Genomic DNA, 112,331 nt, shown 5'->3' on the forward strand with positions numbered 1-112,331 from the left:
CTTACCGAGAATGTCCAACTGCACGCCGATCGCTTCATCAATATCAAATTCAGTAATAAACGCAGTCATCGCGCCAGCGATGTCAGTCAATGGACGGGTTATCAGGTCAATATGATCAACAAATAGTGGTTTCTGGCTGTGGTAATTGGTAATGAGGTCAGTGTATTTACTCATGCCGTCACCGTAATGTTGATGTTATTCACATCGCAGGTTGCCGATTCGCTGTAACCGATAGTGATATTCGCGGCTGCAACCGCCCCGGCGCTTTTGCCAATCTGCAAACTGGTTATGTCGTAGTATCGGCTTTCACCGCCACTCACCACGCCGAGGTTTGCCGGTGAATAAACCCGGCTCAAAAGAACGTCATCGCCGATGGTCAGCGCATTTATATATGCGGCGATGGCTGTTTTAATATCTTCGCCGATCTGCGTGGTGTATCCCGTGAAGGCCTGAAGTGAAATAGCAATATAGACTGGTACTGGAACCGGACGATTAAAACCAACGTCGTGTGGATTTCCATATTTATCAGGTACGACAATGACAGTGGAGCCGTTCGGAGTGACGCCCTGCCCTTTTTTTCGAACGAGTATTGTCGCAATTTCTGTCGCATTACCGCCATCTACAACTGCTGTGATTGAATGCGCTGGCAACCCGTTAGCGTCCACCGAACCAGTGTCGTTCTCATAAAGCTTATGGCGCGTAACCCCTGGGATGTTGGCGATAACACCATCCAGAGCATCGAAAGGCGTTACTGACGCCAGCGCCACACTCTGTGCCTGACGGATACGCAGCGCCGCATCAGTTTCAGCAGCAGAGCCAACGGTGGCCGCATTGGGGTTCGTGACCGAGACCCATCCGCGTGTAGGCGTGTTAATGAACGTGATAGTGCCTGCCAACGCGGCAACAGCGCCAGCAGTTGCACAGGTAGCTGTCACCAGTACAGTGCCGTCAGTTCCGATCACAACCGAAGCGGGCAGCGTCCAGATGATGCTGTTAGAGTCCCTGGCGGACCCGTTTATGATTTCCAGACCGATGGTGCCGGTGATCAGCAGATCAACAGTTGAGTTGTTCGCCGGGTCGCGATAAATCCCGTTTATTTTCACGTTGCTGGACAGCCCGTTACCGATACCGGTTGCCGGAGACTGGCCGTTATAGACGGCAATGGCCGTATTGTTCGCGTCGTGAATGCCCAGCGCATAGAGAGCGATCATCTGCCCGTCTTTACTGTCCGGTTCTAAATAGGCGTCAGTACCGTAAATCTGCTGAAAGTAGCCGGTTAACGTGGTGAGGATTGTCTGGTAATCGGGCGCGCTGATCCCCTGAGCTGTTACCGTTGCCGATAACCCCAGAGTGTCAAGATTGAGAGCCATTATGCCTCGCTTGTTACAGGTGTCTCACCGTAGATGGTGTCGATGGTCGCCGTAAACGTTACGCGCCGTGTGGTGCTGTTTACGGACGTATCAAAGGAGATGATTGAGCTGACTCCCTGCGTCTGCAGAATGTGCTGGCGAATAGCCAGGTTATAAACCTCGGGGCTTTGCTTTCCGAGCACTGATTGGATGTATGGCGTTCCGGCCGTCGTGTCGAGAAACCATTGACCGCGCCAAAGGTTAAATCGCGTTTTAACAGCCTGCGCCACCGCCTCCGGCGAGTTAATCAGAAAGGTGTTATCACCCTGCCCGAATGTGTAATCACCGTCAGTGCCTTCGCGTCGATATCGCATATCAGTTCACCTTGCCAGAATTGCCGCTACCGGTTTGCACACCGTTGTGCGTGTGCTGGTCGCTGATATCCTTACCGTTGGATGTCAGAGTACCAATGAATTTAATAGCGCCAGTAATAGTGGCCGCCGTGCCAGATGTAATACTGCCGACCATGCCCCCCATCCATGTCAGTAGCCCTTTAACAGTGACCGCTGCCGAGAATGTTGAGATTGGTGCTGTGACATTAAAGCCCCCTGGCGCGACGATATTGATCTTCTGTGTCGTAGGGTTAAGCTCGAAAAATGTTGATCCGTCATCGCTTCGCATCTGCGCTGAATTAGTGCTAATCCCGCTGATTTTCTGTGCCTGTGACTGCGGGCCGACAATGACAAAAGCATCCGAAGTATCGTGCTGGCGCTCGTCTACTGCGTCGCCGGTGCCGCCGCTCTGGTACCAGAAATCGATGCAGCGATCAGAGAAAATCACCAGGCACTCATCACCGGCCTTAACCGGGAACGTCAGGGTGACGCCACCACCGCGCGGGAAGATAACCGGCAGGTCTACCAGCAGCGTGAGCCCTTCTGTTGTTTCAGCCCCAACCTCATTCGGTACCGAACCGTTAACCGCTGGTTGTACTGTGCAGGTCACCGTATCAGGGTCGAATGACTGGATGATACCGGGCACAGCAACTCGCAAAGTGCTGCTGAGTTGTTCGCCCATTGCTTTCAATGCCTGCGAAAGATCCCCGCTTAAATCATGGGAAGGAATTGGCATGAAAAAACTCCATAAAAAAACCCGCTCGAGGCGGGTTATTTATTCAGAATAAAAATTTAAGACGCTTTTTGTGTCTTTAACACAAGCCAACGTTCAAAAAACTCTTCCGCTATCTCTATAACGTCTTGAGCCATTTCTTGAGAAACGGTTACACCTTTAAGATCGTAGTCAGCTTCATTTCGAGCATCGCGCTGAGATTTTAGGATGTAAGCTAGCGACTTTAAGGATGGTTTCGGATATGGCTCATTTTTACATTCAGCTGGGTTAGACATGTATCCAGCTGTATTTTTATGGTGCTCATGCGAAAAATTCGGCAAATGAGTTAGAGATGACATGGCTTCGTGAAGCATACTGTAATACGCACGAGAAATTGCACTTCTATAACCACTCTCATCATTCTTACTCATGCAAAGTCGAGCGGTGTTCAGAATGTCATTGCTAGTTGTCGCCATAACTGACTCCTGTATGAAGTTGGCGAGGAGACGAAAACCGAGCAAGAAGCTTACAGTCATCCAACTTTTCTTCTTCACAAACCTTGTCAGCTAAAGCAAAGTTCATTTTAGCTATTTCTTTTGGGGATTTGTTCTGAACATCAACAACGTAACAACCACTCCCTCTGTTGGTTAACTGAATATAACCTGAGGAAGCTTTAAAATCTTTTACAACAGACCAGATGATTCCTGCCAAAAGCTGAAATTGTTCACGCGTGCTTTTAGATGCATCAAAGGCACCATCTAATTCTGTTAGTAGCTCATCTTTATGTTTCATAGCTTTCTGCCTTCCTTCATCGTCTGACAGGAGCTTGATATGTTCATCAAAGTAATGGACTAAATTTTCTCTTTCACCAAAACGATACGCGTTGCTGTAAGCAATTCTACTAAATATTTTACTAGGATATTTTTCAGCCAACGGGTAAGCAAACTCTCGTAAACGAAGAAAATTAAATGTCGTCCTCATAACTTCATAAAAGTGTTGAGCAAGAAAAAAATCGTTAACCTGCCGATCAAGACAAAGCTTAAAAATATCTAAGGCTTCACGCTCGTTTCCATAGAGGATTTCGAGATAACCTAAGGCAACTAGAGAAGCACTTGTACTGGTTGTTCCGAGTTCTTCACTTACTTTTTTATAAGTAAACCGGTCAACACTCTCACCATTTCTCAGTTTAGCTGAAAATTCAGCTATATACTCTTCGGCTTTTTCTTGTGGGATTCCTGCAGCCATTTCATTCCTCAGCCCTACACAGCGGGAGGGCGATTTTAAGCCTAGGTTGGCTAAATATCAATCTCTATAGAATATCGACGCAGATCAGAAAATCTTTAAACTCACTTAACCTTCACACAATCGAACGTCCCGTAGGTCCGAGGCGCATCCATACTTGCCTGGAGTATCTGCGCATTCAGGAATGCTTTCCCGTTGCGCTTGATGTACTCGAGCCCATACAACTGGCCGTCTTTTGAGGACTCAACGACCCATTCCATTTTGATGTTGTTGTAGTCGTCTTCCTGCTTCAGAAAAGTAACTTTCTGGGATTTGGGTTTATCGCCATTGATACGTGACCACCCGTCGTTCGCCGGGCTGGTTCCTAAATAAAATGGTCCACACTGAGAATCCGCGTAAGCCAAACCAGGCAGCAGAAAAACCAGCGAGGCCAATAATATTTTATTCATCAGTCAGTGCGTCCTGTTCAGCGCAGAATTAGTTTGAAGGTCAGCAGAACCTCGCGCCACGCACATCATATCCATGTACCAGGCCTGCCCTCTCGTATCCCCAGTATAAGATATCGACTGAACAATATACACACCATCTGTGGCAATACTGGCAGGCGGAATGCTGGCGACGCCCGTCACCACCAGATTGCCGTTATCGTTGATTTCCGTGATCCGCCCGCCGGACATCTGAATGTCGTTCGATGACAGAGAAGCGCGATAAACGGATGTCTGATCCAACTCAATCAGGCCATGAACCCGGATATTCGGGTTTATCAGGCAACGCACGTTCACGCCGCCGCCCATCGTCTGCTGTGGCATTCCGATCAGCCCAGTCTGGCTGTTCAGCACGATAGCCTCATGAATGTACTTATCATTGGCGACCATCTGCACCTGACCATCAACGATCTGCCAGGTGGCTTTGCACTGCTTCGCAATGTTGTCCATTACGTTGTGGGCCATCGTGTACATCGACCGGCCGCGCGGATAAACCGTTGTCGGGAATTCCGGCGTCAGCCCGGCTGTCACGCCGAACGGCGCAAAATGCGACATGGTGAGGTCATACAGGTCTTTCACCGTGTAACCTTTAGCCAGCGTCGTATTCATCACGGCGCCCATCAGCGCACGGTGCCCGTCAATGGCCTGAATGATGATAAACGTGTCCGTTGGGTTATCTCGGCCTGTCAGTGAGAACCGGATTTCACCGTTATAGATTTCGCCAAAGTTCTGGCCGTTGGTCTGGCCCACCTGCGATGAATCGACGGTTGTTGGTTTGCCTACCTGACTGGCATCGACTGCCGAGGCAATGCCGTCATAACCGGCGATGATTTTTATCTTTGAAAACTCAGAACCGAGGATCCGGCTGTTTGTGTTCTGAGAGAAGTTGTAAATTTTTACGGTGGCCACGCGGGAAAACTTAATGTTGAACCACTCAATGTCAAAAGTGACTTTGAAGTCCGAAAGGCTGATCCCCTTGCCGTTATCGTCGAGCAACTGTATTTCAAAATGACGCTGCCAGTTCTGGCTCATGATTATCCCTTAACTTTGTACGATATAAAGATGGCTGCCGTTCCCGAGGTCGATTTTTGTCGGGTATTCCTGCGTGGAGCTATCGCACCCGACGTAAAGCGAGAAGCCAAATTCCATAAAGGCATATTGCGCCAGCAGGTCGACGCCGGTTACCAGAGGAATGCCGGTGATCATCGGGTTGCCGCCGCTGTCCTGCATATCCATGATCCAACCAGCAGCATCACGCCATAGCAGACGCATTTTGTAGGTGGTGTCTGCCAGGCTGATATTGAATTGCTGGTTGTCCGGCGACAGGGGAATTTCACTGATGATGATCGTCATAACCCAAATGCCCCCTTCGCGCCGTCGAACAAGGTCAGCAATAGCGAAGTGTTGGTCGTCTTCACTGATTTCGTGCCGGTGTTTTGCACGGAAGACGTGCTGACGCCATCCTGCATGTCAGCTTTATCAGCCACGCTGATGTTCTGAGTTTGCGAGATAATGACTTCACGTAGCGTGAGCACGCACATCAGCACGTTCTCGCTGGTCCGGTCAGTTGTTACATCGATGGCGCGGATCAGCATATTGCTGTACTGCCGTTTACCGGTTGTCACATCGAACGGCACACGGCTGGCCTGCAGGTCGAGAATTTGCTGGTAAATTTCTTTCGGACTGGTGCCCAGAGAAATACCGATCGCGGAGGTATCCGCAAAATCCAGCAGCGAACCACCGCCAGAGAAGCCCATTTCCATGGTGACTTCCGCCGGGCGTTTGTAAGAGTGGTCAGATACCGGCGCACCGATTTCCACCGGGTGTTCTGTGATTTCCAGGGCATCCTGATGCTTTTCAGAAACCACCACGTCAGGGATGATCAGGCCAATTTTTCGCGACCGTTGGTTGAATAATACGGATAGAACGTCCATTAACGCGGCCCTCTCGATACCTGCTGCGCGAGGCGTGAATTAACACCGGTTTGCCGGTCAGCCACTTCCATACCGGCGCGGGTCGGATCACTTACGCCATGAATATGGATGTTGGTTTCCTGACTGACCGTCTGGTTGCCTGGCATGTTGCTGAGCACTTTTGGCACGTAGTTGCGTGTTTCCTGTGGCATCAGCCCCATTCCATATTTCTGGACGTTGCCAACCCCCCAGTTGTATGAAGCCAGCGTTTTCTCCAGATCACCGCCGTTCATTTTCATCAACTGGCTGAGGTATTTTGCGGCCGCCTGCGCTGATTTAACCGGGTCAAACACATCGTTGCCGCTCAGGCCCATATCGCAGGCCGTTGGATCCATGAACTGGAACAGGCCTTTTGCGCCAGCGCCAGATTGCGCCAACGGATTACCTGCTGACTCAGTAATCGCCACGCTTTTAAGCAGGCCGGCAGGCAGCTGGTAAAGCCCCTCGAGCTTATTCAGTGTTGGTTCCAGCAAGTTGAGAAGCTTCGAGCCTGACTCGCTGGCGCGCGGTCGACGGACTGACTGAGCATGCTGCACAGGGTCGTCATCCTCTCCGGAATCATCATCCAGATTGATAGCGAATCCTGTTTTATCTTTCAGCCAGCGGCGAAATCGCAGCCCCGAATCTTTGACAGAATCCTCCCCGGGCAACGTGCCTTTCTGGATAAAATCGGCAGCCCATTTGTGATTTTTCTGGAAGTCATCGATGACGCGTCCCAGCTCCTTAATTGCTTTGGAAATACTGTCGATGAGCGCTACGCCCTGCTTAACCTGTGGCTCCCACGCCTTCCAGTCAATCAGGCTTTTGCCGCCTTCCTTCCACGTTTTATAATCTTCATATAACCCGATGAAGGCGAGACCGAGTGCGGTTATGCGCCCAATAGGGGACATCATGAACGCGGTATTCAAAAGCTTCCAGGCAATCATCAAAGCACCGAAAGTAGCGATCAGCTCTTTCGTGCCTTTATCCAGTTTTCCCCACCATTCCATGATGTCACTACCGGCCTGCATCAGCCTGTATACGACACGCCCGATAACGTCAGCGAGCCAGAGTAACCCTTTCACGCCGCGGGTGATCACGTCTTCTATTTTGGGGAAGTTATCGAGGAACTGTTTGCGAAGATTGTCGACAGAACCAGCCAAACCGCCTGCCAGATTAGCCCCGATTTTATCCCGGGCCATGCCAGCCATCGCCCCGAAGTCGCGCAGGGAAGTCATGAAACGATTCGAGCCAGCTGCGGCCTGATCGGCGTTAAACCCGATGGCTTTCGACATGGCCGAGTATTCAGCAGTAAAGCCGGTTATGCCTCGGCGCATTGCCATCAGCGTGTTTTCGTCGATACCCAGCATCTGCGCATACTGATTTGCCCGGTAATAAGGCATGCTCTTCAGCTTGTCACCCACGCCAGAGAACACGGACGCCATATCCTTCATATTGCCTTTGGCGTCTCGCGTCTGAACACCCAGCCGGTTAAGAAAGCCTTCAGCGCCCGGATTGTTACGCATGAACCGGGACAGGCTTTCCAGCGAACTCTGCGCCGCTTCGGCGTTCGAACCCGTTTGTGAGGCTGCGTACCCCAGCGCCTTAATGCCCGCCACGCTGGCGCCAGTGCGCTGTGATGCCCAATAAAGGTTATCCAACCCGCTGGCAATCTTCGCCGTAAAGGCTGTCACCGTCAGCGCTGCGCCTTCAACAACAGCCGCCATTTTGAACACGTTGGCCGTCACGCCAGCGATCACAGCGTCGAACTTTTTAGCGCCAGCGTCATCAACAGCAAAACCGAGACTGACGAGGAAATCCTTAATAGTTTCAGCGTCCATCGTTATCAGCTCTCCACTTTGCTATGCGCGCTTCGTTGTCGATTTCCATTTGCAGGTAGTCATTCATCATTGCGATATCGCACAGATCAACCGCGCCCGACTTCAGGTCTTTCATATCGAGCTGAAAGGCCTTGGCCGGGCGCAGGATGTAATCCATATTGTCAGGCAATGAATTGAGGGCTACGCCTCCACCTGATCCGGAGTTTCGGTCGTAGGGAGTTCTTGCAAAAAATTTCCCAGCGAGTCGCCCACCACGCGACCGACGATTTGGAGCATGGAGGGCAGGTCCAGATCATCAAAAGCCAGCACGCCACTCTGAAACACCGGAACCCAGCCTTTCGCCTGTTTACGAAATGCCACCGACAGGCAGGGGTAAATAATCGCGTTAGCGTCATCGTCGCTGAGGTCAGATAATGACTGAGCGACCTTCGGCAATACGCGCTCCATAATGCCGATCGAGTCTTTTTGCGCGGCCAGGCTTTTAATCTGCTGAAATTCAGACAGCATGCCGGACAGAACCGGCAGCAACTTACGCGAGACTTTGAACTGGTCGAACACGCTCAATTTGCGGATCTGATACGTGTTGCCTTTGATTTCAAATTCCATCGATTAGAACTCCCCTAATACTTCATCGACTTTGCCGCCATCAAACACCCACGAAACTGTTCCGCCATCTTTGGCATTAGCAAAATCTGGCTGTTTCTGGAAAGCCGCTGAACGGATGGTGACAAGGTCACCGGATGAGTGGTTACGAAGAACGAATACGTTATTGCCCCATAAGGATGAAGACTGGCTCTGTGCGTTGTAGTGCAGAGATAATTTCTTATTAACCGGGGATGTTTTGAGGAGTGTAATGGTGAGAGCGCCAGATTTTCCGGCGTGCAAACTGTGCATGACTTCACCATCAGCACCCACAGTCATGGTGTTTTTGGCCTCGGTCATAGCCACGGTAATGCCTTCGTCAGCGTTTGCTGATCCGTAGCCCAGATCGACATCACCTGTCGGCCCTGTCATTGACGCCGAAAAGTCGAGAAAAGAATAAGTAGCCATTTTTTATCCTCAGCGAACAACGTTGATCTGAACGTCGGCAAAGTGAACAGCGCCAGCAAGTTTGCAGGCCACCTGAATAAGTGGAGCTTTACGCGCTTCGCGATCGGCTTGCGCCTGCGTCGCCAGCGGTGCAGCGTATACGTAATAGCCTTTGGTTAAAGTATCGCCAGTGTTGATCTGCCCAATTGGGCCACCGTTCCATACCCCAGGAGCAATCAGGCCATTCGTGTCTGCCTGATCCATCGACTGTTCAACGTTACTCAGCAAGCTGGTGACGCCGGGTTCAGTCTGAGAGACCTTTGTCGTGCTGGTGTACAGGCGGTTATAGAGGTTGGTTTGAACGTAGTTTTGCAGCCAGTCCAAGCCGTGGCGCTCATCAAAGAAATCGCCGCTGGACATTACGCCCTGCTGAAGGATCGCCGTATCGTTCGCATAATAGACGTAGACGTTGGCGTTTTTCGCATCGACGGCCGCAGCCTGACCCACGGTCAGCGTCTCATAGGTTACGGTCGGTTCCTGTTTGAATTTCAGGGTGATGGTGGTATTGCTGCCGCTGAAATTAACGGTGAACGCGCGGCCTAATGCCGACACAGCAGCGTAAAGGCTACTGGTGGAATACTGAATGAAAGTGCGTGCGTACTTTCCAGCTTTGAGCTGGGAAGCGACATCGGTTGTTGAGGTGCTGCTGATGATTCCGGCTTCGGCAGAAGTCACGCCAAAGATACGGCTCAGGCTGGAAGCTTCGATCAGCTTAGCCACTGAAATAACGTCATCAGCGTCAAGAACGTCCTCACCGCTGGCTACGTCATCGGCGACAACCAGTCCGTACCAGTTGGTATATTGAAGGCAGGCATTGACGGCTTGCACCACTGTTTCAACGGGACCAGCCTCAGCAGATGCAAGGGTTTTAGCCCAACGTCCGACATAAACCTGCGTAGGTTTCGGTGACTGACCAAAGAAAATCAGAGCCGCCTCATACTCCGGGCTATCCACGCCGAAATCGTCACCAATATCTTCAATGGCGGCGTACAAGCGAATACGTTCTGACACAGGGATTACCGTAGAGGTGCCGAGGATCAGCAACGAACCGAAATTTCGACCAGTGGCCGCCGTCGGCGACATGATCACATCAACGTTCACAACGTTGGATACAGGTAAGCCCTGCGTCATAATTTATTCTCCAAAATAGGTGACCGGTGCTTCCACCAGCGATTTGATGCCGTATTCACGGATAACCTTGCGGCGCAGGCGCACCGTCATGTCGTAGCGACGAACCCACTGTTGGTTGATAAGTTCAGGGAAAGGCGTTAACCCGGTGTAATCACCCAGAGAGAGCCCCAGAGTGTTGAGCTGATCGTTGTTTTGCTGAACGGAGATGCCATCGCGGAATCTGGAGGCAAATGTCATACCCGCAGGACCATAAAACGAGGCCATGCATTCGAACGTCTCATGGCGCCAGACCTGAGCACCCTCATCCGTCTGGCTGGTGAATGCCGGGCTATCATCGATAGGCCAGCCAGTAACCCCAAATGCGCACCAATTGGTGTCCACTGAAGGGAGCGCGGGCTGGTCTTTCTGCCAGCGGGGCATCACCATTTTCGCGGGTAACCCAGAGACATTGCGCATCCACTGGCTCAGCAGCCGGTCGAGCGCTTCGTCATAGGCAGGATCACCGCTGGTAGGCGTTAGCCATCCAGCTTCGGTGCTGGTGTTATTACTCAATGGGGATACCTCCATCGAACTGAAGGAGTTCACAATGAGCCTGAACAAAACCGGCACCGTAAGCGGTGTACGGATCTACAAATGTGACGCGATAATCACGATTCTGATACGTCACAATGTCCGCATCTCGCCCTGTCTGCCCCTGCGTTAGCCTCTCAGTGGTTACAATCAGGATTGCCCCGCTGATAACCTGTCCCGATTCCATCCGGCGGCTTTCGAGCGAACGGTCAACGGTGACCACGCCAGCAAACTGAGTTTTCACCGCCCCATCCTGCCCAATACCGTCATCGTCAACTGTCTGCTCCCGCCTGGTCACCCAGAGGTTGAAGTCACAAAAGTCCGGGTCAAACAGAACGTCTGTCACATCAAGATTTGGCATTTTTATTCCTCACCACAGAAGTGATCGCGCGCCGGTATTGGCCGGTGTCAATCAGCGGTCTGGCATTCGCGTTGTCAGGAAGGTTTCCGGCTGCACGGCTTGCAAGTTCTTTGGCTGCTCCCTTGCGCCCACGTGCCGCCCGTGCTTTAAGCGTACTTTCTGCAAGAGGCGTAAAGCCGGTGATCGTCATGTAGCGTTTAACGCCATCGGCGGCCACCGTACCAGCCTGATTCAGCGCACGGTCAGCGCCAGACATATTCCCGTCGAGAGCCGCCTGCGCGGCCGCCTTCAACAGTGGAATAGTCTGGGCTTCAACGGATTTAACGCCGGGCTGCAGATGGGGGCGTGCAGGAATGTTTTGAGCGGGCGAGCCCTTCTCGTTTATGTACCCGATCCCGGCATTACCAAACGGAATATCTTCACGCTGGCTATCTTCTTCTGGGATACCAACCAGCACATCTTTTTTGCTGATAGCCCGCAGTGCATCAAAGATGGCCTGCGTGTTGTCAGCCCGAACAGTAACGCCGCTTTTCATAACTGCCGTCCTCCGGCGCCAAACATCGTTATCAGCTGGTAAAACTCAGCACCGTATCGGGTGTTATTCCAGAAGCCTGCATCAGGGTTAAGCGTCGCGCTGGTGTCATAACTGACACTGACCTTATCCACTGACTTAGAAGACTGGACCCCATTAGTCGATCCCCCTGGCCCACCGACGAGCATGGCCCGACTATCCGCAGCCCACAGCGTCATATAGTGGGCAACGAACAGCTCAGCGAAATACGGGAAAAGTTCTTTTCCGGTGGTGTTTTCACTCAACAGCACATCGGCCAGGTTCAAACGAAACTGGACTTGTGTATCAGGATATTTAGTGGTGTCGGAGAACTGGGGGAAATCGCGGCGGAAATCACTTACCGTTGGAAGGCTTTGATTCTTTGGCATCGCTGGCCCCATTACCGCCGGCTTTCGCTGCGGTCAGTTGCGATTGCAGACTGTCGTTTTGTTCCTGCAGCTGGGTCAGCCCCGCTATAAGATCGGCAATCAGCGTATCTTTATCGGAGATCTGCGATTGCAGGCTGTCGATAAGTTCCTGCTGGTCAGTCGATTCATTTACGCTGCCCACACCCAGTTCGGAGTGCGCCTGAGTAAACCAGTGTGATGCAACCGTTTCAGGCACAGTGTGACGCCCTTTGCCAAACTCTTGGACGGTGGTGTCACTCAGAGTCAGTTTGAAGGGTGTGTGAACGTGGATTGAAACCAGTTTTTCTTTAGCTGCCATTTTACTAAATCCTTTAGGCCCCTTGCGGGGCCGTTCTGGTTATCAGATGCCGTCCACGTAGGACAGGGTTTCTTTGTAGACCGGCTCTACCGCACCGAGTTTGCCGTAATACGTCACAATCTGATAAATACCGCGATACTGCACAGGAATGCTTTGCAGCGGCACCAGTGGGAAGCGGACGTATTTTTTATCATTGGTGTAAGCAACCATGCGGTCTTTTGCACCAACACCACGGCCTTTAAGCCACTTAACCGCACGGATATTCAGGGGAATACCGTTTTGGTGATAAGTAATGGTGTTGGTCTGCAAATAAGTCAGCAATGACTGATTACCTGCAGAAGAAACGATAGTGCTCGCCAGCAGAGAGAATTGTTCTGGTGGGATCAACAGATCTTGCGGAACAACCGAATAACCGGATGCCGCCCAAGCTGCGTCCAGTACGGAGTTGATGCTCTGGCGGATTTCATCCGGGGTAGATACAGCCCATGTTTTGGCTGCGTTATTCAGTGCAACACCGGGCATATTGACTAAACCGCTCAGTCCCAGAGACGTATCACCGACATATACCTGCTCATCGGTGTCCATGTTCCATTTGAGGGACATGCCGTCATATTTTTGGGTGTCGATTGGGCGACCAACCTGTTGAGCGGCCTGCAGCTCAATAACAGTCCAGCCCAGTTCCATACCCCAGAGATTTACAGGATTGCCGCTTTTGTTAATATCGACATTCACGCCTGCAATAGCGGTAGAGTCCTGACCAATCCAGTTCTTGCCATTTGGATTAGCGCCTGTACCAGCCGCGGCAAATGAAGTGTTTGTCCAGCTTGAAATGGTATCTGCGATAGAGACGTCTTCACGTAACTGGATGTCTCGGCTCCACGTGTACCCAACTAATGGCAAATTGAGTGTCTGGTCAAGACGTTCCAACTCGCCAATTAGAAAGGCACCTGAACCGTCTACAGTTGCCTGATCAAAAGTAATCATTCGTTTTTTCCTTAAATCTTCCAGGAGATTTCAGCGTTGCCTTGTGCATCGCCAGCGCCGGTGAACTCTGCGTTTTGCAGCACCACGTTTTTGCCACTTACTGAAGTGGACATGAAGCCACCCAGCGGCACGTTAATGGTCGAATCGAGAGAGACGACCACATATACCGGTGCACCTTTTTTGATGGTGCTGGCATCGAAGCTGGAGCCGAGACTCACCGTCATATATCCGCGTTTAAGTGCATCGCCCGGAAAGTTCTTGTCAGAACCCACCTGTCGAACCATGTCCGGGGTTGATGTAGTCGGGTAAGGACGCACGTAGAAGCCTTTAATCTTGTCGGCAGTATCGCCGTCGGTCAGTGGCACGAAATAACCGTCAGTGTCGTATTTACCCGCAAGGCCATAAGCTACAAAGGCGCTGGCGGATTTAAGGATCACAGGCTCAGTGGTTAAATCCTGAGGGCGTGAAATAGCCCCGGCAATGCCTACTGGCATCCGTAAGAGGTATGCTGTCATCGTTAATTATCCTTTGCGGTTAGCCCAGAAATCGGCGTTAGCTTTGTTGATATCGGAGATGCTTGGTGTGCCGATCTGGCGTTGTGCATCACCGGTTTGGGTGCGGGTATTGCGGCCTTTAGCAAGTTCAGAAACGGCAGCAAATGCCATCTCAACAGACTGTTTAGGCAGTTTGCGAATATCTGCATCACCGACAATTTGGCGAACCAGTGCTTTATCCGCAGAGGCTAATACTTCACGTTTGAATGCGGTCGGCTTCACTTTGCGGGTCAGATCGATGCCTGGCATGATGACGTCAGCGCGGTAGGCTGCGTCGCCGGTGATCGTGGTAAGATCTTCATCTTCATCACCGGTAAGCTCTTTGTTCTTACCAGTATCATCCGAATCCGTTGTTTTCCCTTCCAGCTTATCCAGGCGCATCAGAATCGCTTTCGCCCATTCTGGAACATCTGCATCTTCATCACCGGTCTTCAGACCGCCCAGCTCTGGATCCTTATCCGGAAGGGGCTGTTGCGGAGACAGGTTAATGTTGAGATTCACACCCTGTGGAAGGTCTGAATTTTCACCCGTCAAAGATGCTGGCGCTGACTCTGCCAGTTCGTTCAGGGTGTCCGAATCGCCGGTTTTGATTGCACGCTGCATCCGCGTCCACCAGCTTTGTTTCTGAGTTGTTGCCATCGTGTCTTTATCTCCAATTGCGCAACGTAAACCGGCTCTGCCTTTGGGGACAAAAGCCACATGATTTCCGGTGATATCTACCTGTTCAGCTTTCCCAGGCTCGGTTTGTTCATACTCTGCGTCGTAACCGCACGACACTTCCCGTAATCCATCTTCAATAAGCTGAATGGCGTATTCGTCCTTGACGATCAGGTCAGCCAGAACTAAATCAGCCTGGTTACCTGTGCCCTGACGAATGTTTTGCAGGTGTCCCATTGCCAGCTCACGCCAGTTCGTGGGGTTTACAAATTGAATGTTTCCTTCGGCATCTTCTGGATGAAGAATGGTTACGCTCATCCCCTCAAAGGAAGCGAGTGTTGCCGGATGGAATACCTGCTCAGGTGATCGGTTAACGACAATCTCACCAGCTGCATCAGGCGTTAATTTTGGTAAGTCCTGAGCGCTGTATAGCTGCTTACCCGTTCTGGCTATCGGTACGTCTTTACATAACAACGAACCGTCGGCCAGTAGAAAACGGGTCTCGCCTAATCGGCTTTCAAAGAAATATTTCATTGTTCACCTGCTGGAACGCGGGCATAAAAAAGGCCGCCGGATGGCAGCCTGGTGAAAAGTATTAATTGTCTCGATAACGCCCTATTTAACATAAGGGTCATTTAGCGCCCTACGAGATAGGCACTCGTTCAAATAACCACGTCTGAACGGCAAAAGCTGGTCTCAACTCACTGAAAAATTCAAATTTCAGGCGATAACATTTTTTCAACAATTCACGACTATTGAGGTTCAATCAGAACTGGGTGCCAAATCGTTATTTTGGCGTGTTTACTCATTTTCCTGTCAATCATGCCGCTACGCGGATCGACTTCCCGTTTGCCGTTGGTATTCTCATGCCGTCAAGGGTGCGCAGCTGTTCTCCAGTGCGGATAGCCGCAACATTCGAGTGAGGGAATATAACCTCACAGTAGCACCGGCAATTTGGCAGTGCGCCAGCGTGACCGGTCATACCATCCAACGTAGGTGGGTTATCCCAACGAACAAATACTCCTTCCATTTTGGCGTGTGACTTACGTACGTCACCGTCATCAGCGGTTCGCCAGATGTACCCAATCGAACCAATCGAGAGCGCCCTTGCCTGTGTCAGCGCTGTTGATGCGCGGCCTATTTCGGTTCTGGCAATCAAATTAGCTCGGGACTTGGCAACGTCACCCGATGCAGCAATTTCTTTCGCAAATGGCTCAGCGCGGCCGCCAGACACTACAGCTTCGATAGCTTTGTTTTGAATGTCATAGATACGGTCAGCCGCTTCGAGTGGAAGTGACTTAATATATTTGATCTGCTCAGCAACGATAGATTTCATAACCTGCCCTATCGGGGCGTTATCCGCCATTTTCTGATATCTAGTAAAGTATTGCTCATCGTATGGGCGTGATTCAGGTACCGGGTAACGCCCGATCCCCAGCTCGGGAAGGAATACCAGCCCGCTGTTCAATTCTTGATAAAACGACTTCATTCAGCCAGGCCTCAAATTTTGATTCGAAGTTAGAAATCCGTCTGTCGCATTGGTGATCCCACGCTTCACAACGGCAATAATTATCCGGGATAGCCCAACCCACGCAGCGCAAGTCCATATCGGGATCGGTGACAATCTCTGGCGCGTTATGCCCACCACGTCCACCAGCCACAACGTAAACAGGCGTTTTGTAAGCTATAGCCGCCGGTAAAGCCCACCCCACTGGGCTAACGACAACGGCGGCGTGCTCAACCAGACGCATAAGTTCTTTTATGTTGAGTTCACCAACGTGCAGTTTCAGGTCGGCTTCAGGTTCATCACCCACTAACCACTCTTCGCCCTCCTTCAGATCGGCCACGCTGATCACAAAGAAGTTCTGACGCAGAATGCGTGAAGCCTGCACAAGATAGTCAGGGTCTGGATTGCGGGAATCGCTGCGCCATTCAGAGCGAACGGTCGCTGGCCGTATGACAGCAATGGGCTTTTGTGCCGTCAATAGCGGCAACCCGAATGAAGGTAAATCCAGTAACGTGGGGGCAACCCCGAACTGTTTACGCATGGCGTCAAATATTGATCCACGGGCCAGATCTGCAGGCCCGTAGAAAATTCGCTTCGTTTGTCGCGGTGACGGTGGCGGATAGAAAGTCGCCTCGCTCTGCATCTCGTTTTTGCGCTGAGTCCTGAGCGTGGTATCGCTTCGAACTGGTTTTATTGGCAAGTCTTCATACAGTTCAGGCCATGACGTTTTGACGTATGTACCCGCTGGTAGATTTTTGAGGAAAGCTCGCTGATAAATGGTGTCACCCATCCCCAGCATGCCCTCAATGAAAATTGGGGGATTCAACATGTGACCTCACGTAACGCAGCCTCAAGAGATAAACGACGAAAGCATTTAAGCGTCGTCTGGCGACTGCTGTTGATAATGTTCATGCACCCTGGAAGTTCATGCGCCAGCCGTTCAAATTCTCCAAACCATCGCGTGACATTATCTGCCGTCGGATTATCCAGGCTGGTGTGATCTCCGTGCCAGTGGCTACCGTTTGCAATTGAGCAATCGAAACCCAGCAAGATGATGTCTCTGAAGCCGAGCCAGTGAGCAAAGAGAATCGCTCGCTGTCCGGAATTGAAGGTATCGCCCGTATCCGTCGAGAAAAGGTTTACACCATATCGGGTATGAGCTCGATTGTTGCAAGACCAGCGCTGAGGCTTTTCTGGGAGGTTCTGGACATAGATATCCCACCAGCGCAAATCACCGGCATAGATGTGGGTGCATTCTGGTACCGCCTGCCACGATGAATTAACAGCGATGACCGGCAGCCCAGATTCTAGGGCCAGCGCACAATCAGCAGGAGTCAGCGATGGGCCAGAAGCGCAGATAACGACAGCCGACATATTGCGTTACCCCAAACAAAAAAGACCGCCAAATTGGCAGCCTCAGAAACGCAAAAACCCCGGCGGGTGCCGAGGTCTTGAAGGTTTTAATAAGCGCTCATCTACAGAAACGCCCATGATTTAGTGAAATTACGCCAAGTTCGGACAAAATGCAAGACTTAATATCAAAAGTGTCTTTATGATCCTCGATCACACTATCTACTGGTGATTCGTTGGAATACAACATCAGCATGGTTCTCTTCCTGCTCACATTTCGTCACCAGAGACTCATACAACGGTCGCCAGTTGCGATTCCATGTTCTTTCCTGCAAGTCAGGCAGCAGCGCTACAATCGCTTTGTAGGCCATTGTGCCGGGTGTGCGTTTGAATCCCTTGCCAGCACACCGATCACAAGTCTTATCGACCGGCACGCCGAGAAGGTTTGATTTCTCCAGGTCACGCACGCGGCCTGTGCCATTACAACGGCAACGATGCGAGATTGTCCCCTTCCCGGTGCAGGTCTGACACAGCTCTCTCACGGTCTGGGTTTCGGTTACCTCTGGAATTTTCATTTCACCATCAGCGCCAACGTAACCGGCATATTTCACCACTTCGCGTTCAACATTCAGCAAACCAGCGCCAGCACAATCAGTGCAGGTGCTAACACTCCCCGCCGATTTGCAGTATTCCGCATAGGCCATCTTCGCAAGGATCACCATGCAATGCGCCATCCGGCGACCAGCTGCTTTACCAACGTGCTTACCGGCGTTCTTCATGGCGTAGACAGAAAGCCGTTCAATGGTGCGCTGACCGTCCTCTTTGCTGATGCCATTTTTACCGAGGAAAGCGCCCATACCGAATTCTGCCTCCGCCTCTGCCATTCCGAGACTGGCGGCGAGATCTGGCCCCGTCAGAGAATCTGAGGCTGTCGCTGGCGGAACGTTGGTGAACGTTTGGGATTTAGGGTTGAACTGCTTCAGTGCGTTTTCCAGTTTCATCAGTCGACCACCGGGAGGCTGTTTTTGATGTATTTATTATTGCACAAAACGCAATGCAATTCGATTTCATTGCGTATTTTGAAACACCAAAACAACCAGTAATTACGCCACTTCATGCATGCCTATCAGGTTGAGATACACCTCATCACTGTCCGCATTCATGTCTTGAAAACGCGGATATTTCAGGTACCACTTAAGCACGTCCAGAGCTTCACCGCGGGTAAGCGGTTTTATCGTTTCTAAAAGACCGTCAAGATAACGCTCCCGATCCCAAAGGTGGGTATCCTCATATAAGTTCTCATCTGGGTAGAGCTCTCTGTAAGCGCTGATTCGCATCGAGTACAGCCAATCCCAATACAAGATCTCCCTTACGACATCACTTAAAGTGAATGGCTCGGGCAATACATCTGTAAAAACAAATTCACCCGGCCCTTTCTTCATATAATCGCAATAAATATCCTGATACTTACCGTAGACCGCCTCAATACGCACCTCTGCTCCCACAGGTTCAAAAGCTGATTGAAGGCTGCCAAAAACCCCCCGGACTGAACCCGCTTTGATATATTGCTCCTTAGACGCATCGATATAATGCTGCGGGTTGTCCATCCACATGGTTGAAAATATGGCAGTCCACCCCGCACCACCCTGTTGCAGGTATCGGCTATAATTCTCCTGCGCCTGCTTCGGTGTGATGGTCAGTTTTTTAAGCGCATCCTCTGCTGCGGCAATATGGGTAGGCTCGCCGGTCTTGATGACTTCCAGTACCCACAGATAAGCATCGGTTTGTTTGTCGCCAGTGACAGAACGTTGAGGCGGCAACGGCTTTGGGATCGTCACGGCGGTACTGTATTTTTGCTCCGGGATAGTAAAGAGCACCCTGTGTTCAGGGTTATCTCGAAACAGCCCTGAACGGCGACAAGTCGTTTTTACCGTATTGATATTGATGCCGGTGAGTTTGGAAATCGTTTTGTAGCCCTTCCCCTGACGCTTGAGGCGCAGGACTTCGTCTTTCTGCTCTTGTGTCATTTGCACACCCTGTATTCAGATGGTTAAAGGCAGCACTCAGGCCGCCATCTTAATTACGGACGCTTACCGCCGCTGCGCACCGTTCTGGCGCTGATAACGGAATCCGCCAGCACCTGATAGCCGGTGTTCAACTGACCATCACTGCCAGTCCACTGGCTGATGTTCATCGAACCCGAAACGCTGATGAGGTCACCTTTGCTGTGTTTAGCGAGGAAGTCAGCCTGCTTTCCGAAGGCTGTAACAGCCAGCCAGAAAGTTAACTGTCCGTCTTCCGCATCTCTGCAGGGCAAAGCGACAGCCATCCGCCCGAGTGCCATTGAGGATCCGCTGCTGGTTGTTTTGGTCTGGATATCGGCCACCAGTCGGCCACGTGCTGCAATGTGTGCTGTCATAATCCTTACTCCTCGGTGTCATCTGGCATCATCAGAACCACAAAGCGCGGTTGCTTCCCGTCAATTCTGAGCGTCTTTTTCCCTATCCCTTTTGCCGGTTTATCCAACATTCCGGCGTCTGCTAGTACTTGTGCAAAAGCAACAGGATTGGCTCCGGCAGCGATTTCGTCACGAAATACAGAGGGGTATGTGTGGAAGACAAGAGTTTCAAACCCATCCTTTTTCTCCCGATAACCAGCAAGTTTAGGGATCGGTAAATCACGCGGGTCAGTGTGGGGGTGAGGTAAGTAGCGGCTGTAGCCAAATTGCTGTAGGAATGCCACAGCCTGTTCTACCCAGGCTTTACTCTCCCGGTTCCCCATACCAAACTCATTTACCCAGGCATTGAAGCTGTGTTGCAGAGCGTCACGACCTTCCTGTTCGCTCCATCCGGTAAGTTGCTTAGAAAGCAGCAATGCACCTTCGAGAACAGCAAAGCGTGAAGCAACGCGCCGCACCTGTTCGCTGGCTTCCTCCGGCAGCAGCCCCAACCACCGGCGCTCGGCAGTGCGGACAGTATCGACAGCAAGCTTTTTCTGGCCAGCAAGTTGGTTGATCCATACCCGACCGACGGCGCCATAGTTCTGTTTGCACGCATCCCGCATCGCATCAGCGTGAGTTTTACCATCGGCGTAACCGTGATATTCCGTTGCTTTGGTAATTGGCACGTTCAGCAGGCGCACCAGTTGACCCGCATTTATCTTGCCGCCATCTGCACGGATGTAGCTTTCCATATCGATTTCACCGGTACTGAACGCCATTGCCCGCCAGCGCTTAACGTCACGATTACCACCTTCTTTAGCCCCCTGAATTTTCCCGACACCGTTGAAAAGTGCGTAAGCAGCATCGGCCACCGCCCGGCGATTGCTACCCTGCCCGATTTCATCCAGCGGCATAAAACCATCGTTGTGCGCCGCCGCCTCGTTCACCAGCCCCAGCGCCGTCGAGTACCACGTCAGCTTGAGCGCATCAGGTTCACCATAAACCGTGCTGGCCGCATTCCCCGTCGTAGTTTTCCCTGCAGATGAACCACCGAACAGGTGGACGCCAAAACCATCAGCGCCAGCAATACCTATGAGCGGTGCCGCCAATGCGCACGCGATACCCAACATCATGGAGGGATTGCCTCTCGCCAGTTTAGCCACGCTTTCACGCCAGCTATCAACCGTCCCTTTAACTGTGTAACCCCGCGCAGCGGCAGAACGCCCGTTGAACAGAACCGGTTTATCAGGACATCCCAACACCTCACCGTCGGGCATGATATAAGCGCCGCACTGCCACCCGCTGGCGCTGGCAATTGCCCACATCTCACGCTTACCGCTGCGCTGTAAGTGGTCTGCAAGAATGGCCTTCAATCCGCTTTTAGAAGTAATGAGCATTCCACCTGCTTTGAGCTTGGCCCATCCTTCACGCTCACCAATATCACGCAGCGGAATAGCCTCCGTCCGCTGCGTATTGCTGCCCTCTGGCGTCCAGGCAAGAATGAGGTAACGCTCAGCATCATCTTCTCCGACTCCGACGACTTCCACGTAAGAGGAAAGCCACGCTTCTTTCTCGTTCACTTCGCCGCTGTCTTTATCCAGTTTCGGTTCAATCCAGTACAAACCGCCGCGGCGACCATCGACATAAGGCTTGAGATCATCTTTGGCTGTACGTTTTCCACCTTCGATGACGGTCAGCAGTACTTTCTCGCTTCCACTCTCAGGCTGATACAGGCCGCTGATAAAAGCCTGCTTGGCGGCTTCAAGCCCATGTTGTTGGCGATGATCATCCCAATCGGCTTTAATTTCACCCGGTGGCAAAGTCACCCAACCGTTGATTGCGAGAGCCGCCTTTTCTGCTGACAGTTTGCCGGTATTCACTTTCGGTTTACCCTGCTCATCAACCTCACCGGGCTCATGCCAGTCGTTATCCCCGGCAATAATGATCCGAGCTTCTGGGTATTTTTCACGGAACAACTGCGCGACCGGCAACAAATTACCGGCGTCAATCGATGCAACAAAAAGTGCATCCAGCATCAGTAATCCGGTCGTAGCGCTGGTGGCGTAACCTTCAGTGATCACCACCGATTCAACCTGCTCAGGAAGTGGCAAAGGTGCGACAAAAGACCCTTTCTTTTTGGTTCCTGCCAGCAGTCTCTTTTCTCCAGACGGCTTGATAATCTGTGCACCAGTCACGGCACCGTGCATATCGCGAAGCGGGATCACCATCGAGCCATCATCTAAAAGGGCATCGAAGGGGCTTGGAAGCCCCTTTTTAGCGAGGTAATGTGACTCGCCGCGGGAACAGTCTTTAAGCAGTTTTGTCACTTTTGCAGTGACATCAGTTGTCACCGTTTTAGTGACGACGGGCACGGTTCGCATAGGCAATGAAAGAACTTCAGCTACCATCACCGCCGCTTCAGATGCAGAACAGGTCTTCGCCTTTGTGATTAGATCCAGACCATCACCGGCACCACATTGGTTACAGAAATGCGTACCCCTTCCTTCCTGATCATCAAACCGGAATCGGTCTTTGCCCCCACAGGCTGGACACGGCCCATGAACACCCGCTGTTCGTGGTACATCGATACCTAATGACTCATAAATCTCTCTCCAACGACCCGACGCTGAACGTATTACATCTCGGATAGTTAAGCTGGTTGTCATTAATACATCTCCAGGCCGAGAGAATTATTCTTAGGATCATTCAGCGCTATTTCGACTGCATTGCTCATAATGTCCGCCATAAACTCAATGCCCTCCTCCGTCAGCTTGCTGTTGTCCTTATTCGTCATGCTGGAATACGTAGAAGTCAGAAGTTCAATGCTGCTGGCCTGCCCATATTCTTTGTGGCACTGCACTTCAAAACAGTCCTTCAGGCAGCGACACACGGCGTCAGTGCTCAGGTCACCGAGGATCACCTGCTTACGTTTTACTGTCACTGTGCACACAGGGTGTCCACCGCTGCGGCGCTTGCAGTACTCAACAAATGCACCGGCAATATGCTTACGATTTAATTCAAGTTGGTGAGTCATATAATGCTCCTCCCGAATTCAGGCCGAGGGGATCCCCCGACCAGAGTCGGTATTAAATTTATTGAGAGTGACTAATTAATATTTGGCGTTAGCGTTTCTTTTTCTGCTCTCGCTCCTTGATATTAAAATCTGCCTCTTCTGCATTAAATTTCAGCGCAGCCGTAATGCCAGGAACGTACATCAACATTTCACCAAGAGCGCATAAGTCAGAACGCGCCATATCGTCGCTGTAGTTCTTATTGTCACAAGCCCAGAATGCGATATTGCCAATGGCACCCAAGCCAGAAATCAAGCCTTCATAAGCCGCCTCTGAGTGCATACGGATGTTTTTCAGCGAGTCAGTTTCTTCGGAATGGATATCAGCTCGGATTAAAATATTTTCGATATGGCTCATGCCTCACCTCCGAACAGTTTGCGCAGATCCACACCGTATTCAGCCAGCCATGCCTCGGCAGGCCATGATTTGACACTTCCCCAGCGTTCATCAGCGACGAACTTGGCTTCCATATTATTGGCACGGCACCATTTGCGCAGCGGAGCCCACTTATATTCAGTGCCGGTGGCATTGAGGACTGCGGTCACTGTCGCGTGTTTGGTGCTTTCACCGAGACGTTCCGAAAGGACATTGCACTTACGGGTAACGGCACCCAGCTTGCCCAATGCCTGAGCTTCACGCTTGCGGCTGATCTGGCCTTTGGTGCGTTCAGCATTATCGGCGCGTTGCTTTTCAGCCAGGCGTCCCTGCTCTGAGTCGATTGCCATCTGAAGGATCTCAAGACGGCTAAGGTCGGTGGGCGCTGGCAGCACGTCACGCTTAGTGAAATAAAACTCACTCAGGTCATTGAAGTACTCCCATGCCTGATCGGTTTCCAGCATCTTCGAGTGATTGGCAGCGCCGCGTTCAGTCCATAGTGTCAGGCTGCGCGTTTTGTTCGAAATTTGCGCAGGACTAAAAGAGATGCGCAAATTTTCAAGCTCGTCACCCGAGATCTGGAAGTAATGCTTACCTTCAATGAACCGGGATTTATTACGGTTGAAGTTGCGGCGAATATTCTCGACGTCTGTACCATAACCTGCCGCCAACTGCTCAGTAGTCACAACTCGCTGACCACGATATTCGATAACCTGCAAGTCTTTGGCGTTCACGAGCGCCAGTTCAGTTTTCTTAGCCATTAGTAACCTCCCCATCTTCTAACATATCGGCCAAATCTTTGGCACGCTCAGCGGCAACAGCCAGTAAAGCCTCGATCCAGTGATTGGTGCTGCTGTCGTTGTTGATTGCTAACTGGTGCGCACATGCCAACAGTTCAGCGGTCATGATTGCGTAGAGCTGAGGATCCGTTGGGACGTCGTAAGTTTTACGCTCCATTTTTCCAGCAGCTCGTTTGGCAGAAAGATTACGCATTGGCTGGCTCTCCTTTTGCAAAGTCATGGGCATCGTTGGCTTTTTTAATGACGACCAGCGCCAGTTCCATCAACTCGATACCCAGCGCATGAGTTTCATCGTGACCAACCAGGAACATGGCTGTGTCCAGATAGGACGAGATGCGATTCATGTTATCCAGGAGATCGAGGTGTAAAGGTGCTAAAGGCGTTTTGGTTTTAGACATTGCACACCCCCTGTGCAGACAGGCGAGCGGACAGAGAGAGGATGAAGAACGGGGCAAGAACCCGGCGAGCATCGTGCTCAGTTGGTGCTTCAACCGAAATGCGGCAAGGTTTTGCACCAATATCTGAGCGATTTAGGGCAAGAAAGCGCCAGAGGTATTTTTTCTCAGGGCGAGTTTGGGTATCATGTAAACATGCCATATCGTTATCCTTACTAACGGTTTGGATAGACGCCTCAGTAGTGTTCCACCACTCTGGGGCGTTGTCATTTTTGCACCATGCATGAAGCAAGGTGAACACCACCAATATATTCTCAGGTGAACACCACGTCAATGTTTCAAGTAAAAATAATTTAGTGCATACTGAACACCACCTAACGACGTGAGAATCAGTAATGGCTACAGGTAGAAAGAATAATAAGTCACTACAGGTATCTGTAAGATTGCCTTTAGAAGACTTGGAGTCCATCGAACTTGTAAAAGAAGATGGGGAAAGTATCGCAGGTTTTTTAGTGGCTTCTGCACGTAACGAGATCAAACGCAGGCAGCGCAAGAAAGCTAAGGAATCGCAAGAGGACTGACCTACACTTTTTGTGTAGGTTGAAATGTGAACTACGGAACTTTCGTAGTGGACTGCCCCTCTGAAAGAGGGTTGGCTATCTCCAAAATTTTTTGGAGATTGATTTTCCTCATGAATGGAAGAGCAATCATCACAAAGGGCAGCATTCGCAGTGCTGCCTTTTTCTTTGCCTGTAGGTTGCTGATTTTCATGGGTACATCCGCAATGGATGACCAGCGAACCTAAGTAATGTTTATGTTCGGCCGATCCGGAATAGTTTTCCGGTTTAAGTGAACACGAACAGTAATCGTGTTCGCTGGTGCAAAGTGACGGCCTCGGATAAATCAACGGGTTAGCTGATTCCGGCGATTCACCGGAATTAAACAAAATCATCAAGTTAGCCAATTCTCGCGTTTCGCGATAATCAAAACGCTGGCGGTACGTTAGACGCCCGGGGCGGCATTGGGAAACTCCCAAAGAGTTGTGCAAAGCCTGCGCGGGACTAAAAGACACGCTCAACTGACCCGATAATGTCGGGGCTGTGGTTGTCGAAATCATGACACCACCTTTACTTTGCCGCCGCCAATCAAATCCAGCGAAAATTGCCTGAATTCACGAACTAGTTTCTCGGCCTTCTTCAGTATTGGTAAATCATCCTGACGCTTACGTAAACGGCGGCCAGCATCCGACGAATCTTCATCAGACACCTTCCATGCAGTCGCAACAATATTTTCCATGTGCTGAATAGTAGTGTGAATCTCCCCTTGCCCCTGCATTTCGAGCTCGGTCATGTGGTCAAACACCCCTGCTTGCAACTCATAGCTGTAACTCATCGCCATCAAACAAGCTTCGCGTTTGGGGAAGTTATAGATATCGCACTTCACTTCAGCCCCGGTGCCATTGAGGTATTTGCCAGTTCCTAAAAATTTAGGAGCTGCATCCCCAATAACCCTAGGCACCTTTTTCATAAAATTATCGTGCCGAAGCTTTCGGTATTTCTTACAAGGAAATGGCATGCCTTCCGCTTCGGCTTTCGCCTTGCGCTCCGCATTAATGTAATCCACCATTTCCAGACTACTCATGGATGGATCAGTGAGCATTGGAATAACGCTACTAACGAATTCAGGATGAGTCTGGTCCCCGCCAGTAAAGGCGGTATTTTTTAGTTTCATTGGTTATTCTCCGTTTAAGCTTTTAGTAGCTGTCGCGACGGCATACAAATGATGAATGAATCGAGTCGCAAACTCTCGCAAGTAATGAACACCCAGTGCTTTTATCAGGCGACATCCTTGCGGGATTCCGCAATGCGTTGGTTGATCCATTCGTCAATTTCGCTTTCAACGAACGCAATAGAACGGGAGCCAATTTTAACTGGTTTAGGAAACAGATTCAGAGCAATGAGTTTATAAACCCATGCCTTACCATAACCAATACGACGAAGTACTTCAGGCATACGGATAAGTGACTGGTTTTGCTTTAGCATGTAGATCCCCGTTGTTTATGTTCATCTTGTATGGATGTCAGTAGATAACAGAGAATTTAAATTATTAAGGATGAATCAATGAGAGGAGGCTAAAAAAATAATTTTTATCGAGATTTATTCATTGTTACTTTCTCTGAGAAATTCCCAAGTGTAAATCTCGATAATCGCTTTGATCGTTTTCGTAGAATTTTGCAGCTCACAAATCTCTACGCATAAGATCCCGTATCTTTGTAGCGCGTAAATCTCCATCTTTATTAACGTACAATCTTAATAAACGAGTGTACCTTTCATCCATTGATTCGAATGCAAATGGTTTGATCGATTCTTTGATGGCTTGTGTATCTTTTGGGTCGTCAGGGAAAACAAGAATAGATAGCATTGGGTTGGTTACTTCTTTACCAGCTCTCTCTCCCCACAGAAGTAAATCTAAGATCGGGAGGACTCGATTATTAATCAACTTTTGTAAGGTTTTTAAACCAACTCGTTTCTGGGCAACATGCGGTTTTTCAGGCAATGATAATTTTTCTCGCCATAAAGGTAAGAGTCTTTTCAAGCTTGTTACGATTTCCTCATCGGTTGCCTCATCTAAGTCTATTTCAGCAAGAACACGATTATCAAAATAACCATCTAGATTACCGGTAACGCTTGATAGCATGGCATTTGTTTTTATTGAGAGATATTCTTCATCCCTTTTAAACATACCCTGGTCTATAGCAACACAAGCATAAAAAGATAATTCAGCAAAATTTAGTGGAGAAACACCTAGTTTTGAATCAAGTGAAGGTAAATCTTCATCTCTATCGGAGTGAATTTGTTCATGAATTGACTCAATCATATTATTAGTTTCTAATTCCTCTTCATTTTGCTGTTCAAGAAAAGGATCACCTTTAAATACTCTTTCATACTTTATATAAACTTCGTCGTTTTCAATATCAAAACCTTCCTCACGAAGATATCTGAAAAGAAGATCCCTCCATTCGAGTTCTTGGATTAGTTGCGGGATAGTTAACTCATCGATAAATTCATAGTTTTTCATGTTAAACCATGAAAAGTCTTTTCTTAATGCTTTAGCCATTATGTATCCACCTATTTGTAATGCGCTAATTTATCAACCGAAAATCGCTTTTATAAACTCAATAATATACTCACTCCATAGACATCTACTATAAAACACTACTGTATACTCGTCCAGCATTCAGCACCTGTTAAGTACCCAACTTAGTCGTTTGAGCATTCACACAACAAGGTCGGTTCAAAAGACCTAAAGTCGGTTCAAGGTCGGTTCAACATTTCACTAAAATCTCTTACAAATCATTTAAATAAAATATTGAACCTACTGAACCAACTGAACCAACCTACTTTTCTCTCATGTGAGAGAGAGCTGTGTAAGCGTATCCTTCCTCTGGCTGGCTTCCCTAAGAGCGTTCCAGTGAGTCCATGTAATCGGCATACCATTGCAGCATTTCTCTACGAGCCTCCAGGTACTGCGCATGGTTATAAGTACCCCGGATGCTGTTCTTATCTACGTGAGCCAGCTGTAGTTCGATCCAGGCAGTGTTATAGCCCTGTTCGTGCAGAATGGTGCTCATGGAGTGACGGAAACCGTGACCAGTAGCTTTGCCACGATAGCCGATGCGTTTAATCACCTGGTTAATACTGGCTTCACTCATCGGCTTAAGGCTGTCATTGCGCCCGGGGAAAACTAATTTAAACCGACCAGTGAGGTCTTGAATTTCTAGCAGGAGTTCTTTTACTTGCCTCGAAAGCGGAACCAGATGCGGCCGCTTCATCTTCATTCTAGATGCGGGTATTTCCCAGATATCGTTCTGGAGATCGAACTCAGCCCATTCGGCAGCACGTAACTCAATGGTACGAACGCCGGTTAGTAAAAGCAGCTTTGTTGCTCTTAATGTAATTTGGCTACCGGAATATTGATTCAGCGAACGGAGAAACTCAGGCAGCTCTGAGGATAATAGATGGGGGTAGTGCTGATGTTTCTGAACTGCCAATGCACCAGCAAGATCACCAGCAGGGTTATTTTCTGCCCTGCCAGTCACGATCGCATATCTGAAGGTCTGACTGCACGCCTGACGGATCTTGCGCATTTTGTCTAAAACACCACGCTTTTCTAACTTACGCAGCGCATCGAGAATCTCAAGCGGCTTAATTTCAGCAACAGGACGTTTGCCGACATACGGGAAAATGTCGTTTTCGAACGACTCCATTAGATCCTCTGAGTAACCTTTAGACCAGTTCGGTTTTTTATAGGCGTGCCATTCTCTGGCCAGGGCTTCAAAGGTGTTTTCAACGCTAACCTTTCTCGACTGCTTTTCAGCCTGTTTTTCCTGTCCCGGATCACCACCGGCAGCTAATGTTCGTTTAGCCTCATCACGTTTTGATCTCGCCGCAGCCAGAAGAACGTCTGGATAAACTCCAATGGAAAGCAGTTTCTCTTTTCCGTTTATCCGGTATTTGAGGCGCCAATAGCGTGACCCATTAGTATTGACCAAGAGATACAGGCCACCGCCATCACTGAGCTTGTAGGGTTTATCTTTAGGCTTGGCAGTATCGACCTGACGGGCGTTGAGTTTCAATTGGGGGTATCTCACTTCATTGAACCTGAGGATACCCCCATTTATACCCCCATTTGCATGTTGATTTCAATGGATGGCAATAGACGTTGAGATAATGGAATATTGCTGAAAGCCTTGGTACTAGAGGGATTAGTGGACTTTGGGAGACGTTAAAATAAGTAAGGGTGGTACGCCCTACAGGGCTCGAACCTGTGACCTACGGCTTAGAAGGCCGTTGCTCTATCCAACTGAGCTAAGGGCGCATTGCTTGTCCCTTTCGGGAGCGTTGCGGGTTCGGATTATACGGGCAGACCGGGACGAGTCAATGGCTTTCGAACTCTCTGCTTAATGCCTGAACAATTTGCAGATATTCCCGGACCGCCTTGCAACGTTATGTGACGGGTGTTGGCTATTTTTCAGATTTCAGCGCTGCCGCGATAACACGGGCGGAAGCGTGATACGCCACACCTTCGTAAGCAGTCAGTTCCGGTTGCAGCGTTTGCACAATACCTTTTTTGCCGATGACCGCCGGCTGGCCGATATAAACACCCAGTTCTTCGTCCCAGGCCGAAACCGGCCAGACGCTGTGCGCATCGGACAAAATCGCATCCACCAGTCGCGCCGTTGCTGTCGCGATACCAAAACTGGTCCAGCCCTTCCCTTGCAGGATTTCCCAGCCACCGCCGCGCACGGCATCGTTCATTTTTGCCCAGTCGACGTCACGATCGCCCGCCAGTTCTGCCACCGGACGGCCGCCGAGTGTCACGGTGCTCCAGGCGACAAACTGCGATTCGCCGTGCTCACCCATGACATAGCCGGTCACGCTTTTCGGATCGATGCCAAAGAACTCGCCGACCACGCGTTTCATGCGCGCGGTATCCAGTGACGTGCCGGTGCCAAACACCTGCGTGTCCGGGAATCCGCTGGTCTGCTGAATAATTTGCGTAATAACATCGCACGGGTTGGTGATGTTCAGGATAACGCCGCCGAAACCGCTGGCAATCACGCGCGGGATAACTTCACGCACGGCGGCGCGGGTCTCAGCGAGTTCTTCCAGACGATCTTCACGCAGTAAGGTTTTCGGGCCGACGGCGATGACTAAAACGTCGGCATCACGCAGTTCGCTGTAATCGTTGGCGATGACCTGCACGCGTGAAGCGGTCAGCGACGCCATATCACGCAACTCCAGCGCCTGACTGGCCGCTTTAGATTCGTTCTCATCGAGCAAGACAATCACGTCACACAACCCCTGCGTGACCAGAGAGAATGCAACATCAGCGCCCACATGACCGACACCGATGATCCCCACTTTGCGTGTCATTTGTTTCTTTCCTTATGATTTAAAAAGAGTCATATCTAAAATAGACACTTTTTTCGCCACTGTCTCAGGTTAAATTCTCGCCCGCAATTCTCACCCGTTTAAACAAGTTATTCGCATTCAACGCCTGACAGCGCCCGCCGCTTCTGACAAAATAGGCGCATCCCCCTGCATTTATTAATTGATGGATTTATTCCCTGATGGCAGCAAAGATTATTGACGGTAAAACGATTGCGCAGCAAGTCAGAAGCGAAGTTGCGGCGCGTGTTCAACAACGACTGGCCGAAGGAAAACGTGCGCCGGGTCTGGCTGTGGTGCTGGTAGGTGAAAACCCGGCATCGCAGATTTATGTCGCCAGCAAGCGCCGTTCGTGTGAAGAGGTCGGGTTCATCTCTCGGTCTTACGATTTGCCTGCAACCACTACCGAAGGCGAATTGCTGGATCTGATTGAAAAGCTCAATAATGACAGCGAAATCGACGGTATTCTGGTGCAGCTTCCTCTGCCCGCCGGTATCGATAACATTAAAGTGCTGGAACGCATTCATCCGGACAAAGACGTCGACGGTTTCCATCCGTATAACGTCGGCCGTCTGTGCCAGCGTGCGCCAACGCTGCGCCCTTGTACGCCGCGTGGCATCGTGACGCTGCTCGAGCGTTACGGTATCGATACCTTCGGTCTGAACGCGGTGGTGATCGGCGCTTCCAACATTGTTGGCCGTCCGATGAGCATGGAATTACTGCTGGCCGGTTGCACCACCACCGTTACGCACCGTTTCACCAAAAATTTGCGACATCATGTTGAGAATGCCGATCTGGTGGTGGTTGCGGTCGGTAAACCAGGCTTTATTCCCGGCGAATGGATTAAACCGGGCGCGATTGTCATTGATGTCGGTATTAACCGCCTGGAAAGTGGTAAAGTTGTCGGCGATGTGGAATATGATGCCGCCGCCGAGCGCGCTTCCTTTATCACACCGGTGCCGGGCGGAGTTGGCCCGATGACGGTCGCGACGCTGATTCAGAATACCTTGCAGGCGTGCGAGGAATATCACGACATCAGCGCCAGTAAGCCTTAAACAATTCGCACTACATAAAAAGTCAGGAACACATGGAAACTTTCTTTCTCGAAAAACACCCGCACGTAGAACTGTGCGATCTGCTCAAATTTATGGGCTGGTGTGACAGCGGCGGTACTGCGAAAGCAGTGATTGCTGAAGGCCAGGTTATGGTCAACGGCAAAGTCGAAACCCGTAAGCGCTGCAAAATCGTTGCTGATATGAACGTTGAGTTCGCCAGCAACAAAGTCGTGGTGAAAGCGTCCGAATAAACTTTCCGGCGACGTAACACTGCAAAAGAAAATGCCCTGCAAGCGAAAGCTCACAGGGCATTTTTTTATTCGCAGTTTGTGCCGGGATTACGGTTGAGTCACCCAAAGTACCGGCCATTCTCCGCCGCTGCTGTACCCGTCGCAGCTGGGTTCAGAAGCAAACGCCGCCAGCCGGAACGCTTTACCATCAAATATCCAGCGCGATGAAACACCACAATCCCCGATACCCCGCCCTTTGTCATAGGTCGAAAGCGTGCCGGTTTTAGGATCGAAATCCGCATTGATCAGCTCAGGTGACTCCTCATCCTCACCCAGTTTAAACGGCATATTCAGCGCCAGATCGTCCATCTTATAAGGCGCCTGCCGGTTCACCAGAAAACCCAGTGCGAAGAGGTTATACGCACCCATATCGCAATTGACGGTCATCAGGGCCTTGTCGCTGCTCAAGGCAAAAATATGCACTTCACGTTCAGAAGGATCCAGGCTGCAATCGTTATTCTCAATCGTGGTCGCCGCGTTTTGCGTGATGGCTGAGATTTCAGATTCGGTTAACGCCTGCGGTTCACTGAAATGCGGCAGAACCGGCGTGGCCGGGATCGGCGGTACGGTATTCACCGGTTTTGTGCCGTGGTTAGCCCACGCCGTTTTAGTACCGACGCGCCCCTGCTGGGCATCGATCGCCAGTAATGCGGCTTTTATGCCTTTCAGGGAAATCACCGGAGGCACCGGTTGCGCTGGATCCGCTTTACCCGCCAGCGAAATTGCGCTGCCTTCGCGAATGGCGGCGATAAAATCATTCACTACCAGACGATTATTTGTGGAAAGATGTTTTTTACTGACATCCCATTCACGGTGATTAAAGCTCAGGGTTTTGCCGTTCATTTGCAGGCGTCCGGCAACCGGCGCATCTGCACTTTGTTCATCGCTGTTACGCTGATAATCAATGCTGACGGAGGATTTTCCTTCCGGTCCGGCTTCACGACTGATTTTCATCACCAGTTCCTGGCCGTCCTGAGAATTGCGCGCGACACAGTGGTTAAGGTTGTCACAACTGACCTGCCAGTCGCTATAAATGGCCTGTAAGGGCTCAGCCTGCGTGCTAAAAGCCAGCAGCGTGCCCAGCAGGCATAAAGGGGCGGTTATCCATCTGCACATTATGAGTTTCAACTCTGTTTGGATTTATCTTTCTGATAATAGCGTAACACCCGGCAAGAGACTGCCAACAATGCAGCATTTTTTATTCGAAATAAGAAAGAGATACCCCGCCCGATCGGGCTTTTACAGAGGATAATTTTTCGCCGGATATGAAATCACGTAATGGTGACGTAACGAAACATTCAGTACACTGGCAAAGCCAATAACGAAAAATAATGGCGTAAAGGATGACTTTCATTTCTCCGGGAGATTCAGATGAAGTTATGGATTTGGCTGATAGCCGTGTTTTCACTGCCTGCGCTGGCTGAAGAGCCGCCGGTGGTGTACTCCGGCACACTGGGTAAAACCAGCATTGTGCTCGAACTGGATTTAAATAAACCAGACGAAGTCACTGGCCGGTATTTCTATCAGAAATATCATTTAGATTTACCCCTCAACGGTGCGCTGGATGGTCAGGAACTCAAACTTCAGGAAGGTCTGGACGATTTTGACGATACGCCACGTCCTGAACTGACCCTGACGAAAGATGAGAATGGCGGCTGGCAAGGCAACTGGACCAATCCACAAGGAAAAACATTGCCGGTGAAGCTGCAACCGGTGCAAATGCCCGCAGCAGCCACGGACGACGGCTACCTGAGCGCGCTTATTCATACCGATCCTTACGAGTATCTGCGGTTATCTGCGCTGCAACTCAAAGCGGGTAAAAACGAGAATTTCATGGGCTACCAGCTGCAATGGTGGACGGAGCCGCAGTCGAAAATCAGCTTCTTTGAAATTGTGTCAGGCTATCCGGAAACGGAAATGCAGGCGATTAACCAGAAATTGCGTACCCGTTTGTGGCAGGAAGTCAGCGGCTGGCATGCCTGTATGCTGGGCGCGAGCCGGTTTGGTCAGGGTGAATATCAGCAGACCGTCACACCGGAATACCTGAGTGATGAAATCGTCAGTGTCAGCGTGTTTACCTCGTATGATTGTGGCGGTGCGCATCCTGATTTCGGCGAATCGCCGGTCAACCTCAATGCCAAAACCGCAGAAACACTGACGCTGGAAGATGTGGTATGGGTTGGCGAAGGCGCGCCTTTCCATTATCTGAATGCGGAAGATCGTACCCTGACGGGAAAAAATGACGTGGATTTTGATACGTTTGCGGATTATCGCGATAAGAAATGGGCGCCGTGGCTGGTGAAGCAGCTGACGGCGGCGTATCCGGAGCAAATGAAAAAGCCGACCGAAGAAAGTGATGATGATTGTGATTACTCGGATACTTCTGTCTGGCAATTCCCGGCGTGGTATTTCACGAAGAAAGGACTGTATTTTGACCCGACGTTCGCCCGCGTTTTACGTTCGTGCGAAGGTCCGGAATGGTCGATTCTGCCGTGGTCTGCGATGAAAGGTCATGCGGGTAGCGTCGCTATCAGTCAGGAACACTAAAAGACGAAAGGCACCGTCGGGTGCCTTTTTTATTGAAGCTCATTTCATTGAAGTTCAGAGGCGGAAACGTTATGCCAGCCAGCCCTGAATTTGCGCATGTTGTAACAGCATAATGGTTTTGCCGTCTTTAATGCGGCCATCTTTGATCATCGCCAGTGCGTCGGTGAACGGCACTTCGAGCACAGCGATATCTTCATCTTCCACACCGCCACCGGCGTTCTGACGCTGCGACTCATCGTATTCTGCGGCAAAAAAGTGAACAATCTCCGTCACACTTCCCGGCGACATATAGGCTTCAAACAGTTTATCTACCTTGCCCACCGCAAAACCGGTTTCTTCAATCGCTTCTTTACGGATGCAGTCTTCAGGCGAATCGTTGTCGAGTAAACCGGCGCAGGTTTCCAGCAGCATACCGGTCGGATTGCCATTGACGTAGGTCGGCATACGAAACTGTTTGATCAGCAGGACGGTTTTTTTAGGCCGGTTATAAAGCAGGATTGTCGCTCCGTTTCCCCGGTCATACACTTCGCGGGACTGCGGCTGGCGTTCGCCATTGCGCTTGATTAAGTCGTAGGTATATTTGCGAAGAACATACCAGTTATCAGAGAGTAACTGGTTCCGGACGTTTTCGATTCTGGATGACTTGTCATGAGATGACATATTGCGTGCCCCCGCTCAGAAGTTGTGAGAGAAGCCAGACAGCATAGCCGGATTCATCGGCTGCCGCTACCGTCAACCGTGCTCAATCGCGGCCAGAAGTTGCTCGCTATGACGTTCAATCCATTGGGGATCTAACGGCCCCCAGCTCGAGAGCTGATAATAACCGTCATTGTTGCGCACGCCCTGCTGTACAAACTCCAGCCCGACGCCCATTCCGGGCAGAGCTTTCAGCACATCCTGCAAAGTGCGCCGTGGCCAGCCGGTGATTTCCATCAGCTTTGGCACATTCGGTTTTTGTTCATTCTCGATCAACCAGCAAAGATATAAACGACGGGCAAAGACGGAATTTATTAGCAAACTCATCTGGACAGCTCCTGCCGGGATGTCATAAAAATGAAGATAGCCAAAGAGTAGACTGTTTCAGCGAATATCGCTGAGAGATAACCCTGTGTACGGGGAGGATTTTTTACATTATCTCCTTTATTTCTCCACGTTTTATGCCATATGAACAGGTAAAGTGCTTAGGCGTAGAACACCACTCTAACACTCGCTCCGTCCCGCCGGGACAGTACCGCCTCTGAGACCTCTTCTGAAAAGACAATTTCTATGAAGACAATGCTCAGGGGATTTTTTTGTCAGATTACTGGCAATGTGTTTGTTTGCTGATGTTAGTCACTCACGCCAGAGTGACAACGAGGTTCCTGAAGCATGGCTAACTTTTTCATCGATCGCCCGATTTTTGCCTGGGTTTTAGCGATCATCATTTCCCTGACCGGCGCACTCGCGATCTATTTTCTTCCGGTTGAGCAGTACCCTGATCTGGCTCCGCCAAACGTCAGGATCTCTGCAACGTATCCCGGCGCATCAGCACAAACATTAGAAAATACCGTTACCCAGATTATCGAACAAAACATGACGGGCCTCGATAATCTGATGTACATGTCTTCGCAAAGCAGTAACGACGGTAAGTCTCAGATAACCCTGAGCTTTACTGCCGGTACAGATCCGAACGAAGCGCTCCAGCAGGTGCAAAACCAGCTGCAACAGGCGCTGAAACGTCTGCCACAGGACGTGCAGACGCAAGGCGTGACCGTCTCAAAGACCGGTGATACCAACCTGATGATGGTGGCGTTTGTTTCCACAGACGGCAGCATGGATAAGCAGGATATCGCCGACTATGTGGCGTCTAATATTCAGGATCCGCTGAGCCGCGTGCCCGGCGTCGGCAGCATTGATGCGTACGGTTCGCAGTACGCCATGCGTATCTGGCTCGACCCGGACAAGCTGAATAATTATCAACTGACTACCGCCGATGTGGTCACCGCGATTAAAGCGCAAAACAGTCAGGTGGCCGTCGGTCAGCTCGGCGGTGCGCCTTCTGTGGATTTTCAGGCGCTGAATGCCACCATTAACGCGCAGTCTCAGTTACAGACGCCTGAACAGTTCCGCCAGATCACCTTGAAAGTGAATCAGGACGGTTCGCAGGTCAAACTTGGTGATGTCTCAACCATCGGCCTTGGCGCGGAAAACTACGCCCTGCTCAGCCGGTATAACGGACAGGCCGCATCCGGTATGGGTGTGAAACTGGCGTCCGGTGCCAACGAACTGCAAACGGACAAGGCCGTCCGTGCGCGTCTTGAAGAGCTTTCTCATTATTATCCGCACGGGCTGAAAGCCGAAATCGCCTACGAAACCACGCCATTCGTCAAAGCGGCGATCACCGACGTGGTGAAAACGCTGTTTGAAGCGATCGTGCTGGTGTTCCTGGTGATGTATCTGTTCCTGCAAAACTTCCGTGCGACGCTTATCCCGACCATTGCCGTGCCGGTGGTATTGCTGGGGACATTCGCTGTACTGCATCAGTTCGGTTACAGCATCAATACCCTGACGATGTTCGCGATGGTGCTCGCCATCGGCCTGCTGGTGGATGACGCCATCGTGGTGGTGGAAAACGTCGAGCGTGTGATGAGCGAAGAAGGCCTCAGCCCCAGAGAGGCGACGCGAAAATCGATGGGACAAATTCAGAGTGCGCTGGTGGGTATCACCATGGTGCTGTCGGCAGTATTCGTGCCGATGGCATTCTTCGGCGGCACTACCGGCGCAATTTACCGTCAGTTCTCCATTACGATTGTTTCCGCGATGGTGTTGTCAGTGTTCGTCGCCCTGACGCTGACACCGGCGTTGTGCTCCACCATTCTCAAGCCTATCGCGCAGGGACATCATCACGGTAAACGCGGCTTCTTCGGCTGGTTTAACCGGATGTTCGACCGCAATGCCCGTCGCTACGAAAACGGCGTGGCACGCGTGCTGCGTAACAGTGTGCGCTACATGCTCGGTTATGCGGCGCTGGTCGCCTTGCTGGCCGTCATGTTTATCAAACTGCCAACCTCATTCCTGCCGATGGAAGACCGCGGTGTATTCACCGTGCAGATCCAGCTGCCGCCGGGTTCGACGTTGCAGCAGACGCAAAAAGTCGTGGAAAAGGTCGAGAAGTATTTCCTGCAAGAAGATAAGAAAGACGTGCTTTCGGTATTCTCGACCATCGGCGCAGGCCCCGGCGGTAACGGGCAGAACGTGGCCCGTATGTTCGTGCGACTGACGCCGTGGGATGCACGCACCGGTGAAGACGATTCTTCTTTTGCTCTGATTGAACGGGCGACCAAAGCGTTTAACAAGATAACCGAAGCCCGCGTTATCGCCAGCAGCCCGCCCGCCATCAACGGTCTCGGCAGCGCGACCGGCTTTGATATGGAACTTCAGGATCACGCCGGGCTGGGTCACGCCGCACTGATGGCAGCACGCGACCAGTTACTTGAAATGACGTCGAAAGACAGTAACCTGACCCGCGTTCGTCACAACGGTCTGGATGACAGTCCGCAATTGCAGATCGACATCGATCAGGTGAAAGCACAGGCGCTGGGCGTGGCGATCGCGGATATCAACAGCACGTTAAGTACCGCGTGGGGCTCAACCTACGTCAATGACTTCGTGGATCGTGGCCGCGTTAAGAAAGTCTATGTGCAGGCCGGAGCGCAATACCGCATGTTGCCGGACGATATCAACCGCTGGTATGTGCGAAATTCTGCCGGAACCATGGTGCCCTTCTCGGCTTTCGCCACTTCAAAATGGCTGACCGGTTCACCGCGTCTGGAACGTTACAACGGTTATTCCGCACTTGAAATTGTGGGTGAACCGGCAACGGGCATCAGCAGTGGTACGGCGATGGATGACATGGAAAAACTGGTCGCGAAATTGCCGGTAGGTATTGGCCTCGAATGGACAGGTCTGTCGTATCAGGAAAGATTGTCAGGTTCGCAGGCTCCGGCGCTGTATGCCATTTCTCTGCTGGTGGTGTTCCTGTGTCTGGCCGCGTTGTATGAGAGCTGGTCCATTCCGTTCTCGGTGATGCTGGTCGTTCCGCTCGGCGTACTCGGCGCGGTGATTGCCACCTGGATGCGCGGGCTGGAAAACGATGTGTACTTCCAGGTCGGGATGCTGACCATCATCGGCCTGTCGGCGAAAAACGCCATTCTGATTGTCGAGTTTGCCAATGACCTGAATGTTCGCGGCAAGGAATTGCTGGAGGCCACGCTTGAAGCATCGAGAATGCGTCTGCGTCCGATACTGATGACGTCGCTGGCATTTGTGTTTGGTGTTCTGCCGATGGCGACCAGCATGGGCGCTGGTTCAGGCAGCCAGCACGCGGTCGGTACCGGCGTCATCGGCGGGATGATTTCCGCAACGATCCTGGCCATCTTCTTCGTGCCGCTGTTCTTTGTGCTGATCCGCCGCCGGTTTCCCGGGAAAACAGCGCATCCCGTGATTGCCGATATCGCTAAGACAGTGCCCGCAGATCACAAATAACGGCGCTGAATTTCAGGCAACAAAAAAGGCGTTAATGTGAATTAACGCCTTTTTTATTAATGATTTACTGGCTGTGAGAATCGTCGCTAAATCGGACGTAATGGTCTTCCTGAACAAACGTTTTTTATAATGACGTACTGCACTGAGAATAAATCTTTTCTTTGCTTTAACGGTAACGATGTGGGCAATTACGCTTTCAACATACGGTCGATAAAGTCTTTCCAGTGACCTAACTCTTGCTCTAACATTTTACTCCCCTTGATTGGACGGACGGATTATACGTCTATTTTTTGAGCATGTAAAAAGGCCTTCATTATTTTTTAAGCGCGATCACAATCCCGCCCCGTCTGGATCCTGCAGCCGTTTTGCCTCATTATGTGTTCCATCCTTACGTCCGTTTTTATGCGGGTAAAAAGTTCTTATTTTACTGACAGGTTACGTTTTTCTATGGCAACGACTTCCGCTCCAACCTCTTTTATTCTCTACGGCATAAAAAATTGCGATACCGTGAAAAAAGCCCGCCGCTGGCTGGAAGAAAACGGGGTTGAATACCAGTTTCATGATTACCGTGTCGAAGGGCTGGATGATACGTTGTTGCAGAATCTGCTGGATAAGCAAGGCTGGGAAGCCATGCTCAATACGCGCGGAACGACCTGGCGCAAACTTGATGAAGCCACGCGCTCAGCCTGTGATAACGAAGCCAGCGCCAAAGCGGTGATGCTCGAACAGCCTGCGGTGATCAAACGTCCATTTTTGCTGGCCGCCGACGGTCAGTCCCTGCTGGGATTCAAACCAGAAACCTATCAGCAATTTCTCGCACAGGTGAAGTAACATGAGTTGTCCGGTTCTCGATTTAGCCCAACAGTTAATCCGCCGTCCTTCCCTCAGCCCGGATGACGCTGGCTGTCAGGAAATTATGATTGCCCGCCTCGAAGCCGCTGGCTTTCACGTGGAACCCATGCATTTTGGCGATACCCTGAATTTCTGGGCCACTCGCGGCGAAGGTAAAACGCTGGCCTTTGCCGGTCATACGGATGTCGTGCCGACCGGCGATCATAAGCTGTGGGTGACCGGTCCGTTCGAGCCTACGCTGCGCGACGGAATGTTATATGGTCGCGGTGCGGCAGACATGAAAGGTTCGCTGGCGGCGATGGTGGTCGCGGCGGAACGTTTCGTTGCCGCAAATCCGAATCATCAGGGTCGTCTGGCGTTTCTTATCACCTCAGATGAAGAAGCCAGCGCCGTCAACGGCACCGTAAAAGTGGTCAACGCGCTGATGGAACGCAATGAGCGCCTCGATTACTGCTTAGTCGGCGAGCCTTCCAGCACCACGCGCGTCGGCGATATTGTTAAAAATGGCCGCCGCGGTTCGATGACGGCTAATCTTCACGTACACGGCGTTCAGGGACATGTCGCCTATCCGCATCTGGCGGACAATCCGGTGCATCGCGCCATGCCTGCGCTGAATGAACTGGTCGCCACCGTGTGGGATAACGGCAACGAGTTCTTCCCGCCGACCAGCATGCAAATCGCCAATATCAACGCCGGTACCGGCAGCAATAACGTGATCCCTGGCGAGCTGTATGTTCAGTTCAATTTCCGTTTCAGCACCGAACTGACTGACGCCATCATCAAACAGCGCGTGGCAGAACTGCTGGACCGACATAACCTGCAATACACCCTGAACTGGGTGGTTTCCGGTCAGCCGTTCCTGACTTCACGCGGTGCGCTGGTCGATGCGGTGGTTAACGCTGTACGTCACTACAGTGAAATCACGCCGGAACTGCAAACCACCGGCGGCACCTCTGACGGGCGTTTCATCGCGCTGATGGGCGCGCAGGTTGTCGAACTCGGGCCGGTCAACGCTACCATCCACAAAATTAATGAATGCGTTCACGCGGCAGATTTGCAGGTTCTGAGCCGCATGTATCAGCGCATCATGGAACAGTTAGTCGCATGATCAGCCATGAAATGCTGACCGGCCGCTCCGCTGAGCATCTGGTGACGCTGGGCGAAGGCCCGCACCGGTTGCAGAAAGAGGCAGCGCAGGCATTTGAAAAAATGCGCCAGGCCGCCAGTGTTGCCGGTTTTGATCTGCAACCGGCCAGCACTTTTCGTGATTTCAGTCGCCAGCTGGCGATCTGGAATGGCAAATTTCGCGGCGAGCGACCAGTATTAGATAAGAACAGCCAGCCGGTGGATATCAGTGCGTTAACCACAGCGGAACGTTGTGAGCTGATTTTACGCTGGTCGGCGCTGCCGGGTGCCAGCCGCCATCACTGGGGCAGTGATCTGGATGTGTACGATCCTTCTCTGTTACCGGCTGATAAAAAGCTGCAGCTGGAGCCATGGGAATATGAAGAAGGCGGGTATTTTAATCCGCTGAATCAGTGGCTTTCGGCACATATGGCGGAATTTGGTTTTTATCGACCGTACGCAGAAGATACCGGTGGTGTCGCCGTTGAACCCTGGCATCTGAGTTACCGTCCGCTGGCGCAGGAGTGCGAGAAATTGCTTACACCGCACGTTCTCATCAGCGCCTGGACAGGACAGGAAGTGGCCGCCGCAGACTGGTTAGCCGGTCAGATGACGGAAATATTTCCGCGATTTATCGCCCTCTCACCCCTTAAAGGAGCACACCATGGAGTGGCTTAAAGATTACTGGTGGATCGTTCTGATCATACTGGTCGGGATGTTAATCAGCGGGATCAAAGAGCTGAACCGCGTGGATGTTAAGAAGTTTTTGAAAGACAAACCGGAGATCCCACCGCACCGCGACAACAATGCGGAATGGGATAAAGATGACGAGTGGCCGAAGAAAAAGTAATTTCCATCCGATAGCCCTTCATCTTTAATCAATATTAGTCGGCGGATAATCTAGCGATTCTCCGCCGATTGACTTTCTCCCCTGCCGGTAACATGCAACGTGAAACCGATGCACGGAGAGAACACGTCCTTTGCAAACACTACCTATTTCCCACCCTGTTCAGGCTGCGTCTGAGCATTTCGACGCCACGCAATTTCTGGGACTGGCTCCGTTTTTACGTATGAGCATCGCCGGTGATGAGTGTACTGACATCGCACAGGAGCTGGTGACCCGCGCGCAGCAAAACCCTGATGACGCCGTGCTGTGGATGAACCTGTCCACCGTCATGTTGTGCCTGCAGCGCACCGATCTCGGGCTGACTATTCAGGATCAGGCGCTGGCTATGCAGCAGGTTTATACCCTGAATGCCGCACAACGACCGGCAAAAATGCGCCTGCTGATGCTGATGGTTCCCGGCACGTTATCGGCCAATGTGCCGCTGGATTGCCTGCTGGAAAACAGCGATATCGAGCTGATTTATTACTACATCACGCCCGAAGCGCCGTTTGAAGCGCCGATCCCTGAGCATGATGTGCTGATGGTCGCCATCAGCGCCACCACTGAAAACCTGTTCCTGTTACAGCAGCTGGAAAGTATCACCCGCCAGTGGCCGGTGCCTGTCATCAATGCGCCGCAACATATCCCCAACTCCGAGCGTCATAACGCCAGCACGTTGTTGCAAAATCAGCCGGGATTAACCATTGCGCAGGCGCATCCGGTGACATTCTCGGCTTTATCTGCGGTAGCGGAAGGCAACATCTCCCTGAGCAGCGCATTGCCCGGCAGTGATTTTCCGGTGATCCTGCGACCAGCCGGTTCGCACGGCGGTCATGGTCTGGAAAAAATAACCAGTCCGGATGAACTGGCCGGTTATCTGACCCGTATGCAGGTGGAAGATTATTTCCTTTCGCAGTTCATTGATTACAGCAACGCTGATGGTCAGTTCCGTAAATACCGTATTTCGCTGATCGACGGCGTGCCTTATGCCTGTCATATGGCGATTTCGTCGCACTGGATGGTGCATTACGTCAACGCCTTCATGTATGAAGATCAGAAAAAACGTGAAGAAGAAGCAGCGTTCCTGAATAACTTCCATGAATTCGTTGCCCGTCATCAGCAGGCGCTGAAGGCTATTTTTGAGACCACGCAGCTCGATTATCTGGGCATTGATTGCAGCGAAACGCCGGACGGCAGTTTGCTGGTCTTTGAAATCGATCCGGCGATGGTCGTCCACGCGATGGATCTGGAAGTGATGTTCCCGCACAAACAAATCCATATGAATAAAGTTAAAACAGCATGCCGAGAGTTGCTGTTATCCCGTGCCTTTGCGCACAGCGGTGCATCGGCTGATGCGCCAGAAGGAAAAGAATAATCATGATTTCACGTAACGCCCTTAATTTCTCCGGTGGTCCCGGCGCATTGCCGGAAGTCGTACTCGCACAAGTTGAAGCGGCGATCAAAGAAGTGCCGGAAGTCGGCCTGTCGATCCTCGGTATCAGCCACCGTTCCGACTGGTTTGCTTCCATTGTTGAAGAAACCGAAAACAACATCCGCACCCTGCTCGGCTTGTCGAAAGATTTCCACATTCTGTTCCTGCAGGGCGGCGCAACGCAGCAATTCTCGATGGTACCGATGACGCTGTTACGCGGTCAGAAACATGCCGCAGAATATCTGGATACCGGTTACTGGAGCAGCAAAGTCGTCACCGAAGCGCGTCGCGAAGGGCCGGTGAAAGTGCTGTGGAGCGGTGAATCTTGCGGGTTTAACCGCCTGCCCGCGGATGAAGAACTGGCGTTTTCGCCTGACGCACCGTATCTGCATTACGTGTCCAACGAAACGGTGGAAGGCTTACAGTTCCAGCGCGTTCTGGGACGTGACGATGTACCGCGTGTCTGCGATATGTCCTCTGATTTCCTGTCCAAACCCTGTGATGCCAATAAATTCTCGGTGATCTATGCCCACGCGCAGAAAAACATCGGCCCGGCGGGCGTCACTATCGTGCTGGTGCACGACACCGTGGTGAAAGCGTCGTCTGATGAATTGCCATCGTTCCTGAATTATCGCCGTCAGGTGGAATCCCATTCCAACCTCAATACGCCGCCGGTATTCGCGATTTATGTGGTACTGCTGGTCACGCGCTGGTTGCTCAATGATGTCGGCGGTCTGGACAATATGGAACAGACCAACCGCCACAAAGCGGAACTGCTGTACGCGATGCTCGATAACAGCGACGGTTTCTATAACGGCTGGAGCAGCAAAGCGGACCGTTCACAAATGAACGTGGCATTTAAACTGCCGGATGAATTGCTGGAGAAGAAATTCCTGGCGGAAAGCCATGAAGCAGGTTTCTCAGGTCTGTCAGGCCACCGCGCCATCGGCGGTATCCGTGCGTCTATCTATAACGCCCTTTCACTGCCAGCGGCGGAAAAGCTGACTAACTTTATGGATGATTTCATGCGTAAAAACCGCAAATAATCGCCATCAGGCAGACATAAAAAACGCCCCCGGTTGTCATGCAGCCGGGGGCGTTTCTTTTTTAAATCTCGGCAAAATCAGCGCTGATGCGATTTCGGCTCGTAATTCTGTAAATGAGCGATGGCGGTGTTGATCATATGCGAATCCAGTCCGTGGGCCATACCGGCCTGCAAATCCAGAGTACAGTCACAGCCCAGAGACTTCAGACGTTCTGCCGCACTTTTCGACTGGAACGGGTTGATCACCGGATCCTGCTCGCCGTGAATGAAATGTACCACCGTACCGGCGGCAATCGGCTGTTCCGGCAAAGACGAGAAACGTCCGCTGAAGGCGATAATGCGCGACGCCAGATGCTCTTCAACTTTCGTCGATTCCAGCGCCATGATGGTGCCCTGTGAGAAACCCACCAGCGTGGTGTGCTCCGGCGTGACACCCGTTTTCTGCTGCCAGTCACGGACAATCTGTACGAAAGCCGGCATTGCGGCATCCACACGCGGCTGACGGTTTTGTTCGGTCACGCCTTGTACGGAAAACCACTGGAAGCCGCGGCCAAAATCACAAATGTCAGGACTGCCGACGCTGATCACCTGCGCCTGCGGGAATGAAACAGCGAAAAACTTACCGATTTCGCCCATTGAAATCGGGTTATCACCCACGCCATGAAACAATAAAATCAGCTGGTTAGCTATTTCTTCCGGCTGCTGGACGATAATCTGTTCTGAGCTCATTGCTCTCTCCCGTTGTCGATTAATGGGTTCACTATACGCCGCCTGCCGGTCAGTGAAATCGGGTTTTATTGAACGAGTCTTTCCATTTTTTGCAATAAAACCGGTGACTTATTCCGCAGTTCCCGCGTCTTTCAGTGCCTGTTGTGTTTCCTGACGCCAGCGGGTCAGCAAGGCTTTACGGCCGGAAAGTTTCAGCGCCGAGACAATTTCTGCCACGCTCTGCCCCTGTTGCAGATAAGCGCGCAGCGCGGTCAGCGGCAAAACACTATGTAAAAGCAGGCGATTGAGCGCCGGTAAACTACTTTCCAGCGGACGATGAGCAAAAGCGAATCCGTTCAGTTCGCGCCAGTCCGCGTCGTCAGGCTGCGTGTCTGCCGGGCTGTTTAGCGGTAACACCAGATCCATCAGCGGCGCCAGCCAGCGCCAGTCACGGTTAAGCTGAGATTCTGCACTCTCTGCCAGCGCCTGCCCTGCCGCACTGAGCGGTAATATCGCCATCGCGGCATAACATCCGCTGCTGGCTTCTTTCTGCATACTGATACGCACCAGCCGGAATCCGGCCTGCTGCCATAATGACGCCAGACCTGACGTGTAGCCAAAACTCACCGACAGGAAATCCAGCCCCGCCTGCTGCGCACGCTGTTGCTGTTCCGCCAGCAAATCACGGGCAATACCCCGACGGCGAAACGCGGGATGTACCGCAATGCGGCTGACGCGCCGTGAACGTAATACGGCGGCTTCGGGGAAACCCGCGTGAGCCGCAAGTGATTGTGCGACCAGATTGCCCCGCGGACGTCGCCTGCCCGCCCAGACGTCCTGCGCCAGTTCCGCACTCAGTCCGCCCTCATCCACCAGCCATAACGCCCCCGTCAGCGTGTTGTGCATCCGCGATGCGCTGAAGATCATACCCGGCGCATCCAGCAGACGACGCAAATCCAGCGGTGACGTACGGTAATGCGCGCTGGTGAGCAGGCCGTAGAAATCCTGCAACAGTGCCGGTTCACTCAGCCAGTCTCCGGCATTAACCGGGACTATTTCTGATGTGCCGCACGTATGTTCAGCAACCGGCAGATGCTCATCAAACAGCAATAAATCGCTGATGAACGGTTCGAGGGTATCGGCAGCTGACCAGCGGACCGGCGCATTGAGACGCAGGTCATGCCACAGCGGCAAAGACGCACAGAATTTGAGTAAGAACCCGCGCCCCGTGCCTTCATATCCCTGAACCGTAGTGGTCAGCAACACACGCGGGAAAGCCGCAACCAGCTCTGAAAGCATCGGTGCCGGAATAGCAGCAGCTTCGTCGATAATCAGCCAGTCAGCGCCGGTGACAGCGCCTTCGCGGCATAACGCCAGCAGCGCATCAGGCGCGATAAAATGAGCAGATTCAGCTGGCTGATTAAGTATCTGGCTGGCCGACGCTTTGGCCGGTGCGGTCACGCAACAGCTGCCCGGCCACCGACGGATCAACATGCCCGCCAGCGTCGATTTACCCCGACCACGCGGCGCGGTCAGCACCCACACGCCGGACTGAGCCTGCATCAGTTGTTGTAAAATTTGCGATTGCTCAGCAGTGGGCTGACCGTCGGGTGGCAGCCAGTCAGCTGCAACGGGCAACGGCGCGAGCTCAAAAGGCTGATTCTGCCGCCAAACCGTGACGCTGCGGTATTTTTCAAGCAAAGACTGGAAACGACGGATAAAGCGCGGCGTGGGGATCGCCTGCGGCTGTTCGCTCCAGCGCAGGCTATCGGCATCCGGCGTGTCGGCCCAGGCGCTCCATTCCGGCACCAGTAAAATCAGCCAGCTTCCGGCTTTCAATGCGCCGGAAAATGCCGCCAGCGCCTCGACATTCAGGCTATGGCGGGCATCAAACACGCCGTGAAAAACATCCTGCCCCAGCAGCGTATGTGCCGCTGACGGCGAACAGGCGTTCACGTCGTCAGGCGCGGAATCACTGAGCCAGAGCCAGTCACCGGCACTCTGTGCGCAGAACTGAATGGCCTGTTGTTCACACCACTGCGCGTCGCCACTGAACACCAGCAAACGCCGGACGCCCAGCCGCTGCATCTGTTGCTGTGGCAAAGTGACTGACATGTCAGGTTTTCCCGACAATCATCGATAACAGACCGGCAGCGATCAGCGGCCCGACCGGCACACCTTTAAACATCGCCACGCCCAGCACGGTGCCTACCAGCAAACCCGCCACCAGATGCGGCTGTGTACCCATCAGTGTCAGGCCGCGTCCGCCAAGCCAGGACACCAGCACGCCCACCAGAATGGCGACAATGGATTTCCAGTGGAAGAAAGAATGCACCACGGTGCTGGCGCTGATTTTTCCGCTGGCAATCGGCGCCATCACGCCAATGGTCAGAATAATAATGCCGATGGTCAGACCGTATTTTTCAATCCACGGGAAAAAGTTGTTCAGCGGCGTAATGCGTACCGTAAGAAGGAAGAACATTGCGATGGTGACGGCGCTGTTGTGGCTGATGATGCCCAGACCGGCGAAGACAAGTAAAATCAAAAGGGTTGGATCGAGAAAAGCCATGGCATTCCCAGCGGTTCAACATGAGGAAAAAAGAGAGGCTCACTGAGCCTCTCTGGATCGGTCATTGATTATTGAACAGTTTTTGGCAGCAGACCAGCGCTTATTGCGTGTTAATCAGCGGCTGGCGAAGGTGTTGCACTGGTCAGGATTACCGGTATCAAATCCGCGTTTGAACCAGGTATAACGCTGTTCAGACGTACCGTGTGTGAAGCTGTCCGGCACAACGCGTCCCTGACTTTGCTGCTGTAAACGGTCATCGCCGATGGCACGCGCAGCATCCAGCGCTTCTTTCAGGTCGCCCTCTTCGAGAACGTTTTGCTGTTGCATGGCGTGTCCCCAGACACCGGCGTAGCAGTCAGCCTGCAATTCCATTTTCACCGACAGCTGATTCACCACCGTCTGCGATGCGCCCTGCTGCATTTCGCGAACCTTGCGCTCAGTACCCAGCAAGTTCTGCACATGGTGACCGACTTCGTGCGCGACCACATAGCCTTGCGCAAAATCACCGCCCGCGCCGAGTTTGTTCTGCAATTCCTGATAGAAAGACAAATCGATATACACCGTGCTGTCCGCCGGGCAGTAGAACGGGCCCATCACCGACTGGCCGGTACCGCAACCGGTACGGGTTGCGCCGCGATACATCACCAGTTTCGGCTCACGGTAAGTCATGCCCTGCTTCTGGAAAATCTCTTTCCAGGTGTCTTCCGTTGAGGCGAGGATCACCGAGGTGAATTTTGCCTGCTCATCATCTTTCGGGCTGATGGATTGTGACTGTGTCTGTTGCTGCATACCGCCGGACTGTCCGCCGTCAATCAGCGGAGTGAGGTCGATACCGTAATAACCGGCAACCAGCACCACAATGATAATCACAATGCCGCTTTTGCCACGGATAGGCAGACGCATCCCCCCGCCACCTAAACCGCCGCCGCCGTTAGATCCCTGTCCGCGTCTGTCTTCTACATTGTCGCTTTCGCGACGCCCTTGCCAACGCATAGATACCTCCAACCTGTTTTTTTAAGACTAGCCAGCACACGCAGTTAATACCATCTGCGAAAGGACGTAATTTTAGTGACGAAGGGATTAAATGAAAGGAATCAGTGTGAAAACAGGAAAATTAAATGCAGGGAAGAGAACGGGTGACGGAGACCATCACCCGTTAAGTGCGCACCACGTAAACGATTGCGCAGTCTGGCTAAAAAAATAATGCGCCGCTTAGTCCAGTTTCACACCAATACGGTGAGCCACTTCTTCATAGGCTTCAATCAGTCCACCGAGGCTCTGGCGATAACGGTCTTTGTCCATCTTGTTCAGGGTTTCTTTATCCCACAGGCGGCTGCCGTCTGGTGAGAACTCATCACCCAGCACCACTTCACCATTGAACAGACCGAATTCCAGTTTGAAATCGACCAGGATCAGACCGGCATCATCAAACAGTTTGCTCAGCACGTCGTTGGCTTTGTAGCTCAGCTCTTTCATGCGCGCGAGGTTTTCTTCGTTCACCCAGCCAAAGGTTTTGCAGTAAGACTCGTTGACCATCGGATCGTGCATCGCATCGTTTTTCAGGAACAGGTCGAACAACGGCGGGTTCAGTTCCAGACCTTCTTCAATGCCCAGACGTTTTACCAGCGAACCAGCAGCACGGTTACGGATAACGCATTCAACCGGGACCATATCCAGTTTTTTCACCAGCACTTCAGTGTCAGACAACAGGCGTTCCATTTGAGTAGGAATACCGGCTTCTTCCAGCTTAGCCATGATGAAATGGTTAAATTTGTTGTTAACCATACCTTTACGGTCGAACTGCTCAATACGCTGACCATCCAGTGCTGACGTATCGTTACGGAACTCCAGTACCAGAAGGTCCGGGTTTTCGGTGGTGTAGACGGTTTTCGCCTTGCCGCGATACAACTCAGCTAACTTTTGCATCTTTACTTACTCCAGTGGAAAAAACAGATGTAAAAAGGGGCCGGAGCCCCTTGGTATTATTTTGCGCTGCTCTGGCTAAACGCGGCCTGCATGACCGCCACCATCGCGTCGTTCTGCGACTGGCTGAGAGCATGTCCTTTCGGATCAAGGAACTGCAAGCTACTACGGTTGTCGAGGTCGCCAACCTGAAGTTTGTAATCACCGGAGCTGAGGCCCGGATCTTTCGCACCCAGTGTCTGCCACGCATCGTCATTCAGCGGTTTGTAAGTCACAGACATTGTGCCTTGCGGACGGCTGCTGTCGGTCACTTTCATGCCGGCTTTCGCCAGGGCATTAGGCAGACGATCCCAGACCACGCCGTAAGATGAACGGACGATCAGCACCGGTAAGCCGGTATCATCAGCGCCGCTCTGGACGTCGATATCACCTACGCGGCGGTTATCGAGACGCGCCTGAGTATCCTGCTGCACTTTATCCAGGTTCGCCGTGATGGCGTTCATCATCTGGCTGTTGTAGCGCTGGATTTCGGCAGTAGACGTCACCGCTTTATCTTGCTGTTTCAGCTCAAGCGTTTTCACGGTCAGTGCCAGCTGGTAGCTCTGCTGTTTCACGCTGATCTGATAACGGCCCTGATACTGGAAGTCTTCATCCGCACGATTCCAGTCAATGAAATCGGTGGAGAGCGTCTGGTTCGCGTCATCACGGTTGGCAATTTTGAATTTATTTTGCTCAACAGCTTTAACGACGTTGTTCCACAAATCACGGTTTTGCGGCGTGTTTTCCAGCAGCACGGTACTGGTGTCGCCGGAGAACTGAGTCTGAGAACCGTTCAGCAATGCCAGCGGCTGGGCAGGTGGACGAATGTCGAGCTGCTTACCTACCGCGCCCTGCATTGCGCCTTGCTGAATATCATAAGTGCCGTTCTGCACTGGCAGGATCATGCCTGATGGTGCTTTCAGCTCATGCAGCGCGGGCGCATCCAGGTAGGCTTCATCACCGCTCACCTGGCGCTTGTAGCGCTGGTCACTGGAACATGCAGCCAGCAGCATAATCAGGGAAACACCCACGACTTTTGCTACGGCTGTTTTCTGCAATCGGGTCATCTGGAAACTATTCTTGTCAAATAAAGAGGCCATCAAATCTTCCTAAGAGTTACAGCAAACCGGCGCTTTTTAATGCTTCTTCCACGACCGGACGGGCAGCATCTGTTAACGGCGTCATAGGCAGACGCATCGTATCGGTTGCCATCAAACCCAGTGCCTTACAGGCCCATTTCACCGGGATTGGGTTTGCTTCTACAAACAAATTCTGATGCAAAGGCATCAGGCGCTGATTCAGGCGACGCGCCTCGGCAAAATTGCCAAGAGCAGCCAGCTCACAAAGTTGTGCCATTTCACGGGCAGCGACGTTAGCAGTAACGGAAATAACGCCCTTGCCACCCAGCTGCATAAAGTCCAGACCACTGGCGTCATCGCCGCTCAGCAGAATGAAATCTTCATCATCAACCAACACTTGGATCTGACTAACACGACTTAAGTTCCCTGTTGCCTCTTTAACAGCAACAATATTCTTCAATTTTGCTAAACGCGCGATGGTCGGCGGCAGCATATCGCAGCCGGTACGTGAAGGCACGTTGTAGAGAATTTGCGGCAGGGAGGTGTTTTCAGCGATAGCTTTGAAGTGCTGATACAGGCCTTCCTGAGTCGGACGGTTGTAATAAGGGGTGACTGTCAGGCAGCCAACAACGCCACTTTTTTCAAAACGTTGCGTCAGAGAAATCGCTTCAGCGGTGGCATTTGCACCTGTGCCTGCGATCACCGGAATGCGGCCGTCGGCCAGTTCCAGTGTTTGTAAGACCACGTCACCATGCTCTTCGTGGCTCAGCGTTGCTGACTCTCCGGTTGTGCCAACGGAAACGATCGCCGCAGTACCACTGGACACATGATAATCAATCAGTTTTTTCAGACTTGCGCGATCGACGGCACCTTTGGTGTCCATCGGCGTAACCAGTGCAACAATACTTCCCGTAAACATTGACCTTCCCCTCCACAAACAGGTCACTCATGGTACTTTTGACACCACTGCAAAAGCAAGCAATCAACGAGCGGTAACCGCTTGTCCGGCGGTTTTTTTTATGTTTACCTTGGGAATACTCCAAAGCACGACAGGAAGACCCATTTTGCCGCAGCCACAACAACATTATCTGGTCATCACCGCGTTGGGTGCCGATCGCCCTGGTATCGTCAACACTATTACCCGTCAGGTGAGCAGCTGCGGCTGTAATATCGAAGACAGCCGGCTGGCAATGCTGGGCGATGAGTTTACGTTCATCATGCTGCTTTCCGGCAGCTGGAACGCCATCACCCTGATTGAATCCAGCCTGCCGCAAAAAGGGGCGGAGCTTGAATTGCTGATTGTGATGAAACGCACCAGCGCGCATGAGCGCCCGCCGATGCCGGCAACCGTGTGGGTGAAAGTGGAAGTCAAAGACTCGCCGCATCTGATTGAGCGTTTTACCGATTTATTCCATACGCATCAGATGAATATCGCCGAACTTGCGTCAAAAACGCGTCCGGCGGACGCCACGTTGCCCGCGCAGCTTTCTATCCAGATCACCGCGCACAGTGCGGCAAATACCGATCCGGCAATTATTGAGCAGGCGTTTCATCAGCTATGTACAGAACTGAAAGCGCAAGGCAGTATTAACGTCGTTAGTTATTCTGAGAATGAAGATAAACTGCAGTAACAGCTGAAAGATACGGAGAAAGACAATGAGCCCACTGAAAGCCGGTGATCCTGCGCCGCAATTTAGTTTACCCGATCAAGATGGTGAACAAATTAATCTGGCCGACTTCCAGGGACAGCGTGTCCTGGTCTATTTCTATCCAAAAGCCATGACCCCAGGTTGTACGGTACAGGCCTGCGGACTGCGCGATAACATGGATCAGTTGAAAAGTGCAGGCGTCGAAGTGCTGGGGATCAGCACCGATAAGCCAGAAAAACTGTCGCGTTTTGCTGAAAAAGAGCTGCTGAACTTCACGTTGCTTTCCGATGAAGATCATCAGGTCTGCGAGCAGTTTGGCGTATGGGGTGAAAAATCCTTTATGGGTAAAACCTACGACGGCATCCATCGCATCAGCTTCCTGCTCGACGGCAATGGCAAGGTCGAGAAAGTGTTCGACGACTTCAAAACCACTAACCACCATGACATCGTGATGGCCTATCTGAACGAGAAGTCTGCCTGATCTCTCACGCCTGACAAACGTTCATAAAAAAAAGCGCAGACGCGCTTTTTTATTTTTCACTCAGAGCCGGTTCTCAGACCGTTTCGTTCAGTGATTCATCCGGCCAGACGTGGACCACAGCTTTGACCAGCGTCGCCAGCGGTATTGCAAAGAATACACCCCAGAATCCCCACAGCCCGCCAAACACGACAACCGCCAGAATAATCACCAGCGGATGCAGGTTTACCGCCTCTGAGAACAGCAGCGGCACAATCACGTTACCATCGAGTCCCTGAACGACCAGATACGCGACAATCAGCGTCCAGAAATCCGCGCCGAGTCCCCACTGGAACATCGCCACAATCACCACCGGAATGGTCACCAGCATCGCGCCGATATACGGGATAAGCACAGATACGCCCACCAGCACCGCCATCAGCAACGAGTAACGCATGTCCATCACCACAAATACCAGATAAGTGGCGACACCGACGATGATCATCTCCAGCACTTTACCGCGGATATAATTAGTAATTTGCTGATTCATCTCCACCCAAACCTGTCCGGCCAGCCCGCGATCGCGTGGCAGCACGCGATCGCGTGGCAGCACGCGACGCACGGCATTGAGCATCTGCTCTTTATCTTTGAGGAGGAAGAACACCATCATCGGCACCAGAATCAGGTAAATCGCCAGCGTCAGTAACCCAACCAGCGAGGCCAGTGAATATTTCACCACAGACTCGCCCAGCCCGGATAACTTGCTGCGCATGTTTTCGGCCATCATATCGATGATACCGGCATCGACCAGCGCCGGATAACGCTTGGGTAACGTGGCTGCAAAATCGTAAAAACGGTTAAGCATACTGGGCAAATCTGTCATCAGATTCACGCCCTGTTGCCAGGTAACCGGCGCTATAACGAACATGCCGAGCAGTAAAATACCGGCAAAAATAATCAGCACGACGCTGACGGAAAGCGTGCGGGAAAGCCCGATATGTTGCAGACGAACAGTTGGCCATTCCAGTAAATACGCCAGAACAATCGCCACCAGAAGCGGAGCAAGAATGCCATTAAGAAAATAAAGAATACAAAAACCCGCGACCAGGATGGCCAGCAGCGCAATGGCCTGGGGATCGGTAAAGCGACGGCGATACCACTGTAACAACATGTCCAACATCAGAGAACGCTCCTGTAGTTTCCTGTTCTGGCGGGTGTGCGCTGTATGTTCCCTGCGCGCGCAGACACAAGTAACTATCTAAAAAATTCGTTGTCATACAACTGTAGCTGCACAGTGTTTTAAACTCTCACGAGGATAGCTACTATAGAGACAGGCGCAAAGAAAAGCGTCAGAAAATAATGGTCTGACTCACTGATCATGGAAGAAAGGCTCGCAAAGCTCATCGGTATCGCGGTTCACTTATTGGGAAGCAAATGTTTATGGTCATGCGGTTGAAAAAAACGGTGATTGCCCTGTGTCTGGGCAGCCTGCTCACAGGCTCTATTCTGCCCGCAGGTGCGGATGACAGTTCATTCTGGTCAACGCCGGTGGGTTCTGCCAAAACCAGTTCACCCCTGGCTCCGCCGGTAAGCGACCAGTTACCCGATATCGGTACCACCGCAGGCGGCACGCTGAGCATCAATCAGGAACTGCAGATGGGCGATTTTTACGTCCGTCAGATGCGCGCCAGCACGCCGCTGATAAACGATCCGCTGCTTAATCAGTACGTCAATGAACTTGGCCAGCGGCTGGTAGCACACGCTTATTCCGTCCGTACTCCTTTTCATTTTTTTATCGTCAATAACGATGAACTGAACGCCTTTGCTTTCTTTGGCGGCAACGTGGTGATCCACTCTTCCCTGTTCCGTTATACCGATAATGAGAGCCAGCTGGCTTCGGTTATGGCGCACGAAATTTCCCACGTGACCCAGCGCCATCTGGCGCGCGCGATGGAAGATCAGCAGCGCAACGCCCCGCTGACCTGGGTGGGCGCACTGGGCTCTATCCTGCTGGCGATGGCCAGCCCGCAAATGGGCATGGCAGCGCTGACCGGTACGCTGGCAGGCACGCAGCAAGGCATGATCAGCTTCACGCAAGGCAATGAGCAGGAAGCGGACCGTATCGGCATTCAGGTTTTGCAGCGTGCCGGATTTGATCCGCAGGCCATGCCCGCCTTCCTGCAAAAACTGGCCGATCAGGCCAGCTATTCGACCCGCCCGCCGGAAATGCTGCTGACGCACCCGTTACCCGACAGCCGTCTGGCCGATATCCGCAACCGCGCCAACCAGATGCCGCACCCGATTGTGCAATCTTCACAAGATTACACCATGGCGAAAGTGCGCATATTGGGGATGTACGGTTCCGACAGTTTCCCGCTGAGCGATGATTATTTACTGAAGCTGAGCAACGGCAATATCCGTGAGCAGCTGGCAGCAAAATACGGCCATGCGCTGCAATTCTACAAAGCTAAAAAATACGATCAGGCACGGGCGATCCTCGAGCCGCTGCTGGCACAAAATCCCGGCAACGAATGGTTGCTGGATTTAGCGACCGATACCGATATCGAGAGCAAACGTGCACCGCAGGCTATTGCGCGTCTGGAACAGGCGGGTGCGGCGACCAGTTCAAATCCGGTACTTCAGCTCAATCTGGCCAACGCTTACCTCGAAGGGGCGAAACCGGCCAATGCCATGAAGATCCTCAACCGCTATACTTTCAATTACCCGGGTGATCCGAATGGATGGGATCTGTTATCTCAGGCAGCTGCGGCGCAGGGTTTGCGTGCGCAGGAACTGGCCGCCAGAGCGGAAAGCATGGCGTTAATAGGCCGTCTGGATCAGGCGATTGAAATGCTGAGCAACGCCAGCGCATTACAAAAACTAGGCAGTCTGGAACAGGCCCGTTACGACGCACGCATCGACCAGCTTCGTCAGTTGCAGGGGCGATTCCGTCAGTATCAGAAAGGCTGATTTCAGCGCCAGAATGGAGAAATTTTAATGCCACATGATGTCGCGATTTACCACAACCCGGCGTGTTCAAAAAGCCGTGAGACCCTGAAATTACTGGAAGCAGAAGGCATTGAGCCGCAGGTGATTTTGTATCTGGAAACTCAGCCGTCGGTGGATAAGCTGAAAGAACTGCTGGGGCTGCTGGGCTTTAGCTCGGCGCGGGAACTGATGCGCAAAGGCGAGCAGATTTATAAGGATCTGAATCTTAAGGATAAAGACCTGAGCGAGGAACAACTGTTACAGGCAATGGCGGATCATCCGCGGCTGATTGAACGTCCGATTGTGGTTGCCAACGGCAAAGCGCGTTTAGGTCGTCCGCCGGAACAGGTGAAAGAGATTTTATAACCCCGCCAGTACATTCGGGTTCGGTTCACGAACCCGGCTGTCCTTTCCCATTAAAGCCTTCCGCTCACAGCCCGAGAATTTCTTTCACGAACGGGATCGTCAGTTTGCGTTGCGCGGTGATAGATGCGCGATCGAGCTGATCGAGCGTCATAAACAGCGTACGCATTTCCCTGTCCAGCCGTTTTAACAGGAAACGGCCCACGTCTTCCGGCAATTCAAAGCCGCGCAGTTTGGCGCGTAACTGCAATGCCTGAAGTTTTTCTTCGTCGGAAAGTGGCTGAAGTTTGTAGATTTGCCCCCAGTCGAGACGGGAAGCCAGATCCGGCAGGCTGAGATTCAGCTGACGCGGAGGACGATCGCCGGTAATAAACAGACGCGTGCGACCGGTTTCAAGAATGCGGTTATAGAGATGGAAAACAGCGGCTTCCCATTCATCATCACCGGCAATGCCTTCAATATTATCGATACACACCAGCGCCAGATGCTCCATGCCGTCCAGCACTTCCGGCACGAAATAAGCCCGCTTGTCTAAAGGCACATACCCCACCGCTTCGCCGCGCTGCGATAATTCTGCGCAAGCTGCGTGTAACAGATGGCTGCGGCCGCCGCCCTCGCGTGACCAGAAATAAATATAGGTGCCGTGTTCCTGATGCAATGCGCTCTGAATGGCAGATAGCAGAGAAGGGTTTTCCCCCGGATAAAAACTGGCAAAGGTTTCATCATCGGGTAGATAAAGTGGCAGGGAAAGCTGTGCCGGCGTATTCAGAAGCACCTCAACCGAAGCGGCATAAAGACCGCAGATGTTGTCACGTCAATAAAAGGAACTGCCGAATTCTAGCAAGGATCCGTCGTGAAATGAACTGTACCCGGTGCAACCGCTTGCGATCCGAGCACCTGACCGGCAAGCAGCTGCCTGACGGTCAGGAATGATCACGGTCAGACTGGCGGATTTTCCCGCTCATCTTCCACGTCAATGATCTTTTCTTCGCCGCGGAAAATCTCAATCACTTTGAACAACAGGCTCAGGAAGATACCGACGATCGTCGCCAGCGCCATGCCTTTCAGCTCAGCAGCACCGATGTGGATCTTCGCTCCGCTGACGCCGATGATCAGGATCACCGCAGTCAGGATCAGGTTCTGCGCTTTGTTGTAATCGACTTTCGATTCAATCAGTACGCGGATCCCCGAAGCGCCAATCACGCCGTAAAGCAGCAGCGAGACGCCGCCCATCACCGGTACCGGCACCGCCTGAATGGCCGCCGCCAGTTTCCCGATACAGGAAAGCAGAATAGCCAGAATTGCCGCGCCGCCGATAACCCAGGTGCTGTAAACCTTGGTGATCGCCATCACGCCGATGTTTTCGCCGTAGGTGGTGTTTGGCGTCGAACCGAAGAAACCTGACAGCACGGTAGAAAGACCGTTCGCCAGCATCGAACGGTGCAAACCCGGATCCCGCAGCAAATCTTTCTTCACGATGTTTGCCGTCACGACCAGATGCCCGACGTGCTCAGCAATCACCACCAGCGCTGCAGGCAGGATGGTGAGGATAGCCACCCATTCAAAACGCGGCGTATAGAAAGTTGGCAGCGCGAACCAGTGTGCGTTTTCAATAGCAGATACATCCACTACGCCCATGAAGAACGAGAGTGCATAACCGACCAGCACGCCAATCAGGATCGGGATAATCGCCAGGAAACCGCGGAACAGTACGGAACCCAGAATCGTCACCGACAGCGTCACCAGAGAAATGGTGATGGTGGTGGAATCCACGGTTGCGCCATCGGCAGGCAGCAATCCGGCCATATTCGCTGCGACACCGGCCAGTTCAAGCCCGATGACAGCCACGATTGCACCCATCGCCGCGGGCGGGAACATCACGTTGATCCAGCCAATCCCGGCTTTCTTAACAATCAGCGCCACCAGACAAAACAGTAAACCGCAGGCAATAAATCCGCCCAGCGCCACTTCATACCCCATCGGCAACAGCAACAGCACAGGTGAAATAAACGCGAAACTCGAGCCGAGATACGCCGGTATCTTCCCTTTACAGACAAATAAATACAGCAAAGTCCCTATGCCATTGAACAGCAGCACCGTCGCCGGGTTTATCTTAAACAGAATGGGAACCAGAACGGTGGCACCAAACATGGCAAACAGATGCTGGAAACTCAGGGGGATTGTCTGCAGCAATGGCGGACGTTCGCTTACCCCGATGACACGACGGGTCATGAATGTGATCCTCTGTAAAAATGGCGGGTAAAAAAATCTCAAAAAAAAGCCGACTGCTTAGTCGGCTTATTGCTAATTGCTTACTTCGTACCAAATATCTTGTCGCCCGCATCACCGAGCCCCGGGATGATGTAGCCTTTCTCGTTGAGCCCCTGATCCACCGAGGCGGTGTAGAGTTCAACGTCCGGGTGCGCGGCTTCGAGAGCGGCGATCCCTTCCGGTGCGGCAACCAGCACCAGCACTTTAATGCTCTGGCAGCCGGCTTTTTTCAGCAGGTCGATGGTGGCAATCATAGAACCACCGGTGGCCAGCATCGGGTCAACGACCAGCGCCAGACGTTCTTCGATGTTAGAAACCAGCTTCTGGAAATACGGCACAGGTTTCAGGGTTTCTTCATCACGGTACACGCCGACGACGCTGATACGCGCACTCGGAACGTGCTCCAGTACGCCTTCCATCATGCCCAGACCGGCACGCAGGATTGGCACGACAGTAATTTTCTTGCCTTTGATCTGATCGATTTCCACCGGGCCATTCCAGCCTTCGATGGTGACTTTTTCAGTTTCTAAATCGGCAGTCGCTTCATACGTCAGCAGACTTCCCACCTCAGAAGCCAGTTCGCGAAAACGTTTCGTGCTGATGTCGTTTTCACGCATCAGGCCCAGCTTGTGTTTCACCAGCGGGTGTTTCACCTCGACGATCTTCATTATTTATTCTCCTAAGGTGGTTGAGCTGCAAAAAAAAAATCGCGAGATTATAACGCCATTTTTTTTGAACGCCATACCAATTAGCCTGATCCAAATCAACTTATCCTTCTTCATTGAAGCCGCAGCTGCGTTAGCGGCTGTCTCTCACCCGAATCACTGACTCAATTCAGCTCATCGGGATTCGCTCGTTTGCTACCTTGCTGCAACGCCAATGACTTCGGCTAAGTGTTGTATCTTTAAGTATAGATAGTGACTCTGAATAAGGCGCTCGCAAACGTTTGCTTCCACTGTTAGAATTGCCCCGCTTTATTCTTCAACCACCAACCCAAACCGCCGTGGGGACTTCGCAGTGACCGACAAAACCTCTCTCAGCTATAAAGACGCAGGCGTAGATATCGATGCCGGTAACGCATTGGTAGATCGCATTAAAGGTGTAGTAAAACAGACCCGTCGCCCGGAAGTTATGGGTGGATTAGGGGGTTTTGGTGCTCTCTGCGCGCTGCCGCAAAAATATCGTGAACCCGTGCTGGTTTCGGGTACCGACGGCGTTGGCACTAAGCTGCGTCTGGCGATGGATTTAAAGCGCCACGATACTATCGGTATCGACCTGGTCGCGATGTGCGTCAACGATTTGATCGTTCAGGGCGCTGAACCCCTCTTCTTCCTCGACTATTACGCCACCGGCAAACTGGACGTCGATATCGCCGCCAGTGTGATCACCGGTATTGCAGAAGGCTGTAAACAGTCTGGCTGTGCGTTAGTCGGCGGCGAAACCGCTGAAATGCCGGGCATGTACCACGGCGAAGATTACGACGTCGCCGGATTCTGTGTTGGCGTAGTGGAAAAATCAGAAATTATCGATGGCAGCAAAGTGGCTGACGGCGATGTGCTGATCGGCCTCGCCGCCAGTGGCCCGCACTCCAACGGTTACTCCCTGGTGCGCAAAATTCTGGAAGTCAGCAACACTGACCCGGAAACCACCACGCTGGCAGGCAAATCCCTGGCCGATCACCTGCTGGCACCGACCAAAATTTACGTGAAGTCGATCCTCAATCTGATCGAAAACGTGGACGTTCACGGTATCGTTCACCTGACCGGTGGCGGCTTCTGGGAAAACATTCCGCGCGTACTGCCGGAAAACACTCAGGTCATCATCGAAGAAGCCAGCTGGCAGTGGCCGGACGTCTTCACCTGGTTGCAGACTACCGGTAACGTCAGCCGTCACGAAATGTACCGCACCTTTAACTGTGGCGTGGGCATGGTGGTCGCACTTCCGGCAGAACTTGCCGACCAGGCCATTGCTTTACTGAATGACAAGGGTGAAAAAGCGTGGAAAATTGGCTATGTTAAGGCCTCTGACTCCGCTGAGCGCGTCGTTATTGAGTAATCAGTCAGGTCACTCTATTCACTGAAGACGACAGGTAGGGATATGAAAAGGATTGTGGTTCTGGTATCGGGCGAGGGAAGCAACTTACAGGCCCTGATCGATGCCTGCCAGCAGGGACGAATCAACGCAGAAATCAGTGCAGTCTTCAGTAATAAAATCGCTGCATACGGGCTTGAAAGAGCCCGTTTAGCCGATATTCCGGCACATGCGCTGGATGTAAAAGCTTACGAAGATCGCATCGCCTTTGACGTTGCACTGGCTGACGCTATTGAAATCTTTAAGCCCTCTCTGGTGGTTCTCGCCGGTTACATGCGGATCCTGAGCGCCGAATTCGTTCAGCGTTTTGCGGGGCGCATGATTAACATCCACCCTTCCCTGCTGCCGAAATATCCGGGTTTGCATACTCACCGTCAGGCGATTGAAAATCAGGATGCCGAACACGGCACGTCCGTACATTTCGTGACGGAAGAACTTGATGGCGGCCCGGTAATTTTACAGGCCAAAGTGCCGGTTTTTGCTGAGGATACGGAAGAAGAGCTGGTTGCCCGCGTGCAAACGCAGGAACACAGCATTTATCCGCTGGTGGTCAGCTGGTTTGTTGACGGACGTTTATCACTGCAAAACGGTCAGGCGTTTCTGGATAACAAACCGCTTTCTGAACGCGGATACGCAGAAGATTAATCTGTACTTGCCTCACGATTTCACTATAAACCGGCCACGTGCCGGTTTTTTATTTTCCGTCATTTGACATTTGTTTACATTTTACCCGATATAATGCACATCCCGGCGCACGTTTAAACGTCGTTTGTGCGCCGACCTTCATCTGAAACACAGTTGTTTCAGACCTCATATTTACGAAGGTTACCCTCATAAAACGGCTTTTATAGTTGAGGAACACCCCATGTTTAGCCATAACAGCGTCAGATTACGTCCACTGGAAAAGGACGACCTGTCGTTTGTTCACCGTCTTGATAATAACGCCAGCATCATGCGTTACTGGTTTGAAGAACCTTACGAGGCTTTCGTCGAACTGACCGACTTGTATCACAAGCACATCCATGACCAGAGCGAACGCCGCTTTATTATAGAATTCGAAAGCGGACCGGTCGGCTTAGTGGAGCTGGTGGAAATTAATCATATTCACCGCCGCGCGGAATTTCAGATAATCATTGACCCGCAACATCAGGGCAAAGGCTTTGCCGGTGATGCCGTGCGTCTGGCGATGGATTATGCCTTCTCAGTTCTGAACCTCTACAAACTGTATTTAATCGTCGATAAAGAAAATAAAAAGGCGATCCACATTTACAGCAAATTAGGGTTTGAGATCGAAGGTGAACTGAAACAGGAATTCTTTGTGAACGGTGAATACCGCAGTGCCATCCGCATGTGTATTTTCCAGCCGCAATTCCTGGCGAAGTACAAAACCAAACCGGTTCAGGTCAAAACTGAATCACTGATTGGCGCCAGCGCGGTGTAGTTTAGTGCGGTGTAGTTTAGTGCTGTATAGTTTAGTGCTGTACAGTTTAGCGCAGTAAAAATCAGGCCATACTTTACCGGTGAGGGGAAAAGAACTCCTTCACCGGTAAGACTTTTCCTGCCTTTTTCTCTCATTTATTCCCCTGATATAAACTCTCCTGAAATCATCCCCAGTTATGTTGGACTTTCCTGTCAATCTTTCGCAATATTGATAGCAGACACTAGGCCCCTCTCACTGACAACTTCCTGTTGCGCTGACCTGAAAATATGGCCCGTAACACGAGGAATAAGCTGAGCTAAATTGCGGTGTTTTCGGGCAAATTTGCCTGTATGGGCCAGGTTGCAAGCTAAATGAACGGAGTGAAAATGGGTCAGGAAAAGCTTTATATCGAGAAAGAACTAAGCTGGCTGTCCTTCAATGAGCGCGTGTTGCAGGAAGCGGCAGACAAAAGCAATCCTCTGATCGAACGGATGCGTTTTTTAGGGATCTACTCCAATAATCTGGATGAGTTCTATAAAGTCCGTTTTGCCGATTTAAAGCGACGGATCCTCATCAGTGAAGAACAAGGCTTTCTGGGTGCTTCCCGTCATTTACTGAAAAAAATTCAGGCGAAAGTTCTGCGTATTGATCAGGAATTTGACAGCCTTTACAACGATTTGCTGCTGGAAATGGCGCGTAATCAGATCTTCCTGATTAACGAACGGCAGGTTTCTGAGAATCAGCAAGCCTGGTTGCGTCAGTATTTCAAACATCATCTGCGCCAGCACATCACGCCCATTCTGATTAATCACGACACCAATCTGGTGCAGTTCCTCAAAGACGATTACACCTATCTGGCGGTCGAAATTATCCGTGGCGAAGAAATTCACTATGCGCTGCTGGAAATTCCTTCAGATAAAGTGCCGCGCTTCGTCAATCTGCCGCCGGAAGCTCCGCGCCGCCGCAAGCCAATGATCCTGCTTGATAACATTTTGCGTTATTGCCTGGACGATATTTTCAAAGGCTTCTTTGATTACGACGCGCTGAATGCCTATTCGATGAAAATGACCCGTGATGCCGAATACGATCTGGTCACGGAAATGGAATCGAGCCTGCTGGAACTGATGTCATCGAGCCTGAAACAGCGTCTGACTGCCGAGCCGGTGCGTTTTGTTTATCAGCGCGATATGCCCGATGAAATGGTCGAATTACTGCGCGGCAAGTTGGGTATCTCGAACTATGATTCCGTGATCGCCGGTGGCCGTTACCATAACTTCAAAGATTTCATCAGTTTCCCGAATGTCGGTAAAGCCAATCTGGTCAACCGCCCTCTGCCACGCCTGCGCCATTTATGGTTCGATAAATTCCGCAACGGCTTTGCGGCGATCCGCGAGCAGGATGTGCTGCTGTATTATCCGTATCATACGTTTGAACACGTGCTGGAGCTGCTGCGCCAGGCGTCGTTCGATCCGAACGTTTTATCCATAAAAATTAATATTTACCGCGTTGCGAAAGATTCACGCATCATCGAATCGATGATCCACGCGGCGCACAACGGTAAGAAAGTGACCGTCGTCGTCGAACTTCAGGCGCGCTTTGATGAAGAAGCCAACATTCACTGGGCGAAACGTCTGACAGAAGCCGGTGTACACGTTATTTTCTCTGCGCCGGGCCTGAAAATTCACGCAAAACTCTTTCTTATTTCCCGCCGCGAAGGCGATGAAATTGTCCGCTATGCTCATATTGGGACCGGTAACTTTAACGAGAAAACCGCCCGCCTTTATACCGACTATTCGCTGCTCACCGCGGATGCGCGCATCACCAACGAAGTCCGCCGGGTGTTTAACTTTATTGAGAACCCTTACCGTCCGGTCTCTTTCGAACATCTGATGGTGTCGCCGCAAAACTCGCGCGACATGTTGTATCGCCTGATCGACAAAGAAATTGCCAATGTACAGGCTGGCGGCACAGGCGGTATTACGCTGAAAATCAATAATCTGGTGGATAAAGGACTGATCGACCGCCTGTACGTCGCGTCTAACGTCGGGGTGAAAATCCGTTTACTTATCCGCGGTATGTGTTCGCTGGTCCCTAATTTACCGGGCTTTAGCGAAAACATTCAGGTGACCAGTATTATTGACCGCTATCTTGAGCACGACCGTGTTTATGTCTTTGAAAATGGTGGCGATACCAAAGTATTCCTGTCTTCTGCTGACTGGATGACCCGTAATATCGATTACCGAATTGAGGTAGCTGTCGCCCTGCTCGATCCACGCCTTAAACAGCGCGTTCTGGATATTCTCGAACTGCTGTTTAGTGACACGGTAAAAGCCAGAGTGATTGATAAAGAACTGAGCAACCGGTATGTTCCACGCGGAAATCGTCGCAAAGTGCGTGCGCAGCTGGCGATTTACGAATATCTGAAAGATCTGGAACAACAAAGTCAGCAAGCCTGAATCTCTGGAGCGCTACACAACTATGCCCCTTAAAAACAGCCCAATGAACGCCAAGCCACAGGAAATTGCGGCTATCGATCTCGGATCGAACAGTTTCCATATGGTCATCGCGCGCGTGGTTAACGGCGCGATGCAGGTCTTAGGTCGCCTGAAACAACGCGTTCATCTGGCCGATGGTCTCGACAATAAAAGTGTGCTCAGTGAAGAAGCCATGCAACGTGGGCTGGATTGCCTGGCTTTATTTGCAGAACGTCTGCAAGGTTTTCCGGACAGCAACGTCACCATCGTCGGCACGCATACCCTGCGTCAGGCGGTGAACGCCGAGGAGTTCCTCAGGCGTGCGAAAGAAGTGATCCCCTACCCGATTGAAATTATTTCCGGACAGGAAGAAGCCCGTCTGATTTTTATGGGTGTTGAACACACGCAGCCGGAAAAAGGTCGCAAGCTGGTCATCGACATCGGGGGCGGTTCTACGGAACTGGTCATCGGCGAAGATTTCGAACCTTTGCTGGCAGAAAGCCGCCGTATGGGCTGTGTCAGTTTTGCGCAGATGTTTTTCCCGGAAGGCGAAATCAGTCGCAGCAACTTCAAACGCGCGCAACTCGCTGCCGCACAGAAGCTGGAAACACTGGCCTGGCAGTACCGTCTGCAAGGCTGGCAGTATGCGCTGGGCGCGTCCGGCAGTATCAAAGCGGCTTACGAAGTGCTGGTCGCAATGGGGGAGAAAGACGGACTGATCACCCCTGAACGTCTCGAAATGTTGACCGAAGCGGTGCTGGATTTCAAAAAATTCAGTGATCTGGATTTACCGGGCTTATCAGAAGACCGTCAGTCAGTGTTTGTGCCGGGACTGGCGATTTTGCGTGGCGTATTTGATGCGCTGGCTGTCAAAGAACTGCGTCTTTCAGACGGCGCGCTGCGTGAAGGTGTGCTGTATGAGATGGAGGGTCGTTTCCGTCATCAGGACATCCGCACGCGTACCGCAAAAAGTCTGGCCGACCATTACAATATCGACCGGGAACAGGCACGCCGCGTGCTGGAAACCACCGAGCAGCTATACAGCCAGTGGTTAGCGCAAAATACCAAACTGGTGCAGCCACAGCTGGAATCACTGCTGAAATTCAGCGCCATGCTGCATGAAGTGGGTCTGAGCATTAACCACTCCGGAATGCATCGCCACTCTTCTTATATCCTGCAAAATACTAATTTGCCGGGCTTTAATCAGGAACAGCAAACGCTGCTGGCGACGCTGGTACGTTTCCATCGTAAAGCCATCAAGCTGGAAGAATTGCCACGCCTGAATCTGTTTAAGAAGAAACACTACATTCCTCTTATTCAGCTGTTGCGTCTTGGCGCATTACTCAATAACCAGCGCCAGTCCACAACCACGCCGGAATCCCTGCGGTTATCTACCGATGATAATCACTGGACGCTGCGTTTCCCGGCCGGATATCTGGCGCAGAACAACCTGGTTCAGCTGGATTTTGAAAAAGAACAAAGCTACTGGGATGACGTCACGGGCTGGAAACTGATGCTCGAAGAAGAAGACGGCGCAGCGGAAGACTAATTCGTTTGTCGCTATAAAAAAGCCCTCCGGCACAACGTGCTCAGAGGGCTTTTTATTTTCTATGCCCCAATCACCCGCGAAATCAGGTAGCAGGGAAATCGAGCAATGTGGCCAGTGGCTCCGGTTTACCCACCAGATATCCCTGCATGTAATCGACGCCCAGCGCATGGAGCGCGGCTTTCTGTTCTTCCGTCTCCACATACTCCGCCACAATAGACAGATGCTTCATACGTGCGACCTGGCAGATAGATTGCACAATGTAAGCATCCAGTGAATCGGTGAGCATATTGCGCACAAAACTGCCGTCAATTTTCAGGATGTCGGCTTGAATAGCTTTCAGACGTCCGTAACTGGCGTAACCGGTGCCGAAATCGTCTATTGCAATCCGGCAGCCATAAGCACGCAGTTCCCGCATCGCGAAGTCGGCATATTTCATATTCTGCAAAAGATGCGATTCGGTGACTTCCAGTACGATCTGGAACGGCTCAATTTCATATTCCAGCATCAGCGATTTAAAATCGCGGGTAAACGTCGGACGACATAACGTCGATGGCGTGAAATTCACGGCAAAACGCAGGCTCGGCAGACGTACACGGTTCTGATTAATAAACATCAGCGCATGCCGGAGTACCCACATATCCATCTGATAAGACAGCCCGAATTCGTGAACCACCGGCAGGAATTTATCCGGCGTGATCAGGGTATCCTGCGAACCATCAAACATGCGCAGCAGGATTTCGTAATAGCTGTCGCCGCGAACACCCAGTATCGGCTGAGCCATCAGCACAAAACGGTCGTCATCTAACGCACGCTGAATTTTGTGCAGCATGTCGACTTTGTCTCTGATCTCCAGCTGAACCTGACTGTGGTCGCTTTTATTCGACTCAGGCTGACCGGTGGTCAGTGAAACTTCTGCAATACCACTGAGTTCACCCAGCAAAATAGGCAGATGCTCGACTGGCGAATATACCGTGCAGTACGACAAACCAATGTTGGGATGCAACGGCAACCCGTTCCAGAGCAGGCGGAAATCCTCGAGATAATCATGCAGCCCCTGCAATTTCATATCTGCATCTTCACAGTTCAGGCGCAGAACCAGATCATAGCCGGGTAAGTGATACACACGCTCGCCGGACTGAAGGAAAGGTTTGAGCCCGACCGCCAGTTGCTGTTTGAACTGGATCCGCAGCTGCATCCCGTAGTTACGGCTGAGAACGTCCATATCCGACACGCGGATGAAACAAAGCATGGAACGCGGATGGCGGGCTAAATCGCGGTTAAAGGCACGCAGATTAGGCAAACCAAACACCGGATCCAGCAAGGCGGCTGATCTGAATTTTTTCATCAGCAGTCGCTGGCGCGAAGAAAGCGCCGACATCAGCAACAGCGTAATGGTGTAAACCAGCATCAGTGCTGAGACAAAGACCAGATTATGAACAAAGCCGGTTTCTGAGATAAACCCCTGATAATTGTAGAATAATACAGTGAGCGTAATACTCCATACGATACTGATGAAGTAATAGCCATAGCGTAACGCCCCGAACAGCATCACAGGGAAAAGCAGCGTCAGGGTGTAGTCACTCAGCAAAATTTTTGTGAACGGCTCGCTTATACTGGGCACGCTGAGCAGCGTGACCATGGTGGCCATGACCAGAAACCAGACCACCATTTCGGTGGTTTTCACGCCCGGCGCCCGTTGCTTACGCAACATCATCCGCAACACGCGCCAGTAACGGGGCTGACGAATCATGCGGATCACCAGGTAAATGACGTGCGAATTGAGCAAAATGCCGATGATCATCGCCTGCAAATTGATGAGTGTCCGCAACGTCACAAAATCAGCCGTGACCAGCCCCAGATAACCCGGCAGCAACCCGCTTTCCACCACAATCTGCAGTACGGTCATGAAGAAGACTGTGAGGAACACCAGCAACCAGCCGACACGCATCCACGCCAGATTCATCAGACCTAATGGCGCCGACCAGCGATTTCCGGCCTGCCAGCGGTATCCGAGCCAGGCCAGAAAAAGAGAGGTGAAATAAATAACCGTCAGCAACGTCGCCATTTCTGCGCCGACCCTGAAATAATAACGCAGGAACAACGTCAGGACGATCCCGGGTAATGCAGCCCAGTCAAATACCATCAGCAGCGCAACACACGTCGCCAACGGCATATAAATCAGATAGGTGCGACCTTCAGGCAAGAATATGATCGGAGAAAGCCATGAGGTAACGGGGATCAAGACCAGCGCGCAAATGATGGGAAGTCCCCACCATTTATGGCGAATCTCATGCCAGGAAAAAATTTTACGCATTCAGTCCATCTAAGTTTTGCGCATGAACTTCATGCCGCGGTGAGTGATTCATCGTGTAACGGACGCCAGACAAGCTGGCTGACAACCGCAGTTGCAGACGTCGTCTAAAATTATCGTAGTAAAAACGTCACTTCACACAAAATAACTGAAGAAAAAAGAATACAGCGGAGGTCAGAGTACAACGCTTCAAAATAAGACTGAATTCTAATGTTACTTATCTTAAATCCCTTGATGCAGATCATTAAACACAATCTTTGTGTTTTAACGTAAAAATCATCTTAAACAAATTCATCGCGTGACTAACAAAATGGTTTTTATATCCAGTGATATAGAATAATCCCAGGAAAAAGGAAAATTACTCGTTTACAAAAATGGACGTTACGGAAATTCGCCTTTATTTGATTATCTGGCTGCTCGTTTAGATGTGTTATATATTGTAAACGTTATCATTTGCAGCTCTTCATCCTTCCACCGGAGCAACGATTTACTTAAGCGATAAAATTATGTCTCGAAAAACCAACATCACAATGACGAAAATCGTTTTATCGATCAGCTTCATTATTTTGTTAGGACGTCTGGTCTATTCCGGTATCGGCGCGTATTCCCATCATCAGAACCAAAAACAACAGCAAACAGATGGGCAAACTGTCGCACCTCAGGAACCGACTTCCGACAAAACTTGTACCGGCACACTCAAAACCTGCCGCTACCATAAGGACTAAGGATCCCGAATGTCTGCCGAAAAACCAAAAAGTTACGGTCAAAAACTCGCCGAGAGTCGTGGCCGGATCCTCGATCTCCTGCTTAACACCGATGATCTTGCTGACAGCATTCTCGGTGAAGAAATTGACGTTGATGATGCCACCCGCGCCAGGCTGATGGATTACACCGCGGAGCTGAGCTCGCGGGTGCAGAAACTCCATGCCGCTGACGTGGCGGATGTGCTGGAAGCGTTACCCATTCACGAACGCCTTGCGTTGTGGCGGTTGGTTGAACCCGCTGCCCGCGGTAAGGCGCTGGTCGAAGTCTCTGAAACCGTCTGGGACAGTCTCATTGAGGAAATGAGCGACAAGGATCTGCTGAAAACCATGTCTCTGCTGGATGTGGATGATCAGGTCTATCTGGCCGAATATCTGCCGCGTGACCTGACGGGCCGCGTGCTTACCTCACTGGATCCGCGTCAGCGCGATAAAGTGCGCGAGGTGATGAAATTCAATAAAGAGTGCGTCGGCAGGATCATGGACTTCGAGCTGCTGACGGTTCGCCCTGATGTTTCTCTCGGCACCGTGCAGCGCTTTCTGCGCCTGAATAAAGCTATCCCGGAAGCGTCCGATAAGCTGTTTATCACTGACCGTAAAAACACGTTATTAGGCGAACTGCCACTGACGGCGATTTTGCTGAACCCGCCGCATACGCTGGTTTCAGACGTCATGGTCACCGATCTCACCAGTTTTGAGCCGGAAGATAAAGCCGAAGACGCCGCCAGTGCGTTCGAACGTTATGACCTGATCACCGCGCCGGTGGTGGACAAAAAAGGCAAGCTGATGGGACGTCTGACGGTGGAAGAAATCGTCGATTTCGTCAATAACGACACCGACAGCAATTTACGCCGCATGGGGGGGCTGAGCCCGGAAGAGGATGTCTTTTCACCGGTCACTAAAGCGGTGCGTAACCGCTGGGCGTGGCTGGCGATCAATCTGTGTACGGCCTTCGTTGCGTCGCGCGTGATCGGTTTGTTTGAACATACGATTTCACAACTGGTGGCGCTGGCTGCCCTGATGCCAATTGTTGCCGGCATCGGCGGGAATACAGGCAATCAAACCATCACCATGATTGTCCGCGGACTGGCCCTGCACCATGTCCAGCTCGGTAACCTGAAGTTCCTGATGTTCAGGGAACTGGGCGTCGCGCTGATTAACGGCCTCGTCTGGGGCGGACTGATGGGCGTGGTGACCTGGCTGCTGTACAGCGACTGGGAAATGGGCGCCGTAATGACGCTGGCGATGGTGCTGAACCTGCTGCTGGCAGCGCTGATGGGCGTGGTTATTCCGCTGACCATGGTGCGTCTGGGGCGCGACCCTGCGGTCGGTTCCAGCGTGATGATAACCGCCCTGACAGATACCGGCGGATTCTTTATCTTCCTCGGCCTCGCCACCATTTTTCTGCTCTGACCCTCTTATTCCGGCCATCCGGCCGGAATATTCGTCAACTATTCCAACGTAACGTAAAATTTATATTAATAATTAGTCACGCTTTTCCGATACTGATAACGATACTGATAGTACGTGTCATTGTTTGTGCTCATGGTGACGCCTGAGTGATAAAAAATACAAAAACGACCATCACTACAACTGTTCTGGATCCAAACACCAGTCAGAAAAAGGTTTTCACCGTGGAAAAAAGCAAACCACCCTCGATCACGATAAGCCGGGCGAACTGGACATCTCACGTACTGTTAGGCATTTCTGTCTGCCTGCTGGCGCTCGCCTGTATGAGCGTGATCCAGAAATCGTCCAGCCTTGCAGGCTTGTGGCTGCCAACAGCGCTGATGATCCCGGTTCTGTTTCGCCATCGCTACCGCGACTGACTGCCATTACTGTGTGCCAGCGCATTGGGCATTGCAGCGGCACATTCCGTTCTGGGCACGCCTTTCCTGCGCTATCTGCCTTATCTGCTTAACAATCTTTTTGAAGCTGCATTTTGCGCGGCATTGTTGCGGCGATTGTTGCCGGAGCAGGATCCCCTTACCGGCCTCGGTTACTGGGTCAGATTCCTGATGGTTGCAGTCATTTTCTGTCCGCTGGTCAGCGCCTTGATCATGATCCTGTTTATCCTGAACATTCAATCGCCGGTGGAATTGCAAAGTCGTTTTGCCACCTGGTTCATGTCTGAAGCTGTCGCAATCCTGGCGCTTACCCCGCTCGGGCTGGTTTATCAGCGCGGTTATTTCAGGAAAAACCTGACTTCCGGGCGTTTTTTCGGATTGCTTCTGACGCTCATCATCACGCTGGCGGCAGGTTTTCTGGCGCTCAAATGGCTGCCTTATACCTTCGCTTTTATCACCATTCCGCTGTTGTGGTGCGCCATCCGTTTACCCCGCATTGAAGCGTTCATTATTTTCCTGTCGATGACGCTGATGATCGCTTTGCTGCACACCAGCGGCATTGTTTCCGTGCAGCCGCATACCGTCGTGCAAATTCCTCAGGGGCTGATTTTCCTGCCACTGCTGCTGATCCTGACTCCAGCAAACGCCATGGCGATGGCAATGCACGCCCTGCGCGCGGAGAAATCGCATATCACGCAAAGTGAAAATCGTTTTCGCAACGCGATGGAATACTCGGCAATCGGCATGGCGCTGGTATCCCCGCAAGGCAGGCTGCTGCAGGTCAATAAATCGCTGTGTAATCTGCTGGGGTATGAAGCGGAATATCTCACCACGCTGACCTTCCAGGAAATTACTTATCAGGAGGATTTGGGCAAGGATCTGGCGATGCTGGAGCAACTGCTTAACGATGAAATCCAGACCTACACCATGGAAAAACGTTACCTGTGTCGTAACGGAGAAGTGATTTGGGCTTTACTCGCCGTGTCGCTGGTGCGCGATGAAGAACACAATCCGCTGTATTTCATTTCTCAGATTGAAGATATCAACGAGCTCAAACATACCGAAATGACCAATAAGCGTCTTTCGGAAGCGCTGCATGAAGAGAAAGAACTCATGCACATCACCCTCAATTCCATCAACGAGGCGGTGATTTCCACCGACCGGAATATGAATATCACGTTCATGAATCCGGTAGCGGAGAAAATGACCGGATGGACCGAGGAACAGGCGCAGGGCCAGCCGGTGAACCGCATTGTACTCATCAGCAAAGGGCAGGATGGTCCGCTAATCGACAATCTGCTGCACTTTGATATCAACGAAAATCTTCACTCTTCCGTTGAGCGTTCGCTGGTGTTGCACGGCCATCATACCGGTCTGTTTGATGTCCAGCTGGCGGTGTCTCCGCTGCGTACGTTAAAAGATGAACCGATCGGCATCGTGCTGGTATTGCAGGACGTCAGCAGATCGCGCGAACTGATGCGCAGGCTGAGCTACAGCGCGTCCCACGATTTACTGACCGGATTGTCGAACCGTGGCAGTTTCGAATCCAGCCTGAAAAAAGCACTGAATCTGATAGCCACTGCGCATCAGTCGCACTGTCTGGCGTTTATCGATCTGGATCATTTCAAAGCGATTAATGACACGGCCGGGCATGCCGCAGGTGACGAACTGTTACGTCAGATCAGTACGCTGATGCAGGAACACATCCGTAACAGTGACCGCCTCGCGCGGCTGGGCGGTGATGAGTTTGCGCTGATCTTATTTGATTGTCCGGTGGAACAGGGTTTGAACACCCTCTCGAAACTGGTGAGTGAAATCAATCAGTTCGAATTTATCTGGGAAGACAAAATTTACCGCATCGGTGCCAGCGCCGGCTTAACGAAGATGACTGACCCCACCGTCAGCGGCAGCGAATACATGGCACAGGCGGATAAGGCCTGTTATACCGCGAAAAATAACGGACGGGGACGGGTTTTCCGCTATGAGCCGCAACAAAAAACCGCCAGCGTTCATACCGACGACAGCATTTTCCCGCCTGAAAAACCTTAGCCGACACGGATTAAGGCATATCCGGTTGCCAGTCGTTATTAAACCATAAATGCAGCGTGGCGTAGGTACGCCACGGTTTCCACACTTCGGCATAGCGGGCAATTTTCCCCGGCGTCATGCCCGGAAAACGCTGTTTAATCAGATAATCACCGCCAAGAAAAACATCCGGCGCAGACCACGCCCGCATCGCCACATAACTGGCCGTCCAGCTGCCAATTCCCGGCATACCCAGCAGTAACCGCACACCTTCCTGCACATCGGTAATGTCATCGAGCGGCAACCGCCCTTCTTCCACTGCCTGCGCAATATTGATCAGACAGGCTGCGCGTTTGGCCTGCACGCCGATACCGCGTAAATCATCGACCGTTAATTTCGCCATCGCCGCCGGAGACGGAAACAAATGTGTCAGCGCCGCGAACGGCGTGCTCACCGGCTCGCCCCATTTTTCGGTCAGCCGGGTTGCCAGCGTCGCGGCCATTTTCACACTGACCAGTTGCCCGAGAATGGCCCTGACCGTCAGCTCAAAACGGTTGATGCAGCCCGGCAGACGTAATCCCACGGCGTTTTCAGCCAGCGGACCTAAACCCTCAGCGATAAGTAATGGCTGCGCATCGAGATCAAGTAAACGCCGCACCTGCTTTGCCACGCTATCCGTCACCGGCTCAAGCGACGGCGAAATCTCAAGTTCGACGCTGTTAATGTCCGCCAAAGGCCGCAGCCGCAACCAGCCGGTCAGCCGCACGCCGTTGTGTATTACCGCCAGCGTCCGCTGATAATAGTCGCCGTCCTGCTGCTCGATGCCCTGCAACGCACGCGCACCGAGAAACGCCGTCATCCACTGCCAGTCATACGGAGGCTGATACGTCAGAAGCATTTGGGTCACAGGATGATCCTTATAAAAAAGCCTCCCGGAAGGAGGCTATATGTCTCGCATCTCCAAAATAACTGGAGTTGCAGCAAGGCGGCAAGTGAACGAATCCAACGCTGCTGCGGCTTCAGGTATGAAGGAGATTATTTACGACGCCAGGTGGTGCCGTTCGCGCCGTCTTCTAACACGATGCCCATTTCATTCAGACGATCGCGCGCTTTATCCGCCATACCCCAGTCTTTGCTGGCGCGGGCATCGTTACGCTGTTTGATCAACGCTTCGATTTCAGCAACTTCATCGTCGTTATCCGCCTGCGCTCCGGATTTCAGGAACTGCTCCGGATCCTGCTCCAGCAAGCCCAGCACGCCCGCCAGCTGACGCAGTTCTGCTGCCAGACCGTTGGCCGCCGCCATATCTTCCGCTTTCAGGCGGTTGATGTCGCGCGCCATATCGAACAGCACGGAATAGGCTTCCGGCGTGTTGAAATCGTCGTCCATTGCCGCACGGAAACGCGCCACGAAAGCCTCACCACCGGCTGGCGTTGCACTAACGTCCGTGCCGCGCAGCGCGGTATACAGACGTTCCATCGACGTACGTGCCAGTTTCAGGTTCTCTTCGCTGTAGTTCAGCTGGCTGCGGTAATGGCCAGACATCAGGAAGTAACGCACGCTTTCGGCGTCGTAATATTTCAGCACATCGCGCACGGTAAAGAAGTTATCCAGTGACTTGGACATCTTTTCGCGGTCGATCATCACCATGCCGGAGTGCATCCAGGTGTTGACGTACGGGCCGTCGTGCGCGCAGCTGGACTGAGCAATTTCGTTTTCGTGGTGCGGGAACATCAGGTCAGAACCGCCGCCGTGGATATCGAAATGCGCGCCAAGCTGTTTGCAGTTCATAGCAGAACATTCGATATGCCAGCCAGGACGACCTTCGCCCCACGGTGACGTCCAGCTCGGTTCACCCGGCTTGGACATTTTCCACAGCACGAAGTCCATCGGATTGCGTTTCACATTGGCTTCAACTTCAACGCGTGCGCCTGCCTGCAACTGATCCAGATCCTGACGGGATAACACGCCGTAATCAGGATCGCTCTCCACCCAGAACATCACGTCGCCGTTCGATGCCACATACGCGTGGTCACGGTCGATCAGCTTCTGCACGATATCGATGATTTCGTGAATGTGCCCGGTGGCACGTGGCTCAGAATCCGGCGGCAAAATGTTCAGTGCAGCAAAATCCGCGTGCATTTCGGCGATCATACGATCGGTCAATGCCATAAAGGTTTCGCCATTCTCCGCGGCACGTTTAATGATTTTGTCGTCGATATCGGTAATGTTACGCACGTATTTCAGGTCATAACCGACGTAACGCAGGTAACGCGACACCACGTCGAAAGAGACAAAGGTGCGGCCGTGGCCGATATGACACAGGTCGTAAACAGTGATCCCACACACGTACATCCCGACTTTACCGGCATGAATTGGCTTGAATTCCTCTTTTTGGCGACTCAGGGTATTAAAAATCTTCAGCATCAGGCTATTCCGTGTGTTGGGCGTAGAAAATGACGTTGGCGCATTTAAGCGACACTAACGGCCATAATATAACGAAAATGATTTCACCGAAACGGCATAAGGCCGCCGGACGGGCTTTAGTGGTCATAAAGGCGCTGCTGACGGCAACTTTTGAGTTATGGTATAAGAAAAGGCTATAGTAGCCGCTCTGACACAGAGCACACATCAACATTAGCAGGATGATAATTATGGTCACTTTCCACACCAACCACGGCGACATCGTCATTAAAACTTTCGCTGACAAAGCGCCAGCCACGGTTGAAAACTTCCTGAACTATTGCCGTAAAGGCTTCTACGACAACACAATTTTCCACCGTGTGATTAACGGCTTCATGATCCAGGGCGGCGGTTTTGAGCCAGGCATGAACCAGAAAAACACCGATGCACCTATCGATAACGAAGCAGACAACGGCCTGAAAAACACCAAAGGCACGCTGGCGATGGCGCGTACCAACGATCCACATTCTGCTACCGCACAGTTCTTCATCAACGTAACTGACAACGACTTCCTGAACCACAGCGGCAAAAACGCACAGGGTTGGGGTTACTGCGTATTCGCAGAAGTGGTTGAAGGTCAGGACGTGGTTGACGCGATCAAAGCCGTCAAAACGGGCCGCAGCGGTATGCACCAGGACGTTCCAAAAGAAGATGTTGTGATCAAAAGCGTGACAGTCAGCGAATAACCGACGTTTTTAAGAACACGTCGGCATGACCACGTTTTTTATCGCAGATATCCATCTTTGCGCACAGGAACCGGCAATCACTGCCGGTTTCCTTCGTTTTCTACGTGAAGATGCGCCACAGGCCGATGCTCTGTACATTCTCGGCGACCTTTTCGAAGCCTGGATTGGCGACGACGATCCGCAGCCGCTTCACGCAGAAATCTCCGCCGCACTGAATCATTTGCACCAGCAAGGCGTGCCCTGCTTCTTTATTCACGGCAACCGCGATTTTCTGCTCGGCAGACGTTTCGCCCGCGACAGCCTGATGACGTTGCTGCCGGAGAAAAAAGTGCTCGAGCTGTATGGCCGTCGCATCCTGATCCTGCACGGCGACACGCTGTGTACCGACGATGTCGCGTATCAAAACTTCCGCAAAAAAGTCCACAATCCGTTTATCCAGAAACTTTTCCTGATGCTGCCACTGAAATGGCGACTGGGTATTGCTGCCAGAATGCGCGCTAACAGTAAGGCGTCGAATCAGGGTAAATCACTGGAGATTATGGATGTGAACCCGCAGGCGGTGGTCAGCGAAATGCAGATGGCTGGCGTCGAGTGGATGATCCACGGTCACACCCATCGCCCGGCGATCCACGATGTGCCGCTGGAAAACAAAACCGGCCACCGCGTGGTACTCGGCGCATGGCATGAAGAAGGTTCGATGGTGAAAGTCACTGCCGATAACGTCGAGCTGATCAGCTTCCCGTTGTAGTCACCTCAACGTTACCCGAAATAATTTGAGTTGCTGGAAGGCGACAAGCTCATGAATCCCCGGGAGCTTAGCTGACTAAGTGACCGGGGTGAATGAGCGCAGTCAACGCATCAGCAGCCCGAAGTATGAAGGGTAACGGGTACGCCTGAATGGAAGCGGAACTGTTCGTCTGGTGTAAGAATTAATTCCGCTTCAATCCTGCCAAACTCCTCTACCCGCTCACTGATATCCGTTCCGGCATATTGCTCTGCCAGCGCCAGATAATCGGCAAAATGGCGTGATTCAGATCGCAGCAGCGAAGTGTAAAAACGCGACAAGGTTTCATCGAGATGCGGCGCTATTTTGGCAAAACGCTCACAGGAGCGCGCTTCGATATAAGCGCCGATAATCAGCCGGTCGACCAGAATGTTCAGGTCATCGTGATGGCGGGTATGTTTAATCATGCCGCTTGCGTAGCGCGACGGTGAAAGCTGGGTGTAGGTGATATTGCGTTTTTGCATGATTTCCACCACTTGTTCAAAGTGATGAAGCTCTTCACGCGCCAGACGCGCCGCACAAAATAGCAGTTCGGTGCGATCCAGATATTTCGTCATCAGGCTCATCGCCGTCGCCGCCGCTTTCTTTTCACAGTTAGCGTGGTCAATCAGCATGACCGTCTGATTTTCCAGCGCCACATCCACCCACAGAGCGGGTGTTTCACAGTGAAGAAAATCATAAATCGGTGCCAGTAAAGCCTGCGTCATAAATCAGTTTCCACTCAAGTTTGTCTTTAATATATTGGTTTGGATTATACAAATCTGCCGCCAACTTCTCATCAAAAATGCGCCGTTTTCCGGCCACGCAACCGTTTTCCTCCCTCACGGAGCGTGTTATCATTTGCGCCCTCGCAGTTTCTATTTCCGAATCACAGGAGCTTTAAAGACATGTCATCCAACGTTACCCCGGCAAAAATCGCCATCGTTATGGGGTCTAAAAGTGACTGGGCGACCATGCAGTTCGCCGCCGAAGTTCTCACAACGCTGAATATTCCTTTCCATGTCGATATCGTCTCCGCTCACCGCACACCGGATAAATTGTTCACTTTCGCTGAGCAGGCTTCCGCCAATGGCTTTGATGTGATCATCGCGGGTGCCGGTGGCGCAGCGCATTTACCAGGCATGCTGGCGGCAAAAACGCTGGTGCCGGTGCTCGGTGTTCCGGTTCAGAGTGCAGCCCTGAGTGGCATCGACAGTCTGTATTCCATTGTACAAATGCCACGTGGTATTCCGGTCGGTACGCTGGCGATCGGAAAAGCCGGTGCCGCTAACGCAGCATTGCTGGCCGCACAAATTCTGGCGCTGCACGATACTGAGATTGCTAAAAATCTGGCGGCATGGCGCACCGCGCAAACTGACGACGTGCTGAATAATCCCGATCCGCGGGAGGAAGCATGAAGCCGGTTTGCGTCCTTGGAAACGGTCAGTTAGGCCGGATGCTGCGTCAGGCGGGTGAACCGCTGGGCATCGCCGTGTATCCCGTCGGACTGGATGCCGAACCGGAAGCCGTGCCATATCAGCAAAGCGTGATCACCGCTGAAATCGAACGCTGGCCGGAAACTGCACTGACCCGCGAACTGGCAACGCACAACGCGTTTGTTAACCGCGAGATTTTCCCACGTCTGGCTGACCGCCTGACGCAAAAACAGTTGCTCGACCAGCTCGGCCTGGCAACTGCGCCGTGGCAGTTGCTGGCTGATGCCGCCGAATGGCCGCAGGTCTTCTCTCAGCTTGGCGAACTGGCGATTGTTAAACGTCGCGTCGGCGGGTACGACGGCCGTGGTCAGTGGCGCTTACGTTCTGGCGAAGAAAAAACTCTGCCGCAGGATTGCTACGGCGAATGCATCGTTGAGCAGGGCATCAATTTTTCCGGCGAAGTTTCGCTGGTGGGCGCACGCGGTCACGACGGCAACACTGTGTTTTATCCGCTGACCCACAACCTGCATCAGGACGGCATTTTGCGCACCAGCGTCGCATTGCCGCAGCCGGACGCAGCCCTGCAACAGCAGGCAGAAAGCATGCTGTCAGCCATTCTCAACGAACTGAATTATGTCGGCGTGATGGCGATGGAATGTTTCGTGGTCAGCGAAGGTTTGCTGATCAATGAGCTGGCTCCGCGCGTTCATAACAGCGGTCACTGGACGCAAAACGGCGCGTCCTACAGCCAGTTTGAGATGCATTTGCGCGCCATCCTTGGTCTGCCGCTGCCGAAACCGGTCGTCAGTACGCCGTCGGTGATGGTGAATCTGATTGGCACGGATGTGTCAGAAGAGTGGCTGAGCCTGCCGCTGGTCAATCTGCACTGGTACGAGAAAGACGTACGTCCGGGTCGTAAAGTCGGACACCTGAATCTCAACGACGCCAGCGCCAGCCTGCTGAAAGACACTCTCAACGCACTGGTCCCGATGCTGCCGGCAGAATACGCCAGCGGCATTGAATGGGCAGTTGAAAAGCTTTGATTTGATCGGCTTCCTCCCCTGCGAAGGGGAGGGTTGGGGTGGGGTATTAAGGTCAAAATCTCATAGTTAAAGTGTGCTTTGACAAACAGTTAGCCATTAAAACCCCCTCCCTGCCTCCCCCTTCGCAGGGGGAGGCGTTTAGAAACTACGCGTCGTATTGCCGGAATAATGCCCGCCCCCGCAACAACCGCACCCCCAGCCAGCCACCGCAGACGGACAACAACACCGCGCTAACCACCGGCACCGCAATCCACATCAGGTAATTCGGTTCCCACGGGAAATCGAACACTTTGCGTTGCAGCAGCCACAGTGCGGCTTCCGCGCCAATCGCGGCAGCGATACCCGCCACCAGACCAAGCACGGCAAACTCACACCACAGCGTCCGGTGCAGCATTTTTTTGCTGGCCCCCAGCGTGCGGTAAACGATCAGCTCCTGACGGCGCTGACGCATGCCGACCTGAATCTGTGCGAGTAATAACAATCCACCGCACAGCATCACCAGCAGAACCATCACTTCCAGCGCCCTGCTCACCTGCTGTAAGACCTGACCGACCTGCCGCAGGATAGAACCAATATCCAGCAAACTCAGTGTCGGGAACTGGCGGTTTAGCTGCGTAATGGTGCTGACATGCCCGTGATAACGGAAACTGGTCAGCCAGCTTTGCGGCTGAGCGTCCAGCGCTCCCGGCGGGAAGATGAAGTAGAAATTCGGCTTCAGGCTGTCCCAGTCCACTTTCCGCAGGCTGGTAATTTTGGCGCTGAATTCCTGCGTATCGCCGCTAAACGTCACGGTATCGCCAGGCTTCAGCCCCAGACGCCCCGCCAGCCCTTCGTCAATCGACACTTCACCGGCTTTCGGTGGCCCGTTGCCCGCGACTAGCGGATTATGATCCGGCAGCCCTTCCATCCAGGTCAGATTCAGCTCACGGTTCACCGCTTCGCCGCCCGCATCGTCCGGTTTGATGATATCCGTGGCAACCTTGTCGTTAATCTTCGTCAGGCGAACCCGCACAATCGGATAGAAGGTTTCCGGCTCCGCTTTATGCTGATGCAGGAAATCCTTCACCTGCGGAATTTGCTCTTTGGTGATATTAAGCAGGAAGTAATTCGGGCTGTCCGGCGGCAGCTGTTGCTCCCAGCGATCCAGCAAATCTCCGCGCATCACCAGCAGCAAGGCCAGCAACATAAATGACATCGAGAACGCCGCCAGCTGACTGAGTGTCACCCACGGCTGGCGCAGCAAACGATTAACGGCCAGACGCAGCGGTAACTGACGAAACGTCAGCTTGCGTAGCAGCAACAGCGCGCCCCAGCCAATCACACCGAGCAGCAGCGAAAGTACCAGCACGCCCGCCAGCAGTGACCAGAGCAGCGAACTGCCGCCCATCAGCGCCGCCAGCAGACCGACGACCACCAGCACCATCACCGGCAGGAAATACCGCAGCGGCCAGACATTCGCCACCACGTCATTGCGCAGCACACGCAGCGGCTGAGTGGCCAGTAACTGGCGATACGGACGGATACCGATCAGCAGCGAGATCACCACCATCGCGCCCATCGACCACACCCACGGCCAGCCACCGGCAGGCGGTAAAGCGGCAGGCAGAACCGGCGCCAGCACTTTCATCAGCACGGCTTCGAACACCAGGCCGACCACGCTGCCGCAAATTCCCGCCAGCACCAGCACCGCCAGCCACTGACCGATGATCAGTTTTTGTAGCGCCTTTTTCCCGGCTCCCAGCGTTTTCAGCACCGCAACCAGATCGTAACGGCTGCGGCAGTAATGCCCCATCGACACGGCAATGGCAGCAATCGACAGCATCAGCGTCAGCAGCGCCGACAATGTGAGGAATTGTTGTGAACGTTGTAATGATTTGCCCAGCGCGCCTTCGGAATCTTCCATGCCGCTCCAGCGCTGATCGGGCTTGAGCAGGCCTTTTATCGCCTCGCCGTAAGTCTGAATAGCCTGCGGAGAACCGGCAAACATATAACGATAAGTCAGTCGACTGCCCGGCTGAATGGCACCGGTTTTCGGTACGTCATCCAGATTCATGATCACGCGGGGCGCGGTCTGAAACGGGTTAAACCCCGAATCTGGTTCCTGAACAATCACTCCGGCAATTTTCAGCGTGGTATCGCCGACGTCCAGATTGTCACCGACTTTCACGTTCAGCAGCGCCAGTAAACGTGGCGCAACCAGCACGGTTCCCGGCTCAGGTTTCAGCCCTGCCGGTTCGGTTTGTAACGCGCCATAAAGCGGATACGCCAGATCGGTGGCTTTGACGGCCGCCAGCTGCGGCGTTTCACCGGCAAAGGTCATGGTCATAAACGAGAGCTGACGGCTGACTTTCAGCCCCTGTGACTGCGCATCCTGTAGCCAGGCTTCGGTAATCGGATGCGCGGAACGCAACACGCGATCGCCCGCAATAAACTCGCGGCTTTGCTGACTCAGCCCTTTGTCCATGCGGTCGCTGATGCTGCCGAGCGCCAGCACACAGGCGACCGCCAGCGTCAGCGCCAGCCAGACAATCAGCAGCGAAGGCGATCGCCATTCCCGCCAGAACCAGCGCCAGATCATGCTTCCTCCCACAATTTCCCGTCGCGCAGACGTAAGCGCCGCTGGCAACGCGCCGCCAGCTGTTCATCATGCGTGACCAGGATAAGCGTGGTCGCCGCGTCGCGGTTCAGTGAGAACAACAAGTCAACGATACGTTCGCCGGTTGCGCGATCCAGATTGCCGGTCGGCTCATCGGCAAACAGCAGTTTAGGTTTACCGATGAATGCCCGCGCCAGCGCCACACGCTGCTGTTCGCCACCGGAAAGCTGCGCCGGAAGATGATGCAGACGCCCGCCCAGCCCGAGACTTTCCAGCAACTGCACCGCCTGCTGACGGCTGCTGCTGTCGCTTTCGCCACGCAACAGCGCAGGAAGTTGCACGTTTTCCAGCGCGTTGAGCGTCGGCACCAGCATGAACGACTGGAACACAAAGCCGACATTTTTTGCCCGCAACGCTGCGCGCCCTTCCTCATTAAGTTCGCCAAGGGATTTGCCCAGCAACTTCACGTCGCCGCTGGTGCCATCATCCAGCCCGGCAAGAATGCCGAGCAGGGTGGATTTACCGGAACCGGATTCGCCAATCAGGGCAATTGTCTGGGCAGGTTTGACAACCAGCTCCACACCGGACAGGATGGTGAGCTGACCTTCACCCTGACCGACGTGCTTACTTAAATGATGAACTTCAAGAACATTTTCCGCTGGCATCTCCCCTTCCTTATGTTGTTAGGATTATTGAGTTTTCGCGCCGTTGCTGCTGATAACTTGCTGATTATTGGCGACAGTTTGAGTGCTGTCTATCGCCTTCCGGTAGCCGAATCGTGGCCGACATTACTGAATAATAAATGGCAAAAAGAAGGTGGCAAGCCCACCATTATTAACGCCAGCATCAGCGGTGATACCGCTGAACAAGGGCTGGCGCGTTTGCAAACGTTGCTGGAACAACACCATCCGCGCTGGGTGTTGATTGAGCTGGGCGCTAACGACGGATTGCGCGGTTTCCCGCCGCAAACCATTTCGCAAACGCTGACGCAGATTATCAGTCAGATCAAACAGGCCAATGCCCAACCGCTGCTGATGCAAATCCGCCTGCCGCCTAATTATGGCCGTCGCTACGGTGATGCGTTCTACGCTATTTATCCGGCGCTGGCGAAGCAGGAAAATATCCCGCTGGTGCCGTTCTTTATGGAACAGGTCGCCGTTAAACCTGAATGGATGCAGGACGACGGTTTGCATCCGGCGCTGGCAGCACAGTCGTTTATTGCCGGCTGGATGTCAGAAAAACTCACACCGCTGCTGACGCATTAAGTTTAAAATACGACGAATAAAATAATACCGGGACGTGAGTAAAACCAAGACGTTACCTTTTCATCCGACTCCCTAGTAAATCACAGTCATAAAAAATAGGGACATCCCACAGGTAAAGTTATGCAAAAAGCTGTATTAATCACCGGTTGTTCAAGCGGTATCGGGCTGGTCGCCGCACAGGATTTACGCGCTCGTGGCTACCGGGTACTGGCGGCATGCCGCAAAACGCAAGATATCGACACGCTGCAACAAATGGGTTTTGAAACTGTTCAGCTCGATCTTGATGACAAACAGAGTGTGGAACGCGCCGCCGCCGAGGTCATCGCGCTGACGGGAAACCGTCTGTACGGCCTGTTTAATAACGCGGGTTACGGCGTTTACGGGCCACTTAACAGCATCAGCCGTGAACAGTTCGAGCAACAATTTTCTACCAATCTGTTTGGCACGCATCAGCTGACGCAGCTTTTGCTGCCGGCCATGTTGCCGCACGGCGAAGGACGCATTATCCAGACCAGTTCGGTGATGGGGCTGATTACCACGCCGCGTCGTGGCGTTTATGCCGCCAGTAAATTTGCGCTGGAAGCCTGGTCCGACACGCTGCGTATGGAGCTGCACGGCACGGGAATTCAGGTCAGCCTGATTGAACCCGGCCCGCTGAGCAGTAATTTCACCGCCAACGTCAGTCAGTCACAAGCCGATCAGCCGGTAGAAAATCCGGGCATTGCACGACGTTTTACGCTCAAGCCGGAGGCAGTTTTACCCAAACTACACCATGCTTTAGAAAACCCGCGCGCGCGTTTTCGTTATCCGGTCACGCTGGTCGCCCACGCACTGACGGTGCTGAAACGCCTGTTGCCAGCCCGTTTGCTGGACAAAATATTACGCGGAAACAGCTAAGTAAAAACGATAAGGGGTTGAAGCGGCACGAGTCGCCCCCATTTCCTTTTTAATGCTTTTAACGCCTTAGTCAGAGAGACAGAATTCATGCTTGCACAACCTACAGTAATCGATATCAACGAATCCAACCTGCACCAGACGCTGGAACAATCCATGTCTGTGCCGGTGATGTTCTATTTCTGGTCTGAACGCAGCCAGCACTGCCTGCAACTGGGGCCGATTCTCGACAAACTGGCTGTGGAATACGCCGGTCAGCTGATCCTGGCAAAAGTGGATTGCGATGCCGAGCAGATGATTGCTCAGCAGTTTGGTCTGCGTTCTATCCCTGCCGTGTACCTGTTTAAAGACGGTCAGCCTGTCGATGGTTTCCAGGGGCCGCAGCCCGAAGAAGTGATACGCGAACTGCTGCAAAAAGTGTTGCCGAAAGAAGAAGAACTGAAACTCGCTCAGGCGCAGGAAATGCTGCAGGCGGGCAATGTGGCGGAAGCCCTGCCGCTGCTGAAAGATGCCTGGCAGCTGAGCAATTACCGCAGTGATATCGGCTTGCTGCTGGCGGAAACGCAAATTCATCTGAACCGCACCGATGATGCCGAAGCCGTGCTGGCGACCATTCCGTTACAGGATAAAGATTCCCGTTATCAGGGGCTGATCGCGCAAATCGAGTTGCTGAAACAGGCCGCCGACACGCCGGAAATTCAGCTCCTCCAACAGGAATTACAGCAGGATCCTGAGAACGCTGAACTCATCGTCAAACTCAGCCTGCAATTGCATCAGGTCGGGCGCAACGAAGAAGCGCTGGAACTGCTGATGGCGCCGCTGAAAAAAGATTTAGGCGCAGCGAACGGTGCTGCGCGTAAAACGCTGATGGATATCATGGCCGCTCTCGGTACCGGCGATGCGCTGGCTGCCAAATATCGCCGCCAGCTATATTCTCTGCTGTATTAATTCATACTGCCCGGCTGTAAAATATCAGACGCACGTCACTGAACAGGACGTGCGTTTTTTTTGTGCTTTCCTCCGCCTTTTATCCCCTGAACTATCCTTTATTAATACGATGTAACGGTTATTTGTGCGACAATTGAGCACACACTTTGCCGGTCGGCCAGTGTGCCAGGGACATGTTTTTACTCGACTATTTCATCCGGAATAGTCAGGACACAGTTTTACAGGAGTTCACCCTATGTTTGATCTGATTCCCATTCCTATCCTTATTTTGATCGTGCTGGCGCTGCTGGTGGTTTACGCCGGGATCAAAATTGTGCCTCAGGGTTATCAGTGGACTGTCGAGCGCTTCGGCCGTTACACCAAAACGCTGATGCCGGGGCTGAATCTGGTGGTGCCGTTTGTGGACCGTATCGGCCGTAAAATCAATATGATGGAACAAGTACTGGATATTCCTTCTCAGGAAGTGATTTCCCGCGATAACGCCAACGTTGCCATCGACGCCGTGTGCTTTATTCAGGTGATTGACCCGGCGCGTGCCGCGTATGAAGTCAGCAATCTGGAACAGGCGATCGTTAACCTGACCATGACCAACTTCCGTACGGTTCTGGGTTCGATGGAACTGGACGAAATGCTGTCACAACGCGACAACATCAACGCACGTTTGCTGCATATCGTCGACGAAGCCACCAATCCGTGGGGCGTCAAAATCACCCGTATCGAAATCCGTGATGTGCGTCCGCCTGCTGAACTGATCTCCGCCATGAACGCGCAGATGAAAGCCGAACGGACAAAACGTGCCGATATTCTGGAAGCTGAAGGCGTGCGTCAGTCTGCCATTTTGCGTGCTGAAGGTGAGAAGCAGTCGCAGATTTTGAAAGCGGAAGGTGAGCGTCAGTCAGCGTTCCTGCAGGCCGAAGCGCGTGAACGTGCGGCGGAAGCAGAAGCCCAGGCAACCAAAATGGTGTCTGAAGCGATTGAAGCCGGTAGCGTGCAGGCGATTAACTACTTCGTGGCACAAAAATATACCGATGCACTGACCAAGATCGGTTCTGCTAATAACAGCAAAATCATCATGATGCCGCTGGATGCCACCAGTCTGATGGGCTCCATTGGCGGGATTGCTGAGCTGCTGAAAGAAACCAAAGGCGGCAAATAATGCTGCACGATTTCATGGCAAATCCGCACGTATTCTGGCTGTCTCTGGGCGGCCTGTTGCTGGCGGCTGAGCTGGTGGGTGCGAGTGGTTACTTGCTGTGGAGCGGCGTGGCGGCGGCCTTAGTGGGCGCTGTCACGTGGATCCTGCCGTTGCCGTGGGAATGGTCAGGCACGGCGTTTGCGCTGCTGACCATTCTGGCGGCGTGGCTGTGGTGGAAGTGGCTGAATCAGCGTGTCGACAAAAGTGCAGGCAATTCAGCGCTGAACCAGCGCGGTCAGCAGTTAGTAGGCACTCACGCCACCGTGCTGGAACCGGTCACTAACCAGTTCACGCGGGTACAAATCGGTGACAGCAGCTGGCGGGCAATTTGCGCGTCGCCGCTGAACGTCGGTGACAAAGTGGTGATCACCGGCGTAGAAGGCGCGACGCTGCGCGTGGAACCTGAGGCTCGCTAAAACAAAATCTCAGTGCTTATGACAGCATCCGCTGAGGTTATCAATGATCGGGCAGTCAGCCCCCTCGTCACCCGGACAGGCATCCGCCAGCGTCAGTAAGCGCTCACGCATCACTTTCAGTTCTTCAATGTGCCGTGCAATTTCGGCGGCCTTTTCTAATGTCCGCGCTTTCACGTCCGCACTGTGGCGATCCGGGTTGTGGAATAACGCCACCAGTTCCTGACACTCTTCCAGCGTGAATCCGACCTGCCGCGCCTGACGCAATAACGTCAGCTCTTCGATATGTTTTTGCGCATAACTGCGGTAGCCGTTCTCACTGCGAGCCGGTGCGGTAACCAGCCCCTTCTCTTCATAAAATCGAATCGCTTTACTGGTGAGACCGGTTTTTTTCGCTACATCACTGATGTTCATTTCGCCTCCACGACAAGCTGATTGTTGCGCATGATACGAACATCATACGCCATGAAATTAAAATAACAGAGACTGCGGCTTGACCTTCCCCTTGCTGGAAGGTTTATCCTCTGTCCTGAGTGAAGTTAACCCAAGGAAAATGATCATGACAACCACCGTATTATCTCTGCAAGGCCTGTCCTGCGGACACTGCGTGGCTTCAACGCGTAAAGCGCTGGAAGCCGTGGAAGGCACGACTGCCGTTGAAGTTTCTCTGGATAAAGCCATCGTCAAAGGCGATGCCAGCAGCCAGAGTCTGGTCGATGCCGTGATTAACGCCGGTTATGAAGCACAGGTGGTGGAGGACGCATCCCCAAAATCTGAGCCGCTGACCGATAAGGCGAAAGTTTTGCCGGAACCCCTGTCAGCGGCGGCGTCACCTGTTCCGGCAGAAACTCATGCACCACAAACCGCCGACGACAGCGTGCAGCTGTTGCTCAGCGGGATGAGCTGCGCCAGTTGCGTCAGTAAAGTGCAGTGGGCGCTGGAAGGCGTGAACGGTGTCGAACGGGCACGCGTCAATCTGGCGGAACGCAGTGCGCTGGTCAGCGGTAATGCCGACCAGAATGCGCTGATTGCCGCCGTTGAACAGGCCGGTTACGGCGCCGAAATCATTATCGACGAAACTAAACGTCGTGAGCGCCAGCAACATACCTCACGCAAAAGTATGATCCGCTTCAGCTGGCAGGCGGCTCTTGGCTTAGCTGCGGGTATCCCGATGATGCTATGGGGATTACTCGGCGGTGAAATGATGGTGACCGCCAGCAACCAGACCGGCTGGCTGATTGTCGGCCTGCTGACGTTGCTGATCATGATTGTCGCGGGCGGCCATTTTTACCGAAGCGCCTGGAAAAGCCTGATGCACGGCAGCGCCAATATGGACACGCTGGTGTCGCTCGGTACCGGCGCGGCCTGGATATTTTCCTTCGCCGTCAGCCTGTGGCCGGAGGCGTTCCCGATGCAGGCACGTCATCTTTATTATGAAGCCAGCGTGATGATTATTGGTCTGATTAACCTCGGCCACGCGCTGGAACAACGCGGACGTCAGCGTTCGTCTCAGGCACTTGAACGTTTGCTGGATCTGACCCCGCCGACCGCACGCGTGGTTACCGAAGAAGGCGAGAAAACCCTGCCGCTGGCTGACGTTCAGCAAGGTATGACGCTGCGCCTGACGACCGGTGACCGCGTGCCGGTTGACGGCGAAATTCAACGTGGTGAAGCCTGGATGGATGAAGCGATGCTGACCGGGGAGCCGATCCCTCAGCAAAAATCGCAGGGTGAAAAAGTGCACGCCGGTACGCTGGTGAAAGACGGCAGCGTGCTGTTCCGCGCAGATGCCATCGGCAGCCAGACCACCCTTTCACGCATTATTAATCTGGTGCGTGAAGCCCAAAGCAGTAAACCTGAAATCGGTAAGCTGGCGGATAAAATCTCTGCTGTCTTCGTACCGGTTGTGGTGCTGATTGCGTTATTCAGCGGTGCCATCTGGTACTTCTTTGGTCCGCAACCGCAACTGATGTATACGCTGGTGATTGTCACAACGGTGCTGATTATCGCCTGTCCTTGTGCGCTCGGTCTGGCAACGCCGATGTCGATTACCGCCGGTGTCGGACGCGCCGCTGAGTTTGGTGTGCTGGTGCGCGATGCCGATGCACTGCAAAAAGCCAGTACGCTTTCCACGCTGGTTTTTGATAAAACCGGCACGCTGACCGAAGGCCAGCCGAAAGTGACAGACATTCATACGTTCAGCGGTTTCAGTGAACAACAGGTTTTACGGTTTGCCGCTGCACTGGAAAAAGGTTCACACCATCCTCTTGCCCAGGCCATTGTCGAAAAAGCGCAAGGGCTGGAAATCCCTGATATCGCGAATTTCCGTACCCTTGGCGGGCTGGGTTTGCGCGGTGACGTGGAAGAACAATCCCTGCTGCTGGGCAATCAGGCGCTGATGCATGAAAACGGGGTGGATACTCAGGCGGCTGACACGATGCTGGATACGTTAGCCAGCGAAGGTGCCACGCCGGTATTGCTGGCTGCTAACGGCAAGATTGCGGCGCTGTTTGCCCTGCGGGATCCGCTGCGTGAAGACAGCGTCAGCGCGTTGCAGCGCCTGCATCAGCTGGGTTATCAGCTGGTGATGCTGACCGGCGACAACCCGCGAACTGCGCAAGCTATTGCGGCGCAGGCGGGAATTGACACAGTGATTGCCGGCGTGCGTCCGGAAGGGAAAGCCGACGCCATCAAAGCTTTGCAGGCCAAAGGGCAGCAGGTCGCGATGATTGGCGACGGCATTAATGATGCTCCGGCGCTGGCTCAGGCGGATGTCGGTATTGCAATGGGCAGCGGCAGCGACGTGGCGATTGAAACCGCGGCGATTACGCTGATGCGCCCGGGTCTGAACGGTGTCGCCGATGCGCTGGCAACGTCTCAGGCGACACTGCGAAATATGAAGCAAAACCTGCTGGGTGCTTTTGTTTACAACGTGATTGGTATTCCGGTTGCCGCCGGTGTGCTTTATCCGCTGACCGGAACTCTGCTCAGCCCGATAGTGGCGGGTGCTGCGATGGCGCTGTCTTCCATCACGGTGGTCGCCAACGCAAACCGTCTGTTGCGCTTTTCACCTAAAAAAGGACAGTCTTGAAAAACACGCCGAAAAAACAAGACGTTTCCCCTGTTCGCTAAACCGCAGGCGCGTTAGCATGGTCTCTCATTTTTCGGGAGACCCTGCATTATGGCGCCGTTTTTAAACCAGGCATTCAGCTGGCTTCGCCGGCTTTTTCCCGCTGAGTATGCCTATCCCGCCCTGGATATCCGGCTTCCCGGCAATCGCTATCTGCATCTGGTCGGCAGCATTCATATGGGCACGCAGGATATGCAACCGCTGCCTGCGCAACTGTTGCGCCGCCTGAAAAAAGCCGATGCGCTGATAGTCGAGGCAGATATCAGCGGCACCGATTCCCCTTTCAGTATGACCGGCGAATATCCTCCGCTGGCTGAACGCCTTTCTGAATCGCAATATCTGCACGTCGAACGTTTATGCGAAGAACTGGGTGTGTCGATGTGGACGCTTAATCCTTTGCCGTCATGGCAGGTCGCGCTGATGTTGCAGGCCACGCAGGCGCAGCGTCTCGGACTGCGCGGAAATTACGGCATCGATTATCAGCTGTTGCACAACGCTAAAGAGCAGAACACGCCAGTCATTGAACTGGAAGGGCCGGAGGAGCAGTTTGCGCTGTTGCAGCAACTTCCCGACGACGGGCTCGGACTGCTGGAAGATACCCTGACGCACTGGCACACCAACGCGCGCCTGCTGCAAACCATGATCAGCTGGTGGCTGGACAGCAAACCAGGGCTGGCGGTCGAGCAGCTTCCGAATACCTTTAGCAGTGATTTATACGATGTGCTGATGAATCAGCGAAATGTGCGCTGGAAAAAACAGCTGCTGGACTTACCTGCAGGAAACTATGTGGTCGCAGTCGGTGCGCTGCATTTGTACGGCGAAGGGAATTTGCCGGAGCTGCTGAAAGGATAAAAAAATGGCCGGTTTTTAAGGCCGGCCAGTCAAAGAGGAATTTCATTTTATTAGTTATAGCTTCAGTACCGGCCTTTTCAGGCACAGCACCGGCGCGCACAGGGTATCAATCTGCGGCGGGTCTTGGCAATAACCATTCATTGCTCTACTATTTCATCCTCGCTCAGTAATCATACTTTATTGTTTGTTTTCATCAGATTGAGCTGATGACGATTTTCCGAACAAAAAAGTAAATAAAATAGGCGGTAATCATGACACCCGCGGTCATCCTCCTGGAAAAAAACAACGTCAGCTTTACCCTTCACCCTTATGAACACAGCAGCGATGAAACCAATTTTGGCGATGAAGCCGTGAAAAAGCTCGGGCTGGATGCGCGTCAGGTTTATAAAACGCTGCTCGTTTCGCTCAACGGCGATGCCAAAAATCTGGCCGTTGCCGTCACGCCGGTGGCGTCGAAGCTGGATTTAAAAAAGGTCGCCAAAGCCCTGAAAGCCAAAAAAGCCGATATGGCAGATCCGGCTATCGCCCAGCGCACCACCGGTTATCTGGTCGGCGGCATCAGTCCGCTTGGACAGAAAAAACTGCTGCCGACGGTGATCGACAGTCCGGCGCAGACGTTTTCCACGATTTATGTTTCAGGCGGTAAACGCGGACTTGATATTGAACTGGCGGCAGGCGATCTTTGCCGTTTACTCAAAGGCCAGTTTGCCGATATCGCTAAAGTCGACTGACAGGCAGGTACCCTGCACCTCTACAATAAGAAGGCTTCCTCCGCTATGACAGACACGACGTCAACGCCAGTCAGCCCGCAGAAAGACGCAGTCAAGAAGACTGCGTTTTCTATTCTGGCGGCGATCAGCGTTTCTCATCTGCTCAATGACATGATTCAGTCGCTGATACTGGCGATTTATCCGTTACTGCAAAACCAGTTTTCCCTGAGCTTTACGCAAATCGGGCTGATTACCCTGACGTATCAGATAACCGCCTCGCTGTTGCAACCGCTTATCGGCTATTACACCGACAAGCATCCGCAACCCTATTCTCTGCCGATCGGCATGGGCTTTACGCTCTCCGGCCTGCTGTTGCTGGCGGTCGCGCAGAGTTTCCCGGTGGTGTTGCTGGCGGCGGCGCTGGTCGGCACAGGCTCCTCGGTGTTCCATCCGGAATCGTCGCGCGTGGCGCGTATGGCCTCCGGCGGACGTCACGGACTGGCGCAGTCGCTGTTCCAGGTCGGTGGCAATCTGGGTTCTTCACTTGGTCCGTTGCTCGCGGCGCTGATCATCGCGCCTTACGGTAAAGGCAACGTCGCATGGTTCTCGCTGGCGGCGATGCTGGGGATTGTCGTGCTGCTGCAAATCAGTAAATGGTATCGCCAGCAAAATCAGATCGCCAAAAAGCGTGGCCCGGTGAACAGCAATATCACCCTGCTGCCGCGTAAAACCGTGGCGATGTCGATGGGTATTCTGCTGGTGCTGATTTTCTCAAAGTATTTCTACCTGACCAGCCTGAGCAGTTATTACACCTTTTACCTGATCCATAAATTTGGCGTCTCGGTACAAAGCGCGCAAATTCATTTGTTCGTCTTCCTGTTTGCCGTCGCAGCGGGCACCATCATCGGCGGGCCGGTGGGCGATAGGATTGGGCGCAAATACGTCATCTGGGTCTCAATTCTGGGTGTCGCGCCATTTACGCTACTTTTGCCTCATGCCAATCTGATGTGGACCAGCGTGCTGAGCGTGATTATCGGCGTGATTCTGGCCTCGGCATTTTCAGCCATTCTGGTGTTCGCGCAGGAGCTGATGCCAGGCAAAGTCGGCATGGTTTCCGGCCTGTTCTTCGGTCTGGCCTTTGGTATGGGCGGGCTGGGCGCCGCGGTTCTCGGCTATGTGGCGGATAAAACCAGCATCGAACTGGTGTATCAGATTTGTGCCTTCCTGCCGTTGCTTGGGATCCTGACAGCATTCCTGCCAAATATTGAACGCAAATAGCCCTTAACCTTTCCTTCCCGGCTGCCGATAGTTAAATATCGGCAGCGTCTGAACCCTTATTCCCTTGATATCTGCCTGATAAAACCCATTTAAATCCCGCGTTGGAATTTTTTTTATCGTCTGCTGATGATTTTTAATAAAAAAGGCCAAAATTCCCCAACGCGAAAACGATTTTTACCATAAACTTAGAAACAATCAGCAACATATTTGCTTTATGCATAACCAGAAGGAGTCTGAATGCATCATTCTACGCCTCTCATAACTACCATCGTTGGCGGTCTGGTCCTGGCTTTCCTGTTAGGAATGCTTGCCAACCGCCTGCGAATTTCTCCTCTGGTTGGCTATCTCGCCGCTGGCGTGCTGGCCGGCCCTTTTACACCGGGCTTCGTTGCAGACACCTCACTGGCCCCGGAACTGGCTGAAATCGGCGTCATTCTGCTGATGTTTGGGGTCGGTCTGCATTTTTCCCTGAAAGATCTCCTCGCCGTAAAGTCGATAGCCATTCCCGGCGCTGTAGCGCAAATCGCGGTAGCGACGCTGCTTGGGATGGGGTTATCAAGTCTGATGGGCTGGGATCTGGCGACCGGGCTGGTGTTCGGGCTGTGTTTGTCCACCGCCAGTACCGTGGTGCTGTTGCGTGCTCTGGAAGAACGGCAACTGATTGATAGCCAGCGCGGGCAAATCGCCATCGGCTGGCTGATTGTTGAAGATCTGGTGATGGTGCTGACGCTGGTTCTGCTGCCTGCGTTCAGCGGCATGCTGGAAAGCCATCACTCAAGCCCGGTCGAACTGCTGACCGGACTGGCGGTGACCATTGGTAAAGTGATTGCGTTCATGGTGCTGATGATGGTGGTCGGCCGCCGCGTGGTGCCATGGATCCTCGCCAAAACCGCCAGTACCGGTTCACGCGAACTGTTTACGCTGTCTGTTCTGGCGCTGGCGCTGGGCATCGCGTACGGCGCCGTCGAATTCTTTGATGTGTCGTTCGCGCTGGGTGCGTTCTTCGCCGGTATGGTGCTCAATGAATCCGAACTCAGCCAGCGTGCAGCGCACGACACGTTACCGCTGCGCGATGCGTTTGCGGTACTGTTTTTCGTCTCGGTTGGCATGTTATTCGACCCGATGATTCTGGTGCGTGAACCGCTGACCGTGATTGCCACGCTGGCGATCATCGTGTTCGGTAAATCCATCGCCGCGTTCCTGCTGGTGAAAATGTTCGGGCATTCCAAACGCACCGCACTGACGATTTCCGTCAGTCTGGCGCAGATTGGTGAATTCGCCTTTATTCTCGCAGGCCTTGGGATTTCACTGGGTTTGCTGTCTGAACATGGCCGCAATCTGGTACTGGCGGGGGCCATTCTGTCGATTATGTTTAACCCGCTGCTGTTCACGCTGCTGGAAAAATATCTGGCGAAAACAGAAACCATCGAAGACCAGAGCGTTGAAGAAGCCGTTGAAGACGAGAAGCAAATCCCGTTCGATTTATGCAATCACGCACTGCTGGTCGGTTATGGACGTGTCGGCAGCCTGCTCGGTGAGAAACTTCAGGCCGCCGGAATTCCGCTGGTGGTGATTGAAAATTCGCGTCCGCGTGTCGAAGCGCTGCGCGATCAGGGCATCAGCACGGTGCTGGGCAATGCTGCCAATCAGGAAGTGATGGATCTGGCGCGTCTCGACTGCGCCCGCTGGCTGCTGGTGACCATTCCGAATGGTTACGAAGCCGGAGAAATCGTCGCCTCTGCGCGTGCCAAACGGCCTAATATCGAGATTATCGCCCGCGCGCATTATGATGACGAAGTGACTTACATCCTGGAACGTGGTGCAAATCGCGTAGTGATGGGCGAACGTGAAATTGCCAACAGCATGGTCGATATGTTGCAGATAGATGCCATGACCGAAGACGAAAAAAGGCCGTTTTGCCCGATCTGATTTGTTCCTAACGCCGGGCGCAGTACTTTTGCTGCGCCTGCCCCCCCTTCCCGCAAAAAATTCCCTTTAACTTTCGCGACATAAAAAACACCTAATCAGATCATTTCGCGGTATTCTCTTTTTATGTCAAAAATTGACCGGTACTGCGATGTTGCTATCCCATCTGGAAACATTGAACATTTTGAGCACGCCGGTCTGGGTTGTCTCAGTACATAACCAGCAAATTATTTTCGCTAATACGGCGGCCCGAAAACTTGCGGGTAACAGTTTGCTGGGCCCCCTGCGCAACGGTCAGTTTTCGGTCCAGTCTTTGCAATCCCTCGAGTCCTATCTGCCTCATCTGCAAAAAGGCGATCAGGTCATTGAAATCTGGACCATCCACAAAGAAGGCCGCGCCTTTCCCCTGAGCTGCCGTCTTTCTCTTGCACAGTTTGGCTTGCAGGAACCGGTCATCGTGTTCGAAGGAACGCACACCTCCGCGGCCAATGTTCCGGCGCCCGGTTCGTTCCTGAGCGAAGCCCGACCTTACCGCCGTGATCAGAGCGGTTTCTATGAGCGGTTTTTCCAGACTAATACGGCGCCAATGCTGCTGATTGACCCTGCTAATAACGGGCAGATTGTCGATGTGAATCTGGCGGCGACGCGATTCTATGGCTATACACGCGACGAAATGTGCATGAGACACACCTGGGAAATCAATGCGATGGGCCAGGACGTGCTGCCGGTGATGCATGAAATCGCCCGTCTGCCCGGCGGACATAAACCGCTGACCTTTGTGCACAAACTGGCGGACGGTAATCTGCGCCATGTGCAGACTTACGCCGGCCCGGTGGACGTGGATGGCGTGCGGCTGATGCTGTGCATCATTCACGATATTACCGAGCAAAAGCGCCTTGAGCAGGAACTGGAACACGCCGCACTCCGTGATCCGCTGACCGGACTGGGCAACCGCCGCCAGTTTATGCAACTGGTAGAAAACGCGCGGACGCAAAATCCGCAACGCACGCACAATTTCAGTCTGATGCTGGTCGATGCCGATCATTTCAAAGCAATTAACGATCAGCACGGGCATAACAAAGGCGATGATGCACTGGTGATGCTGGCGAGAACGCTGGAAACGGGGATCCGCGAAAGCGATACCGTATTCCGCTGGGGTGGCGAGGAGTTTCTGATTTTGCTGCCGCTGACCGGTCTGGAAGGCGCATTACATGTCGCTGAGACACTCCGCTTAGCCGTTGAAGAGTATAAGCATCCTGATTTACCTTCGATGACAGTGAGCGTCGGTGTGGTGCAGTACGAAACAGGAGAAGACTTCACCAGACTGTTTAAACGTGTGGATGACGCGTTATATCGCGCAAAGACATCTGGAAGGAATCAGGTTCAGATGGGCTGAGGGCAAACATAAGGGCGCAGTTCATCACTGCGCCTGTTTAAGCCCCATGCTAAACCAAATGTTTTTCTCTTACTGCCCTTCTGATTACCTTCCCACAATCATCAAAATAACGGCTCGGCCAGATGACCTCTGGCGCAACTCCCACAGCGTCAGCAATCAATATTTCACCTTTTGGCCACGGGCGTGACAACGCGTTTGATAGTGTCGAAGAGGATAAACCTGCCGCGCGTGAAGTTGCCGCAAGCGTAGTGCCTCTTTTACGCAAGGCAGCAATGATGTCAGCAGGATGCCAGTCATATTGGTGTTTCATTTGTCACCTCCGCGAGTAAGCAGCAGAAGGAACGGCAGGAAAGTGGGAGGATGTGAAATTCTTTTCATTTGCATCTCCAGGATCGTTAATGACCGCTACCACGAGAGGTGCAATGCTCTTGGGTGGTAGCTCAGACAGGGATTGCACTACCGGGATCCTGGAAAACCGGCCTGACCGAAGTCAGCCCCACCTGAGCCACCATTGAACGTCTCAAAATCGCAGAGTGCGAACATTTTGACGGATGTGACAAGGCGTAGACAAGAAACTGAGTGTTTCTAATCTCCAGAATATCCGGGGTGCAATTCCCGACTGCGGATGTGCCGCAGCGCACGGATCATACCGTAATGATTTCATGGCTGCCAATATGTAAATCAGTTACCTGAGAGGCTGATTCAGAGAAAATTTAAGCTTTTGCAGGGGATTACATCGTGCGACGGGTTTTGATTTAAGAAGCCTGAGGTCGGTTCCAAAATATCGCCGGAGGAGAGGTGGAAAACCGCGTGTCTTTTTACGCGGGTTGTAACCCGAACGGAGGGCACCGCGCAGCGGCGGGATTTTGCGGCTATCGCTTCGCTGGCTGAAACATAGCCTCAAGCGACAGCGCGCAGTAAAAGAGCCGGAGATTCTTAAAGAGGCGCGGCGACAGGCGCCTCTTAAGGCCAGTTTGGGTGGCAACCCAAGGTGTTGACGTTGGCAGCCACCTGACTATTTAACGTTCCCAGTAACTCTCTTCCAGACTGTCTTCACGCTCCGGCAATCCTCGCGTCAGACGCGGAGAATGCTGGTTCAGTACCTGATAGCTGACGCGGTTGGCGTATTTACATACCTGCGCCAGTGAGGAGTACGTCAGATACTCGCGGGAATGTTTGCTGGAATTCGGCACAGAAGTACGGTGGAAACCGTTCGCGGCGATATCATGCAGCAGCGCAGACAGCGCGCCATCCCCCGCCCCATTGGTATTCATGATTTTTTCCGGTCCGCCCATATACGGCGCAATGTGGGAATAAATCTTCAGCGGAACCTGACAACATTCACGACGCATCGCCCGGCTGAATTCATACTGATTAAATTCAGCAATCGCGCCCGGCAGCAACGGATGCTGAGTCGTGCGTTTGAATTCGTCCTCGGTATAACTCGCCATAAACAGACCGTTCGGTCCGGCGGTACACAACACCAGATCCACCCAGTCCAGCGCTTTATCCGCCGCCATCAGTGGATCTTTCATGCCGGTCAGCGCAAACCCTTCGTCTTCGTTCATCGCCAGAATCGACACGTTATCGCGGATGAAATCGCGCCATGCCTGCGGATCTTCCGCGATGACGTATTGCGTCCCCAGCGTTAACACTACCGGCACATGGTATTTTTTAGCGTATTCAATGGCCTGCATGGTGGCTTCTGGCATCGGTTCGCCCGGCTTGCTGCGCAGCAGGTACGAGGTGAGCAGCAGCGCGGACGCGCCGGCAATCACATCTTCCGGCACGCTGCAGGCATGCAGTTCATTCATTTTTCCCGGACTGATGGCAAAGGTGCGCTCGCCGGTGTCGCTGATCAGCGTGAAACAGCGGCCAATTGCGCCGTCCACGCCTTGCAGAAAGTTAAGATCCACACGGCTTGAGGTGTTACACAAATAGCGGTAAGCGTAATCACCGATTTTGACGTTGTTACACATCACGCCCAGCAGTACCGAACGGTCATCAGCCAGCACGGAATAATTGTGCAGCGTGTTACCGACGGTGCCACCGGCAAACTGATGGCTGATAAGCGCGTGGCTCATCAGTTCCTGATACAGCGCTTCGGACATATCATCGTCAAGAATATTGGATTCACCCGGCGTCAGGCCGTAACGGGCCACAAAATTTTCATCCACGCGCGCTTCAATATCGACCATTGTCTGGTCGATGCCGACGATGTACGAGGCCCCGGCTTCAGATTCCGGCTGCATGGCCTGCAGCATGGAATCACGCAATAAAGGGTCACGCGCGCTGACCGGAAAATAGTGTTTAGACTTACGTTTACCAGGAAATTTCATTCATTATTCTCGGGAAATTCAAAAAGCTCAGGCTTCATTCAGAAGTGCTGAGTGACCAGTTGTTGCAGCAGATCGATATGCTCCGGCTGGTCGTTTAAGGCGTCAATATATTCGAAGCGCTCGCCGCCTGCATGAATAAAAATCTCACGGTTCTCGCCTTTGATCTCTTCCAGCGTCTCCAGACAGTCTGCCGCAAAGCCAGGGCACATGATCTGAATATGCTTAACTCCCTGAGCCGGAAGGCCTTTCAGTGTTTCATCCGTGTACGGGGTCAGCCACGGTTCGCGACCAAAGCGCGACTGGAAGGTCAGCATTATTTTGCCCGACGGCAGTTGCAGTGCGTCGGTCAGCGCCTGCACGGTATCGCGGCAGCGTTGTTCATAATCATCGCCTTCAGCGACAAAACGTTTAGGAATACCGTGGAAGGAGAGCACCAGACGATCCGGTTCGCCATGCTGAGCAAATGAACGTTCGATGCTGGCTTTGAGCGCGGAAATATAGGCCGGATGGGTGGCGTAATCACGGATAAAGCTCATTGAAGGCAGGCGACGCTGAGATTTCAGCACGCGCGCCACGCCGTCAAATACCGCAGCGCTGGTTGAGCAGGAGTATTGCGGATACAGCGGCAGTACCACCATTTTAGTCACGCCCTGCGCCAGCAGTTTTTCAATAGGTTCTTTCATGCCCGGCTTGCCGTAGCTCATCGCCAGTTCAACCGGCGTGCCCGGCAGACGTTCTGCCAGCGCTTTCTGCTGACGGCGGCTGTACACCATCAGCGGCGAGCCTTCTTCCATCCAGACCGCTTTATACAGTTTGGACACGCGCGGGGAACGCAGCGGCAGGATCACCAAATTCAGGATCGGCCACCACAGCAGACGGGGCGTATCCACGACGCGGATATCACTCAAAAACTCAGCCAGATATTTTTTTACGGCCTGCGGAGTCGGTGCTTCCGGTGTTCCAAGATTGACCAAGAGAACACCGAATTTAGTCTGCGTCATGCTGAATATCCTAAATTGAAGGCATTGAAGCCGTGTGAAAAATGATGGGCGCCGCCGTTTTTTGGTGCTGCAATTTGCAATGCTGAAAAGAGGCGCAGGTCATTGTAACGAAAACAAAGACGATGGGAACAACGGCATAAGCTATCAATGCGAATTGTTATTAATACCTTTCATACTTCACGCGGCAGATGCGTTGGCTGCGTTCACTCACCCGAATCACTTACTTCAGTAAGCTCATCGGGACTCGCTCGCTTGCCGCCTTCCTGCAGCTCGAATTATTTTGGGTATTGGAAATGGAGACCCTAAAAAAACAAACGGGGCGACCGAAGTCACCCCGTGGTAGCGCGCAGTGCAGACGATTAGCTCAGGATTGCAGCCAGTTCGTCACGCACAGCAGAAACCTGCTGTGTGCCGTCAATTTTGACGTATTGAGTGTTACCCGCTTCTGCTTCTTTGCTGTAGTAAGATACCAGCGGCTCAGTCAGCTCATGGTATTCCACCAGACGTTTACGCACGGTTTCTTCCTGATCATCTTTACGGGTGATCAGTTCTTCGCCAGTCACATCGTCTTTACCTTCCACTTTTGGCGGATTGTATTGGATGTGGTACACGCGGCCAGAGCCCGGGTGTACGCGACGGCCAACGATGCGATCAACGATCAGTTCATCAGGCACATCAAATTCCAGCACGTAATCCACTTTGATGCCCGCGTCTTTCATGGCATCAGCCTGCGGAATGGTGCGTGGGAAACCGTCTAACAGGAAACCGTTACGGCAATCTTCCTGCTGAATACGTTCTTTCACCAGTGCGATAACCAGTTCATCGGTCACCAGTTTACCGGCATCCATAATCTCTTTTGCTTTCTTGCCGAGCTCACTTCCGGCCTTCACAGCGGCGCGCAACATATCACCGGTAGAAATCTGAGGAATACCAAATTTCTCCATGATGAATTGAGCCTGAGTACCCTTACCTGCGCCCGGAGCGCCCAGCAGAATGATACGCATTGCGTAAATCCCCTTGCATGTAATTATTATGAATCACGAAAACCGGTCAACCATACCATTCTGAGCACTTTTGCTCAAGGAACACCCCCCGCTGAAATTGGGGTTAAGCCTGCGCTATCCGGCGTTTTACCCACCAGGTTTGCGACACCACCGCCAGCACGATGATCACACCACCGGCAACCGCCGTCGGCGCAGGATCCTCATTTAAAAACAGTGAGATCCAAAGCGGTGCCAGTGCGGTTTCCAGCAGCAAAAACAGCCCCGCATTGACCGGAGAAACCAGCCGTGTCGACATCGTAATCAGCCCCATCGCCAGCGGCATAATTACCGCGCCTTCAAGTGCTATCCATAGCCATTGTTCACCGGCTAAGGCGGGTAAACCATGCAAAACGCTGCCACCGGAAAAAATCACTACACAAAAAGAGGCCAGAATACCGCCCAGTGAAGGCAGCCCGACGGTGCCGCTTTCGACTTTCGACGCGAAGATAAACGCCAGCGCCATCGACACCGCCGTGGCCAGTGCAAAATAGTTGGCGAAAGGGTCGTGGCCCGTGCTGCGTCCGCTCATCACCACGGCGACGCCCGCCATTCCGGCCAGTGCCGCCAGCATCAGCGGTTTATCAATGCGAACGCGGAAGAAAATCCACGAAATCAATGCCGACACAAACGGTGTGGAAGAGATGATCACCAGCACCGTGGCGATGCTGCCGCGGTTGAGCGCATTGACGAAACACGCTGACGCAATACAGAAGAACAGCGTAGACAGCGCATTTTTACGGGTGATCCACGGTACGCCCAGCGTGGAACGCGAAGCCGGCCAGAACAGGTACAACATCACCACCAGTGCCCACATAAACAGACCGCGCAGTACCACGATCAGCCATGAGTCTTCGACCGACATCAGGCGGATAAAAACGGAATCGGTACTGAGGATCACCCCGCCGAGAATGCCGATAAGAGTACCCGTAAAAGTGCCGTTTACCGGCGAAGACTGACGCATGTTTACCTCCTGTGATTCAACATGCGACAAGGTTAATGCGCTTTCAGCGGCAAAAAAAATGATATAAACAGACACAGAAGATGAAAAAAACTCACAAGGTTTAAAATGAATGATCTCCCTTCGCTGCGTGCCCTGCATTATTTTAAACAGGCCGCGCAGTTTGAAAGCTTCAGTACAGCGGCGGAATCCCTGAACGTGACACACAGCGCGGTCAGCCATCAGATGAAAAATCTCGAAGGCTGGCTGGGGACGGTGTTATTTAATCGCACAGCTGGCCGCGTGTTTCTCACCGCTGACGGAATTAAACTGAAAACCTGCTGCGATCGGGTATTTGATGAGATAGCAAAAACCTGTCACGAGATCAGAAATGGCAGCGAACAGCATCTTATCATTGCCTGCTCGCCCAGCTTTCTGGCGCAGTGGCTGCTGCCGCGCATCAGCCGGTTTTCACAACTTTATCCGCAGATAACGGTTTCTTTTCAGACGCAGTCCCCGCCCGGACAACTGGAAAACCAGCGTGCCGATGTACTGATAAAAAGCGGTCCGCACATTGAAAACCCAGACACTGACGCTATGCACATTGCCTCTGATTTTATCGGGCCGGTTTGTGCGCCTGGCCTGTGCCATGGCCTGATGCCGCCAGATTTCGGCGTCCTGCCCTTACTGCACGCCGATACGAAGATCAATGCCTGGCAGGAATGGGCAAAGGCGACGGGTGCGCGGGGCGATGTCAGTACCGGTAAACATTTCGATAATCTGATACTGGCAATCCAGGCAGCGAAAAACGGACTGGGGATATGTATCGCACCGAAAATGCTGGTGGAAAAAGAGCTGGAGGAAGGTTCTCTGATTGCGCCGGCGGGCTTTTGCGAAGTGGATCGCGCTACGACGGTGCTGGTGAGTTCTCAGCGCCGTGACGAGCCGGAGATCCGTGCTTTCAGGGAATGGATCCGGGAAGAAGCGAGGCAATAAAAAAGGGTGTGCTTTCACGACACCCTTTCGTTTTAAGCCCGGCGATTACGCCTGTAACAGCGTGTTCATACGGCGGATGAACAGGTTTGGATCTTCCAGCGTGCCGCGTTCTGCGAACAGCGCCTGATCCAGCAACAGCTCAATCCACTCGCTGAACTGGTCTTCATCAGCCACATCAGAAGCACGTTTCACCAGCGCGTGTTCCGGGTTCAGCTCAAAGATGTATTTCACTTCCGGCGCTTCCTGACCGGCAGCGGCAAAGAGTTTTGCCATCTGCGTGGTCATTTCGTCGGCACCGGTGGTAACGATGGCTGGCGTATCGGTCAGACGGTGCGTCAGACGCACTTCTTTCACACGGTCCCCCAGCAACGTTTTCACGCGCTCAACGAACGGCTCCAGCGCTTTTTCAGCTTCTTTCTGCTCTTCGCTTTCGTCAGCCAGTTTGTCCAATGTATCGTCGGCCTTGCTGACGGACTGGAAGACTTTGCCATCAAACTCAGTCAGATAGCTCATCATCCATTCGTCGATGCGGTCAGACAACAGCAGAACTTCAATGCCTTTTTTGCGGAACAGTTCCAGATGCGGGCTGCTCTTCGCCGCGGCATAGCTGTCAGCAGTGATGTAATAAATCTTGTCCTGACCTTCCACCATGTTCGCCACATACTCTTCCAGCGACAAAGTCTGCTCGCTGCTGTCGTTGCGGGTGCTGGCGAAACGCAGCAGTTTGGCGATCGCTTCTTTGTTTGCGCCGTCTTCTGCAGGACCTTCTTTCAATACCAGACCAAACTGTTTCCAGAATTGCAGATATTTTTCGTTGTCGTCTTTCGCCAGTTTTTCCAGCATTTGCAGAACACGTTTGGTCAGTGCACTGCGCAGGTTCTGGGTAATGCGGCTGTCCTGAAGGATCTCACGTGACACGTTCAGAGGCAGATCGTTGGAATCTATCAGACCACGAACAAAACGCAGGTAGTTCGGCATGAACTGCTCGGCTTCATCCATGATAAACACGCGCTGAACATAGAGTTTCAGGCCGTGTTTGTGATCGCGGTTCCACATATCCCACGGTGCCTGTGAAGGGATATACAGCAGGCTGGTGTATTCCTGCTTACCTTCAACGCGGTTATGGCTCCAGCTGAGCGGATCGCTGAAATCATGAGAAATGTGCTTGTAGAACTCTTTATATTCTTCGTCGGTTACTTCGGCTTTACCGCGGGTCCACAGGGCTTGCGCCTTGTTGATTTGTTCCCAGGTAACGGTGCCGTCTTCTTCGTTGCGGGTTTCGACTTCAACCGGCAGCGCAATGTGATCAGAGTATTTGCTGATGATGGAGCGAACGCGCCAGTCATCCAGGAATTCGTCCTGATCTTCACGCAGATGCAGGGTGATTTCAGTGCCGCGATCTGCTTTCTCGATGTCCGCCAGGGTGTACTCACCTTCACCGGCAGATTCCCAGAATACCCCTTCGTCAGCGCTGGCACCGGCTGCGCGGGTGCGCACGGTGACTTTATCCGCCACGATGAATGCAGAATAGAAACCGACACCGAACTGACCAATCAGCTGGCTGTCTTTCGCCTGCTCAGAACCCACGGATTGCAGGAACGCTTTGGTGCCGGATTTGGCGATAGTTCCGAGGTTGTCGATCACTTCATCACGGCTCATACCGATGCCGTTATCGCTCAGTGTCAGGGTGCGTTTTTCTTTATCAAACGACAGACGGACATGCAGCTCGCCATCACCTTCATAAAGCTCAGGTGCGGACAGTGCGCGGAAACGCAGTTTGTCGGCGGCATCCGAGGCGTTGGAGATCAGCTCGCGCAGGAAAATTTCTTTGTTTGAATACAGAGAATGGATCATCAGATGAAGCAGTTGTTTTACTTCAGACTGGAAGCCACGTGTCTCTTGTCCTTTCATACTCATCAAATTACCTCAATCCAGATACTGTTATTGACCAAATCAGACGTTGAGGAATAAGTGGGGTTATATGTCAGGCTTTTCAAGCGCAGGAGGAAATTTTTAAGAAGAAATGCAGAGGGATAGCAGAATAATACGGGGCGCAGAAGGCTGCGCCCGTATAACAGTCAGAACCGGAAGGGGTTACGCCCGGCGAGGGAATGTGACAGCGTGGTGCCATCGACCATATCCAGTTCGCCACCGACCGGCACACCGTGCGCGATACGGCTCGCCAGCACGCCAAACTGGCCGCACATTTCAGCGATATAGTTGGCGGTCGCTTCGCCTTCTACCGTCGGGTTGGTCGCCAGAATCACTTCCTGGATGTTTTCACTCTCCAGACGCTCTTCCAGACGGCCCAAACCAATGTCGTCAGGCCCAATGCCATCAAGGGGTGACAGGTGACCCATCAGCACAAAATAGCGACCAGAAAACTGACCGGTTTGTTCTATCGCATGGATGTCCGCCGGACTTTCAACCACGCAAATCTGACCGTTTTCTTTACGCCGTGGATTGGCGCAAATGGTGCAGATTTCCTGTTCGGTAAAGGTACGGCAATCGGCACAGTGGCCGATCTCAGACATAGCACGCGTTAAAGACTGCGCCAGCCGCATTCCGCCGCTGCGATCACGTTGCAGCAGCTGGAATGCCATACGTTGCGCGGACTTCGGGCCAACGCCCGGCAGGCAACGCAACGCCTCCATTAAAGATTCAAGGAGAGGGCTGGTTTGCATCAGAACGGCATCTTAAAGCCTGGTGGCAACTGCATGCCGCCAGACACGGCTGCCATTTTTTCTTTCTGAGTTTCTTCGATACGACGTGCTGCATCGTTGAACGCCGCAGCGATCAGATCTTCCAGCATGTCTTTATCGTCTTCCAGCAGGCTTGGATCGATTTCAACGCGACGCACGTTGTGCGCACCGTTGATGGTGATTTTCACCAGGCCAGCGCCTGACTCACCGGTCACTTCCAGCTGAGCGATTTCCGCCTGAGCCTGTTGCATTTTTTCCTGCATTTGCTGGGCCTGTTTCATCAGGTTACCAATGCCGCCTTTTCCAAACATAGTCTTCTCTCTCAGCAATGGCCGCGTCACAATCGCGGCGTTTAAATTGGGCGGATACTTTCCTCATCCAGCTCCGCGTCGAAGAAACGGCGCAGCGTCTGAATGTTGTTATCCGCAATAATAGACTGACGCGCCTGCGCCAGTTTTTCTTCATAAATGGCCTGTCGCCATTCCAGCGGCGTCTTCACCGCCAGATTATCATCTTCCAGCACGGTCAGTTCAACCGGCGTCTGATGCAATGCCGATAAGGCATCCGTCAGCACTTTCTGCGCGGACGGCGAATTCAGGTGCTTTTGCGAGGAGCGCAGGTGCAGGCAAATTTTGCCCGGCTCCGGCTGCTCGCGATACGCATTCAGCGCCAGTTGCTGCACCAGTTTCGGAATGGTCATCCGGCTGATTTCAGCCGCCCATTCGTCGCGTTCAATCGCTTCTTCCGCCAGACGGGAAGCCAGTTCAGGCGATTTTTCATATTCCAGCGCGGTGCGCAGCGCTTTCGGTGTCGCTACCGGTTCCGGTGCGACTTCCGGTTCCATCGTCGCTTTCCAGCGATAAGCCTCTTCTTTTACCGGCGCGGCAGGTTCTTTCTTCACCGCCAGAGTCTGCGCACGTTCAGTCACCGAAGCGAGACGCTCCAGTGCTGAGGTTGCCGGCCGCGCTTTTCCTGGCGCTGCCGGCTCAGCTTTTTTTGGGGTGGTACTCCCCTGCCTGAGCAATTGTGTTCGCGCCTGTAGAAGTTGCGCGGTGGAATCCGGCATCGCGGCCGGTTCGGCATTGCCCTGTGGCGGAGGCGCATTGTAGTTTTGTTGCGGCGACTGCTGCGGCTGCGCTACAGCAGGACGCGATGGCTGTGGCGCTACAGCAGGACGCGATGGCTGTGGCGCTACAGCCGCCGGAACTGCGACCGGCTGCGGAGCCGGTTCAGCAATAATTACTTTTGGATGGAAGGCCAGCGCACGCAACAGGGTCATTTCAACGCCCATGCGTTTGTCCGGCGCATACGCCAGCTCTTTGCGGCCTATCAGTAAGGTCTGGTAATAAAGCTGAACATCAGCCGGCGGAATAACACGCGCCAGTTCGCGCAGACGTTGTTCGATAGCCGCGTAATGGTTATCGAGCACGGACGGCAACAGCTGAACCATCGCAATGCGGTGCAGCAGCGCCAGTGTTTCCACCAGCAGGTTTTCCCAGTCCACGCCACGTGACGCGGCTTGTTCAACCTGCGCCATCATCTGACCGCCATCGGCGCTGACCAGCGCTTCCAGCATCGCCAGCGGTTGTTCGTCGTCCAGCGTACCGAGCATTTGCGCCACGGTTTCGGTAGTGACGGCGCCCTGCCCCATGGCGATTGCCTGATCGGTCAGGCTCAGCGCATCGCGCATACTGCCGTCGGCAGCACGAGAAAGCAGCTGTAACGCACGCGGTTCAGTGGTGATGGTTTCCTGCGTTAATACGTGTTCAAGCTGTTTGCGGATCTGTTCAGCGTCCAGCGCTTTGAGATGGAACTGCAAACAACGCGACAAAATGGTGACGGGTAATTTTTGCGGATCGGTTGTCGCCAGCAGGAATTTGACGTGCGAAGGCGGCTCTTCCAGCGTTTTCAACAGCGCATTGAAGCTGTGACGCGAGAGCATGTGCACTTCGTCAATCAGGTAAACTTTGAAACGACCACGAGCCGGTGCGTATTGCACGTTATCGAGCAGTTCGCGGGTATCTTCGACTTTAGTACGGGAAGCGGCATCGATTTCAATTAAATCGACAAAACGGCCCTGCTCGATTTCACGGCAGTTATCGCACACGCCACAAGGCGTGGAGGTAATCCCGGTTTCGCAGTTAAGTCCTTTCGCCAGCAGACGGGCGATGGTGGTTTTCCCGACGCCACGGGTTCCGGAAAACAGGTAAGCGTGGTGGATGCGCCCGAGCGACAGGCCATTGGCCAGTGCGGTCAGCACATGTTCCTGTCCGACGACGTCGGCAAAAGTTTGGGGGCGCCACTTACGGGCAAGAACCTGATAGCTCATTAACACTTCATCGTTGATTTATAATGAATAATTTGACGATACACGAAAAAACATCGTTTAACCCGATTTTCTGCGCGGGTCGGCGAACCGGCGACTAAAGGCTAAGCATAATGATGCCTGCGCCAGACTGCCACTTCTTAGTGTACCAGCAGGGTCGCCATCATTCCTATTACTTTACTTTTTGCGTACCACGCCGCAGTTTCTCCACCGTCGTCCTCCTCCTGACAATTCGCACAAGGGGATGAGGGCAAATTTTGCGCACTGATTACACTGAATTCACCTCTGTTCTGATAATGCTTCCTGCCCCGCGTAAGGAGAGCCATGAAATACCTGACATTGCCTTTATTACTGCTCGTTTCCCCCGCCGCACAGGCCAGCTGGGCGCTGGAAGGTTTTCCTGCGTTTGCTGAGCCGGTCAGCGGAATATTCACCAGCGATGCCACGTTATCCAAAGGACAGCGCACACTGGAATTACATCAGGATAATCAGTGCTGGCAACCTTCGGGCGCGGTAAAGCTTAATGAGATGCTTTCGCTGCAACCCTGTGAAAGTCATCCGCCGGTAAACTGGAAACAGTTTCGCACGGGCGATTATCAGGTACGCATTGATACTCGCAGCGGCACGCCCACGCTTCAGCTGAGCCTGAAAACGGCGCAGGAAACCGTCGCTGCCGTGACAAAAACCTGTCCGCGCCAGGATGGCAAACCGCTGACCGTGGAGGTATCCGGTACCTTCAGCGATGGCGAAACAGTGCGTGATTTTTATTCCGGCCAGAGTGCAGTGGTCGCTAATGGCCACATCACGATGACGCCCGATCCGGCCAGCGGCGGCCTGCTGTTGCTGGAATCTGCGACGCGTAAAACTCCCGCCACGTTCAGCTGGCAAAACGCCACCGTCTATTTCGTGCTGACCGACAGATTCGAAAACGGCAATCCGGATAACGATCACAGCTATGGCCGTCACAGTGACGGAATGCAGGAAATCGGCACTTTCCATGGTGGCGATCTGGCCGGGCTGATCAGCAAGCTGGATTATCTGCAACAACTGGGCGTGAACGCATTGTGGATCAGTTCGCCGCTGGAGCAGATCCACGGCTGGGTCGGTGGTGGCACCAAAGGCGATTTCCCGCATTATGCCTATCATGGCTATTACACGCTCGACTGGACAAAACTCGATGCCAATATGGGCACCGGCGAAGAGTTACAAAAGCTGGTCAGCGAGGCGCACAAACGCGGGATCCGCATTCTCTTTGACGTGGTGGTCAATCACACCGGTTACGCCACGCTGGCGGATATGCAAACGTTCCATTTTGGCTCGCTGTATCTCAAAGGCGATGAAATCGAAAAGACGCTGGGCAAAAAGTGGACCGACTGGAAACCCGGCCCCGGCCAGAACTGGCACAGTTTTAATGATTACATCAATTTCAGCGACAAAGACGGCTGGAGCACCTGGTGGGGCAAAAAATGGATCCGCACCGATATTGGCGATTATGACCCGCCCGGTTATGACGATCTGACCATGTCGCTGGCGTTCCTGCCGGATATCAAAACCGGGTCCACACAAGCCAGCGGCCTGCCCGTTTTCTATCGTCACAAACCTGATACCGCCGCCCGCGAAATCCCCGGCGCTGCGCCCCGCGAATATCTGGTGACGTGGCTCAGTCAGTGGGTTCGCGATTACGGCATTGACGGTTTCCGCGTCGATACCGCCAAACACGTGGAAAAACCGACGCTGGCGTTGCTGAAAGCGCGTTCTGCCGAAGCACTGAAACAGTGGAAAGCCGCCAATCCTTCACAGGCGCTGGATGACGCGCCGTTCTGGATGACCGGTGAAGCCTGGGGGCACGGCGTAATGAAAAGTGATTATTACGATAATGGCTTCGACGCGATGATCAACTTTGATTTTCAGGATCAGGCAGCGGCGGCGCTGAATTGTTTTGCAAATATCGATGCCACCTATCAGCAGATGGCGGAGAAAATGCAGGATTTCAATGTGCTGAGTTATCTCTCATCACACGATACCCGGTTATTTTTCACTGACGATGCCAAAGGGTCAGTTCCCCTGCAACAACGCGCGGCGGATTTATTACTGCTGGCACCGGGCGCGGTGCAGATCTATTACGGCGACGAAAGCGGTCGTCAGTTCGGCCCGACGGGTTCAGATCCTTTACAGGGAACGCGATCAGACATGAACTGGAATGAGCTAAACGGTGCAAAACAGGCGTTGCTGAAGCACTGGCAAAAACTGGGGAAATTCCGGGAACAACATCCGGCGGTCGGTGCAGGTGTGCAGAAATCACAGCAGACAGCAGAATATTACGCCTTCAGCCGTCAGCATGGTGACGATAAGGTGATGGTAGTCTGGACGGGAGAAAGCGGGAAAGAATAGTGCAGAAAGCAAAAGGCCTCGCGTTAACGGCGAGGCCTTTTTACATCACACTGCAGAATTTAAATCAGTGCCCGTCGAAACACACCAGGCTGTAGCAGGTGATATTGGCATCGTTCAGGCGTTTTTCACCGCCCAGTTCCGGCAGATTGATGATGAATGCAGCATCCGTCACTTCCCCACCCAGACGGCGGATCAGTTTCGCGGTAGCTTCAATGGTGCCACCCGTTGCCAGCAAGTCGTCAATCACCAGGATCTTCTCACCCGGCAGAATGGCATCCGTGTGGATTTCAAGACTGTCAGTGCCGTATTCCAGATCGTAAGTTTCGCTGATGGTTTCACGCGGTAATTTGCCCGGTTTACGCACGGGAACAAAACCCACGCCCAAAGCCAGCGCAACCGGCGCGCCAAACAGGAAACCACGTGCTTCGGTGCCCACCACTTTGGTGACGCCGGCATCGCGGTAACGATCGGCCAGTAACTGAATGCTTGCAGCGTAAGCTTTTGGGTCTTCCAGCAAGCTGGTGACGTCACGGAACAGTATGCCTGGCTTCGGATAGTCAGGGATGGTCTTGATACTGTCTTTAATAAACTGTAGCTGCTGTGCGGTAGCGGTCATAATGTTAATTGCCTGATAAAGCTGCTGTTCATACTTAAACGCGGGCGGTCAAATGTCCCCCGTCATGCCCTTTTAAAGCATGTCGTTCAAGGAAGGAAATTGGGAGCGCACCGACGTACGAGATGCCCAAATCTATGCAAAGCTGCTTTAAAAAGCAACCCGCAGCCGGACATGATCGCCTGTTTTATTGCTCAAGGTCAACCACTGGTAATCGCCACATCATGATCAGTAACGCAAACATCATGCAAACCAATAAAATACGCACCCACAATAACGGCACAAAATAGATCGAAATCGCGAATGTCGTCACAATCAGCGCAACGGCTTTTGGCTTCGCCCCTTTCGGCAGCGCGCGATGCGCCTGCCAGTGACGTAAATAGCTGCCAAACCAGGAACGGTGCAGCAGCCAGTGATGAAAGCGTGGAGACGAACGGGCAAAACACCAGGCGGCCAGCAGTAAAAACGGCGTGGTGGGCAACAGCGGCAGCACAACGCCCAGCGTTGCCAGTACCACACACAGCCAGCCGACCATAATCAGTAATATGCGCTTCATGCAGTTCCTTTTGATTCGCACAAATTGCCAGAAATTAAGCCCCCAGTTTATACAAGTGCAACGAAGGTGTCATAACCGCCGGTTGCAGGTAAGCTATGAGCGTCATTAATGGAGATAACCTGTGAGCACTGAACGAATTTTACATGTCCTTGATCAGCAAATAGAAACTCTGGCGCGGGAAATCGAACCCATCGGCCATGTTTCCGCTTCGCAGGCCCGGTTTGATATCGCCCTTTTCTCAACCAAAGGCACCCGTCTGCGCGATTATCTGGCAGAAATTAAGATGAATTTACAGCAACTGAATCAGGAAGTGGTTGAGAAACGTTCCGCACAGGTGGCGTTTATTGCCGAGCGACTGGTGGCACAAATCACCGCCATGCAGCGTGAACTCGCCACGCAAACACTGCGTAAAACGCACCAGACGCCGGAGCGAAAAAGTCATGATAATTATACCAAACTCGCGGAAACTCAGCAGTTCGAGCGTCGTCTGATTGCGATGATTGAGGATCGGGAAACCACGCTCGGACAACTCGCCACGTTCAGTGATCAGCAACGCGTGCAAAAGGAACTGGCTGCGCTGGAAGGACGTTTAATGCGCTGTCGTCAGGCGCTGGCCAAAATTGAGAGGCAAATCGAGCGGCAGGAAAAAGGTTTTTGAATCTTTATCACATTTTTTTAATCCGGCGTTCAGACCCGCCATTTTCTTATCTATAATGGTAAGTCCAAAACCTGCTAATAATAATGTTGGCCAATATGTCCGTAGAAAATGCGCCTCCCGAACTTCAGCTTGCTGTTGATCTGATTTACCTGCTTGAGTGCAACGAAATTGCACCGGAAACCGCTCTCGCAGCACTGGAAATCGTACAACGCGATTATCAGGAGAAGCTGAAAAACAGCAAAAGCACGCTGTCTATTAGTTACCTTTAAGCCGTCCGGCTGACTGTATCAGGGGAACCTTTCGCATTCCCCTGAATTGCCCGCTTCCCATTAGCCCTGAGGCAACGCATCCGGTTCATCACCCGGTTGTCTCAACACGCGCTTAACTTCCTGAATCTCGCTGCCGTCCTGATTGTGCAGATACACTTCCAGCTGATTGAAGGCGATATTAATGTTGTTCTCGCGGCACAGTTTATCAATACTGCGGTTAAGTTCATCGACGGTATAACTGCGGTCACCCAGTTCACGAACATAAACACGCAGTTCGTGATCGAGCGTGCTGGCACCAAAATTAAGGAAGAAGACCAGCGGTGCAGGGTCGCTCATTACACGGGCGTTTTCATGCGCCGCCTGCAACAAGATCTCTTTCACTTTATCCAGATCAGAACCGTACGCCACACCAATTTTGATCAGCACGCGGGTGACGGTATCGCTCAGTGACCAGTTGATCAGCCGTTCCGTCACAAAGGCTTTGTTAGGAATGATCACTTCTTTACGGTCAAAATCGATAATGGTAGTTGCGCGGATACGGATACGACTGACCGTGCCGGAAAATGCTCCGATGGTCACAGTGTCGCCAATACGTACCGGGCGTTCGAACAGGATAATCAGACCTGAAACAAAGTTCGCAAAAATTTCCTGCAAACCAAAGCCCAGCCCGACCGACAGCGCCGCCACCAGCCATTGCAATTTATCCCACGAAACCCCGAGAGAACCGAGCGCTGTAATGGCC

117 protein-coding genes, 1 tRNA gene and 1 other annotated feature (1 of these 119 running past the window's edge) are annotated in these 112,331 nt (G+C 52.6%); of the genes, 42 read left to right on the forward strand and 76 right to left on the reverse strand.

Annotated elements, in window-relative coordinates:
- From ACJY2G_RS10955 to ACJY2G_RS11160, 42 genes are all read right to left on the reverse strand, one after another.
- A partial coding sequence (locus ACJY2G_RS10955) for a DUF2612 domain-containing protein (protein ID WP_439291772.1) occupies positions 1 to 174 on the reverse strand: 174 nt, incomplete at its 3' end.
- Complete coding sequence (locus ACJY2G_RS10960) at positions 171 to 1,370, reverse strand: baseplate J/gp47 family protein (RefSeq protein ID WP_439291719.1); 1,200 nt, start codon at positions 1,368 to 1,370, stop codon at positions 171 to 173. The genes ACJY2G_RS10960 and ACJY2G_RS10955, both read right to left, overlap by 4 nt.
- A complete protein-coding gene (locus ACJY2G_RS10965; RefSeq protein WP_439291720.1) occupies positions 1,370 to 1,723 on the reverse strand; it encodes a hypothetical protein in 354 nt (117 codons plus the stop codon). Before ACJY2G_RS10965 ends, ACJY2G_RS10960 begins: the two co-directional genes overlap by 1 nt.
- A gap of 1 nt (position 1,724) precedes the next feature.
- The gene (locus ACJY2G_RS10970) at positions 1,725 to 2,477 is read right to left on the reverse strand and encodes a Gp138 family membrane-puncturing spike protein (protein ID WP_439291721.1); all 753 of its coding nucleotides are present in this window, start codon (positions 2,475 to 2,477) and stop codon (positions 1,725 to 1,727) included.
- Positions 2,478 to 2,533: 56 nt separating this feature from the next.
- The gene (locus ACJY2G_RS10975; protein ID WP_439291722.1) at positions 2,534 to 2,929 is read right to left on the reverse strand and encodes a HEPN domain-containing protein; all 396 of its coding nucleotides are present in this window, start codon (positions 2,927 to 2,929) and stop codon (positions 2,534 to 2,536) included.
- A complete protein-coding gene (locus tag ACJY2G_RS10980) occupies positions 2,916 to 3,698 on the reverse strand; it encodes a hypothetical protein (protein WP_439291723.1) in 783 nt (260 codons plus the stop codon). The genes ACJY2G_RS10975 and ACJY2G_RS10980 overlap by 14 nt, the downstream gene beginning before the upstream one ends.
- 101 nt (positions 3,699 to 3,799) lie before the next feature.
- On the reverse strand, positions 3,800 to 4,144 hold the full coding sequence (locus tag ACJY2G_RS10985; RefSeq protein WP_439291724.1) for a hypothetical protein: 345 nt from the start codon (positions 4,142 to 4,144) through the stop codon (positions 3,800 to 3,802).
- 3 nt (positions 4,145 to 4,147) lie between these two features.
- Positions 4,148 to 5,212, reverse strand: a complete 1,065-nt coding sequence (locus tag ACJY2G_RS10990) for a hypothetical protein (protein ID WP_439291725.1) — start codon at positions 5,210 to 5,212, stop codon at positions 4,148 to 4,150.
- A 9-nt stretch (positions 5,213 to 5,221) separates the two neighbouring features.
- The gene (locus ACJY2G_RS10995; RefSeq protein ID WP_439291726.1) at positions 5,222 to 5,533 is read right to left on the reverse strand and encodes a phage baseplate plug family protein; all 312 of its coding nucleotides are present in this window, start codon (positions 5,531 to 5,533) and stop codon (positions 5,222 to 5,224) included.
- Positions 5,530 to 6,114 (reverse strand): phage baseplate protein, encoded by a 585-nt coding sequence (locus tag ACJY2G_RS11000; protein ID WP_439291727.1) that lies wholly within the window; start codon positions 6,112 to 6,114, stop codon positions 5,530 to 5,532. Before ACJY2G_RS11000 ends, ACJY2G_RS10995 begins: the two co-directional genes overlap by 4 nt.
- On the reverse strand, positions 6,114 to 7,973 hold the full coding sequence (locus ACJY2G_RS11005) for a transglycosylase SLT domain-containing protein (protein WP_439291728.1): 1,860 nt from the start codon (positions 7,971 to 7,973) through the stop codon (positions 6,114 to 6,116). Before ACJY2G_RS11005 ends, ACJY2G_RS11000 begins: the two co-directional genes overlap by 1 nt.
- Positions 7,963 to 8,130, reverse strand: a complete 168-nt coding sequence (locus tag ACJY2G_RS11010; protein WP_439291729.1) for a DUF6889 family protein — start codon at positions 8,128 to 8,130, stop codon at positions 7,963 to 7,965. Before ACJY2G_RS11010 ends, ACJY2G_RS11005 begins: the two co-directional genes overlap by 11 nt.
- Positions 8,131 to 8,153: 23 nt before the next feature.
- Positions 8,154 to 8,579 carry a phage tail assembly chaperone gene (locus ACJY2G_RS11015; RefSeq protein ID WP_439291730.1) on the reverse strand — a complete coding sequence of 142 codons (426 nt, stop codon included), beginning with the start codon at positions 8,577 to 8,579 and terminating at the stop codon, positions 8,154 to 8,156.
- 3 nt (positions 8,580 to 8,582) lie between these two features.
- On the reverse strand, positions 8,583 to 9,023 hold the full coding sequence (locus tag ACJY2G_RS11020; RefSeq protein ID WP_439291731.1) for a phage structural protein: 441 nt from the start codon (positions 9,021 to 9,023) through the stop codon (positions 8,583 to 8,585).
- Positions 9,024 to 9,032: 9 nt separating this feature from the next.
- Positions 9,033 to 10,193: a DUF3383 family protein gene (locus ACJY2G_RS11025; RefSeq protein WP_439291732.1), complete on the reverse strand. Its 1,161-nt coding sequence runs from the start codon at positions 10,191 to 10,193 to the stop codon at positions 9,033 to 9,035.
- A gap of 3 nt (positions 10,194 to 10,196) precedes the next feature.
- Positions 10,197 to 10,745: a phage neck terminator protein gene (locus ACJY2G_RS11030; RefSeq protein WP_439291733.1), complete on the reverse strand. Its 549-nt coding sequence runs from the start codon at positions 10,743 to 10,745 to the stop codon at positions 10,197 to 10,199.
- Positions 10,738 to 11,124, reverse strand: coding sequence for a head-tail adaptor (locus tag ACJY2G_RS11035; protein ID WP_439291734.1), 387 nt, complete (start codon positions 11,122 to 11,124; stop codon positions 10,738 to 10,740). Before ACJY2G_RS11035 ends, ACJY2G_RS11030 begins: the two co-directional genes overlap by 8 nt.
- Positions 11,111 to 11,659 carry a hypothetical protein gene (locus ACJY2G_RS11040; protein WP_439291735.1) on the reverse strand — a complete coding sequence of 183 codons (549 nt, stop codon included), beginning with the start codon at positions 11,657 to 11,659 and terminating at the stop codon, positions 11,111 to 11,113. Before ACJY2G_RS11040 ends, ACJY2G_RS11035 begins: the two co-directional genes overlap by 14 nt.
- Complete coding sequence (locus tag ACJY2G_RS11045) at positions 11,656 to 12,063, reverse strand: DUF4054 domain-containing protein (RefSeq protein ID WP_439291736.1); 408 nt, start codon at positions 12,061 to 12,063, stop codon at positions 11,656 to 11,658. The genes ACJY2G_RS11040 and ACJY2G_RS11045 overlap by 4 nt, the downstream gene beginning before the upstream one ends.
- Entirely contained in the window at positions 12,029 to 12,400 is a 372-nt protein-coding gene (locus tag ACJY2G_RS11050; RefSeq protein ID WP_439291737.1) for an STY1053 family phage-associated protein, read from the reverse strand. The genes ACJY2G_RS11045 and ACJY2G_RS11050 overlap by 35 nt, the downstream gene beginning before the upstream one ends.
- A gap of 42 nt (positions 12,401 to 12,442) precedes the next feature.
- Positions 12,443 to 13,384, reverse strand: a complete 942-nt coding sequence (locus ACJY2G_RS11055) for a DUF2184 domain-containing protein (RefSeq protein ID WP_439291738.1) — start codon at positions 13,382 to 13,384, stop codon at positions 12,443 to 12,445.
- Between the two features lie 11 nt (positions 13,385 to 13,395).
- On the reverse strand, positions 13,396 to 13,899 hold the full coding sequence (locus ACJY2G_RS11060; RefSeq protein ID WP_217152922.1) for a structural cement protein Gp24: 504 nt from the start codon (positions 13,897 to 13,899) through the stop codon (positions 13,396 to 13,398).
- Positions 13,900 to 13,905: 6 nt separating this feature from the next.
- Complete coding sequence (locus ACJY2G_RS11065) at positions 13,906 to 15,129, reverse strand: DUF2213 domain-containing protein (RefSeq protein WP_217152923.1); 1,224 nt, start codon at positions 15,127 to 15,129, stop codon at positions 13,906 to 13,908.
- Between the two features lie 286 nt (positions 15,130 to 15,415).
- Positions 15,416 to 16,084 carry a phage head morphogenesis protein gene (locus tag ACJY2G_RS11070; RefSeq protein ID WP_439291739.1) on the reverse strand — a complete coding sequence of 223 codons (669 nt, stop codon included), beginning with the start codon at positions 16,082 to 16,084 and terminating at the stop codon, positions 15,416 to 15,418.
- Positions 16,005 to 16,931 (reverse strand): hypothetical protein, encoded by a 927-nt coding sequence (locus ACJY2G_RS11075; RefSeq protein WP_439291740.1) that lies wholly within the window; start codon positions 16,929 to 16,931, stop codon positions 16,005 to 16,007. The genes ACJY2G_RS11070 and ACJY2G_RS11075 overlap by 80 nt, the downstream gene beginning before the upstream one ends.
- A complete protein-coding gene (locus ACJY2G_RS11080; protein ID WP_439291741.1) occupies positions 16,925 to 17,476 on the reverse strand; it encodes a hypothetical protein in 552 nt (183 codons plus the stop codon). Before ACJY2G_RS11080 ends, ACJY2G_RS11075 begins: the two co-directional genes overlap by 7 nt.
- A 194-nt stretch (positions 17,477 to 17,670) precedes the next feature.
- Positions 17,671 to 18,453, reverse strand: coding sequence for an antitermination protein Q (locus tag ACJY2G_RS11085; RefSeq protein ID WP_439291742.1), 783 nt, complete (start codon positions 18,451 to 18,453; stop codon positions 17,671 to 17,673).
- A 102-nt stretch (positions 18,454 to 18,555) separates the two neighbouring features.
- A complete protein-coding gene (locus ACJY2G_RS11090; protein WP_439291743.1) occupies positions 18,556 to 19,479 on the reverse strand; it encodes a hypothetical protein in 924 nt (307 codons plus the stop codon).
- 53 nt (positions 19,480 to 19,532) lie between these two features.
- Entirely contained in the window at positions 19,533 to 19,871 is a 339-nt protein-coding gene (locus ACJY2G_RS11095) for a single-stranded DNA-binding protein (RefSeq protein ID WP_439291744.1), read from the reverse strand.
- Between the two features lie 5 nt (positions 19,872 to 19,876).
- Entirely contained in the window at positions 19,877 to 22,558 is a 2,682-nt protein-coding gene (locus ACJY2G_RS11100) for a DUF927 domain-containing protein (RefSeq protein ID WP_439291745.1), read from the reverse strand.
- Positions 22,558 to 22,926, reverse strand: a complete 369-nt coding sequence (locus ACJY2G_RS11105; RefSeq protein WP_439291746.1) for a hypothetical protein — start codon at positions 22,924 to 22,926, stop codon at positions 22,558 to 22,560. The genes ACJY2G_RS11100 and ACJY2G_RS11105 overlap by 1 nt, the downstream gene beginning before the upstream one ends.
- 88 nt (positions 22,927 to 23,014) lie before the next feature.
- A complete protein-coding gene (locus ACJY2G_RS11110) occupies positions 23,015 to 23,320 on the reverse strand; it encodes a hypothetical protein (protein WP_439291747.1) in 306 nt (101 codons plus the stop codon).
- Complete coding sequence (locus ACJY2G_RS11115; protein ID WP_439291748.1) at positions 23,317 to 24,099, reverse strand: ORF6N domain-containing protein; 783 nt, start codon at positions 24,097 to 24,099, stop codon at positions 23,317 to 23,319. The genes ACJY2G_RS11110 and ACJY2G_RS11115 overlap by 4 nt, the downstream gene beginning before the upstream one ends.
- On the reverse strand, positions 24,092 to 24,331 hold the full coding sequence (locus ACJY2G_RS11120; RefSeq protein ID WP_439291749.1) for a hypothetical protein: 240 nt from the start codon (positions 24,329 to 24,331) through the stop codon (positions 24,092 to 24,094). Before ACJY2G_RS11120 ends, ACJY2G_RS11115 begins: the two co-directional genes overlap by 8 nt.
- Positions 24,324 to 24,536 (reverse strand): hypothetical protein, encoded by a 213-nt coding sequence (locus ACJY2G_RS11125; RefSeq protein ID WP_213051199.1) that lies wholly within the window; start codon positions 24,534 to 24,536, stop codon positions 24,324 to 24,326. The genes ACJY2G_RS11120 and ACJY2G_RS11125 overlap by 8 nt, the downstream gene beginning before the upstream one ends.
- Entirely contained in the window at positions 24,529 to 25,650 is a 1,122-nt protein-coding gene (locus tag ACJY2G_RS11130) for a host cell division inhibitor Icd-like protein (protein ID WP_439291750.1), read from the reverse strand. Before ACJY2G_RS11130 ends, ACJY2G_RS11125 begins: the two co-directional genes overlap by 8 nt.
- Entirely contained in the window at positions 25,647 to 26,264 is a 618-nt protein-coding gene (locus ACJY2G_RS11135) for a Rha family transcriptional regulator (protein ID WP_439291751.1), read from the reverse strand. The genes ACJY2G_RS11130 and ACJY2G_RS11135 overlap by 4 nt, the downstream gene beginning before the upstream one ends.
- A gap of 104 nt (positions 26,265 to 26,368) precedes the next feature.
- Positions 26,369 to 26,575 carry a helix-turn-helix transcriptional regulator gene (locus tag ACJY2G_RS11140; RefSeq protein ID WP_439291752.1) on the reverse strand — a complete coding sequence of 69 codons (207 nt, stop codon included), beginning with the start codon at positions 26,573 to 26,575 and terminating at the stop codon, positions 26,369 to 26,371.
- Between the two features lie 196 nt (positions 26,576 to 26,771).
- Positions 26,772 to 27,650, reverse strand: coding sequence for a DUF6387 family protein (locus tag ACJY2G_RS11145; protein ID WP_439291753.1), 879 nt, complete (start codon positions 27,648 to 27,650; stop codon positions 26,772 to 26,774).
- 340 nt (positions 27,651 to 27,990) lie between these two features.
- A complete protein-coding gene (locus tag ACJY2G_RS11150) occupies positions 27,991 to 29,169 on the reverse strand; it encodes a tyrosine-type recombinase/integrase (protein ID WP_439291754.1) in 1,179 nt (392 codons plus the stop codon).
- Between the two features lie 165 nt (positions 29,170 to 29,334).
- Positions 29,335 to 29,411: transfer RNA gene (locus ACJY2G_RS11155), tRNA-Arg, on the reverse strand.
- Between the two features lie 146 nt (positions 29,412 to 29,557).
- Positions 29,558 to 30,469: an L-lactate dehydrogenase gene (locus tag ACJY2G_RS11160; protein WP_430318933.1), complete on the reverse strand. Its 912-nt coding sequence runs from the start codon at positions 30,467 to 30,469 to the stop codon at positions 29,558 to 29,560.
- A gap of 197 nt (positions 30,470 to 30,666) precedes the next feature.
- Between ACJY2G_RS11160 and folD the strand changes: the two genes are divergently transcribed.
- Together folD and ybcJ are read left to right on the forward strand one after the other, a co-directional pair.
- Entirely contained in the window at positions 30,667 to 31,539 is an 873-nt protein-coding gene (folD, locus tag ACJY2G_RS11165) for a bifunctional methylenetetrahydrofolate dehydrogenase/methenyltetrahydrofolate cyclohydrolase FolD (protein ID WP_095925051.1), read from the forward strand.
- A gap of 32 nt (positions 31,540 to 31,571) precedes the next feature.
- A complete protein-coding gene (gene ybcJ, locus ACJY2G_RS11170) occupies positions 31,572 to 31,790 on the forward strand; it encodes a ribosome-associated protein YbcJ (RefSeq protein ID WP_112287597.1) in 219 nt (72 codons plus the stop codon).
- Between the two features lie 87 nt (positions 31,791 to 31,877).
- Here the strand turns inward: ybcJ and ACJY2G_RS11175 are convergent, their stop codons facing one another.
- Entirely contained in the window at positions 31,878 to 32,945 is a 1,068-nt protein-coding gene (locus ACJY2G_RS11175) for a DUF1176 domain-containing protein (RefSeq protein WP_430318932.1), read from the reverse strand.
- 255 nt (positions 32,946 to 33,200) lie between these two features.
- On the opposite strand from ACJY2G_RS11175, the gene ACJY2G_RS11180 reads away from it, so the two are divergent.
- Positions 33,201 to 34,376 carry a hypothetical protein gene (locus tag ACJY2G_RS11180; RefSeq protein ID WP_430318931.1) on the forward strand — a complete coding sequence of 392 codons (1,176 nt, stop codon included), beginning with the start codon at positions 33,201 to 33,203 and terminating at the stop codon, positions 34,374 to 34,376.
- 69 nt (positions 34,377 to 34,445) lie between these two features.
- Here the strand turns inward: ACJY2G_RS11180 and nudK are convergent, their stop codons facing one another.
- Together nudK and ACJY2G_RS11190 are read right to left on the reverse strand one after the other, a co-directional pair.
- Positions 34,446 to 35,036, reverse strand: coding sequence for a GDP-mannose pyrophosphatase NudK (gene nudK / locus ACJY2G_RS11185; protein ID WP_439291755.1), 591 nt, complete (start codon positions 35,034 to 35,036; stop codon positions 34,446 to 34,448).
- Positions 35,037 to 35,108: 72 nt separating this feature from the next.
- Positions 35,109 to 35,393, reverse strand: coding sequence for a winged helix-turn-helix domain-containing protein (locus ACJY2G_RS11190; RefSeq protein WP_208644615.1), 285 nt, complete (start codon positions 35,391 to 35,393; stop codon positions 35,109 to 35,111).
- 351 nt (positions 35,394 to 35,744) lie between these two features.
- On the opposite strand from ACJY2G_RS11190, the gene acrD reads away from it, so the two are divergent.
- From acrD to ACJY2G_RS11225, 7 genes are all read left to right on the forward strand, one after another.
- The gene (gene acrD / locus ACJY2G_RS11195) at positions 35,745 to 38,900 is read left to right on the forward strand and encodes a multidrug efflux RND transporter permease AcrD (RefSeq protein ID WP_430318930.1); all 3,156 of its coding nucleotides are present in this window, start codon (positions 35,745 to 35,747) and stop codon (positions 38,898 to 38,900) included.
- Positions 38,901 to 39,347: 447 nt separating this feature from the next.
- Entirely contained in the window at positions 39,348 to 39,731 is a 384-nt protein-coding gene (locus ACJY2G_RS11200; protein ID WP_113876095.1) for an ArsC family reductase, read from the forward strand.
- A gap of 1 nt (position 39,732) precedes the next feature.
- Positions 39,733 to 40,860, forward strand: a complete 1,128-nt coding sequence (dapE, locus tag ACJY2G_RS11205) for a succinyl-diaminopimelate desuccinylase (RefSeq protein ID WP_112287590.1) — start codon at positions 39,733 to 39,735, stop codon at positions 40,858 to 40,860.
- A gap of 11 nt (positions 40,861 to 40,871) precedes the next feature.
- Positions 40,872 to 41,555: a M15 family metallopeptidase gene (locus tag ACJY2G_RS11210; protein WP_430319107.1), complete on the forward strand. Its 684-nt coding sequence runs from the start codon at positions 40,872 to 40,874 to the stop codon at positions 41,553 to 41,555.
- The gene (locus tag ACJY2G_RS11215; protein ID WP_112287588.1) at positions 41,542 to 41,727 is read left to right on the forward strand and encodes a YpfN family protein; all 186 of its coding nucleotides are present in this window, start codon (positions 41,542 to 41,544) and stop codon (positions 41,725 to 41,727) included. Before ACJY2G_RS11210 ends, ACJY2G_RS11215 begins: the two co-directional genes overlap by 14 nt.
- 130 nt (positions 41,728 to 41,857) lie before the next feature.
- Complete coding sequence (locus ACJY2G_RS11220; protein ID WP_430318929.1) at positions 41,858 to 43,138, forward strand: ATP-grasp domain-containing protein; 1,281 nt, start codon at positions 41,858 to 41,860, stop codon at positions 43,136 to 43,138.
- A 2-nt stretch (positions 43,139 to 43,140) separates the two neighbouring features.
- Positions 43,141 to 44,241: a phosphoserine transaminase gene (locus tag ACJY2G_RS11225; RefSeq protein ID WP_430318928.1), complete on the forward strand. Its 1,101-nt coding sequence runs from the start codon at positions 43,141 to 43,143 to the stop codon at positions 44,239 to 44,241.
- 77 nt (positions 44,242 to 44,318) lie between these two features.
- Here the strand turns inward: ACJY2G_RS11225 and ypfH are convergent, their stop codons facing one another.
- The 7 genes from ypfH to dapA all read right to left on the reverse strand — a co-directional run bounded on the left by ypfH (position 44,319) and on the right by dapA (position 51,477).
- Positions 44,319 to 44,969: an esterase gene (gene ypfH, locus ACJY2G_RS11230; RefSeq protein ID WP_120160270.1), complete on the reverse strand. Its 651-nt coding sequence runs from the start codon at positions 44,967 to 44,969 to the stop codon at positions 44,319 to 44,321.
- 108 nt (positions 44,970 to 45,077) lie between these two features.
- Positions 45,078 to 47,063, reverse strand: a complete 1,986-nt coding sequence (locus tag ACJY2G_RS11235) for a tRNA(Met) cytidine acetyltransferase TmcA (protein WP_439291756.1) — start codon at positions 47,061 to 47,063, stop codon at positions 45,078 to 45,080.
- Between the two features lies 1 nt (position 47,064).
- Complete coding sequence (locus ACJY2G_RS11240; protein WP_112287584.1) at positions 47,065 to 47,517, reverse strand: DUF441 domain-containing protein; 453 nt, start codon at positions 47,515 to 47,517, stop codon at positions 47,065 to 47,067.
- Positions 47,518 to 47,631: 114 nt separating this feature from the next.
- Complete coding sequence (ypfJ, locus tag ACJY2G_RS11245; protein ID WP_112287583.1) at positions 47,632 to 48,510, reverse strand: KPN_02809 family neutral zinc metallopeptidase; 879 nt, start codon at positions 48,508 to 48,510, stop codon at positions 47,632 to 47,634.
- Between the two features lie 219 nt (positions 48,511 to 48,729).
- Positions 48,730 to 49,443 carry a phosphoribosylaminoimidazolesuccinocarboxamide synthase gene (gene purC, locus ACJY2G_RS11250; RefSeq protein ID WP_015698209.1) on the reverse strand — a complete coding sequence of 238 codons (714 nt, stop codon included), beginning with the start codon at positions 49,441 to 49,443 and terminating at the stop codon, positions 48,730 to 48,732.
- A 56-nt stretch (positions 49,444 to 49,499) separates the two neighbouring features.
- Complete coding sequence (gene bamC / locus ACJY2G_RS11255; protein WP_430318926.1) at positions 49,500 to 50,579, reverse strand: outer membrane protein assembly factor BamC; 1,080 nt, start codon at positions 50,577 to 50,579, stop codon at positions 49,500 to 49,502.
- A gap of 16 nt (positions 50,580 to 50,595) precedes the next feature.
- Positions 50,596 to 51,477, reverse strand: a complete 882-nt coding sequence (dapA, locus tag ACJY2G_RS11260) for a 4-hydroxy-tetrahydrodipicolinate synthase (RefSeq protein ID WP_095925033.1) — start codon at positions 51,475 to 51,477, stop codon at positions 50,596 to 50,598.
- A 145-nt stretch (positions 51,478 to 51,622) separates the two neighbouring features.
- On the opposite strand from dapA, the gene ACJY2G_RS11265 reads away from it, so the two are divergent.
- Both ACJY2G_RS11265 and bcp read left to right on the forward strand, forming a co-directional pair.
- Positions 51,623 to 52,189, forward strand: a complete 567-nt coding sequence (locus ACJY2G_RS11265; RefSeq protein WP_439291757.1) for a glycine cleavage system transcriptional repressor — start codon at positions 51,623 to 51,625, stop codon at positions 52,187 to 52,189.
- A gap of 25 nt (positions 52,190 to 52,214) precedes the next feature.
- The gene (bcp, locus tag ACJY2G_RS11270; protein ID WP_112287579.1) at positions 52,215 to 52,688 is read left to right on the forward strand and encodes a thioredoxin-dependent thiol peroxidase; all 474 of its coding nucleotides are present in this window, start codon (positions 52,215 to 52,217) and stop codon (positions 52,686 to 52,688) included.
- Positions 52,689 to 52,761: 73 nt separating this feature from the next.
- Here the strand turns inward: bcp and ACJY2G_RS11275 are convergent, their stop codons facing one another.
- Positions 52,762 to 53,844, reverse strand: coding sequence for an AI-2E family transporter (locus tag ACJY2G_RS11275; RefSeq protein ID WP_439291758.1), 1,083 nt, complete (start codon positions 53,842 to 53,844; stop codon positions 52,762 to 52,764).
- 260 nt (positions 53,845 to 54,104) lie between these two features.
- On the opposite strand from ACJY2G_RS11275, the gene ACJY2G_RS11280 reads away from it, so the two are divergent.
- Both ACJY2G_RS11280 and arsC read left to right on the forward strand, forming a co-directional pair.
- The gene (locus ACJY2G_RS11280; RefSeq protein WP_430319106.1) at positions 54,105 to 55,634 is read left to right on the forward strand and encodes a M48 family metalloprotease; all 1,530 of its coding nucleotides are present in this window, start codon (positions 54,105 to 54,107) and stop codon (positions 55,632 to 55,634) included.
- A gap of 27 nt (positions 55,635 to 55,661) precedes the next feature.
- Positions 55,662 to 56,018, forward strand: a complete 357-nt coding sequence (arsC, locus tag ACJY2G_RS11285) for an arsenate reductase (glutaredoxin) (protein WP_217174156.1) — start codon at positions 55,662 to 55,664, stop codon at positions 56,016 to 56,018.
- Between the two features lie 64 nt (positions 56,019 to 56,082).
- Here arsC and hda read toward each other — a convergent pair whose 3' ends face one another.
- The 3 genes from hda to upp form a co-directional block, all read right to left on the reverse strand.
- Positions 56,083 to 56,790 (reverse strand): DnaA inactivator Hda, encoded by a 708-nt coding sequence (gene hda / locus ACJY2G_RS11290; protein ID WP_013576559.1) that lies wholly within the window; start codon positions 56,788 to 56,790, stop codon positions 56,083 to 56,085.
- Positions 56,791 to 56,954: 164 nt separating this feature from the next.
- Entirely contained in the window at positions 56,955 to 58,247 is a 1,293-nt protein-coding gene (gene uraA, locus ACJY2G_RS11295) for a uracil permease (protein WP_430318924.1), read from the reverse strand.
- Between the two features lie 80 nt (positions 58,248 to 58,327).
- A complete protein-coding gene (gene upp / locus ACJY2G_RS11300; RefSeq protein WP_095925026.1) occupies positions 58,328 to 58,954 on the reverse strand; it encodes a uracil phosphoribosyltransferase in 627 nt (208 codons plus the stop codon).
- 349 nt (positions 58,955 to 59,303) lie between these two features.
- Between upp and purM the strand changes: the two genes are divergently transcribed.
- The 5 genes from purM to ppx all read left to right on the forward strand — a co-directional run bounded on the left by purM (position 59,304) and on the right by ppx (position 65,820).
- Positions 59,304 to 60,341: a phosphoribosylformylglycinamidine cyclo-ligase gene (purM, locus tag ACJY2G_RS11305; protein ID WP_120160253.1), complete on the forward strand. Its 1,038-nt coding sequence runs from the start codon at positions 59,304 to 59,306 to the stop codon at positions 60,339 to 60,341.
- Positions 60,342 to 60,383: 42 nt separating this feature from the next.
- A complete protein-coding gene (purN, locus tag ACJY2G_RS11310; RefSeq protein WP_430318923.1) occupies positions 60,384 to 61,022 on the forward strand; it encodes a phosphoribosylglycinamide formyltransferase in 639 nt (212 codons plus the stop codon).
- A gap of 220 nt (positions 61,023 to 61,242) precedes the next feature.
- Entirely contained in the window at positions 61,243 to 61,818 is a 576-nt protein-coding gene (gene speG / locus ACJY2G_RS11315) for a spermidine N1-acetyltransferase (RefSeq protein WP_112287572.1), read from the forward strand.
- 365 nt (positions 61,819 to 62,183) lie between these two features.
- Complete coding sequence (gene ppk1, locus ACJY2G_RS11320) at positions 62,184 to 64,253, forward strand: polyphosphate kinase 1 (RefSeq protein WP_112287571.1); 2,070 nt, start codon at positions 62,184 to 62,186, stop codon at positions 64,251 to 64,253.
- Positions 64,254 to 64,275: 22 nt separating this feature from the next.
- Entirely contained in the window at positions 64,276 to 65,820 is a 1,545-nt protein-coding gene (gene ppx / locus ACJY2G_RS11325) for an exopolyphosphatase (protein WP_430318922.1), read from the forward strand.
- A gap of 82 nt (positions 65,821 to 65,902) precedes the next feature.
- On the opposite strand, the gene ACJY2G_RS11330 is transcribed toward ppx, so the two are convergent.
- Positions 65,903 to 68,134 (reverse strand): sensor domain-containing phosphodiesterase, encoded by a 2,232-nt coding sequence (locus ACJY2G_RS11330; RefSeq protein ID WP_120164066.1) that lies wholly within the window; start codon positions 68,132 to 68,134, stop codon positions 65,903 to 65,905.
- Positions 68,135 to 68,637: 503 nt separating this feature from the next.
- On the opposite strand from ACJY2G_RS11330, the gene ACJY2G_RS11335 reads away from it, so the two are divergent.
- The 4 genes from ACJY2G_RS11335 to ACJY2G_RS11350 all read left to right on the forward strand — a co-directional run bounded on the left by ACJY2G_RS11335 (position 68,638) and on the right by ACJY2G_RS11350 (position 72,788).
- Positions 68,638 to 68,856: a YfgG family protein gene (locus tag ACJY2G_RS11335; protein WP_112287568.1), complete on the forward strand. Its 219-nt coding sequence runs from the start codon at positions 68,638 to 68,640 to the stop codon at positions 68,854 to 68,856.
- A gap of 9 nt (positions 68,857 to 68,865) precedes the next feature.
- Positions 68,866 to 70,305 (forward strand): magnesium transporter, encoded by a 1,440-nt coding sequence (gene mgtE / locus ACJY2G_RS11340; RefSeq protein WP_120164065.1) that lies wholly within the window; start codon positions 68,866 to 68,868, stop codon positions 70,303 to 70,305.
- 146 nt (positions 70,306 to 70,451) lie between these two features.
- Entirely contained in the window at positions 70,452 to 70,721 is a 270-nt protein-coding gene (locus ACJY2G_RS11345; protein ID WP_439291759.1) for a hypothetical protein, read from the forward strand.
- A 9-nt stretch (positions 70,722 to 70,730) separates the two neighbouring features.
- On the forward strand, positions 70,731 to 72,788 hold the full coding sequence (locus ACJY2G_RS11350; protein WP_439291773.1) for a PAS domain S-box protein: 2,058 nt from the start codon (positions 70,731 to 70,733) through the stop codon (positions 72,786 to 72,788).
- Between the two features lie 10 nt (positions 72,789 to 72,798).
- On the opposite strand, the gene alkA is transcribed toward ACJY2G_RS11350, so the two are convergent.
- Positions 72,799 to 73,662, reverse strand: a complete 864-nt coding sequence (gene alkA, locus ACJY2G_RS11355) for a DNA-3-methyladenine glycosylase 2 (RefSeq protein ID WP_430319105.1) — start codon at positions 73,660 to 73,662, stop codon at positions 72,799 to 72,801.
- Positions 73,663 to 73,799: 137 nt separating this feature from the next.
- Positions 73,800 to 75,191 carry a cysteine--tRNA ligase gene (gene cysS / locus ACJY2G_RS11360; RefSeq protein ID WP_279918234.1) on the reverse strand — a complete coding sequence of 464 codons (1,392 nt, stop codon included), beginning with the start codon at positions 75,189 to 75,191 and terminating at the stop codon, positions 73,800 to 73,802.
- A 227-nt stretch (positions 75,192 to 75,418) separates the two neighbouring features.
- On the opposite strand from cysS, the gene ppiB reads away from it, so the two are divergent.
- Positions 75,419 to 75,913, forward strand: coding sequence for a peptidylprolyl isomerase B (ppiB, locus tag ACJY2G_RS11365; protein WP_113876111.1), 495 nt, complete (start codon positions 75,419 to 75,421; stop codon positions 75,911 to 75,913).
- Between the two features lie 25 nt (positions 75,914 to 75,938).
- Positions 75,939 to 76,661: a UDP-2,3-diacylglucosamine diphosphatase gene (gene lpxH, locus ACJY2G_RS11370; protein ID WP_430318920.1), complete on the forward strand. Its 723-nt coding sequence runs from the start codon at positions 75,939 to 75,941 to the stop codon at positions 76,659 to 76,661.
- Between the two features lie 110 nt (positions 76,662 to 76,771).
- On the opposite strand, the gene ACJY2G_RS11375 is transcribed toward lpxH, so the two are convergent.
- Positions 76,772 to 77,404: a tRNA-(ms[2]io[6]A)-hydroxylase gene (locus ACJY2G_RS11375; protein WP_013576577.1), complete on the reverse strand. Its 633-nt coding sequence runs from the start codon at positions 77,402 to 77,404 to the stop codon at positions 76,772 to 76,774.
- On the reverse strand, positions 77,373 to 77,501 hold the full coding sequence (locus ACJY2G_RS11380) for a hypothetical protein (RefSeq protein ID WP_276320302.1): 129 nt from the start codon (positions 77,499 to 77,501) through the stop codon (positions 77,373 to 77,375). Before ACJY2G_RS11380 ends, ACJY2G_RS11375 begins: the two co-directional genes overlap by 32 nt.
- An 83-nt stretch (positions 77,502 to 77,584) precedes the next feature.
- Between ACJY2G_RS11380 and purE the strand changes: the two genes are divergently transcribed.
- Positions 77,585 to 78,094 carry a 5-(carboxyamino)imidazole ribonucleotide mutase gene (gene purE / locus ACJY2G_RS11385; protein ID WP_120164060.1) on the forward strand — a complete coding sequence of 170 codons (510 nt, stop codon included), beginning with the start codon at positions 77,585 to 77,587 and terminating at the stop codon, positions 78,092 to 78,094.
- Positions 78,091 to 79,155 (forward strand): 5-(carboxyamino)imidazole ribonucleotide synthase, encoded by a 1,065-nt coding sequence (gene purK, locus ACJY2G_RS11390; RefSeq protein WP_120164059.1) that lies wholly within the window; start codon positions 78,091 to 78,093, stop codon positions 79,153 to 79,155. Before purE ends, purK begins: the two co-directional genes overlap by 4 nt.
- A gap of 145 nt (positions 79,156 to 79,300) precedes the next feature.
- Here the strand turns inward: purK and ybbP are convergent, their stop codons facing one another.
- Positions 79,301 to 81,733 carry a putative ABC transporter permease subunit YbbP gene (gene ybbP / locus ACJY2G_RS11395; protein WP_430318919.1) on the reverse strand — a complete coding sequence of 811 codons (2,433 nt, stop codon included), beginning with the start codon at positions 81,731 to 81,733 and terminating at the stop codon, positions 79,301 to 79,303.
- Positions 81,730 to 82,416, reverse strand: coding sequence for a putative ABC transporter ATP-binding protein YbbA (gene ybbA / locus ACJY2G_RS11400; RefSeq protein WP_112287557.1), 687 nt, complete (start codon positions 82,414 to 82,416; stop codon positions 81,730 to 81,732). Before ybbA ends, ybbP begins: the two co-directional genes overlap by 4 nt.
- Here ybbA and tesA point away from each other — a divergent pair.
- The 5 genes from tesA (at position 82,387) to ACJY2G_RS11425 (ending at position 86,469) form a co-directional block, all read left to right on the forward strand.
- On the forward strand, positions 82,387 to 83,016 hold the full coding sequence (tesA, locus tag ACJY2G_RS11405) for a multifunctional acyl-CoA thioesterase I/protease I/lysophospholipase L1 (RefSeq protein WP_430319104.1): 630 nt from the start codon (positions 82,387 to 82,389) through the stop codon (positions 83,014 to 83,016). The two genes, ybbA and tesA, sit on opposite strands and share 30 nt — an antisense overlap.
- Before the next feature lie 120 nt (positions 83,017 to 83,136).
- Positions 83,137 to 83,913 (forward strand): SDR family oxidoreductase, encoded by a 777-nt coding sequence (locus tag ACJY2G_RS11410; RefSeq protein WP_279918237.1) that lies wholly within the window; start codon positions 83,137 to 83,139, stop codon positions 83,911 to 83,913.
- A gap of 87 nt (positions 83,914 to 84,000) precedes the next feature.
- Positions 84,001 to 84,858, forward strand: coding sequence for a co-chaperone YbbN (locus ACJY2G_RS11415; protein ID WP_112287555.1), 858 nt, complete (start codon positions 84,001 to 84,003; stop codon positions 84,856 to 84,858).
- A gap of 235 nt (positions 84,859 to 85,093) precedes the next feature.
- Positions 85,094 to 86,014, forward strand: coding sequence for an SPFH domain-containing protein (locus ACJY2G_RS11420; RefSeq protein ID WP_095925004.1), 921 nt, complete (start codon positions 85,094 to 85,096; stop codon positions 86,012 to 86,014).
- A complete protein-coding gene (locus tag ACJY2G_RS11425; protein WP_112287554.1) occupies positions 86,014 to 86,469 on the forward strand; it encodes an NfeD family protein in 456 nt (151 codons plus the stop codon). The genes ACJY2G_RS11420 and ACJY2G_RS11425 overlap by 1 nt, the downstream gene beginning before the upstream one ends.
- A 9-nt stretch (positions 86,470 to 86,478) precedes the next feature.
- On the opposite strand, the gene cueR is transcribed toward ACJY2G_RS11425, so the two are convergent.
- Positions 86,479 to 86,880, reverse strand: a complete 402-nt coding sequence (gene cueR / locus ACJY2G_RS11430) for a Cu(I)-responsive transcriptional regulator (protein WP_112287553.1) — start codon at positions 86,878 to 86,880, stop codon at positions 86,479 to 86,481.
- Between the two features lie 145 nt (positions 86,881 to 87,025).
- Here cueR and copA point away from each other — a divergent pair, with 145 nt between their 5' ends.
- The 6 genes from copA to ACJY2G_RS11460 all read left to right on the forward strand — a co-directional run bounded on the left by copA (position 87,026) and on the right by ACJY2G_RS11460 (position 95,758).
- Positions 87,026 to 89,557 carry a copper-exporting P-type ATPase CopA gene (copA, locus tag ACJY2G_RS11435; RefSeq protein WP_439291760.1) on the forward strand — a complete coding sequence of 844 codons (2,532 nt, stop codon included), beginning with the start codon at positions 87,026 to 87,028 and terminating at the stop codon, positions 89,555 to 89,557.
- 90 nt (positions 89,558 to 89,647) lie between these two features.
- Positions 89,648 to 90,448: a TraB/GumN family protein gene (locus ACJY2G_RS11440; protein WP_430318917.1), complete on the forward strand. Its 801-nt coding sequence runs from the start codon at positions 89,648 to 89,650 to the stop codon at positions 90,446 to 90,448.
- 251 nt (positions 90,449 to 90,699) lie between these two features.
- A complete protein-coding gene (ybaK, locus tag ACJY2G_RS11445) occupies positions 90,700 to 91,179 on the forward strand; it encodes a Cys-tRNA(Pro)/Cys-tRNA(Cys) deacylase YbaK (RefSeq protein ID WP_430318916.1) in 480 nt (159 codons plus the stop codon).
- 45 nt (positions 91,180 to 91,224) lie between these two features.
- Positions 91,225 to 92,436, forward strand: a complete 1,212-nt coding sequence (locus ACJY2G_RS11450) for an MFS transporter (RefSeq protein WP_430318915.1) — start codon at positions 91,225 to 91,227, stop codon at positions 92,434 to 92,436.
- A 237-nt stretch (positions 92,437 to 92,673) separates the two neighbouring features.
- Complete coding sequence (ybaL, locus tag ACJY2G_RS11455; RefSeq protein WP_112287548.1) at positions 92,674 to 94,365, forward strand: YbaL family putative K(+) efflux transporter; 1,692 nt, start codon at positions 92,674 to 92,676, stop codon at positions 94,363 to 94,365.
- A 148-nt stretch (positions 94,366 to 94,513) separates the two neighbouring features.
- Positions 94,514 to 95,758, forward strand: coding sequence for a sensor domain-containing diguanylate cyclase (locus ACJY2G_RS11460; protein ID WP_430318914.1), 1,245 nt, complete (start codon positions 94,514 to 94,516; stop codon positions 95,756 to 95,758).
- A 49-nt stretch (positions 95,759 to 95,807) separates the two neighbouring features.
- Here ACJY2G_RS11460 and ACJY2G_RS11465 read toward each other — a convergent pair whose 3' ends face one another.
- From ACJY2G_RS11465 to ACJY2G_RS11485, 5 genes are all read right to left on the reverse strand, one after another.
- Positions 95,808 to 96,068: a helix-turn-helix domain-containing protein gene (locus ACJY2G_RS11465; protein WP_132965079.1), complete on the reverse strand. Its 261-nt coding sequence runs from the start codon at positions 96,066 to 96,068 to the stop codon at positions 95,808 to 95,810.
- A 709-nt stretch (positions 96,069 to 96,777) separates the two neighbouring features.
- Positions 96,778 to 98,097, reverse strand: coding sequence for an inosine/guanosine kinase (locus ACJY2G_RS11470; protein WP_430318913.1), 1,320 nt, complete (start codon positions 98,095 to 98,097; stop codon positions 96,778 to 96,780).
- Between the two features lie 38 nt (positions 98,098 to 98,135).
- On the reverse strand, positions 98,136 to 99,098 hold the full coding sequence (hemH, locus tag ACJY2G_RS11475; protein ID WP_120160761.1) for a ferrochelatase: 963 nt from the start codon (positions 99,096 to 99,098) through the stop codon (positions 98,136 to 98,138).
- A gap of 359 nt (positions 99,099 to 99,457) precedes the next feature.
- Positions 99,458 to 100,102 (reverse strand): adenylate kinase, encoded by a 645-nt coding sequence (gene adk / locus ACJY2G_RS11480; RefSeq protein WP_112287544.1) that lies wholly within the window; start codon positions 100,100 to 100,102, stop codon positions 99,458 to 99,460.
- Positions 100,103 to 100,205: 103 nt separating this feature from the next.
- Positions 100,206 to 101,102: a DMT family transporter gene (locus ACJY2G_RS11485; RefSeq protein ID WP_430318912.1), complete on the reverse strand. Its 897-nt coding sequence runs from the start codon at positions 101,100 to 101,102 to the stop codon at positions 100,206 to 100,208.
- A 105-nt stretch (positions 101,103 to 101,207) separates the two neighbouring features.
- Here ACJY2G_RS11485 and ACJY2G_RS11490 point away from each other — a divergent pair, with 105 nt between their 5' ends.
- Positions 101,208 to 102,074: a LysR substrate-binding domain-containing protein gene (locus ACJY2G_RS11490; protein WP_430318911.1), complete on the forward strand. Its 867-nt coding sequence runs from the start codon at positions 101,208 to 101,210 to the stop codon at positions 102,072 to 102,074.
- A 45-nt stretch (positions 102,075 to 102,119) separates the two neighbouring features.
- On the opposite strand, the gene htpG is transcribed toward ACJY2G_RS11490, so the two are convergent.
- The 4 genes from htpG to dnaX all read right to left on the reverse strand — a co-directional run bounded on the left by htpG (position 102,120) and on the right by dnaX (position 107,105).
- Positions 102,120 to 103,985, reverse strand: a complete 1,866-nt coding sequence (htpG, locus tag ACJY2G_RS11495) for a molecular chaperone HtpG (RefSeq protein ID WP_165353166.1) — start codon at positions 103,983 to 103,985, stop codon at positions 102,120 to 102,122.
- 167 nt (positions 103,986 to 104,152) lie between these two features.
- Complete coding sequence (gene recR / locus ACJY2G_RS11500; RefSeq protein WP_112287540.1) at positions 104,153 to 104,758, reverse strand: recombination mediator RecR; 606 nt, start codon at positions 104,756 to 104,758, stop codon at positions 104,153 to 104,155.
- The gene (locus tag ACJY2G_RS11505) at positions 104,758 to 105,087 is read right to left on the reverse strand and encodes a YbaB/EbfC family nucleoid-associated protein (RefSeq protein WP_112287539.1); all 330 of its coding nucleotides are present in this window, start codon (positions 105,085 to 105,087) and stop codon (positions 104,758 to 104,760) included. Before ACJY2G_RS11505 ends, recR begins: the two co-directional genes overlap by 1 nt.
- Before the next feature lie 41 nt (positions 105,088 to 105,128).
- Positions 105,129 to 107,105: a DNA polymerase III subunit gamma/tau gene (gene dnaX / locus ACJY2G_RS11510; RefSeq protein ID WP_430318910.1), complete on the reverse strand. Its 1,977-nt coding sequence runs from the start codon at positions 107,103 to 107,105 to the stop codon at positions 105,129 to 105,131.
- Positions 105,729 to 105,793: a sequence feature (DnaX frameshifting element), on the reverse strand. (Overlaps the previous gene by 65 nt.)
- Positions 107,106 to 107,426: 321 nt before the next feature.
- Here dnaX and ACJY2G_RS11515 point away from each other — a divergent pair.
- Entirely contained in the window at positions 107,427 to 109,493 is a 2,067-nt protein-coding gene (locus tag ACJY2G_RS11515) for an alpha-amylase (RefSeq protein ID WP_430318909.1), read from the forward strand.
- A gap of 64 nt (positions 109,494 to 109,557) precedes the next feature.
- Here ACJY2G_RS11515 and apt read toward each other — a convergent pair whose 3' ends face one another.
- A complete protein-coding gene (gene apt, locus ACJY2G_RS11520) occupies positions 109,558 to 110,109 on the reverse strand; it encodes an adenine phosphoribosyltransferase (protein ID WP_112287535.1) in 552 nt (183 codons plus the stop codon).
- Between the two features lie 184 nt (positions 110,110 to 110,293).
- Positions 110,294 to 110,662: a DUF454 family protein gene (locus ACJY2G_RS11525; RefSeq protein ID WP_113876128.1), complete on the reverse strand. Its 369-nt coding sequence runs from the start codon at positions 110,660 to 110,662 to the stop codon at positions 110,294 to 110,296.
- A 121-nt stretch (positions 110,663 to 110,783) separates the two neighbouring features.
- Here ACJY2G_RS11525 and priC point away from each other — a divergent pair, with 121 nt between their 5' ends.
- Both priC and rsmS read left to right on the forward strand, forming a co-directional pair.
- Positions 110,784 to 111,320, forward strand: coding sequence for a primosomal replication protein PriC (gene priC / locus ACJY2G_RS11530; protein ID WP_112287533.1), 537 nt, complete (start codon positions 110,784 to 110,786; stop codon positions 111,318 to 111,320).
- Between the two features lie 95 nt (positions 111,321 to 111,415).
- The gene (gene rsmS, locus ACJY2G_RS11535; protein WP_015690305.1) at positions 111,416 to 111,589 is read left to right on the forward strand and encodes a pleiotropic regulatory protein RsmS; all 174 of its coding nucleotides are present in this window, start codon (positions 111,416 to 111,418) and stop codon (positions 111,587 to 111,589) included.
- Between the two features lie 60 nt (positions 111,590 to 111,649).
- Here rsmS and mscK read toward each other — a convergent pair whose 3' ends face one another.
- Positions 111,650 to 112,331: the final stretch of a mechanosensitive channel MscK gene (mscK, locus tag ACJY2G_RS11540; protein ID WP_430318908.1), read on the reverse strand. The gene runs 2,714 nt beyond the window's last position; the window shows 682 of its 3,396 coding nt (coding positions 2,715-3,396); its start codon lies off the right edge, out of view; the stop codon is at positions 111,650 to 111,652.

This window comes from Rahnella sp. ATs2 (genome assembly GCF_051851855.1).
GTDB lineage: Bacteria > Pseudomonadota > Gammaproteobacteria > Enterobacterales > Enterobacteriaceae > Rahnella > Rahnella variigena.

What these genes read in the sequence shown, in the direction of transcription:
- ACJY2G_RS10960 (WP_439291719.1), bottom strand. Translation starts at nt 1,370, where the DNA reads ATGGCTCTCAATCTTGACACTCTGGGGTTATCGGCAACGGTAACAGCT.
- ACJY2G_RS10965 (WP_439291720.1), bottom strand. Translation starts at nt 1,723, where the DNA reads ATGCGATATCGACGCGAAGGCACTGACGGTGATTACACATTCGGGCAG.
- ACJY2G_RS10970 (WP_439291721.1), bottom strand. Translation starts at nt 2,477, where the DNA reads ATGCCAATTCCTTCCCATGATTTAAGCGGGGATCTTTCGCAGGCATTG.
- ACJY2G_RS10975 (WP_439291722.1), bottom strand. Translation starts at nt 2,929, where the DNA reads ATGGCGACAACTAGCAATGACATTCTGAACACCGCTCGACTTTGCATG.
- ACJY2G_RS10980 (WP_439291723.1), bottom strand. Translation starts at nt 3,698, where the DNA reads ATGGCTGCAGGAATCCCACAAGAAAAAGCCGAAGAGTATATAGCTGAA.
- ACJY2G_RS10985 (WP_439291724.1), bottom strand. Translation starts at nt 4,144, where the DNA reads ATGAATAAAATATTATTGGCCTCGCTGGTTTTTCTGCTGCCTGGTTTG.
- ACJY2G_RS10990 (WP_439291725.1), bottom strand. Translation starts at nt 5,212, where the DNA reads ATGAGCCAGAACTGGCAGCGTCATTTTGAAATACAGTTGCTCGACGAT.
- ACJY2G_RS10995 (WP_439291726.1), bottom strand. Translation starts at nt 5,533, where the DNA reads ATGACGATCATCATCAGTGAAATTCCCCTGTCGCCGGACAACCAGCAA.
- ACJY2G_RS11000 (WP_439291727.1), bottom strand. Translation starts at nt 6,114, where the DNA reads ATGGACGTTCTATCCGTATTATTCAACCAACGGTCGCGAAAAATTGGC.
- ACJY2G_RS11005 (WP_439291728.1), bottom strand. Translation starts at nt 7,973, where the DNA reads ATGGACGCTGAAACTATTAAGGATTTCCTCGTCAGTCTCGGTTTTGCT.
- ACJY2G_RS11010 (WP_439291729.1), bottom strand. Translation starts at nt 8,130, where the DNA reads ATGGATTACATCCTGCGCCCGGCCAAGGCCTTTCAGCTCGATATGAAA.
- ACJY2G_RS11015 (WP_439291730.1), bottom strand. Translation starts at nt 8,579, where the DNA reads ATGGAATTTGAAATCAAAGGCAACACGTATCAGATCCGCAAATTGAGC.
- ACJY2G_RS11020 (WP_439291731.1), bottom strand. Translation starts at nt 9,023, where the DNA reads ATGGCTACTTATTCTTTTCTCGACTTTTCGGCGTCAATGACAGGGCCG.
- ACJY2G_RS11025 (WP_439291732.1), bottom strand. Translation starts at nt 10,193, where the DNA reads ATGACGCAGGGCTTACCTGTATCCAACGTTGTGAACGTTGATGTGATC.
- ACJY2G_RS11035 (WP_439291734.1), bottom strand. Translation starts at nt 11,124, where the DNA reads ATGCCAAATCTTGATGTGACAGACGTTCTGTTTGACCCGGACTTTTGT.
- ACJY2G_RS11040 (WP_439291735.1), bottom strand. Translation starts at nt 11,659, where the DNA reads ATGAAAAGCGGCGTTACTGTTCGGGCTGACAACACGCAGGCCATCTTT.
- ACJY2G_RS11045 (WP_439291736.1), bottom strand. Translation starts at nt 12,063, where the DNA reads ATGCCAAAGAATCAAAGCCTTCCAACGGTAAGTGATTTCCGCCGCGAT.
- ACJY2G_RS11050 (WP_439291737.1), bottom strand. Translation starts at nt 12,400, where the DNA reads ATGGCAGCTAAAGAAAAACTGGTTTCAATCCACGTTCACACACCCTTC.
- ACJY2G_RS11055 (WP_439291738.1), bottom strand. Translation starts at nt 13,384, where the DNA reads ATGATTACTTTTGATCAGGCAACTGTAGACGGTTCAGGTGCCTTTCTA.
- ACJY2G_RS11060 (WP_217152922.1), bottom strand. Translation starts at nt 13,899, where the DNA reads ATGACAGCATACCTCTTACGGATGCCAGTAGGCATTGCCGGGGCTATT.
- ACJY2G_RS11065 (WP_217152923.1), bottom strand. Translation starts at nt 15,129, where the DNA reads ATGAAATATTTCTTTGAAAGCCGATTAGGCGAGACCCGTTTTCTACTG.
- ACJY2G_RS11070 (WP_439291739.1), bottom strand. Translation starts at nt 16,084, where the DNA reads ATGAAGTCGTTTTATCAAGAATTGAACAGCGGGCTGGTATTCCTTCCC.
- ACJY2G_RS11075 (WP_439291740.1), bottom strand. Translation starts at nt 16,931, where the DNA reads ATGTTGAATCCCCCAATTTTCATTGAGGGCATGCTGGGGATGGGTGAC.
- ACJY2G_RS11080 (WP_439291741.1), bottom strand. Translation starts at nt 17,476, where the DNA reads ATGTCGGCTGTCGTTATCTGCGCTTCTGGCCCATCGCTGACTCCTGCT.
- ACJY2G_RS11085 (WP_439291742.1), bottom strand. Translation starts at nt 18,453, where the DNA reads ATGAAACTGGAAAACGCACTGAAGCAGTTCAACCCTAAATCCCAAACG.
- ACJY2G_RS11090 (WP_439291743.1), bottom strand. Translation starts at nt 19,479, where the DNA reads ATGACACAAGAGCAGAAAGACGAAGTCCTGCGCCTCAAGCGTCAGGGG.
- ACJY2G_RS11095 (WP_439291744.1), bottom strand. Translation starts at nt 19,871, where the DNA reads ATGACAGCACACATTGCAGCACGTGGCCGACTGGTGGCCGATATCCAG.
- ACJY2G_RS11100 (WP_439291745.1), bottom strand. Translation starts at nt 22,558, where the DNA reads ATGACAACCAGCTTAACTATCCGAGATGTAATACGTTCAGCGTCGGGT.
- ACJY2G_RS11105 (WP_439291746.1), bottom strand. Translation starts at nt 22,926, where the DNA reads ATGACTCACCAACTTGAATTAAATCGTAAGCATATTGCCGGTGCATTT.
- ACJY2G_RS11110 (WP_439291747.1), bottom strand. Translation starts at nt 23,320, where the DNA reads ATGAGCCATATCGAAAATATTTTAATCCGAGCTGATATCCATTCCGAA.
- ACJY2G_RS11115 (WP_439291748.1), bottom strand. Translation starts at nt 24,099, where the DNA reads ATGGCTAAGAAAACTGAACTGGCGCTCGTGAACGCCAAAGACTTGCAG.
- ACJY2G_RS11120 (WP_439291749.1), bottom strand. Translation starts at nt 24,331, where the DNA reads ATGCGTAATCTTTCTGCCAAACGAGCTGCTGGAAAAATGGAGCGTAAA.
- ACJY2G_RS11125 (WP_213051199.1), bottom strand. Translation starts at nt 24,536, where the DNA reads ATGTCTAAAACCAAAACGCCTTTAGCACCTTTACACCTCGATCTCCTG.
- ACJY2G_RS11130 (WP_439291750.1), bottom strand. Translation starts at nt 25,650, where the DNA reads ATGATTTCGACAACCACAGCCCCGACATTATCGGGTCAGTTGAGCGTG.
- ACJY2G_RS11135 (WP_439291751.1), bottom strand. Translation starts at nt 26,264, where the DNA reads ATGAAACTAAAAAATACCGCCTTTACTGGCGGGGACCAGACTCATCCT.
- ACJY2G_RS11140 (WP_439291752.1), bottom strand. Translation starts at nt 26,575, where the DNA reads ATGCTAAAGCAAAACCAGTCACTTATCCGTATGCCTGAAGTACTTCGT.
- ACJY2G_RS11145 (WP_439291753.1), bottom strand. Translation starts at nt 27,650, where the DNA reads ATGGCTAAAGCATTAAGAAAAGACTTTTCATGGTTTAACATGAAAAAC.
- ACJY2G_RS11160 (WP_430318933.1), bottom strand. Translation starts at nt 30,469, where the DNA reads ATGACACGCAAAGTGGGGATCATCGGTGTCGGTCATGTGGGCGCTGAT.
- folD (WP_095925051.1), top strand. Translation starts at nt 30,667, where the DNA reads ATGGCAGCAAAGATTATTGACGGTAAAACGATTGCGCAGCAAGTCAGA.
- ybcJ (WP_112287597.1), top strand. Translation starts at nt 31,572, where the DNA reads ATGGAAACTTTCTTTCTCGAAAAACACCCGCACGTAGAACTGTGCGAT.
- ACJY2G_RS11175 (WP_430318932.1), bottom strand. Translation starts at nt 32,945, where the DNA reads ATGTGCAGATGGATAACCGCCCCTTTATGCCTGCTGGGCACGCTGCTG.
- ACJY2G_RS11180 (WP_430318931.1), top strand. Translation starts at nt 33,201, where the DNA reads ATGAAGTTATGGATTTGGCTGATAGCCGTGTTTTCACTGCCTGCGCTG.
- nudK (WP_439291755.1), bottom strand. Translation starts at nt 35,036, where the DNA reads ATGTCATCTCATGACAAGTCATCCAGAATCGAAAACGTCCGGAACCAG.
- acrD (WP_430318930.1), top strand. Translation starts at nt 35,745, where the DNA reads ATGGCTAACTTTTTCATCGATCGCCCGATTTTTGCCTGGGTTTTAGCG.
- ACJY2G_RS11200 (WP_113876095.1), top strand. Translation starts at nt 39,348, where the DNA reads ATGGCAACGACTTCCGCTCCAACCTCTTTTATTCTCTACGGCATAAAA.
- dapE (WP_112287590.1), top strand. Translation starts at nt 39,733, where the DNA reads ATGAGTTGTCCGGTTCTCGATTTAGCCCAACAGTTAATCCGCCGTCCT.
- ACJY2G_RS11210 (WP_430319107.1), top strand. Translation starts at nt 40,872, where the DNA reads ATGCTGACCGGCCGCTCCGCTGAGCATCTGGTGACGCTGGGCGAAGGC.
- ACJY2G_RS11215 (WP_112287588.1), top strand. Translation starts at nt 41,542, where the DNA reads ATGGAGTGGCTTAAAGATTACTGGTGGATCGTTCTGATCATACTGGTC.
- ACJY2G_RS11225 (WP_430318928.1), top strand. Translation starts at nt 43,141, where the DNA reads ATGATTTCACGTAACGCCCTTAATTTCTCCGGTGGTCCCGGCGCATTG.
- ypfH (WP_120160270.1), bottom strand. Translation starts at nt 44,969, where the DNA reads ATGAGCTCAGAACAGATTATCGTCCAGCAGCCGGAAGAAATAGCTAAC.
- ACJY2G_RS11235 (WP_439291756.1), bottom strand. Translation starts at nt 47,063, where the DNA reads ATGTCAGTCACTTTGCCACAGCAACAGATGCAGCGGCTGGGCGTCCGG.
- ACJY2G_RS11240 (WP_112287584.1), bottom strand. Translation starts at nt 47,517, where the DNA reads ATGGCTTTTCTCGATCCAACCCTTTTGATTTTACTTGTCTTCGCCGGT.
- ypfJ (WP_112287583.1), bottom strand. Translation starts at nt 48,510, where the DNA reads ATGCGTTGGCAAGGGCGTCGCGAAAGCGACAATGTAGAAGACAGACGC.
- purC (WP_015698209.1), bottom strand. Translation starts at nt 49,443, where the DNA reads ATGCAAAAGTTAGCTGAGTTGTATCGCGGCAAGGCGAAAACCGTCTAC.
- bamC (WP_430318926.1), bottom strand. Translation starts at nt 50,579, where the DNA reads ATGGCCTCTTTATTTGACAAGAATAGTTTCCAGATGACCCGATTGCAG.
- dapA (WP_095925033.1), bottom strand. Translation starts at nt 51,477, where the DNA reads ATGTTTACGGGAAGTATTGTTGCACTGGTTACGCCGATGGACACCAAA.
- bcp (WP_112287579.1), top strand. Translation starts at nt 52,215, where the DNA reads ATGAGCCCACTGAAAGCCGGTGATCCTGCGCCGCAATTTAGTTTACCC.
- ACJY2G_RS11275 (WP_439291758.1), bottom strand. Translation starts at nt 53,844, where the DNA reads ATGTTGGACATGTTGTTACAGTGGTATCGCCGTCGCTTTACCGATCCC.
- ACJY2G_RS11280 (WP_430319106.1), top strand. Translation starts at nt 54,105, where the DNA reads ATGGTCATGCGGTTGAAAAAAACGGTGATTGCCCTGTGTCTGGGCAGC.
- arsC (WP_217174156.1), top strand. Translation starts at nt 55,662, where the DNA reads ATGCCACATGATGTCGCGATTTACCACAACCCGGCGTGTTCAAAAAGC.
- uraA (WP_430318924.1), bottom strand. Translation starts at nt 58,247, where the DNA reads ATGACCCGTCGTGTCATCGGGGTAAGCGAACGTCCGCCATTGCTGCAG.
- upp (WP_095925026.1), bottom strand. Translation starts at nt 58,954, where the DNA reads ATGAAGATCGTCGAGGTGAAACACCCGCTGGTGAAACACAAGCTGGGC.
- purN (WP_430318923.1), top strand. Translation starts at nt 60,384, where the DNA reads ATGAAAAGGATTGTGGTTCTGGTATCGGGCGAGGGAAGCAACTTACAG.
- speG (WP_112287572.1), top strand. Translation starts at nt 61,243, where the DNA reads ATGTTTAGCCATAACAGCGTCAGATTACGTCCACTGGAAAAGGACGAC.
- ppk1 (WP_112287571.1), top strand. Translation starts at nt 62,184, where the DNA reads ATGGGTCAGGAAAAGCTTTATATCGAGAAAGAACTAAGCTGGCTGTCC.
- ppx (WP_430318922.1), top strand. Translation starts at nt 64,276, where the DNA reads ATGCCCCTTAAAAACAGCCCAATGAACGCCAAGCCACAGGAAATTGCG.
- ACJY2G_RS11330 (WP_120164066.1), bottom strand. Translation starts at nt 68,134, where the DNA reads ATGCGTAAAATTTTTTCCTGGCATGAGATTCGCCATAAATGGTGGGGA.
- ACJY2G_RS11335 (WP_112287568.1), top strand. Translation starts at nt 68,638, where the DNA reads ATGTCTCGAAAAACCAACATCACAATGACGAAAATCGTTTTATCGATC.
- mgtE (WP_120164065.1), top strand. Translation starts at nt 68,866, where the DNA reads ATGTCTGCCGAAAAACCAAAAAGTTACGGTCAAAAACTCGCCGAGAGT.
- alkA (WP_430319105.1), bottom strand. Translation starts at nt 73,662, where the DNA reads ATGCTTCTGACGTATCAGCCTCCGTATGACTGGCAGTGGATGACGGCG.
- cysS (WP_279918234.1), bottom strand. Translation starts at nt 75,191, where the DNA reads ATGCTGAAGATTTTTAATACCCTGAGTCGCCAAAAAGAGGAATTCAAG.
- ppiB (WP_113876111.1), top strand. Translation starts at nt 75,419, where the DNA reads ATGGTCACTTTCCACACCAACCACGGCGACATCGTCATTAAAACTTTC.
- lpxH (WP_430318920.1), top strand. Translation starts at nt 75,939, where the DNA reads ATGACCACGTTTTTTATCGCAGATATCCATCTTTGCGCACAGGAACCG.
- ACJY2G_RS11375 (WP_013576577.1), bottom strand. Translation starts at nt 77,404, where the DNA reads ATGACGCAGGCTTTACTGGCACCGATTTATGATTTTCTTCACTGTGAA.
- purE (WP_120164060.1), top strand. Translation starts at nt 77,585, where the DNA reads ATGTCATCCAACGTTACCCCGGCAAAAATCGCCATCGTTATGGGGTCT.
- purK (WP_120164059.1), top strand. Translation starts at nt 78,091, where the DNA reads ATGAAGCCGGTTTGCGTCCTTGGAAACGGTCAGTTAGGCCGGATGCTG.
- ybbP (WP_430318919.1), bottom strand. Translation starts at nt 81,733, where the DNA reads ATGATCTGGCGCTGGTTCTGGCGGGAATGGCGATCGCCTTCGCTGCTG.
- tesA (WP_430319104.1), top strand. Translation starts at nt 82,387, where the DNA reads ATGAACTTCAAGAACATTTTCCGCTGGCATCTCCCCTTCCTTATGTTG.
- ybbA (WP_112287557.1), bottom strand. Translation starts at nt 82,416, where the DNA reads ATGCCAGCGGAAAATGTTCTTGAAGTTCATCATTTAAGTAAGCACGTC.
- ACJY2G_RS11410 (WP_279918237.1), top strand. Translation starts at nt 83,137, where the DNA reads ATGCAAAAAGCTGTATTAATCACCGGTTGTTCAAGCGGTATCGGGCTG.
- ACJY2G_RS11415 (WP_112287555.1), top strand. Translation starts at nt 84,001, where the DNA reads ATGCTTGCACAACCTACAGTAATCGATATCAACGAATCCAACCTGCAC.
- ACJY2G_RS11420 (WP_095925004.1), top strand. Translation starts at nt 85,094, where the DNA reads ATGTTTGATCTGATTCCCATTCCTATCCTTATTTTGATCGTGCTGGCG.
- ACJY2G_RS11425 (WP_112287554.1), top strand. Translation starts at nt 86,014, where the DNA reads ATGCTGCACGATTTCATGGCAAATCCGCACGTATTCTGGCTGTCTCTG.
- cueR (WP_112287553.1), bottom strand. Translation starts at nt 86,880, where the DNA reads ATGAACATCAGTGATGTAGCGAAAAAAACCGGTCTCACCAGTAAAGCG.
- copA (WP_439291760.1), top strand. Translation starts at nt 87,026, where the DNA reads ATGACAACCACCGTATTATCTCTGCAAGGCCTGTCCTGCGGACACTGC.
- ACJY2G_RS11440 (WP_430318917.1), top strand. Translation starts at nt 89,648, where the DNA reads ATGGCGCCGTTTTTAAACCAGGCATTCAGCTGGCTTCGCCGGCTTTTT.
- ybaK (WP_430318916.1), top strand. Translation starts at nt 90,700, where the DNA reads ATGACACCCGCGGTCATCCTCCTGGAAAAAAACAACGTCAGCTTTACC.
- ACJY2G_RS11450 (WP_430318915.1), top strand. Translation starts at nt 91,225, where the DNA reads ATGACAGACACGACGTCAACGCCAGTCAGCCCGCAGAAAGACGCAGTC.
- ybaL (WP_112287548.1), top strand. Translation starts at nt 92,674, where the DNA reads ATGCATCATTCTACGCCTCTCATAACTACCATCGTTGGCGGTCTGGTC.
- ACJY2G_RS11460 (WP_430318914.1), top strand. Translation starts at nt 94,514, where the DNA reads ATGTTGCTATCCCATCTGGAAACATTGAACATTTTGAGCACGCCGGTC.
- ACJY2G_RS11465 (WP_132965079.1), bottom strand. Translation starts at nt 96,068, where the DNA reads ATGAAACACCAATATGACTGGCATCCTGCTGACATCATTGCTGCCTTG.
- ACJY2G_RS11470 (WP_430318913.1), bottom strand. Translation starts at nt 98,097, where the DNA reads ATGAAATTTCCTGGTAAACGTAAGTCTAAACACTATTTTCCGGTCAGC.
- hemH (WP_120160761.1), bottom strand. Translation starts at nt 99,098, where the DNA reads ATGACGCAGACTAAATTCGGTGTTCTCTTGGTCAATCTTGGAACACCG.
- adk (WP_112287544.1), bottom strand. Translation starts at nt 100,102, where the DNA reads ATGCGTATCATTCTGCTGGGCGCTCCGGGCGCAGGTAAGGGTACTCAG.
- ACJY2G_RS11485 (WP_430318912.1), bottom strand. Translation starts at nt 101,102, where the DNA reads ATGCGTCAGTCTTCGCCGGTAAACGGCACTTTTACGGGTACTCTTATC.
- ACJY2G_RS11490 (WP_430318911.1), top strand. Translation starts at nt 101,208, where the DNA reads ATGAATGATCTCCCTTCGCTGCGTGCCCTGCATTATTTTAAACAGGCC.
- htpG (WP_165353166.1), bottom strand. Translation starts at nt 103,985, where the DNA reads ATGAAAGGACAAGAGACACGTGGCTTCCAGTCTGAAGTAAAACAACTG.
- recR (WP_112287540.1), bottom strand. Translation starts at nt 104,758, where the DNA reads ATGCAAACCAGCCCTCTCCTTGAATCTTTAATGGAGGCGTTGCGTTGC.
- ACJY2G_RS11505 (WP_112287539.1), bottom strand. Translation starts at nt 105,087, where the DNA reads ATGTTTGGAAAAGGCGGCATTGGTAACCTGATGAAACAGGCCCAGCAA.
- dnaX (WP_430318910.1), bottom strand. Translation starts at nt 107,105, where the DNA reads ATGAGCTATCAGGTTCTTGCCCGTAAGTGGCGCCCCCAAACTTTTGCC.
- ACJY2G_RS11515 (WP_430318909.1), top strand. Translation starts at nt 107,427, where the DNA reads ATGAAATACCTGACATTGCCTTTATTACTGCTCGTTTCCCCCGCCGCA.
- apt (WP_112287535.1), bottom strand. Translation starts at nt 110,109, where the DNA reads ATGACCGCTACCGCACAGCAGCTACAGTTTATTAAAGACAGTATCAAG.
- ACJY2G_RS11525 (WP_113876128.1), bottom strand. Translation starts at nt 110,662, where the DNA reads ATGAAGCGCATATTACTGATTATGGTCGGCTGGCTGTGTGTGGTACTG.
- rsmS (WP_015690305.1), top strand. Translation starts at nt 111,416, where the DNA reads ATGTCCGTAGAAAATGCGCCTCCCGAACTTCAGCTTGCTGTTGATCTG.